This window comes from Mesorhizobium sp. M1027, from assembly GCF_040318745.1.
Taxonomy (GTDB): Bacteria; Pseudomonadota; Alphaproteobacteria; order Rhizobiales; family Rhizobiaceae; genus Mesorhizobium.
On sequence record NZ_JAMYMW010000018.1, the window covers coordinates 1 to 83,793 of the forward strand.

72 protein-coding genes and 2 pseudogenes are annotated in these 83,793 nt (G+C 63.0%); 32 read left to right on the forward strand and 42 right to left on the reverse strand.

Annotated features, from left to right (window positions below; genetic code table 11):
- Positions 1–145 precede the first annotated feature (145 nt).
- From NKH50_RS27200 to NKH50_RS27220, 5 genes are all read right to left on the reverse strand, one after another.
- Entirely contained in the window at positions 146–1,258 is a 1,113-nt protein-coding gene (locus tag NKH50_RS27200) for an ABC transporter ATP-binding protein (RefSeq protein ID WP_352882194.1), read from the reverse strand.
- 25 nt (positions 1,259–1,283) lie between these two features.
- Positions 1,284–2,948, reverse strand: coding sequence for a beta-galactosidase BglA (gene bglA, locus NKH50_RS27205; RefSeq protein ID WP_352882196.1), 1,665 nt, complete (start codon positions 2,946–2,948; stop codon positions 1,284–1,286).
- A gap of 4 nt (positions 2,949–2,952) precedes the next feature.
- Positions 2,953–4,107: a carbohydrate ABC transporter permease gene (locus NKH50_RS27210; protein WP_352882198.1), complete on the reverse strand. Its 1,155-nt coding sequence runs from the start codon at positions 4,105–4,107 to the stop codon at positions 2,953–2,955.
- A 1-nt stretch (position 4,108) separates the two neighbouring features.
- The gene (locus NKH50_RS27215) at positions 4,109–5,122 is read right to left on the reverse strand and encodes a carbohydrate ABC transporter permease (RefSeq protein ID WP_352480046.1); all 1,014 of its coding nucleotides are present in this window, start codon (positions 5,120–5,122) and stop codon (positions 4,109–4,111) included.
- Positions 5,123–5,347: 225 nt separating this feature from the next.
- Positions 5,348–6,703: an ABC transporter substrate-binding protein gene (locus NKH50_RS27220; RefSeq protein WP_352882200.1), complete on the reverse strand. Its 1,356-nt coding sequence runs from the start codon at positions 6,701–6,703 to the stop codon at positions 5,348–5,350.
- A 359-nt stretch (positions 6,704–7,062) separates the two neighbouring features.
- Between NKH50_RS27220 and NKH50_RS27225 the strand changes: the two genes are divergently transcribed.
- The gene (locus NKH50_RS27225; protein WP_352480048.1) at positions 7,063–8,085 is read left to right on the forward strand and encodes a substrate-binding domain-containing protein; all 1,023 of its coding nucleotides are present in this window, start codon (positions 7,063–7,065) and stop codon (positions 8,083–8,085) included.
- Between the two features lie 72 nt (positions 8,086–8,157).
- Here the strand turns inward: NKH50_RS27225 and NKH50_RS27230 are convergent, their stop codons facing one another.
- The gene (locus tag NKH50_RS27230; RefSeq protein ID WP_352882204.1) at positions 8,158–9,066 is read right to left on the reverse strand and encodes a LysR family transcriptional regulator; all 909 of its coding nucleotides are present in this window, start codon (positions 9,064–9,066) and stop codon (positions 8,158–8,160) included.
- 81 nt (positions 9,067–9,147) lie between these two features.
- Between NKH50_RS27230 and NKH50_RS27235 the strand changes: the two genes are divergently transcribed.
- Positions 9,148–9,642, forward strand: coding sequence for a DUF8737 domain-containing protein (locus tag NKH50_RS27235; RefSeq protein ID WP_352882206.1), 495 nt, complete (start codon positions 9,148–9,150; stop codon positions 9,640–9,642).
- Between the two features lie 5 nt (positions 9,643–9,647).
- On the opposite strand, the pseudogene NKH50_RS27240 reads toward NKH50_RS27235, so the two are convergent.
- The 14 genes and pseudogenes from NKH50_RS27240 to puuE form a co-directional block, all read right to left on the reverse strand.
- A pseudogene (locus NKH50_RS27240) lies at positions 9,648–10,765 on the reverse strand (S8 family serine peptidase).
- The gene (locus tag NKH50_RS27245) at positions 10,755–11,423 is read right to left on the reverse strand and encodes an anti-sigma factor (RefSeq protein WP_352882208.1); all 669 of its coding nucleotides are present in this window, start codon (positions 11,421–11,423) and stop codon (positions 10,755–10,757) included. The pseudogene NKH50_RS27240 and the gene NKH50_RS27245 overlap by 11 nt, the downstream one beginning before the upstream one ends.
- Positions 11,420–11,982: pseudogene (locus NKH50_RS27250) on the reverse strand (sigma-70 family RNA polymerase sigma factor). The gene NKH50_RS27245 and the pseudogene NKH50_RS27250 overlap by 4 nt, the downstream one beginning before the upstream one ends.
- A 133-nt stretch (positions 11,983–12,115) precedes the next feature.
- Positions 12,116–12,955: an alkaline phosphatase family protein gene (locus tag NKH50_RS27255; protein ID WP_254816004.1), complete on the reverse strand. Its 840-nt coding sequence runs from the start codon at positions 12,953–12,955 to the stop codon at positions 12,116–12,118.
- Between the two features lie 92 nt (positions 12,956–13,047).
- Positions 13,048–14,748, reverse strand: coding sequence for an ABC transporter ATP-binding protein (locus NKH50_RS27260; protein WP_352882211.1), 1,701 nt, complete (start codon positions 14,746–14,748; stop codon positions 13,048–13,050).
- Positions 14,748–15,575, reverse strand: a complete 828-nt coding sequence (locus NKH50_RS27265) for an ABC transporter permease (protein ID WP_254816006.1) — start codon at positions 15,573–15,575, stop codon at positions 14,748–14,750. The genes NKH50_RS27260 and NKH50_RS27265 overlap by 1 nt, the downstream gene beginning before the upstream one ends.
- Positions 15,576–15,586: 11 nt before the next feature.
- Positions 15,587–16,546 (reverse strand): ABC transporter permease, encoded by a 960-nt coding sequence (locus tag NKH50_RS27270; RefSeq protein WP_352505913.1) that lies wholly within the window; start codon positions 16,544–16,546, stop codon positions 15,587–15,589.
- 16 nt (positions 16,547–16,562) lie between these two features.
- Positions 16,563–18,149, reverse strand: a complete 1,587-nt coding sequence (locus tag NKH50_RS27275; protein WP_352882213.1) for an ABC transporter substrate-binding protein — start codon at positions 18,147–18,149, stop codon at positions 16,563–16,565.
- A 155-nt stretch (positions 18,150–18,304) separates the two neighbouring features.
- Positions 18,305–20,287 (reverse strand): CocE/NonD family hydrolase, encoded by a 1,983-nt coding sequence (locus tag NKH50_RS27280; RefSeq protein WP_352882215.1) that lies wholly within the window; start codon positions 20,285–20,287, stop codon positions 18,305–18,307.
- Positions 20,288–20,377: 90 nt separating this feature from the next.
- Positions 20,378–21,100: a type II toxin-antitoxin system MqsR family toxin gene (locus NKH50_RS27285; protein WP_352882217.1), complete on the reverse strand. Its 723-nt coding sequence runs from the start codon at positions 21,098–21,100 to the stop codon at positions 20,378–20,380.
- A gap of 54 nt (positions 21,101–21,154) precedes the next feature.
- The gene (locus NKH50_RS27290; protein ID WP_254816009.1) at positions 21,155–21,748 is read right to left on the reverse strand and encodes a nucleoside deaminase; all 594 of its coding nucleotides are present in this window, start codon (positions 21,746–21,748) and stop codon (positions 21,155–21,157) included.
- Positions 21,748–22,251, reverse strand: coding sequence for an ureidoglycolate lyase (locus tag NKH50_RS27295; protein ID WP_352882219.1), 504 nt, complete (start codon positions 22,249–22,251; stop codon positions 21,748–21,750). The genes NKH50_RS27290 and NKH50_RS27295 overlap by 1 nt, the downstream gene beginning before the upstream one ends.
- Entirely contained in the window at positions 22,248–23,111 is an 864-nt protein-coding gene (locus tag NKH50_RS27300) for a bifunctional allantoicase/(S)-ureidoglycine aminohydrolase (RefSeq protein WP_352882222.1), read from the reverse strand. The genes NKH50_RS27295 and NKH50_RS27300 overlap by 4 nt, the downstream gene beginning before the upstream one ends.
- Positions 23,112–23,160: 49 nt before the next feature.
- Complete coding sequence (puuE, locus tag NKH50_RS27305) at positions 23,161–24,594, reverse strand: allantoinase PuuE (RefSeq protein ID WP_352882226.1); 1,434 nt, start codon at positions 24,592–24,594, stop codon at positions 23,161–23,163.
- Between the two features lie 173 nt (positions 24,595–24,767).
- Between puuE and uraH the strand changes: the two genes are divergently transcribed.
- The 4 genes from uraH (at position 24,768) to xdhC (ending at position 30,020) form a co-directional block, all read left to right on the forward strand.
- Positions 24,768–25,142, forward strand: coding sequence for a hydroxyisourate hydrolase (gene uraH, locus NKH50_RS27310; RefSeq protein ID WP_352505907.1), 375 nt, complete (start codon positions 24,768–24,770; stop codon positions 25,140–25,142).
- Position 25,143: 1 nt separating this feature from the next.
- Positions 25,144–26,625, forward strand: a complete 1,482-nt coding sequence (gene xdhA / locus NKH50_RS27315; protein WP_352700910.1) for a xanthine dehydrogenase small subunit — start codon at positions 25,144–25,146, stop codon at positions 26,623–26,625.
- On the forward strand, positions 26,625–28,976 hold the full coding sequence (gene xdhB, locus NKH50_RS27320) for a xanthine dehydrogenase molybdopterin binding subunit (RefSeq protein WP_352882231.1): 2,352 nt from the start codon (positions 26,625–26,627) through the stop codon (positions 28,974–28,976). Before xdhA ends, xdhB begins: the two co-directional genes overlap by 1 nt.
- A gap of 63 nt (positions 28,977–29,039) precedes the next feature.
- A complete protein-coding gene (gene xdhC / locus NKH50_RS27325; RefSeq protein ID WP_352882292.1) occupies positions 29,040–30,020 on the forward strand; it encodes a xanthine dehydrogenase accessory protein XdhC in 981 nt (326 codons plus the stop codon).
- 8 nt (positions 30,021–30,028) lie between these two features.
- Here the strand turns inward: xdhC and dps are convergent, their stop codons facing one another.
- From dps to NKH50_RS27345, 4 genes are all read right to left on the reverse strand, one after another.
- Entirely contained in the window at positions 30,029–30,517 is a 489-nt protein-coding gene (dps, locus tag NKH50_RS27330; protein WP_023676226.1) for a DNA starvation/stationary phase protection protein Dps, read from the reverse strand.
- 145 nt (positions 30,518–30,662) lie between these two features.
- The gene (locus NKH50_RS27335) at positions 30,663–31,916 is read right to left on the reverse strand and encodes an LLM class flavin-dependent oxidoreductase (protein ID WP_352882233.1); all 1,254 of its coding nucleotides are present in this window, start codon (positions 31,914–31,916) and stop codon (positions 30,663–30,665) included.
- Positions 31,913–32,926, reverse strand: a complete 1,014-nt coding sequence (locus NKH50_RS27340; protein WP_352882236.1) for an LLM class flavin-dependent oxidoreductase — start codon at positions 32,924–32,926, stop codon at positions 31,913–31,915. The genes NKH50_RS27335 and NKH50_RS27340 overlap by 4 nt, the downstream gene beginning before the upstream one ends.
- Positions 32,927–33,001: 75 nt before the next feature.
- Positions 33,002–33,922: a LysR family transcriptional regulator gene (locus NKH50_RS27345; RefSeq protein WP_352882238.1), complete on the reverse strand. Its 921-nt coding sequence runs from the start codon at positions 33,920–33,922 to the stop codon at positions 33,002–33,004.
- Positions 33,923–34,061: 139 nt separating this feature from the next.
- Between NKH50_RS27345 and NKH50_RS27350 the strand changes: the two genes are divergently transcribed.
- The 4 genes from NKH50_RS27350 (at position 34,062) to NKH50_RS27365 (ending at position 38,434) form a co-directional block, all read left to right on the forward strand.
- Positions 34,062–35,279 (forward strand): urate hydroxylase PuuD, encoded by a 1,218-nt coding sequence (locus NKH50_RS27350; RefSeq protein WP_352882241.1) that lies wholly within the window; start codon positions 34,062–34,064, stop codon positions 35,277–35,279.
- A gap of 1 nt (position 35,280) precedes the next feature.
- The gene (guaD, locus tag NKH50_RS27355) at positions 35,281–36,594 is read left to right on the forward strand and encodes a guanine deaminase (protein WP_352882243.1); all 1,314 of its coding nucleotides are present in this window, start codon (positions 35,281–35,283) and stop codon (positions 36,592–36,594) included.
- Positions 36,595–36,668: 74 nt separating this feature from the next.
- A complete protein-coding gene (locus tag NKH50_RS27360; RefSeq protein WP_352800659.1) occupies positions 36,669–37,172 on the forward strand; it encodes a heme-degrading domain-containing protein in 504 nt (167 codons plus the stop codon).
- On the forward strand, positions 37,169–38,434 hold the full coding sequence (locus NKH50_RS27365) for a glycerate kinase type-2 family protein (protein WP_352882246.1): 1,266 nt from the start codon (positions 37,169–37,171) through the stop codon (positions 38,432–38,434). Before NKH50_RS27360 ends, NKH50_RS27365 begins: the two co-directional genes overlap by 4 nt.
- 1 nt (position 38,435) lies before the next feature.
- Here NKH50_RS27365 and NKH50_RS27370 read toward each other — a convergent pair whose 3' ends face one another.
- The 3 genes from NKH50_RS27370 to NKH50_RS27380 all read right to left on the reverse strand — a co-directional run bounded on the left by NKH50_RS27370 (position 38,436) and on the right by NKH50_RS27380 (position 42,063).
- Positions 38,436–39,158: a UdgX family uracil-DNA binding protein gene (locus NKH50_RS27370; RefSeq protein ID WP_352736933.1), complete on the reverse strand. Its 723-nt coding sequence runs from the start codon at positions 39,156–39,158 to the stop codon at positions 38,436–38,438.
- A gap of 86 nt (positions 39,159–39,244) precedes the next feature.
- Positions 39,245–40,666 carry a glutamine synthetase family protein gene (locus NKH50_RS27375; protein ID WP_352882248.1) on the reverse strand — a complete coding sequence of 474 codons (1,422 nt, stop codon included), beginning with the start codon at positions 40,664–40,666 and terminating at the stop codon, positions 39,245–39,247.
- A 14-nt stretch (positions 40,667–40,680) separates the two neighbouring features.
- Positions 40,681–42,063, reverse strand: coding sequence for an aspartate aminotransferase family protein (locus NKH50_RS27380; RefSeq protein WP_352882250.1), 1,383 nt, complete (start codon positions 42,061–42,063; stop codon positions 40,681–40,683).
- A gap of 158 nt (positions 42,064–42,221) precedes the next feature.
- Here NKH50_RS27380 and NKH50_RS27385 point away from each other — a divergent pair, with 158 nt between their 5' ends.
- Positions 42,222–42,677, forward strand: coding sequence for a hypothetical protein (locus NKH50_RS27385; RefSeq protein WP_352505894.1), 456 nt, complete (start codon positions 42,222–42,224; stop codon positions 42,675–42,677).
- An 8-nt stretch (positions 42,678–42,685) separates the two neighbouring features.
- On the opposite strand, the gene NKH50_RS27390 is transcribed toward NKH50_RS27385, so the two are convergent.
- Together NKH50_RS27390 and NKH50_RS27395 are read right to left on the reverse strand one after the other, a co-directional pair.
- On the reverse strand, positions 42,686–43,660 hold the full coding sequence (locus NKH50_RS27390; RefSeq protein WP_352882252.1) for a WD40 repeat domain-containing protein: 975 nt from the start codon (positions 43,658–43,660) through the stop codon (positions 42,686–42,688).
- A gap of 152 nt (positions 43,661–43,812) precedes the next feature.
- A complete protein-coding gene (locus tag NKH50_RS27395; RefSeq protein WP_352882255.1) occupies positions 43,813–44,877 on the reverse strand; it encodes a CobW family GTP-binding protein in 1,065 nt (354 codons plus the stop codon).
- A gap of 198 nt (positions 44,878–45,075) precedes the next feature.
- Here NKH50_RS27395 and NKH50_RS27400 point away from each other — a divergent pair, with 198 nt between their 5' ends.
- A complete protein-coding gene (locus NKH50_RS27400) occupies positions 45,076–45,798 on the forward strand; it encodes an intradiol ring-cleavage dioxygenase (RefSeq protein ID WP_352882257.1) in 723 nt (240 codons plus the stop codon).
- Between the two features lie 202 nt (positions 45,799–46,000).
- The gene (locus NKH50_RS27405; RefSeq protein WP_254816029.1) at positions 46,001–46,483 is read left to right on the forward strand and encodes a MarR family winged helix-turn-helix transcriptional regulator; all 483 of its coding nucleotides are present in this window, start codon (positions 46,001–46,003) and stop codon (positions 46,481–46,483) included.
- Position 46,484: 1 nt separating this feature from the next.
- Here the strand turns inward: NKH50_RS27405 and NKH50_RS27410 are convergent, their stop codons facing one another.
- Positions 46,485–47,357: an AraC family transcriptional regulator gene (locus NKH50_RS27410; protein ID WP_352686621.1), complete on the reverse strand. Its 873-nt coding sequence runs from the start codon at positions 47,355–47,357 to the stop codon at positions 46,485–46,487.
- 50 nt (positions 47,358–47,407) lie between these two features.
- Between NKH50_RS27410 and NKH50_RS27415 the strand changes: the two genes are divergently transcribed.
- The 5 genes from NKH50_RS27415 to NKH50_RS27435 all read left to right on the forward strand — a co-directional run bounded on the left by NKH50_RS27415 (position 47,408) and on the right by NKH50_RS27435 (position 51,492).
- Positions 47,408–47,815 (forward strand): DUF2000 family protein, encoded by a 408-nt coding sequence (locus tag NKH50_RS27415; protein WP_352505890.1) that lies wholly within the window; start codon positions 47,408–47,410, stop codon positions 47,813–47,815.
- 176 nt (positions 47,816–47,991) lie between these two features.
- A complete protein-coding gene (locus NKH50_RS27420) occupies positions 47,992–48,876 on the forward strand; it encodes a DMT family transporter (RefSeq protein WP_352505889.1) in 885 nt (294 codons plus the stop codon).
- Positions 48,877–48,944: 68 nt separating this feature from the next.
- The gene (locus NKH50_RS27425; protein WP_023676245.1) at positions 48,945–49,967 is read left to right on the forward strand and encodes a LacI family DNA-binding transcriptional regulator; all 1,023 of its coding nucleotides are present in this window, start codon (positions 48,945–48,947) and stop codon (positions 49,965–49,967) included.
- On the forward strand, positions 49,964–50,944 hold the full coding sequence (locus tag NKH50_RS27430) for a 2-hydroxyacid dehydrogenase (protein ID WP_352882260.1): 981 nt from the start codon (positions 49,964–49,966) through the stop codon (positions 50,942–50,944). The genes NKH50_RS27425 and NKH50_RS27430 overlap by 4 nt, the downstream gene beginning before the upstream one ends.
- Before the next feature lie 152 nt (positions 50,945–51,096).
- Positions 51,097–51,492 carry a hypothetical protein gene (locus tag NKH50_RS27435; RefSeq protein ID WP_352480082.1) on the forward strand — a complete coding sequence of 132 codons (396 nt, stop codon included), beginning with the start codon at positions 51,097–51,099 and terminating at the stop codon, positions 51,490–51,492.
- Positions 51,493–51,498: 6 nt separating this feature from the next.
- Here NKH50_RS27435 and NKH50_RS27440 read toward each other — a convergent pair whose 3' ends face one another.
- Positions 51,499–52,272, reverse strand: coding sequence for a gamma-glutamyl-gamma-aminobutyrate hydrolase family protein (locus NKH50_RS27440; protein ID WP_352480083.1), 774 nt, complete (start codon positions 52,270–52,272; stop codon positions 51,499–51,501).
- Between the two features lie 284 nt (positions 52,273–52,556).
- Between NKH50_RS27440 and NKH50_RS27445 the strand changes: the two genes are divergently transcribed.
- Complete coding sequence (locus NKH50_RS27445) at positions 52,557–53,660, forward strand: TRAP transporter substrate-binding protein (protein ID WP_352882262.1); 1,104 nt, start codon at positions 52,557–52,559, stop codon at positions 53,658–53,660.
- 66 nt (positions 53,661–53,726) lie between these two features.
- Here the strand turns inward: NKH50_RS27445 and NKH50_RS27450 are convergent, their stop codons facing one another.
- From NKH50_RS27450 to NKH50_RS27465, 4 genes are all read right to left on the reverse strand, one after another.
- Complete coding sequence (locus tag NKH50_RS27450; protein ID WP_352740496.1) at positions 53,727–54,749, reverse strand: zinc-dependent alcohol dehydrogenase family protein; 1,023 nt, start codon at positions 54,747–54,749, stop codon at positions 53,727–53,729.
- A gap of 32 nt (positions 54,750–54,781) precedes the next feature.
- Positions 54,782–56,560 carry a TRAP transporter large permease gene (locus NKH50_RS27455; RefSeq protein WP_352506052.1) on the reverse strand — a complete coding sequence of 593 codons (1,779 nt, stop codon included), beginning with the start codon at positions 56,558–56,560 and terminating at the stop codon, positions 54,782–54,784.
- A complete protein-coding gene (locus NKH50_RS27460; RefSeq protein ID WP_352700890.1) occupies positions 56,560–57,144 on the reverse strand; it encodes a TRAP transporter small permease subunit in 585 nt (194 codons plus the stop codon). Before NKH50_RS27460 ends, NKH50_RS27455 begins: the two co-directional genes overlap by 1 nt.
- 206 nt (positions 57,145–57,350) lie before the next feature.
- Positions 57,351–58,256: a branched-chain amino acid ABC transporter permease gene (locus NKH50_RS27465; RefSeq protein WP_352480085.1), complete on the reverse strand. Its 906-nt coding sequence runs from the start codon at positions 58,254–58,256 to the stop codon at positions 57,351–57,353.
- Between the two features lie 138 nt (positions 58,257–58,394).
- On the opposite strand from NKH50_RS27465, the gene NKH50_RS27470 reads away from it, so the two are divergent.
- The 11 genes from NKH50_RS27470 to NKH50_RS27520 all read left to right on the forward strand — a co-directional run bounded on the left by NKH50_RS27470 (position 58,395) and on the right by NKH50_RS27520 (position 72,098).
- A complete protein-coding gene (locus NKH50_RS27470) occupies positions 58,395–59,003 on the forward strand; it encodes a CGNR zinc finger domain-containing protein (protein WP_254816039.1) in 609 nt (202 codons plus the stop codon).
- Positions 58,996–59,526 carry a hypothetical protein gene (locus tag NKH50_RS27475; protein WP_352700888.1) on the forward strand — a complete coding sequence of 177 codons (531 nt, stop codon included), beginning with the start codon at positions 58,996–58,998 and terminating at the stop codon, positions 59,524–59,526. Before NKH50_RS27470 ends, NKH50_RS27475 begins: the two co-directional genes overlap by 8 nt.
- A gap of 224 nt (positions 59,527–59,750) precedes the next feature.
- Positions 59,751–63,230, forward strand: a complete 3,480-nt coding sequence (locus NKH50_RS27480; protein ID WP_352700887.1) for an indolepyruvate ferredoxin oxidoreductase family protein — start codon at positions 59,751–59,753, stop codon at positions 63,228–63,230.
- 152 nt (positions 63,231–63,382) lie between these two features.
- Positions 63,383–65,704, forward strand: a complete 2,322-nt coding sequence (locus tag NKH50_RS27485; protein ID WP_352480089.1) for a putative bifunctional diguanylate cyclase/phosphodiesterase — start codon at positions 63,383–63,385, stop codon at positions 65,702–65,704.
- A 149-nt stretch (positions 65,705–65,853) separates the two neighbouring features.
- Complete coding sequence (locus NKH50_RS27490; RefSeq protein WP_352480090.1) at positions 65,854–66,636, forward strand: N-acyl amino acid synthase FeeM domain-containing protein; 783 nt, start codon at positions 65,854–65,856, stop codon at positions 66,634–66,636.
- A gap of 119 nt (positions 66,637–66,755) precedes the next feature.
- The gene (locus tag NKH50_RS27495) at positions 66,756–66,905 is read left to right on the forward strand and encodes a DUF3096 domain-containing protein (RefSeq protein WP_013528205.1); all 150 of its coding nucleotides are present in this window, start codon (positions 66,756–66,758) and stop codon (positions 66,903–66,905) included.
- Positions 66,906–67,078: 173 nt separating this feature from the next.
- Positions 67,079–67,303: an aa3-type cytochrome c oxidase subunit IV gene (locus tag NKH50_RS27500; protein ID WP_254816044.1), complete on the forward strand. Its 225-nt coding sequence runs from the start codon at positions 67,079–67,081 to the stop codon at positions 67,301–67,303.
- A gap of 81 nt (positions 67,304–67,384) precedes the next feature.
- Positions 67,385–68,659, forward strand: coding sequence for a Re/Si-specific NAD(P)(+) transhydrogenase subunit alpha (locus NKH50_RS27505; protein WP_352882269.1), 1,275 nt, complete (start codon positions 67,385–67,387; stop codon positions 68,657–68,659).
- Positions 68,659–69,081 (forward strand): NAD(P) transhydrogenase subunit alpha part 2, encoded by a 423-nt coding sequence (locus NKH50_RS27510; RefSeq protein ID WP_302893582.1) that lies wholly within the window; start codon positions 68,659–68,661, stop codon positions 69,079–69,081. Before NKH50_RS27505 ends, NKH50_RS27510 begins: the two co-directional genes overlap by 1 nt.
- A gap of 6 nt (positions 69,082–69,087) precedes the next feature.
- Complete coding sequence (locus NKH50_RS27515; protein ID WP_352700885.1) at positions 69,088–70,485, forward strand: NAD(P)(+) transhydrogenase (Re/Si-specific) subunit beta; 1,398 nt, start codon at positions 69,088–69,090, stop codon at positions 70,483–70,485.
- A 92-nt stretch (positions 70,486–70,577) separates the two neighbouring features.
- On the forward strand, positions 70,578–72,098 hold the full coding sequence (locus NKH50_RS27520) for a hypothetical protein (RefSeq protein ID WP_352882272.1): 1,521 nt from the start codon (positions 70,578–70,580) through the stop codon (positions 72,096–72,098).
- A gap of 94 nt (positions 72,099–72,192) precedes the next feature.
- Here the strand turns inward: NKH50_RS27520 and NKH50_RS27525 are convergent, their stop codons facing one another.
- The 4 genes from NKH50_RS27525 to NKH50_RS27540 all read right to left on the reverse strand — a co-directional run bounded on the left by NKH50_RS27525 (position 72,193) and on the right by NKH50_RS27540 (position 79,268).
- Entirely contained in the window at positions 72,193–73,110 is a 918-nt protein-coding gene (locus NKH50_RS27525) for a hypothetical protein (protein ID WP_352882275.1), read from the reverse strand.
- Between the two features lie 245 nt (positions 73,111–73,355).
- A complete protein-coding gene (gene gyrB / locus NKH50_RS27530) occupies positions 73,356–75,827 on the reverse strand; it encodes a DNA topoisomerase (ATP-hydrolyzing) subunit B (protein WP_352882278.1) in 2,472 nt (823 codons plus the stop codon).
- A gap of 146 nt (positions 75,828–75,973) precedes the next feature.
- Complete coding sequence (locus NKH50_RS27535; RefSeq protein ID WP_352882281.1) at positions 75,974–78,640, reverse strand: caspase family protein; 2,667 nt, start codon at positions 78,638–78,640, stop codon at positions 75,974–75,976.
- A 58-nt stretch (positions 78,641–78,698) separates the two neighbouring features.
- On the reverse strand, positions 78,699–79,268 hold the full coding sequence (locus NKH50_RS27540) for an NADPH-dependent FMN reductase (protein WP_352882283.1): 570 nt from the start codon (positions 79,266–79,268) through the stop codon (positions 78,699–78,701).
- 183 nt (positions 79,269–79,451) lie between these two features.
- Here NKH50_RS27540 and NKH50_RS27545 point away from each other — a divergent pair, with 183 nt between their 5' ends.
- On the forward strand, positions 79,452–80,825 hold the full coding sequence (locus NKH50_RS27545; protein ID WP_352882286.1) for a cytochrome P450: 1,374 nt from the start codon (positions 79,452–79,454) through the stop codon (positions 80,823–80,825).
- 21 nt (positions 80,826–80,846) lie between these two features.
- On the opposite strand, the gene NKH50_RS27550 is transcribed toward NKH50_RS27545, so the two are convergent.
- Positions 80,847–81,821: a complex I NDUFA9 subunit family protein gene (locus NKH50_RS27550; protein ID WP_352505874.1), complete on the reverse strand. Its 975-nt coding sequence runs from the start codon at positions 81,819–81,821 to the stop codon at positions 80,847–80,849.
- A gap of 243 nt (positions 81,822–82,064) precedes the next feature.
- Here NKH50_RS27550 and NKH50_RS27555 point away from each other — a divergent pair, with 243 nt between their 5' ends.
- Positions 82,065–82,334 carry a hypothetical protein gene (locus tag NKH50_RS27555; protein ID WP_352882288.1) on the forward strand — a complete coding sequence of 90 codons (270 nt, stop codon included), beginning with the start codon at positions 82,065–82,067 and terminating at the stop codon, positions 82,332–82,334.
- Positions 82,335–82,388: 54 nt separating this feature from the next.
- On the opposite strand, the gene NKH50_RS27560 is transcribed toward NKH50_RS27555, so the two are convergent.
- Positions 82,389–83,390: an Ldh family oxidoreductase gene (locus NKH50_RS27560; protein WP_352686637.1), complete on the reverse strand. Its 1,002-nt coding sequence runs from the start codon at positions 83,388–83,390 to the stop codon at positions 82,389–82,391.
- Between the two features lie 33 nt (positions 83,391–83,423).
- A partial coding sequence (locus NKH50_RS27565) for an ABC transporter permease subunit (protein ID WP_352480102.1) occupies positions 83,424–83,793 on the reverse strand: 370 nt, incomplete at its 5' end.

The following is an 83,793-nucleotide window of genomic DNA, read 5'->3' on the forward strand; positions in this document are numbered from 1 at the left end:
CATGTGTATAATCAAAATAGATATCGCGGTGCGGGTTTTTCCTTTAAAACTATTAACCGCTCTAACAGCCCAACCGCAATCCCACAAACCCGCGGCGGGCCGGCCCCGCCGCTCTTGTCTTTTGCGTGGCGGAAAAACGCCTGCCTCAAGCCGCCTTTGCTTCTGCTTCATGGAGCGCGAAGGAGTGTCCGTCCGCGTCGAAAATATGCAGGTCGCCGGCATCCGCCGTCAGCCGCATCGACGCCCCGCGCTTGACCTCGACATTGCCCGGCAGCTTGGTCACCAGCGGCAGGTCGGCGCGGCCGATGTCGACATATACGAGTTGGACCTCGCCGAGCTGCTCGACATAATCGACGGTCCCTTCGAACAAATAGTCGGCGCCGGTGGCAATCATCAGATCCTCCGGCCGCACCCCGAAGCTCACCGTAGCGCCTTTCGCCGAGGCAGGCGTTGCGATCGGCACCGTTGCCTTGCGGCCGCCGACATGGCTGACGACCGTCGGGTTGCCGGTCCTGTCGATCGTCGCCGGCAGGATGTTCATCGCCGGCGAGCCGATGAACTGGGCGACGAACAGATTGCCGGGCCGCTTGTAGAGCTCCATCGGCGTGCCGACCTGTTCGATATGGCCTTCCTTCAGCACCACGATGCGGTCGGCCAGCGTCATGGCCTCGACCTGGTCGTGGGTGACATAGATCATCGTTGTGGCCGGCATCGATTCCTTGAGCTTGGCGATCTCGATGCGAGTGGCGACGCGCAGCGCCGCATCGAGGTTGGATAGCGGCTCGTCGAACAAGAAGACCTTGGGATTGCGCACGATGGCGCGGCCGATGGCGACGCGCTGGCGCTGGCCGCCCGACATCGCCTTGGGCAGGCGGTCGAGATATTTGGTCAGCTGCAGGATCTCGGCCGCCTGGCGCACCCGCTTGTCGATCTCGGCCTTGCTTTCCTTGCCGATCTTCATCGAGAACGCCATGTTGTCGTAGACGGTCATGTGCGGATAGAGCGCATAGGACTGGAACACCATCGCGATGCCGCGCTTTGACGGCGGCACGTCGTTGACAATCTCGCCGTCGATCTTGAGCTCGCCTGAGGTGATCTCCTCCAGCCCGGCGATGCAGCGCAGCAAGGTCGACTTGCCGCAACCAGACGGACCGACGAAGACGATGAATTCGCCCGACTTTATGTCGAGGTCGACGCCGTGCAGAATGTTGAGATTGCCATATGATTTCCTCACTTGCCTTAGCGTGACATCGGCCATGGTACTCTCCAGTTCTTCCTTGAATTCAGTCGATACGCCCGAACCAGGCGCCGTAGCCGCCGAGGCGGATAGTGCCGGCGCCAGTCTGTCCCGAAAACCCGTGTCCCGGCAAGGGCTGCAGTGAGCGGCCGTCAAGATCGACCTCGGCCGGCTTTGCGCCGAGATTGAAGGCGCAGACGATCTGCTCGTTGCCTTCGCGGCGCGTGAAGGCGACGGTGTCGCCGTCGCTTTCGATGAACTCGATATCGCCCTTGGCCAGCGCCGGATGGGCGCGGCGGAAAGCCAGGAAGCGCCGGTAGTGCTCGAGCAGCGAGCCGTCGTTGCCTTGCTGCACATTGACCGCTTGCGCAAGGTGCTTGGCCGGCACCGGCAGCCAGGGCTTTGCCGTCGAGAAGCCGCCATTGCGGGCAGCGCCGTCCCAAACCATTGGCGTGCGGCAGCCGTCGCGGCCCTTGAATTCCGGCCAGAAGCGGATGCCGTACGGGTCCTGCAGATCCTCGAAGCTGAGTTCGGCCTCGCTGAGCCCGAGCTCCTCGCCCTGATAGATGCAGACCGAGCCGCGCAACGACATCAGAAGCGCCGAGATGACCTTGAGGTACGCGGTCGGGTCCGGCTCGCCGGCTGCCCAGCGCGAGGCAGGGCGCATCACGTCATGGTTGGAGAAGGCCCAGCACGACCAGCCGTCGCTGGCCACCTTGCCGAACGTTTCCAGCACCGAGCGCACCTTTGCCGCGCTGATCTTCTCCGGCGCCAGGAAGTCGAAGGAGTAACACATATGGACGCGCTTGCCGCCGGCCGTATAGGCCGCCACGACTTCCAGCCCACGCTGCGAATCGCCGACTTCGCCAACCGCGGCCGTCGCCGGATATTCGTCGAGCAAGGCGCGGAAGCGTTCGAGGAAGCCGAGGTTTTCAGGCCGGCTCTTGTCGTAGAGATGGTCCTGGTAGTTGTAGGGGTTGACGGCCGGCGCCGTCTGGTCGTTGCGCTGCTCGGGCGGCAGCGGCGGATTGTCTTCCAGGCCTTGGCTGTGGACGTAGAAATTGATGGTATCGAGGCGGAAACCATCGACGCCGCGCTCCAGCCAGAAGCGGGTGACATCGAGCAGCGCGTCCTGGACGGCGCGGCTGTGGAAATTGAGGTCGGGCTGCTCGGCCAGGAAATTATGCAGGTAATATTGCTGGCGGCTGGTGTCCCACTGCCAGGCCGAGCCGCCGAAGATCGAGAGCCAGTTGTTGGGCGGCGTGCCGTCCGGCTTGGCGTCCGCCCAGACATACCAGTCGGCTTTTGGATTGCTGCGGCTCGAGCGGCTCTGCTTGAACCAGGGATGGACGTCAGCAGTATGCGAGAGCACCTCGTCGATCATCACCTTGAGGCCAAGCCGGTGCGCCTCGGCGGTCAGCGCGTCGAAGTCCGCCAGCGTGCCGAACATCGGATCGACATCGCAATAATCCGACACGTCGTAGCCAAAGTCCTTCATCGGCGATTTGAAGAACGGCGAGATCCAGATGGCGTCGACGCCGAGCGAGGCGATATAGGGCAGCCGGCCGATAATGCCCCTGAGGTCGCCGATGCCGTCGCCGTTCGAATCCTGGTAGCTGCGCGGGTAAATCTGGTAGATCACGGCACCTCGCCACCAGTCGCGATCGATAGCAAGATCGGGCTTCGGAGTGGCCTTCAAAGCGGATTGCATGATCTCAACCTCCTTTCACCGAGCCGGCAAGCAGCCCGCGGACGAAATAGCGCTGCAGCGAGAAGAACACGATCAGCGGCACGATGATGGTAACGAAGGCCGATGTCGTCAGGATCTCCCAGTCGCCGCCGCGCGAGCCGAGCAACGCATTGAGCTTGGCGGTCAGCACGATCTGGTCGCCCTCGGTACCAAGGAAAACCATCGCCACCAGCAGATCGTTCCACACCCAGAGAAACTGGAAGATGGCGAACGAGGCCAGCACCGGGAACGACAAGGGCAGCACGATCTTGACGAAGATCTCGAAATCGCTGGCCCCGTCGATGCGCGCCGACTCCATGATCTCGCGTGGCAGGCCGGCGATATAGCTCCTCAACAGATAGATGGCGAAAGGCAGGCCGAAGCCGGTATGCGCCAGCCAGATGCCGAGATAGGTCTTCGACGGCACTCCGAAGAAGCTGCCGACGCCGTTGTAGAGCTTCAGCAGCGGGATCAGCGACATCTGCAGCGGCACGACCAGGAGGCCGATGATGACGGCGATGAGCAGAGCCCGGCCAGGAAAGCGCATCCAGGCCAGCGCGTAGGCTGCGAACGCGGCGATCAGGATCGGGATGACGGTGGCCGGAATGGTGACGGTCAGCGAGTTCATGAAGGAGCGGCCGATGCCTTCCGAAAACAGCACCGTGTCGTAATTATCGGTGGTGAATTTCGGCGGCGCCGAGGAGGCGTAATAGACGCGCTGGCCGCGTTCGCCTTCGAAAGCCTTCGGCGAGGTCATGACGAAACTGCCGTCGGCATTGAGCTGCAGGGTCACGCCGTCGCCGAGATCGGCTGTCGTGCCGGCGGGATATTGCGTCGGCGCTGCCGACTTGACGCCGAAGGCGCTGATGTTGCGGGCAGGGCCGTCGCCGAAGATATTGCCTTGCAGAACGAACTTGCCGTCCTTCTCGACCTGCGCCGAGGCGGGCGGCAGCCGTCCGGCTTCCGTCTGGCTGGAACTGGTGAACGAGTTCCACCAGCTAGAAGCGATGATCTGGTCCTTGTCGCGCAGCGACGAGACCAGAATGCCGAGCGTCGGGATCGTCCAGATCGCAACGAAGATGAAGACGGCGATGTGGACGCCGAAACGGCTGACAAAGGACTTTCCGGTCGAGACAGTCATCTCAATGCCCTTCCGTCTCTTTGTTCGCCTGGCGGATGTTCCAGACCATGATCGGAATGACCGCTATCATGATGATGATGGCGATGGTGGCGCCGCGGCCGAAATCGCCGCCGCCGCGGAACATCCAGTCGAACATCAGATTGGCCAGCACCTGGCTGTTCCACTGGCCGTTGGTCATGGTCAGCACGATGTCGAAAACCTTCAGCACCAGGATGGTGATGGTGGTCCAGACGACGGCGATGGTGCCCCAGATCTGCGGCACCATGATCTTCCAGAAGATCTGGAAGGGGTTGGCGCCGTCGATCACGGCGGCTTCCAGCGTCTCTTCCGGAATGCCGCGCAAGGCCGACGACAGGATGACCATGGCAAAGCCGGTCTGGATCCAGATCAGGATGACCATCAGGAAGAAGTTGTTCCAGAACGGCAGCGATATCCAGACCTGCGGCTGGCCGCCGAAATACTGGATGATGGCGTTGAGCAGGCCGATCTGTGTCTGGCCCTCGCCGCGATACTCGTAGATGAATTTCCAGATGACGCTGGCGCCGACGAAGGAGATGGCGAGCGGCAGGAAGATCAGGCTCTTGGCGATGGTGCCCCACCAAATCTTGTCGGTGAGCACGGCGATGATCAGGCCGAGGAAGGTGCAGGCGGCTGGCACCACCGCCAGCCACATGATGTTGTTGAGGATCGAATTGCGGAACTCACGGTCGCCGAACGCCCATTGATAGTTGGCCAAGCCGACGAAATGGGCGCCGCCGCGATCGAGGAACGACAGCCTCAGCGTCTCCACCACCGGGTAGATCAGGTAGATAGTGAGGATGATCATCGCCGGGCCGACGAACAGCCAGGGCCGGATCACCCCCTGCCGGCGCAGATTGTTGATCGCCGCCTTGCCGGAAACGCCGCGTGCCGGAAAGATCGTGTCGAGTGCCTTGTTAGCACCCCAGAAATAGGCGACGCAGCCGCCCACGCCGATGATGATGACGAATATCGCCGAAAAAATCTGAGCCGCCATGGGTCCCTCCCCCTGCGCACGGATCCGCCAGTCGAGAATGGCTTTGGCGACGGGATCATGCGCCGATTCAGTTGTCTGGAGCGCGACCAGCCGAAAAGCAGGTCACTGGGCGCGCGTCATGCCGGAATGCGTCGTGCTCACGACAATCGACGCGACGCCAGGCACCGAAGAAGGTCCGGGCCGTTTGAGGCCCGGACCGCATCACATGGGACTCGAGCCGGCCGCTTACTTGATCGCGTCCCAGCTTTTCTGGATGTCGGTGGCGACGTCCTGGGCGGACTTGCCACCGACCAGGTCGATCATGCCGGTCCAGAACGCGCCGGCGCCGATCTTGCCCGGCATCAGGTCGGACCCATCGAAGCGGAAGGTCGAGGCGTTGGCCAGGATCTCGCCCTGCTTCTTCAGCGCGTCGCTGGCATAGGCGTCCTTGTTGACCGACTTGAACGGCGTCACGAAGCCGCCCTGTGCCATCCAGATCTCATGAGCGAGCGGCAGCTTCAGGAATTCGATGAAGGCGCGGGCACTCTTGCTATCTTTGGTGATCATGGCCAGCGTGCCGGCGCCGAGCACCGGAGTGCCGAGCTCGGGCTTGGAGGCGTAGGGCGGGTAATAGAAGAAGTCGGCATCCTCGCCGATCTTGGTGCCTTGCGGGAAGAAGGTCGGGATGAACGATGCCTGGTGGTGCAGATAGCATTTCGGCGGCACCGAGAAGAGGCCCTTCGGGCTGTCGCGGAAATCGGTCGCCGCAACCGCCTTGGCGCCACCCTCGACCATCTTGTCGTCGGTCGCGATCTTGCCGAAAATGTCGATGGCGTTGACCACGGCCGGATCGTTGAACGGAATTTCGTTCTTCACCCATTTGTCGTAGGTCTCGGGCGTCTGGGTGCGCAGCATGATGTCTTCGACCCAGTCGGTCGCCGGCCAGCCAGTGGCGCCGCCCGAACCAAGCCCGATGCACCATGGCGTGCCGCCGTCGGCGATGATCTTCTTTTCGAGCTCGGCAAGCTCTTCCTGCGTCTTCGGCACCTTGTAGCCGGCTTCCTCGAAATTGTCCGGCGAGTACCAGACCAGCGATTTCACGTCGGCCTTATAAGGAAAGGCGAAGAAGCCGGGCCTGCCGTCCTTGTCCTTGAAGGTGCCGAGGTCGACCCAGGATTGGCCCGCGCCGTAATTGTCCTTGACCCAGTTGGCCGTGTCGTCGCCGAGTGGCGTCAGTAAGCCCTTCGATGCCAGGTCCTGGATCAGGCCCGGCTGCGGCAGCACGGCGATGTTGGGCGGGCTGCCAGCCTGCGTGTCGATGACGATCTGCTGCTCGTAATTCTCCGACGAGGAATACTTGATCTCGGCGCCGGTGGCTTCGGAGAAATAATCGAGAACGGTGCGGATCAGCCCTTCGTCCTCGCCGCGCCACGGCCCGAAGATTGTCAGTGTCTCGCCCTTGAGGTCGACCTTCTTGAGCTCTTCGTAGTTGGCCCAGTTGAAACGGGGATCTTCGCCCGGCTTGAACTTCAGTTCGGCTTGCGCGGGCATGGCCAAGGCGAGCGTGGCAAACGCAGCGCCCAGCAGAAGCATTTTTTTCATCGGTATTCCCTCCCAGTGGTGACAAACACCGAACGAAACCTCCATTCCGTCCGCCGGCGCCGCAGGACTGTGACTCAGTCGGAAAGGAACTGCAACCTTTCGGGGAGTCTTCCAAAGCGCTTTGGTCATTTTGATCTCGCCACTGAATTGACCGCGAGTCAATAGCAAGCCAGGCTAATCGATTTAATTTTTGCGACCGGGTGCCGAGAAGTGCGCTGCAGCACAGTTTTCTGGCGATGCAGCAGCAGATTCGGCTTCAAACTGGTCCCAACCGTGCGTATGGTCATTGCGCTCGGCAACGCGGTTCGTAGGGCCAGATCGATTCAAATTAAAAGCGCTTTGAGGTTTGGAGGCCTCCGGTGAACCTCAAGCAGCTCTCCCACATGCTAGCGCTTTCGCAGACCACGGTGAGCCGCGCATTGAACGGCTACCCGGAAGTCAACGAGGAAACGCGCCGGCGGGTGGTCGATGCCGCCAAGCGTCATGGTTATCGCCCCAATCCGAGCGCCCGCCGGCTGGCGACCGGCAAGACCGGCATGATCGGCTATGTGCTGCCGACGGGAGCGACCGTTGATATCGACCCGCATTTCGTCGAGTTCCTGTCCGGCCTCGGCGACTATGCCCGTTCGCACGAGCTCGACCTGGTGCTGTCACCGGCCGATGCCGACGACCAGGAGACGACCTACCGCCGCATTGTCGCCAACCGGCAGGTCGACGCGGTCTATATCTCCTCGCCGAGGCCGGCCGACCGGCGGGTGGCGCTCGTCAACACGCTCGGCATTCCCTTCATCGTCCATGGCCGCAGCGAAGGCTTCGATTTCGACTATCCCTTCACCGACATCGACAATGAGGGCGCCTTCCACGAGGCGGCGCGGCTTCTCGTCCAGCTCGGTCACAGGCGTCTGGCGCTTATCAATGGCGACGATCGCGAGACCTTCGCCATACATCGCGAGCGCGGCGTGCGGCGCGCGCTTGCGGCAAGCGGCCTGGTGCTTCGTGATCAGCATGTCTGTTCCCTGACAATGACCGAGGAGAACGGCTATCGCGCCGCCAGGCGTCTGCTGGAACAAAGCGACGCGCCGACGGCGATCGCCTGCTCCAGCCTGATCATGGCGCTCGGCGTGGTGCGCGCGGTGCGCGATCTCGGCCTGACCATTCCGGGCGACCTGTCGCTGATCGCCCATGACGACGTCTTTCCCTGGCTGAAGCCGGAAAACTTTTCGGTGCCGCTGTCGACGACACGTTCGTCGATCCGCCTGGCGGGCGCACGCATCGCCGAACGGCTGGCGGCGCGGATTTCCGGCCTGGAGGAGGGCGCTCGCGGCGAGGTCTGGCCGGTCGACCTGGTGGTCAGGGGATCGGTAGCCGGCGCCCCGGCCTAGAGGCATAGCTCAATACGGGCGAGGTCGTTGGCGGCTGTTAGCCAGCGCGAGCATTTGGCGTGCGTCCTGGTTTCAGGCCGCGGATTTGAGGTGATCGATGAAGGCGCGCAGCTTCGGCAGGACTTGGCGCTTGCCAGGATGGTAGAGGAAGACACCCGGCGTCGTCGTGGCGATGCTGTCCAGCACCGACTTGAGCTTTCCTTCGGCGATCGGACCTTCGGCGAGTGGTCGCGGCGTTTGCGCCAGCCCAACGCCCCGCATCGCAGCCCCGACCAACGTCGAATAGTCGTGCGCGATCAGCGGGCCTGAGACGATCGCTTCGATGGCGCCGTTGCCGTCGATGAACAACCAGGGCGCGATGGCGCCATTCGAGCGGCGCAAGCGTAAGCAGGAGTGGTGGCGCAAGTCGTCGACACGCTCGGGACGACCGTGGTGCTCAAGATAGTCAGGGCTGCCGACGACTACGAACGAGAACGGCGGGGTCAGCCGCACCGCGACCATGTCGGCGGCGATGAGTTGCCCGAGGCGGATGCCGGCGTCGAACCCACCGGTCGCGAGATCGACCATTTGGTCGCTCACGGCGATCTCAAGTTCGATCTCAGGATAGGCTTGGCAGAACGACGCGAGCACCGGCTCCAGCATCAGCGGCACGATGGCGCGGGGTACAGACAGGCGCAGTAGACCGGTCGGCCGTTGGCCGATATCGCGAGCCGCCGCGCCGGCCGCAACGAGCTCCTCGAATGCAGGGCCGGCACGGTCGAGGAACCGCTGGCCAGGTTCGGTTAAACCAACGCTCCGCGTCGTGCGGACGAACAGCGCCGTGCCCAGACGAGCTTCCAGCGCGCGCACCGCTTGGCTCACGGCGGACGGCGTCACGCCGAGATCGGCGGCGGCACGGCGGAAATTGCGGTGCCTGGCGACAGCCAGGAACACCTCGACGCCCTCCAGCGCACCATGTCGGACTGTGTAGTTCTGCTTCATAGGTTGTTGTGATTACACCGGATAGTCGAATTTCGGTAGCGGGCTTAAAGCCGCGTGAACCAACTGTTGAGAGAAGGCCAAATGTCCACGGAAATGGTGTTCCAAACCCATCTTGTTCTCGGCTACGTCGCGTGGCTACTTTGCTTCGGCGCGTACGGTCTGCCTTGGCTCAGGTCGATGGACCGGGTCGCGGCGCAACGCGCTATCGCTACGCTGCACAGCTTCCGATTCTTCGGGCTCGTCTTCCTCGTTCCGGGCGTCGTATGCCCCAATCTGCCCGCCAATTTCGCTGTGTTCGCCGCCTACGGCGATTTCGCGACTGGCGTGCTGGCCATGCTGGCGCTGCTCACGCTGAGGATATCCCCGCTCTTCTGGCCGTTGGTCGTCGCCTTCAACGTCGTAGGGACGGTCGACCTCGTCGTCGACTATTATCACGCCATTCAGATCGGCCTTCCTGCACGCGCGGGGGAACTGGGCGCCGCCTACGCGATCCCGATCATCTACGTACCGCTGCTGATGATCACACACATCGCCGCGTTCTATTTTCTGGCACGTCCTCGGCAAAATGCGACTTGAGCGGGCTATTCCTTGACCGCCTCGGCCGCTTTGGTGTCCAGCAGGCCAAAACCGAAATCATTGTCGCGGCCCTTGGGGCCAAGATCCCTTGCCGTGCCGGCGAGCGCTTTCTCGACCCAGTCGGCGGAGCGATCGGGCGCCGCATGCAACAGATTGGCGACCGCGCCGGTCACAGGATGTCCCGGTCACGACATCCGACCCGGCGCCGCTTGGCGCCACCATCTCGACGCCAGGGGCGGAGATGAAGACGTAGGCGCCGCGATTGGCCTGCGCTATCAGCCCGTCCCTGGGCATCGGTGGCCGTCACCGCGATCACGCCGTCGAAGGCGGCCGGATAACCATAGGCGCCTTCGGCCCGTTATTGCCGGCGGCCGCGACCAGCACGATGCCAAGCGCACGCGCATTGCGGCAGGCGATGCCGAGCAGGTCGTTCTTCGGACCGACGAAGCTCATATTGATGATGCGGACATCCTGCTCCGCTGCCCAGTCGAGCGCCGAAAGGATGACGTCCATGGTTGACTTGCCGCCCTCGAAGGCGCGGGCGTGATAGATCCTGGCGCCAGGCGCCATGCCCTTGAACGCGCCGGCCGGCGATCAGTCCGTCGACCGAAGTGCCGTGGTCGCGCGCCTTGATCGGCACCTCGGGCATGGCATTGAACTGCCTGATACCGGAGAGCGCCGGATTCTTATCGTCGATGCCGGTGTCGATGACGCCAACGCGCACATTCTCGCCGCTGGCTTCGTTGGCGTCGAGCGCGATGCGTTCGAACGCATAATTGACGGTGCTGGCCGCCTGCTGCAGCGAGTAGACATGGTTGGCCTCACGCCGCAAAATGCGGCCGTCGGCGGCAAGCTGTGCCTCCATGACGCCGACCGGGCAGCCATCCGGAATGCCCAAGCGTCAAGTCCGGAAGAACACCGCGCCCGTCGTTCCATGAGCCTGCGCTTTTCCGCCATCCTTCACGCCGCCGCCATCCTTGGCGCAGTCGGCGTTGGCGGCACTTCCCCGGTTCAGGCAGTCGATCTCCGCCTGGGTGAGGTTAGGATCGTTGGTTTGTGCAACGGCAGACGTGGCGAAGATTGTCATCGCCGCCGTCAATCGAATGACCGCCTTAGCCGCCATCAGCCGGTTTCCTTCCCTCCAGGGCAGCTTCGGTGAAAGGCTGGGCGGCAATAAGGCCAAGCAGTTTCTGATAGTCGGCGGCGGTCTTGGCCGGAACGCCGAGCCGGAAAACGCCGTCGGCGGTAGGCCCGCCGGCGATCGTCAACTGGTTCTGGTCGAGAAAAGCGGTGATGTCGGACAGCTTCGCATCCGGTTTGAACTTCACAAGGGCAAACGGCATTTTGGCCAGATCGTCATCCGATCCGGCAATCTCGAAATCGCCATCTCTGTTGCCGGTCTGCACAAAGGATTGCGTGACGACCAGGGCCAGCAGCACCGCGGCCGCGGCCCAGGCAATGCCGGCGGGCAACGCCATGAGGCGGCTCCAGGCCTGCGCCAGCCAGGACGATGCCGCCGGCCCGCGGGCGGGGCCGGCCTCGGCATCGAGCGCCTTGGCAAAGCGGCTGAGCGCATCGGCAGGCGGGCGGATTGCCTCGTTTGCGGCAGCGGTGCCGGAGAATTCGGCCTCGGCCTCGCCTAGTGCGGCCATCGCCGCCGGATCGCTTGCCAGCCATTCCTCGATGGCTTCGAGCTCGGTGCCCTCCAGCGAGCCGTTCAGATAAAACGGCAGCAGCATTTCCATTTCGTCGCGGCGCGACATCTTTTCAGCGGCGCTCATGGCCACCCCCTGTCGTAACCGGCGGCCTTGAGGGCTTCGCCGAGTTCCTTGCGGGCGAAGAACATCCTGGTCTTGACCTGGCGACCGGGATGCCGAGTACCTCGCCGATCTCGCTCACCGATTGCCCGTGATAGTAGGCAAGGTCGATCACCGTACGGTGCTCTTCCGGCATGGCATCGATGAAGCGTCGCAAGGCAGCGGCCTTGTCTTCTTTCATCGTCACGACTTCCGGCGTGTCGGCACCGTCGGCGACCTGGGCCGCGTCATCGTCGTCGATCCAGTCTTCCTTCTTCTTGCGCAACAGGGACAGCGCCTTGAAGCGGGCAATGCCGAGCAGCCATGTCGAGACCTCCGAGCGGCCCTCGAAGGCCGGCGCCTGCCGCCAGAGTTCAAGGAATACCTCGTTCGCAATATCGTCGGCCATCAGTTCCGATCCCGTCTGGCGTGCCGCGAAGCGGTAGACCCGCGCGTGGTAGCGCATGAACAGGAGCCGCACGGCGGCACGGTCCCCCTTCGCGACGCGCTCGACGAGCGCGCGATCGGTCTCCGCGGCAGTCATCGCCGGTCGAGCCGCCTGGCTCCTGCCTGCTCTGTCGCTGATCGGCCCAAAAAGGTTCACCGCATCCGCCGGTATATTTGCGGAGGCTAACTGAAGAGCGGGAGCGTTGCCAGAGGGAGAAGAGGGCGCGCGCTCAACTCAGGAACGGCTTTGCCTTCATGGTGACCGGCACCGGCACGCCGAGGCGCGCAAGCACTGTCGGCGCGAGCTGCAGCTGATCGAGCAGCGTATTGGCCTCCGGGCCCTCGCCCGATCCGAAGTAATAAAGTGCGAAATCCTGCATCTCTTCGTCGTGGCCGCCATGATGGCCGCGATCGGTCTGGCCATGATCGGCGGTAACGATCACCTCGTAGCCGGCCTCCCGCCAGCGCGGCAGGAAGCCGGCGAGCATGGCGTCTATTGCATAGACGGCATGATCCATCTCGCGGCAGTCATGGCCGAACCGGTGGCCCATCGAGTCCAGCGTGCAGCTGTGCAGGATGCCGTAGTCAATGCCGTAGCGCCTGGTCAGCATGGTCAACGTCGCGAACAGGTCGACGTCGCTCGGCGTCATCTGGTTCCTAGCGTTGTAGCCGGTCATGGTGTGGAACCGGCCATGGCTGATCGGCCTGCCCGGCTGGTCGAACTCTATGTCCTCGACCAGGTCGAACGGATAGGCCCGGAAGAATTCGGACCAGTAGGAATGGGTGACCGCACCCGTCTTGCCGCCGGCCCTGCTGACTTCGGAAAAGATGTCCGGCTGTTCGACGCGAAACCGGTTCTCGTTGGACAGGATGCCGTGCACTTGAGGCGGCACGCCGGTGTGGATCGAGGCATAGCAGGATGCCGAGGTCGACGGCAGCACGGAGCGCATCTTCCACACGCGCGCGTCGCCGGATTGCACCCACCCTTCGAGATTGCCCATCAGCCGTCGCCAGTTCCGGTAAGGCACGCCGTCTAGGATGATGAGCAGAAGTTTTGTGTTGAGCGCCAAGGGCGCCTCCATGCGGCTTGATCGGAAAGTCAGGGCGGGCCTGCCGTTCAATCCACGCCCGGACAGGATCGTCGGGCGCAAGGGGCAGCCCGCTAGTTCCCCGCGCTGGCCATGCGCCGTCCCTTGATCGCTTTCTCTAACCAGCCGATCTCCATTTCGGGCACCGACGACAGCAAAAGGTCTGTGTAGGCGTCGAACGGCGGCGTCAGAACCTTGCTCTTGGGGCCGTAGCGCACCACCTCGCCGCGATACATCACCGCGATCGAATCGGCGATCGACTTCACTGTTGCGAGATCATGAGTGATGAACAGATAAGCGACGTTTTCCTCTTTCTGCAGCTCGAGCAGCAGCTCCAGTATGCCGTGGGCCACCAGCGGGTCGAGCGCCGATGTCACCTCGTCGCAGATGATGAGCTTCGGCTTGGCGGCGAGCGAACGAGCGATGCAGACGCGCTGCTTCTGGCCGCCCGAAAGCTCGGCCGGATAGCGGTCGACATAGCCTTTACCCATCTCGATCTTGTCGAGCAGTTCGGCGACACGTTTGTCGCGCTCGCGCCCGCGCATCCCAAAATAGAATTCCAGCGGCCGGCCGATGATGGTGCCGACCGTCTGGCGCGGATTCATCGCGACATCGGCCATCTGATAGATCATCTGCAACTGGCGCAGATCCTCCTTCGGCCGGTCGGCAAGCCGGTTGGCGAGCGGCCGTCCGTCGAAGGTGACGGTGCCTTGTTCGGGCGGCAGGAGGCCGGTGATGGCGCGCGCCAGCGTCGATTTGCCGGAGCCGGACTCGCCGACCACCGCCAGCGTCTGGCCCGGGAAAATGTCGACCGAGACGTTCTTCAGCACTTTGATGTGGCTGCGGCCATAGGCGGCGGTGATGTTCTTGACCGACAGGAACGGGCTCGTGCCGGGCTTCTGCTCCTGATGTTCGATCTCATGCACCGAAACCAGCGCGTTGGTGTATTCCTGGCGCGGCTCCTTGATGATCTGGCGCGTGCCGCCCCATTCGACCAGCCGGCCGTGGCGCAGCACCATGATCTCGTCCGAGACCTGGGCGACGACGGCAAGGTCATGGGTGATGTAGAGTGCCGCCACATGCGTGTCGCGGATGGCATCCTTGATCGCCGCCAAGACGTCGATCTGCGTCGTCACGTCGAGCGCCGTGGTCGGCTCGTCGAAGACGATCAGGTCGGGTTCCGAGCACAGCGCCATTGCCGTCATCACGCGCTGCAGCTGACCGCCCGACACCTGGTGGGGGAAGCGCTCGCCGATGCTTTCGGGGTTCGGCAGGCTGAGCTTCTTGAACAGCGCCACGGCGCGCTTTTCGGCTTCGGCCCGCGTCGCAGTACCGTGCAGGAGTGCTGCCTCGACCACCTGGTCCATCAGCCTGTGCGCCGGATTGAACGCCGCTGCCGCCGATTGCGCGACATAGCAGACCTCGCGGCCGCGCAATTTGCGGAACCCTTCGTTGCCGCCCTTCAGGATGTCGCGGCCATTGAGGATGACCTCGCCGCCAGTGATGCGCACGCCGCCGCGGCCGTAACCCATCGACGACAGGCCGATGGTCGATTTGCCGGCGCCGGACTCGCCGATCAATCCGAGCACCTTGCCCTTTTCGAGCGTCAGCGAGACATCGTGCACCAGCACGATGGTCTTCGGCGCCTCGCCCGGCGGATATACCGTGGCCTCGATGCGCAGATTGCGGATGTCGAGCAGCACGCCGGACTTCGGTTGCCCGGACTTCGGTTGCCCGGGCTTCGGTTGCCCGGGCTTCGGTTGCTTGTCGGCCATTACCCGCGTCCTCCCTTCAGGCTTGTCGTGCGGTTGAGCACCCAGTCAGCGACGAGATTGACGGAAATTGCCAGCGCTGCGATCGCCGCCGCCGGAATGAGGGCGGCGCCTATGCCGAAGACGATGCCATCCTTGTTTTCCTTGACCATGCCGCCCCAATCGGCGTCCGGCGGCTGCACGCCAAGACCGAGGAAGGACAGCGTCGACAGGAACAGCACGGCATAGATGAAGCGCAGGCCGAGTTCCGAAACCAGCGGCGACAGCGCATTGGGCAGGATTTCGCGGAAGATGATCCAGCCGCTGCCTTCGCCGCGCAATTTGGCCGCCTCGACGTAATCCATGACGTTGATGTCAACGGCGACCGCCCTCGACAGGCGGTAGACGCGGGTCGAGTCGAGAACGCCCATGACCAGGATCAGCGTCACCAGATTGGATGGCAGCACCGACAGCACCACAAGCGCCATGATCAGTGTCGGGATCGACATCAGGAGATCGACGAGACGCGACAGAAGCGTGTCGAACCAGCCGCCGAAAACCGCCGCCGAGAAGCCGAGGATGGCACCGAGCGAGAACGACAGCGCGGTCGCCAGCACCGCGATGAAAAGGGTGATGCGGGCGCCATAGATCATGCGCGACAACAGATCGCGACCGAGATTGTCGGTGCCCAGCCAATGCGCAGCCGACATTGGCTCCCAAGGGACGTCGCTGACGATCTCGGCATTGCCGTGCGGCGCGATCCACGGCGCAAAGATCGCCGCCAGCACGAACAGCGCCGTCAACACCAGTCCGACCAGCGCCGGGATGGGGATGCGTTTGATGACGAGCATACCCGACCCCCTCATTTCGGATGTCTGAGGCGCGGATTGGCGACGATTGCCGCAATGTCCGCGATGATGTTCAGGCTGATATAAACGGCGGCGAAGATCAGCCCGACCGCCTGCACCACCGGCACGTCACGCTTGGTGACGTGGTCGACCAAGTATTGCCCCATACCCGGATAGACGAAGATCACTTCGACGACGACGACGCCGACGATCAGATAGGCAAGGTTGAGCATGACGACGTTGATGATCGGCGCAATCGCATTGGGGAAGGCATGCCTGCGGATAACCGCGAAGGCCGAAAGCCCCTTGAGCTCCGCGGTCTCGACATAGGCCGACTGCATGACGTTGAGGATCGCGGCGCGCGTCATGCGCATCATATGGGCGAGCACCACCAGGGTCAGCGCCGCCGCCGGCAGTGCTATAGCCTGGATGCGTTCGCCGAACGGCATCCCCTCATAGACGGTGGAAATGGCGGGAAACCATTGATGTTGCACCGCGAAGAAAAAGACGAGCACATAGCCGACGAAGAATTCCGGGAAGGATGTCGAGGCCAGCGCCAGTCCCGAGATCAGCTTGTCGACCCAGCCATTGCGGTAGCGCACCGCGATCAGCCCGAGGATGATCGCCAGCGGCACCGCGACGATCGCCGCCCAGAAGGCGAGGAACAGCGTGTTCCACAGCCTTCCCTTGATCGAGGTTGCGATATCCTGACCGCTCGACATAGCCGTGCCGAGATCACCGGTCAGGATGCCGCCGAGCCAGCGAAAATAACGGATGTAGGCGGGATCATTGAGGCCGAGCTGCTCGCGCAGATTAGCGAGCGACTCCGGTGTCGCCGACTGCCCGAGAATGGCTTGCGCGACGTCGCCGGGCAGGATCTGGGTGCCGGCGAAGATCAGGACCGAAACGGCCAATAGAAGGATGATGCCCAGCGCAATGCGCTGGGCCACCAGTTTCACGATGGGTGAGGACATATCCGCAAGGCCGGGCTCAGGCTTCGAGCCAGCACTTCGCCAGAGCATATCCGTTCATCAACTCCTGATGCGGATCATCCACCCACCCGGCAACCTTGGCGCCCGTCGCGTCGATGAACTGATTGAACATCGGCAGGATCAGGCCGCCCTCGTCGCGCACCATCACAGCCATGTCGTGGTACATTGCCTTGCGCTTGGCCTCGTCGAGCTCGGCGCGGGCCGCCAGCACCATCTTGTCGAAATCCGGACGCTTGAAACGTGTGTCGTTCCAGTCGGCCGTCGACAGATAGGCGGTAGAGTACATCTGGTCCTGCGTCGACCGGCCGCCCCAGTAGGAGGCGCAGAAGGGCTGTTTGTTCCAGACTTCCGACCAGTAGCCGTCGCCCGGTTCGCGCTTGATCTCCAGCTTGATGCCGGCCTTGGCCGCGCTTTGCTGGAACAGCTGTGCGGCATCGACGGCACCGGGGAAGGCGACATCCGACGTCCGGAGCAGGACGGCACCGTCATGGCCCGACTTCTTGTAGTGAAATTTGGCCTTGTCGGGATCGTATTTGCGCTGCTCGATCTCGGTGAATAGCGGGTACGATGCATTGATCGGGAAGTCATTGCCGAGCGAGCCATAGCCACGCAGCACCTTGTTCAGCATTTCCTCGCGGTCGATCGCCAGCTTCAACGCCATGCGCAAATCGTTGTTGTCGAACGGCGCGGTGTCGCAGTGCATGATGAAAACGTAGTGGCCGGGTCCAGAATGGTTGCGGATGGTGACGCCGGGCACGCGCTTGATCAGGTCGACGATCTTCGGCTCGACGCGGTTGATCATGTGGACCTGGCCGCCCTGCAGCGCCGCCGTACGCGCCGTGGCGTCGTTGATGACGATGATCTCTATCTGGTCGGCATGGCCCATCTTGTCGCCCTGCCAGTAATTGGCGAAGCGCTCGCCGCCATGGCGCACGCCGGGCTCGTTGGTGGTGACCTTGTAAGGACCCGCCGAGATGCCGGCATCAGCCTTGTCCTTGCCGCCGTTCGGCTGGATGATCAGGTGATAGTCGCTAAGCAGATAGGGAAGATCGGCATTCGGCTCCTTCAGCGTCAGCACCACTTCTTTGCCGCTGGCCTTTATGCTCTCGATGCCTTTCATATAACCGAGCGCGCCGGACTTCGACTTCTCGTCCGAATGGCGTTCGAGGGTGGCGGCCACGTCCTCTGCGGTCACCTTCTTGCCGTTGTGGAACTCGACGCCATCGCGGATCTTCAGCGTCCAGGTCTTGGCGTCGTCCGACGACCCGATCTCCTCGGCAATGCGGTTCTCGAGCTTGCCTTCAGGAGACAGTTCGACGATCAGTTCGCCCCACATCTTGCCGAAGGCGAACGGCACCTGCGTCATGAACAGCGCCGGATCGAGACTGTTGGTGGACTCGCCACCGACCAGGCCGGCCTTGAGCGTGCCGCCCTTGACCGGACCCGCCGCGCGGGAGGCGCTGGATAGCAGCGAATTGGCGAAGGTTGCGGTGACGCCGAGCGCTGCTGCCCGGCCGAGAAAATCGCGACGGCTCAGCTTGCCGGACACAACGCGCCGGCTCAGATATTCCAGTTCGTTCGACATGTTAAGTTCCTCACTCTGTTGGTCCGACCTTATGGTCGTTTTTTCTCATTTCGATCGGGAGAATAATGACCGTAAGGGAAAGCGGTAAGCAAGACCGAATGCGACATGCCGTGGCGTAAATCGTGCGTCGCAATTGGACCAATCGCTATAAGCGCTCAAAGCAGTACGCGCGGGATTTTCTCCTTGAAGTTGCGCTCGAAGACCAGTTTCTCGCCTTCATAAGCTTCAATTCTGGCGCTAACCATGAAGCTTTGCGCGTCGGAGCGCATTTCGGCGAACGTTTCGGTGCGCACCGACCATTCATTTCGCGACAGCGTCTGGGTCCAATGCGTCTTGCCCGACGCTGATACCGGATCGTCAGGATGGATCGCCCATGTCTCTCTGGCGATGCTCCCGTGGGCGAGGCCATGCTCCAGGTCGCGCACTTCGCCGAAATCGTCGACGATGAAAAGCGTGATCAGTCCGGTCTTTTCGTCGCGATCGACATGACGTTCGGAATTGGCGGGCCGAAGTGTCTCCGTTGCCCAGGGCGTCGCGCCTTCGGAGGCGGGGAAGGTGACCTCATCGCCTGTCGCCGGCGGGCGCAGCGGCAGCATCAATGTCGCGGCCGACAGGTCGAGCCGGACCGGTTCCGGCGACGGCCAGATCATGGGCCAGTAGGCGTTCGAAACGGCAACGCGCAAGCGGTGGCCGGCCGGCACGCGGTAGGCGCATTGGTCGAGCACCACCCGGACGCTGACGGTTTCGCCGGGCACCAGCGCTTCGGGAAATTCGTGCGAGTTGCGATGCGTCAGGTTGAGCACGCCGTAGGAAATCAGCTCCGACGCTCCGTCCGGGTGGACGTCGCACAGCCGAACCGCGATGTTCGCCTGGCGCCGGTCCGCCGAGACTCTGACCAAAACTTCGGGAGCACCGACGATGTCGATCGCTTCGGTCAGCACCGGCTGGTCGAAACACACCGACAGCGCGTCGTCGGGACGCTGGTCACCCGGCAGTTCCGGTCCAAAGGTGAAGGGGAAATATTCGCCACCGGCGAGGCCGCAGTTTTGCGGCGAAGCGACGATAGCGTGCTTGCCTTCAGCGATAAGCTCAACCTCTTGCGTCTTGATGTTGGGTGACGGCCATTCCGATTCAGCGATCCAGCGGCCGGGTCGCTCCGGATGCCAACGCGCCGGGCGCACGCTGTCCATGACATAGGCGCGGTAGGCGGGGTCGGCCTCAATGCCGGTGTCGATGTCCTTCAGCCAGCGGTCCCACCAGCGCAAGGCCTCCTGCAGGAAACCGATGCGCGGTTCGGGCGCGGCGTAATGCGGGTATTTGTGGATCCACGGGCCGACGATGCCCTTGACCGGCGCCTCGATATTGGCGGCGAGATGGGAGATCGTATTGCGATAGCCGTCATGCCAGCCGCCGATCGACAGCACCGCGGCATGGATGGCGGAATAGTCCTCGCAGATCGAGCCGCGCTTCCAATAGGCATCGCGATGCTGGTGCTTCAGCCACAGCGGTGCCAGAAAGGGCTGGTTCTCCAGCCTGGTCAGCCACAGGTCGCGCCATCTGTTGTCGCCGGCCAGCAACGGATCCGGCGGCCTTGACGAATAGGACAGCATGGTCGAGGCCCAGCCGAAATTCTCGATCAGCAGGCAGCCGCCCTTGTAGTGGATGTCGTCGGCATAGCGGTCGACCGTCGAACAGAGACTGATGACCGCCTTCAGCGCCGGCGGCTGCTTAGACGCTACCTGCAGGCAGTTGAAGCCGCCCCACGAAATGCCCATCATGCCGACATTGCCGTTGCACCAGGGCTGGTCCGCCGCCCAGGCGATGACGTCGCAAGCGTCCTGCAATTCCTGCTCGGAATATTCGTCGTCCATCAGCCCTTCGGAATCGCCATTGCCGCGCATGTCGACGCGGATCGAGGCGTAGCCGTGGCCGGCAAAATAGGGATGCGTCAGCTGATCACGATAGATCGTGCCGTCGCGCTTGCGATAGGGCAGGTGTTCGAGGATTGCTGGCACCGGATCGTCGGCAGCATCGGCCGGCATCCACACCCGCGCCGCCAGCCGGCAGCCGTCCGGCATGATGATCCCCATATCCGGAAATTCGACGATCTTTCGTGGGAATTCAGTGACGATCTTCATGCGGGGCATAACGCCCCGCAGCGAGACGACTTTCAATCGCTATTCGCGACTGGAGCAGCAAATTATGCGACCTGTCCCGGTGCCACGCAGTTACCGCAACTCGTGCACCAACTCCGGGTGTCTTTCCAACAGCGTCATCAGCTGAATGGTTGGGCCACTCGGCTCGATCAGACCCCGTTCGTATTTGTCGAAAGCGTTCTCGCCGACCTTGAATAAGGATCCTGCCTCGCGCTGCGACAGTTTGAGCTTTGTGCGCACGCGACGGATGGTGGCCGGTGCCGGAACGCCGTCGATCTTTTCTTTGAGGATGCGGAGTGCTGCATCGACGACGGTCATGTCGTCTCCGACATGCACGCCCTCACTTCCCGAAGAGGGATAATAACCCGGAAGGTCGACGATCATGCTCTCGCCCTTGTAAGTCACAGTGAACGGACGCACCCCACGCGTCAGCGTTTCTCCTGTTTCGGGGGAGGTCATGCTGTTCGTTTCATGATTTTCTTTCATCGCCATAGTCACTTTGAACGACATGACTGTGAATTCGGTCACGACGTCCGCCTGAAATTTCACGTAGAGAACCAGGTCGCGTGCTGGCACGTAATAGACATCTTGCCAGACACGATGGTCGGCGAACGTCGTCATCGACTTTGCAAACATCTTCCGCGTGATGCCGCCGATCACCTCGACAATACCGGCGCGATCAAAGCCCAGCCCAATGGCATCCCGCAGGGCGGACGTCGTGATTGCCAGCGTGTCGACAGAACCCATCTCGGCCTTGATTGCATCAAGATCGTAAGTGGGTCTGCGTTTCTCCATAACGCAATATGCCACCATAAAGGTGGCAATTCAAGCCATTGAACTTTGCGGCATTCAATTCAGCGGAATGTCGTTTTCGTCTTTGCCGGCCTGATAGGCGGCGGACAACTCGTCATAGCGCGCTGATATTGTGCCGATCCGCGCCTCCAGCCGCTTGCGTTCGGTCTCAGGCAGCGATCGCACCAATTTGCGGATCGAAAAGCTCCTCCAGTAGGCATTCTCGGCATTGTAGCCGCCGGGATCGAGGGTGAAGACCTCCTTCAGGATTTTCAGATCGTGCGGGATGTCGAAGCTGTCGCGCGAATCCTCATGGCTGAAAAGATAGTAGAAATTGTCGAAGCCGGTCCAGGTGATCGCCGACAGGCAGAGCGAGCAGGGTTCGTGCGTGGCAAGAAAGATCGCGTCCTTGGTATCGACGCGTTCGGCCTTAGGCATTTCGTAGAAGCGCTTCAGGCAATGCATCTCGCCGTGCCAGAGCGGATTTTCGATCTCGTTGTTGGTTTCGGCGAGCACCAGCGAACGGTCGTCCTTGCGCAGGATCGCCGCGCCGAACAGTTTGTTGCCGTGCGCGACGCCTTCGACGGTCTTCGGCACGATGTCGTGCTCGATGACATCGAGCAGGCGATCGATCAGCGAAATGTCGGTCATCACCGGCTCCCGTCGGGAAGATGGATTTCGTAAGGGTGGGAGAAATGGCACTCTTCGAGATTGGAGCCGTCGCCGCCGCGGTCGACGACCACAAAATCCTGGACATCGCCGATCGGCGTCAGCACGCCGTGCCACAGATTGCGCGGGTAGTTGACGCCTTGCCCGGGCGCGGTGATGAAGGCGTGCGGCTCGCCAGGTCCTTCCTCGCCATCATGGCAGACGACGACCAGGAACGGCCGTGGTGACAGCGGGATGAAGGCCTGGCTACCGAACGGATGTCGCTCCACCATGGTCAGCTTCAACGGCAGCTCATAGGGCGTGCCACGCACCATCGAGATCAGCACGCGCGCATTCGGCCCTCGTGCTTCCGCGGTGGCGAGGTCGTGGTAGCGCTCGGCCTTGCCGCCATTGATCGGATAATGGTTGTCGCCGCCCATATCGATGACGTCGCCGAATTCGGCGAAATTCTTGCGGGTCAGCGGCCGCGCGACGATGCGGGTCATGGTGTAGGTCTCGCGACGCCGGCGCTGCCAAGCTTGGCGTGGCGGTTGACGTCCTTATAGAGGAGGTAGCGGAATTTGCCTGGCCCGCCGGCATAACAAGCCTGCGGGCAGAAGGCGCGCAGCCACATATAGTCGCCGGCTTCGACTTCGACCCAGTCCTGGTTGAGACGGTAGACCGCCTTGCCCTCCAGCACATAGAGCCCGTGCTCCATGACATGCGTCTCGGCGAAGGGAATGACCGCACCAGGCTCGAGCGTGACGATGGTGACATGCATGTCGTGGCGCATGTCGGCCGGATCGACGAAGCGCGTCGTCGCCCATCGGCCTTCGGTACCCGGCATCGGCGTCGGCGCGATGTCCTGTTCGTTGGCGAAGAACGCTTGCGGCGTATCGATGCCGTCGACTGCGTCATAAGCCTTGCGGATCCAGTGGAAGCGGACGGCGCCGCCGCTTTCATTGCGCACCGTCCACCCGCTCGCCGGCGGCAGGAAGGCAAAGCCGCCCGGCCTTAAGCTATGTTTCTTGCCGGCAAGCGAAACGCACAGCTCGCCTTCGACCACGAACAGCGCACCTTCGGCGGCGGCGTCAAGCTCAGGGCGGTCGCTGCCGCCGCCGGGCGCGAGCTCGACGATGTATTGCGAAAACGTCTCGGCAAAGCCCGACAGCGGCCGCGACAGCACCCAGGCGCGTGTCCCATCCCAGAACGGCAAAGCGCTGGTGACGATGTCCTGCATCACGCCTTTGGGGATCACGGCATAGGCCTGTGTGAACACAGCGCGGCCGGTCAGCAATTCACTCTGGCCGGGATGTCCGCCTTGCGGCGCATAATAGGTTCGCTCGGCCATTTTCATCATATCCATAAATTCAAGCCTGTTGCGGAAGCCAAGGCCTATCGCGGCAGCCAAAGCCCTATTGCGGAAGCATGTCCTTGAGACGAAGCAGCGCGATGCGCTCGACCTGTCTGCAGGCGGTTTCGAATTCGACGTCGTGGCTGTTGCCGATACGCGCTTCGAACTCGGCCAGGATCTCCGCCTTGGTCCTGCCTTTCACCGCGATGATGAAGGGGAAACCGAAGCTGGTGACGTAGGCGGCATTGAGTTTTGCGAACAGCTCGCGCTCCTTCTCGGTCAGCGCGTCGAGCCCTGCCGAAGCTTGCTCCTTGGCCGATTCGTCCGTCAACCTTCTAGCCTGCGCCAGTTTTCCGGCAAGATCGGGGTGGGCATTGAGCACGGAAAGCCGCTCGGCCTCGCTTGCTGCGCGAAACACGCGGCAGAGCGCATTGTGCAGGCCGCCGGCACTGTCATGGGCCGGGCCGAGCTCCAGCCCATAAGCGCGCTCGGCAACCCACGGCGAATGCTCGAACACGCCGCCGAATGTGTGGACGAAGGCCTCGAACTCCATTTTCGACGGGCGCAGCGCCGGCAACCGGAACGGATGCGTCTCCTGCCAATGTTTTGCAATGTCGATGCGCCGTGCCAGCCAGACCTTGTCGTGTGATTTGACGTAGTCGATGAAGCGCTTCAGTGCCGCGACCCGGCCCGGCCGCCCAACCAGACGGCAGTGCAGGCCGATATTCATCATGCGCGGCCGCCCTGCCTTGCCCTCGGCATAGAGCGTATCGAAACTATCCCTGAGATAGGCAAAGAACTGGTCGCCCGAATTGAAGCCCTGCGGCGTGGCAAAGCGCATGTCGTTGGCGTCGAGCGTGTAGGGGATGACCAACTGCGGCTTCGCCGACCCGTCCGGTGTCACATGCTCGAACCAGTAGGGCAGTTCGTCGTCATATGTGTCCGACACATAGTCGAAGCCGCCCTCTTCCGCCGCCAGCCGCACCGTGTTGATCGAGGTGCGGCCGGTGTACCAGCCGGTCGGCCGCGCCCCTGTGACCTCATAGTGCAGCCGGATCGCCGCCTCCATGTCGCGGCGCTCGTCTTCCGCGGTATGGTCGCGGTAGTCGACCCATTTCAGCCCGTGCGAAGCGATCTCCCAGCCGGCCTCCTGCATCGCCGCAACCTGGTCGGGCGAACGCGCCAGGGCCGTGGCAACACCATAGCAGGTGATCGGCACCTGTGCCTCGCTGAACAGGCGCAGCAATCGCCAGAAGCCGGCTCGGGCGCCGTATTCGTAGATCGATTCCATATTCCAGTGGCGCTGGCCGGGCCAGGGCGCGGCGCCGACGATCTCCGACAGGAAAGCCTCCGAAGCCTTGTCGCCGTGCAGGACGCAATTCTCGCCGCCCTCTTCGTAATTGACGACGAACTGCACCGCGACATGCGCCCCGCCGGGCCATTTCGGATCCGGCGGATTGGCTCCGTAGCCGCGCATGTCTCGTTCGTAACGCATTCTCGCTCCTGCCGGAAATTGTGATCAGGATAGTCGAAAGGAGTGCCTGCGCATTCCCCCGAAATTTTTGAAAGTGTTTTTGTCGCGCTCCGCTCGACCGGGACTTATGCATCGCCTTTAATTGGCGCACAATTCATGAATAGTGTTCGACCGTTCAGGGAATGGAGCAGCCAGTGGCGGAAACGTCGAAAGCCGAAGGCGGGCGCCTGACGACCCATGTCCTCGATACAGCGGCCGGCAAACCGGCGGCCGGTCTGTCGATCGAGCTCTATCATCTTGACGGGCAGGCCCGGACGCATCTGAAAACGGTTGTCACCAATGATGACGGCCGCTGCGATGCTCCACTGCTTGCCGGCGCGGAATTCCGCACCGGCCAATACGAGCTGGTCTTTGCGGCCGGCGATTATCTGCGCGGGCAAGGGACAAAACTGGCGGAACCGGCCTTCCTCGACCATGTGCCGATCCGCTTCGGTATGGCCGAGCCGATGCACTATCATGTGCCGCTGCTTCTGTCGCCGTACGGCTATTCGACCTACCGGGGAAGCTGAGATGGCCGGGATCAAGACACGCAACGAAATCCGCTTCATCCTCAATGGCGAGGACGTCGCGCTCGGCACGGTTGCACCCGACCAGACCCTGCTCGACTGGCTGCGGCTCGACCGCTCGCTGCGCGGCACCAAGGAAGGCTGCGCCGAGGGCGACTGCGGCGCCTGCACGGTGCTGGTCGGCAGGCTCTCGGCCGGCAGACTGGTCTATGAAAGCGTCAATGCCTGCATCCGCTTCCTTGGCTCGCTGGACGGCACGCATGTCGTGACCGTCGAGCATCTGCGCGGCGGCGCAGGAAAGCTGCACCCCGTGCAGCAGGCGATGGTCGATTTTCACGGCTCGCAATGCGGCTTCTGCACGCCGGGTTTCATCATGTCGCTTTATGCGCTGTGGATGCGGTCGCCGGAGCCGTCGGACGCGGCAATAGAAAAGGCGCTGCAAGGCAATCTCTGCCGCTGCACCGGCTACGAGGCGATCATGCGCGCCGCACGTGCCATCTCCAGCTACGGCACGGCGGCAAAGGATCCGTTGGCGGTGGAGCGCAAGGCAGTCACGGCCAAGCTCGAAGCGATGAAGGACGGTTCGCGCATCGAGATCGGCTCCGGCAACAAGCGGCTGATCGTGCCGGCCAATGCCGACGATCTGGCCAGCGTGCTGATCAAGGAGCCGGGCGCCACCATCGTCGCGGGTTCGACCGATGTCGGCCTTTGGGTGACCAAGCACATGCGCGATATTGCGCCGGCGATTTTCATCGGCAATCTCGATGGTCTGTGCGGGATTTCCGAGGACAAGGGCGTCATCTCGATCGGCGCCGGTGTCACCTATAGCGAGGCCTTCTCGACGCTGGCGAAACGCATCCCGGCGCTGGGCCCGCTGTTCGATCGCATCGGCGGCGATCAGGTGCGCAACATGGGCACCATCGGCGGCAATATCGCCAACGGTTCGCCGATCGGCGACACGCCGCCGCCGCTGATCGCACTCGGTGCCCGCCTGACGCTGCGCCGCGGCGACAAGCGGCGGACGATCCCGCTGGAGGATTTCTTCATCGCTTATGGCCGACAGGACCGGCAGCCCGGCGAATTCGTCGAGGCCGTGCATGTCCCGGTGCCGGCCGGCGAGACGAAATTTGCAGTCTACAAGATCACCAAGCGCCGCGACGAAGACATCACAGCAGCGCTGGGCGCGTTTTTCCTGAAGCTCGCCGAGGATGGCACGGTGGCGGATGTGCGCATCGCCTATGGCGGCATGGCGGCAACGCCGAAGCGCGCCTTTGGCGTCGAAAAGGCATTGCTGGGCAGGCCCTGGACGGAAGCGACGGTCGAGGCGGCGATGGCCGCGTACGCCGGCGATTTCACCCCGCTGACCGACATGCGGGCAAGCGCCGAATACCGGGCGCTGGCGGCACGCAACCTGCTGCTGCGCTTCTTTGCCGAAACCACCGGCACCCGGGCGCCGATCCAGGTATCACGGCACGAGGCGGCATGATGAACAAGCACGCCACGCCAAACCTGAAGGCGCAAAAAATCGCCGGCGGCGTCGCCACTGACCAGCGCCATGATTCCGCGCACAAGCATGTCAGTGGCACGGCCGTTTACATCGACGACATGCCGGAACCGGCCGGCACGCTGCACGGCTGCCTTGGGCTTTCGACGGCGACGCATGCCACCATCACCAGCATGGATCTTTCGGCGGTACGCGCCGCACCCGGCGTCGTCGATGTGCTGACCGCGAGCGACGTGCCAGGCGAGAACGACATTTCGCCGACCGGCCGTCACGATGAGCCGGTGCTGGCCGACGGCAAGGTGCAATTTTTCGGTCAGCCGATCTTCTGTGTCATCGCTGAAACCCGCGAGCAGGCGCGCCGCGCGACAAGGCTGGCCAAGGTCGAATACGAGGAATTGCCGTTCGTCGCCGATATCGGCGAGCTCAATCCCGGGAAAGACAAGCTGGTCACGCCGCCGCTGACGCTGAAGCGCGGTGACGCAGCGGCTGCGATCAATGCGGCGCCGCGCCGGCTGAAGGGAAAAATGCGCATTGGCGGCCAGGAGCATTTCTATCTCGAAGGCCATATCGCCTTGGCCATCCCTGGCGAGGACCACGACGTCACCATCTATTCCTCGACCCAGCACCCGAGTGAAATCCAGCACATGGTCAGCCATGCGCTCGGTGTTCCGAGCCACGCGGTGACGGTGGAAATCCGCCGGATGGGCGGCGCTTTCGGCGGTAAGGAAACGCAAGGCAATCAGTTTGCGGCATTGGCCGCTATCGCCGCGAAGAAACATCATCGGGCCGTGAAAATCCGGCCCGACCGCGACGACGACATGATCGCCACCGGCAAACGCCACGATTTCCTCGTCGACTACGAGATCGGCTTCGACGACGAGGGCAATATTCTGGGCGTAGATTTCATGTTCGCGGCGCGCTGCGGCTTCTCGGCCGACCTCTCCGGCCCGGTCACCGACCGCGCGCTGTTCCATTGCGACAACACCTATTTCTGGCCGGCGGTGCACGCGCAATCGGCGCCGCTTTACACCAATACGGTATCCAACACCGCCTTTCGCGGCTTCGGCGGCCCGCAAGGTATGGTCGGCGCCGAGCGCGTCATCGACGAAGTCGCGTTTGCCGTCGGCAAGGACCCGCTCGAAATCCGCAAGAAGAACTTCTACGGCACCTCAGACCGCAACATCACGCCCTACCACCAGACGGTCGAGGACAACATCATCCACCGCATAGTCGCCCAGCTGGAGGCGAGTTCCAACTATGCGAGGCGCCGCCGCACCATCGATGCTTTCAATGCCAATAGCCGCTTCATCAAGCGCGGACTGGCGCTGACGCCGGTCAAGTTCGGCATCTCGTTCACCGCCACCCATTACAACCAGGCCGGCGCGCTGGTGCATGTCTATACCGACGGTTCGGTGCATCTGAACCACGGCGGCACCGAGATGGGGCAGGGCCTCTATGTCAAGGTGGCGCAGGTTGTGGCGGAAGAGTTCCAGATCGACCTCGATCAGGTCAAGATCACCGCGACGACGACCGGCAAGGTGCCGAATACCTCGGCCACCGCCGCGTCTTCCGGCTCCGATCTCAACGGCATGGCGGCGCAGAATGCCGCCCGCCAGATCAAGGACCGGTTGACCAATTTTGCCGTCGAGAGATATCAGGTGCCGCGCGACCAGGTACTGTTCCTGCCCAACCGCGTGCGCATCGGCAACCAGGAGATCGCCTTCGCCGATCTCGTCAGGCAGGCCTATATGGCGCGCATCCAGCTTTCGGCGGCGGGTTTCTACAAGACGCCGAAAATCCATTGGGACCGCGACAAGGGCGAGGGCCGGCCCTTCTACTATTTCGCCTATGGCGCCGCGTGCTCGGAAGTCTCTGTCGACACGCTGACCGGCGAATATATCGTCGAGCGCACCGACATCCTGCACGAAACCGGCCGCTCGCTGAACCGCGCCATCGACCTCGGCCAGATCGAGGGCGGCTTCATCCAGGGCATGGGCTGGCTGACAACGGAGGAACTGTGGTGGGACGACAAGGGGCGGCTGCGCACCCATGCGCCATCGACCTACAAGATCCCGCTCGCGTCGGACCGGCCGAAGATTTTTAATGTGACTTTGGCCGACTGGGCGCAAGCAGGCGAGCCGACGGTGTACCGCTCCAAGGCGGTCGGCGAGCCGCCCTTTCCGCTCGCAATGTCGGTGCTGCATGCGCTGTCGGACGCAGTGGCGAGCGTTGCCGGCCACAAGATCTGCCCACGCCTCGACCCGCCGGCCACGCCGGAGCGTGTGCTGATGGCGATCGAACGGCTGAAGCGGGAAGCCAAGACCGGCGCTTGAATCCCGGAAAACGTGCAATTCAGGCCGAAAAACTCTATATTTCCCGATAGGGAACACGAAATGATGAACGCGAAAGTGCAGAGCCTGAAAGCCTTTCTTGCCGGCGCCGGCCGGGTCGCCTTAGTTGAGGTGGCCGGGACAAAAGGTTCGACGCCGCGCGAGACAGGTGCCTTCATGCTCGTCTCAGGATCGGCCACTTTCGGCACGATCGGCGGCGGCCAGCTCGAATACATGGCGATCGACAAAGCGCGGCAGATGCTTTTCTCCCCCCTTGAGGGGGAGATGGCCGCGGAGCGGCCAGAGGGGGTCGTCTCAGAAGGCACCGCCGGTGCGTCGAGCACTGCCGCGGCGACCCCATCCGGCGGCTTCGCCGCCACCCTCCCCTCAAGGGGGAGGGATACCCTCGACATCGCGCTCGGCCCGGAGATCGGGCAGTGCTGCGGCGGCAGGGTCGAGCTGCTGATCCAGCTGGTCGACCCCGCGCTTGAAGCCAAGCTGGTTGCGGCGGCGGAAGCCGAGGAAGCGCAGCTACCGCATGTCTACATCCTCGGCGGCGGCCATGTCGGCCAAGCGCTGGCCTCGGCGATGGCCTTGCTGCCGGTGCATATCGTCGTTGTCGAGACGCGAGCCGAGGCGCTCAAAGGCATGCCGGAAGCAGTCGAAACCAAGCTGACGCCGATGCCTGAGGCGATGGTGCGCGAAGCCCCGGCTGGATCGGCCTTCGTCGTCCTCACCCATGACCATGCGCTGGACTTCCTGATCGTTGCCGAGGCTCTGAAACGCCGGGATGCCGCCTATGTCGGCATGATCGGCTCCAGAACCAAGAAGGCGACGTTCCGGAACTGGTTCCTGAAATCGGCGGACGGAAGCGAGGCGGAATTTGCCCGCCTCGTCTCGCCGATCGGCGGCGATGCCGTTAAGGACAAGCGCCCGCAGGTGATCGCCGCACTCGCCGTAGCCGAGATTATGACGGCGTTGGCCGGCCATGCGGCGGCACCGTCCGCTCAGTCCAAAGCCCCTCGCCGCAAGGCGATGGCCGGCTGACGTTTTGGCTATTCCTTCTCCTGCGTGTGCGCCTCAAGGAACCACAGCAATTTGTCGAGCGAGCGTGAATAGGCGGTGAAGATGTCGGCGGTGTCGGCATCGCCCGCGCCAGCCGCCTCGTCGATCGCCGCGCGTGCCCGCTTGGCGGTTGCGGCATAGCGGTCGATCAGCGCCGCCAGATGATCCCGGGTCTTGTGGATGTCGGTCGGATAGGCCTCGAGCATAGTCGCCTTCGACACCTCTTGCGATGTGCCGAGCGCCGTCCCGCCGAGTTGTACGGCGCGCTCGGCGATGGTGTCGACATGGCCGTCGATCTCCTCGCGGAACGTGTCGAGCATCTCGTGGATGGCGATGAATTGCGGTCCCTTGACGTTCCAGTGCGCCTGCTTGGTGATCAAGGCCAGATCGATGGCGTCGGCGAGGCGGGCATTGAGAAGATCGATACACTCTTTCTTGGCATTGGATTGCAGGTCGTTGCGGGTGGCGATGGCATCCATGATCGGCTCCTGTGGCGGTTGCGTCCGCTTGGTTTTAAAAGGGCGAAGTTTGTGGAAGGTCAATCGAACATGCGCGCAGACGCCCTCATCGCCGCGCGGCACAGCATGCCAAACGGCGATCTCCGACTTTCGTTCCGCTCGTCGTTTACGCCGGCCTTTTCAAGCCCAGATGGTCGCGCAGCGTGCTGCCTTCATAATCCGTACGGAACAGCCCGCGCCGCTGCAGCTCCGGCACGACTAGTGTGGCGAAGGCATCGAGTTGGCCGGGAAAATAGGATGGCATGACGTTGAAACCGTCTGCCGCGCCGCCCTCGAAGCGTGCCTCGAGCTCGTCGGCGATCTGGGCGGGCGCTCCGACGACGCGCCAATGGCCGCGCGCGCCGGCGAAATGACGGGCAAGCTGGCGAATGGACAGCTTGTCGCGGCGTGATTGCTCGATGACGAGCGCCTGCCGGCTCTGCATGCCTTCGCTGGCCGGCAGCTCGGGCAGCGGTCCGTCGATGGGATAGCGCGCGAGATCGGATATGCTGAGATAGCTGGAAAGCAGCGCGACACCGACATCGTCCGGTATCAGCTCCTGCAGTTCATCATGTTTCGCCCGGGCTTCCGCTTCGCTTGCCGCGACGACCGGCGCGATGCCGGGCATGATCTTGACGTCCTCCGGCTCGCGCCCATGAGCCGCCAGCCGTCCCTTGAGGTCGTCGTAGAAGGCCTTTGCCTCCTCGAATGTTTGCGCCGCAGTGAACACCACATCGGCGGTCCGGGCGGCGAGATCGCGGCCCTCATCCGACGCTCCCGCCTGGACCATAACCGGTGCACCTTGTGGCGAGCGCGGCAGATCGAGCGGGTCACGCGCCGAAAAACTTCTGCCTTCGTGTCCACCCTGGCCTTGCCAAAGGCCAGCAACCACGGCAGCGAATTCGCGCGCGCGTTCGTAGCGGTCCGCATGTGGGCGCAGTCCGGTCGAGCCGAAATTGGCGGCCTCGATCTGGCTGGCCGAAGTGACAAGGTTCCAGCCGGCTCGGCCGCCGCTCAGATGGTCGAGCGACAGGAAGGTTCGCGCCAGCCCGTAAGGCTCGTTATAGCTCGTCGACGCCGTTGAGACGAGGCCGATGCGCTCCGTCTGCACCGCGAGCGCCGCAAGCAGGCTGATCGGCTCGAAGCCGATCGAGCGCGACGTTTGGCTGGCGATGTTGACATTGGCCTCGCGCACGCCGGCGGCGTCCTCGCAGAAGATCATGTCGAACTTTGCTGCTTCCGCCGTCCGCGCCAGCTGGATGTAATGATCGATGTCGATGCCGGCCGTGACATGCGCCTGCGGATGGCGCCAGGCGGCGATGTGGTGGCCTGTCGCCCACAGGAAGGCGCCGAGCTTCATCTGGCCCCGACCGGCGCTCATTGCCGATTCTCCCCTGCAAGCCCGAGATGGGCGCGCAAAGTCGCCGCGCTGTAGCCGGACCGGACAAGGCCCCGGCGGCGAAGCTCCGGCAGCACGAGACCGACGAAATCGTCGAGCGCCGATGTGAACGGCATGGCGATGTTGAAACCGTCGCAGGCTTTCGAGCGAAAGCGCTCTTCGAGCCTGTCCGCAAACAGGTCCGGCGCGGCGGTTGTTTCGGCGCTGCCGGTAACGTTCATCAGCACTTTCAGCGCCTCCGGCCTGCGCCCGAAAGTAAGCGCACGGCGCTTCAGATCGCCCGACTTGGCCGGCTCGATCGATGGCTCATCCAGCAGGACGACATCGGCGGTGCGGGCGGCAATATCCATGGCGGGCTCGGACAGGCCGGACATGACCAGCACCGGCGTGTCCTGCGGCGACCGCGCTACGTTGAGCGGCCCGCGCACGGAAAAATATTCCCCCTTGTGGTCGAGAAGGTGCATCTTCTCGGGATCGAAGAAGCGGCCGCCAACTTTGTCGAACAGCAGCGCGTCTGCGTCCCAGCCTTTCCATAAGCCTCGCACGATGCCGATGAATTCCTCTGCGCGCAGGCGGAAATCGTCGCCGGAAAACCCTTCCGGCCGGCTGAAATTGGCCGCCTCGCGCGGTTCGGACGTCATGCTCGCGTTCCAGCCGGCGCGACCATGGCTGATAATATCGAGCGAGGCGAAACGACGCGCGAGATTGTAGGGCTGGTGGGCGACCGTCGACGCTGCCGCGACGAGGCCGATCCTGCTTGTCACCGTAGCCAGCGCTGCCAGCAAGGTCGTCGCTTCGAAGCGCATTTGCCGGTTCGGCCCACTTGCAACCGGCGCGGAATCGCTGAGCAACACCATGTCCAGGCCGGCCGCTTCGGCTTGTTGCACGAACCGCGCCAGCAGACTGAAGTCCGGGCCGGCGCCGGGCGGATGGGAAGGGGCGGCTTCCGGAGACAGTGAAACGGCGAGACACATTGTGGCGCCGTCGGCCATCGCTTTTCCCTGTTGAGCGAGATTCCTTGGGAATTATCTCGTCGGCCGGACGGAAAGCAACCGGCCAGCCGGCGATCATTTGCCGGCCAGAATATCCCGGATCAGCCGCTGGCAGCGCTCGGCCATGAAATCGAGCAGCAGCCGCACCTTCGGATCCTGCAGCTTTTTGTGTGGATAGACGGCGGCAAACTGCACCGGCGTCGGCGGCGTGTTGCTCAGGATCACCTTCAGCCGCTGGTCGCGGATAAACGGCTCGACCTCGAAGCGCGGTTTGTTGATGATGCCGCGGCCGGACAGCGCCCAGCCGGTCAGCACGTCGCCATCATCAGTATCGTAAGGGCCGTGCACCTCGAACTTTTGCGGGCCGTTCGGCGTCTGCAGCGTCCAGACATATTCACGCGCGCCGGAATAGCGCAGCATCAGGCAATCGTGCTTCTTGCCGATCAGTTCCTGCGGCTCTCTCGGTTCGCCGCGCGCCTCCAGATATTGTGGGGCCGCCACCAGCACGCGCTCGCATTCCATGATGCCGCGCATCCTCAGGCTGGAATCCTCGATGATGCCCAGCCGGAACGCAACGTCGATGCCTTCTTTCATGATGTCGACATTGTGGTCGGAAAGCCGGAGCCGCACCTCGATATCGGGGTACCTGTCGTGGAAATCCGGAATGCCCGATGCCACCAGCCGCCGCCCGAGGCCGAGCGGCGCTGTCACCTTTATGGTGCCGCGCGGCTGGCCGGATAACGCGCTGACTGCCGCTTCCGCCTCGGTGACCGCATCCAGTACCTGCTTGGCGCCGGAGTAGAACACCGCGCCGTGCTCGGTCGGCATCAATTGCCGCGTTGTGCGGTTGAACAGCCTGACGCCAAGATGCTTCTCGAGCTCCTTGATCCGGTTGGAAGCGACCGCCGGCGAAATGCGCATGTCGCGCCCAGCCGCCGACAAATTGCCGAGCTCGACGACACGGACGAAAACGGCGATGTTATCGAGATAGGCCATGCGGCTTTCGTGGCTCTCATGTGGCTGCGTATGATCAGCCTAGTATTTTCCAATTTTTTTTGAAAGTCATCGTGCGTCTCGGGCCTTTCCGTTTGCGCTCCAACCCGTAAAGTCAGCCGATCGGCAGGGACGATTTTTCATGATGGATTTCGCGATATTCTGGGATTGGCTGAGTTTCGCCGTGCGCTGGCTGCACGTCGTCACCGGCATCGCCTGGATTGGATCGTCCTTTTATTTCGTCGCGCTCGACCTCGGGCTGCGCCAGCGTCCGGGCATGCCTGCCGGAGCCTTCGGCGAGGAATGGCAGGTGCATGGCGGCGGCTTCTACCACGTGCAGAAATATCTGGTGGCGCCGGCCGAAATGCCCGAGCACCTGACCTGGTTCAAATGGGAATCCTACGCCACCTGGCTGTCGGGCTTCGCCATGCTGTGCGTCGTCTACTATGCCGGGGCGGACCTGTTCCTGATCGATCCGAATGTGCTCGCCATGTCGGTGCCTGCAGGCATCTTGCTGTCGCTGGCGACGATCGGCGTCGGCTGGGTGGTCTACGATCTCTTATGCCGTTCGCCGCTCGGCAACAGCGACACCGGACTGATGGTGGTGCTGTATGGGGTGCTGGTGTTCATCGCCTGGGGGCTGACCCACCTGTTCACCGGCCGCGCCGCTTTCCTGCATCTCGGCGCAATCACCGCGACGATCATGTCGGCCAACGTTTTCATGGTCATCATCCCCAACCAGAAGATCGTCGTCGCCGACCTGATCGCCGGCCGTAAGCCCGATCCGAAATACGGCAAGATCGCCAAACAGCGCTCGCTGCACAACAACTACCTGACGCTGCCGGTTTTGTTCCTGATGCTGTCGAACCATTATCCGCTGGCGTTCGGCACAGAGTTCAACTGGGTCATTGCCTCGCTGGTGTTCATCATAGGCGTGCTGATCCGGCACTATTTCAACACCAGGCATGCGCGCAAAGGCAATCCGACCTGGACCTGGCTGGCCGCCGCCGTCCTGTTCGTCGTCATCATCTGGCTGTCGACGGCGCCGAAGCTGCTGACCGGCGAGGTCAAAACGTCCTCGGCGGCACAGGTCTACGTCGCCTCGGCGCATTTTCCCGCCGTGCGTGATACGGTGCTTGGCCGCTGTTCGATGTGCCATGCGGCGGAGCCGTCCTACGAGGGCATTTACCACGCGCCCAAGGGCGTGATGCTCGATACCGATGCCGGTATCGCCGAGCACGCCGGCGAGATCTACCTGCAGGCCGGACGCAGCCACGCCATGCCGCCCGCCAACGTCACCCAGATCACCGACAAGGAACGGGCACTGCTGGTAGCCTGGTTCGAAGGCGCGGGGAAATAGCATGACCAGCACGCTCCTGCGCGGCCGCACGCTGTCGTTTTTGCGCTGGCCAGAAACTATCGACGACCATTCCGCCTGGCGCTACGAGCAAGATGGCGGCCTACTGATGCGCGACGGAAGGATCGTTGCCGCTGGCGCCTATACCGAGGTCGAGAGAAAGGCGGGCGAGGGAACAAAAAGGATCGACCATAGGCCACATCTGCTGCTGCCCGGGTTCATCGATGCGCACGCGCATTTTCCGCAGATGCAGGTCATCGCTTCCTTCGGCGCCGAGCTGCTCGACTGGCTGAACACCTACACCTTTCCGGAAGAGACCAAATTCCAGAACGCCCAGCATGGCCGCCGTATCGCCAGGCTGTTCCTGGATGAAGTGTTGCGCCACGGCACGACGACTGTCGCAGCCTATTGCTCGGTGCACAAGGAATCTGCCGAAGCGTTCTTTGCCGAGTCGCATGACCGCAACATGCTCAACATCGCCGGCAAGGTGATGATGGACCGCAACGCGCCGGAAGGCGTGCTCGACACACCGCAATCGGGTTATGACGACAGCAAGGCGCTGATCGAGGAGTGGCACGGCAAGGGGCGCCAGCACTATGCCATCACCCCGCGCTTCGCCATCACCTCGTCGCCTGAGCAATTGGAGATGGCGGGCGCGCTCTGCCGCGAATATCCTGATCTGCACATGCAGACGCATTTGTCGGAAAACCATGCCGAGATCGCCTTCACGCAGCAGCTTCATCCGCAGGCGCGCGACTATACCGATGTCTATGAGCATTACGGGCTGCTCCGCCGCAGAAGCCTGTTCGGCCATTGCATCCATCTCTCGGAACGCGAGGCGGACGCACTTTCCGATAGCGGCTCGGTGGCGGTGTTCTGCCCGACCTCCAACCTGTTTCTCGGCTCGGGCCTTTTCGATTATCAGCGCTATCGCCGCCGCGAGAAGCCGCTTCGCATCGCCGCCGCCACCGATGTCGGCGGTGGCACCAACTATTCGATGCTGCGCACCATGGACGAGGGCTACAAGGTGATCGCGCTGAACGGCGAGAAGCTCAATCCGTTCCAGTCGTTCTGGCAATTGACCCGCGGCAATGCCGAGGCGCTGTCGCTTGCGGAAAAGATCGGCACCCTCGAGGAAGGCAGCGACGCAGATATCGTCGTGCTCGACGCCCGCGCCACGCCGGCGATGCGGCTGCGGGTGGAGACGGCGGACACGCTCGCCGAGGAATTGTTTCTGCTGCAGACGCTCGGCGACGACCGCGCCGTGCGCGAGGTCTATGTCGCCGGCCGCGCGGCCAAGACGGACATGGCGGTTTAGCTGTCGCATGCGACCGGCTTGACCGTGCGGCAGCCATCCGGCAAAGCGTGCGGCGAAGTTGACAGGGGAACGACATGGCCGTTGCGGACGACATCGCTCTGATCAAGAAACAGGAAGCCACGCTTGTCTTTTCGGGCTTCGATGAAGCCGTCGCTTTCGAGATCGGCTCGGCGATCCGCGACCGGGCTCTCAAGGAAAACCTGCCGATCATCGTCGATATCAGAACCTTCGACCGGCCGCTGTTCTATGCGGCGATGCCCGGCTCGAACGCTTCCAATCCGGATTGGGCGCGGCGCAAGATCAACGTGGTGCGGCGGTTCCTGAAAAGCACCTACCGCATGGTGCTGGAGCAGCAGCGCCCCGACCGCAGCTTCAAGCCAGGCGAGGGACTGGATATTGCCGACTACGTGCTGGCCGGCGGCGGCTTTCCCATCTCTGTCAAGGGCGCCGGCGTCATCGGCGTGATCGCCGTCTCCGGCCTGCCGGAGCGTGAGGACCATGGCGTGGTCGTCGATGCGCTGTGTGAGCATCTCCGCATCGACGCGCGCGAGCTGGCATTGCCGGCGGAAGCAAAATGACAGAGGTAGACCCCAAGTCCTTTCTCATTTCGATCTTCAACGCCGCCGTTGCCGCCGCCGATCCCCAGAGGACGATCAAGGATCATCTGCCGGCAAGGCCGAAGGGCCGCACGGTCGTCATCGGTGCAGGAAAAGGCTCGGCGCAGATGGCGGCGGCTTTCGAGAAAGTGTGGGACGGGCCGATCGAAGGGCTGGTCGTCACCCGCTACGGCTATGGCGCGACCTGCCGGCGCATCGAGATCATCGAGGCGGCGCATCCGGTGCCGGATGCCGCAGGGCTCGAAGCTTCCCGGCGGCTGCTCGAAAAAGTCCAGGGACTGACTGCGGACGACCTCGTCGTGGCGCTCATTTCGGGCGGCGGCTCGGCGCTGCTGCCGTCACCTGCCGAAGGCTTGACGCTGGCCGACGAGATCGCCGTCAGCGAGGCGCTGCTCGCCTCCGGCGCGCCGATCGCCGCGATGAACACCATCCGCAAACATCTTTCCACGATCAAGGGCGGCAGGCTGGCGGCCGCCGCATATCCAGCCAAGGTGGTCTCGCTGGTTGTTTCTGACATTCCGGGCGACGATCCGGCTCTGGTCGCTTCTGGTCCGACCGTACCGGACATAGGCAGTCGTAAGGACGCATTGGCGTCGATCGCTGCCTATGGCATGAACCTGCCGGCTTCGGTCATGGCGCATATCAATTCGCCGGCGGCCGATGCGCCACGACCGGACGACCCGCGTTTTATCCGCAACGAGGTGCATCTGATCGCTTCCGCCGGCGTCTCGCTGGAAGCCGCAGCGGCCGAAGCGAAGCGCCAAGGCATTCAGGCGGTCATTCTCTCCGATTCCATCGAGGGCGAGGCGCGTGAGGTCGGCGGCGTCCACGCCGCGATCGCGCGCGAAGTGGCGACGCGCAACCGGCCGTTTGCAAAACCGGTTCTGATCCTCTCCGGCGGCGAGACGACAGTGACCTTGCGCGCAAAAGGCAAAGGCGGCCGCAACTCAGAATTCCTGCTCACCTTCGCCATTGGCATCAGCGGCATGGTCAGCGTGCACGCACTGGCCGCCGACACTGACGGCATAGACGGTTCGGAAGACAATGCCGGCGCCTTCGCCGACGGCTCGACCGTGTCGCGGATGCGTAAGGCGGGCGTCGATGCCAAGGCCATGCTTGCCGGCAACAACGCCTGGACGGCATTCAATGCCGTAGACGACCTTTTCGTATCCGGTCCGACCGGCACAAACGTCAACGATTTCCGGGCGATATTGATCAAATAGCTCAGGCGGCCATCAGCTTTTTCACCGCTCTCATATCCTGCAGGAACCGGTCGCGTTCTGCCTGCTTATCCGCCGGCTCGCGAATGCGCAGGATGAAGGACGGGTGGATGGTGACGAAGACACGCAAGCCATCGTCGCGCTCCACCACCGCCCCGCGCATCTTCATGATCGGCACCACCTTGCCGAGCAGCGCCTGCGCCGCCGTTGCGCCGAGCGCAACCGCCAGATTGGGCTTGATCAGATCGATCTCCTTGTCGAGCCACCAGCGGCAAGCCTGCACCTCGCCGGCGTTGGGCTTCGAGTGGATGCGCCGCTTGCCGCGCGGCTCGAACTTGAAATGCTTGACCGCGTTGGTGACGTAGACTTTCAGCCGATCGACGCCCGCATCGTCCAGGATCGCGTCGAACACCTTGCCGGCCGGACCGACGAAAGGCTTGCCCGCCAGATCCTCCTGGTCGCCCGGCTGTTCGCCGACGAAGATCACCTTGGCTTTATCAGGGCCTTCACCGAACACGGTCTGCGTGGCGTCGTGCCATAGGGGACAGCGGCGGCAGATTTTGGCCGTTTCGCGCAGTTCAGGAATCGTTCTGGCGTCGATTTCTGTCGTTTCCGGAGACTTGCTTGCAGGCAAGCTTCTTGCCTGCACCTTGGCATGGTGCGGCGTCGGGGTTGTCTGCATCCTGGCGATCATGACTAAGGCGGCCTTGTTCGCTCCTGCAATCAGATACGCAATGAGAAAAGCCCGCCGAAGGTTCCGCTGAAATTATTCAGCATGCGCCTTCGACGGCGGATGGCCGACGATGTGATGCCCTACACCTCGTGCAGATAGAGGTGATAATCCAGTTCGCTGACCGTGCGCGCCACGCGCAGATATTCCGATTGCTTGATCGCCACGAACGTCCGGTGCAGGTCTTCGCCCAATGCGCCCTTGAGGAAGCTCGACGCCCTTGCGGCCTCGATCGCGGCACGCCAGTCGACCGGCATCGTCGTGCGCGTGACGGCCGATTCGTAGCCATTGCCCGTGGTTTCGGGACCGGGGTCGAGGCCTTCGTCAAGGCCTTTGACGATGCCTGCCAGCACCGTTGCTGCCACCAGATAAGGATTCGCGTCGACGCCCGACGGCCGGTGCTCGATGCGCCGATTTTTTGCGTCGCCGGCCGGCACACGCAGTGCCACCGAACGGTTGTTGACGCCCCAGGTCGGCGCCACCGGCGCATAGGATTGCGAGACGAAGCGCCGCCACGAGTTGGCATGCGGCGCGAAGACCAGCATCGATTCCGCCATCGTCTGGATCAGTCCGCCGAGGCCGCGCAGCAGCGGCAGCGACCAGCTTTCACCGCCGGTTTCGGCAAAGACATTCTTGCCGGCATCGTCCAGCAGCGAGACATGAAAATGCATGCCCGAGCCGGCATATTTCTCGATCGGCTTGGCCATGAAGCAAGCGGTGACACCATGACGGCGCGCCTGCGCCCGCACCAGACGCTTGAGCATGACGAGATCGTCAGCCGCCCGCATCACATCCTTGCGGTAGTTGAGCGTCAATTCGTACTGGCCCGGCGCATATTCGGAAATGACCGTCTCGGCCGGGATGCCTTGCACCTTGGCTGCAGCATAGATGTCGGAAAACAGCGGCTCCATGCCGTGCAGATGATCGACGGAATAGACCTCCGTCTTGGCCGAGCGGCGTCCGTCGAGCACCGCGTGCGCCGGCTGCACCTTGCCTTCGGCATCGCGCTCGTTGGCGAGCAGGAAGAATTCGAGTTCGAAGGCGCCGGCCGGATGCAGGCCCTTGGCCGCGAGGATCTCCACCTGGCGGGCGAGCGCCAGCCGCGGGTCGGACGACATCGGCTGACCGTCGAGATGGTACATCGCCATCAGCACCTGGCCGCGCGGCGGCTGGGTGCCGAACAGCGGCACCAGCGTGCCAGGGATCGGCCATGCCCGGAGATCGCCGTCGCCAGTCGTCCAGATCAGCCCGGTCTCGTGCACGTCCTCGCCGGTGATATCGAGGCCGAGGATCGAGATCGGCATGTGCCGGCCGTTCTCGAAGATGCTCATCAGTTCGTGCCGGCGCACGATCTTGCCGCGCCCGACACCGTTGGCGTCGGTCAGCACGATATCGAAGGCTTCGATCTCGGGATGGGCCTCGAGAAAGGCTCGCGCCTCTGCCGGCGTGGAACCCGAAGGTGACGTCACTATGGAACTCAAATCTGGCTTGCGTGCTTCTCTCATGTCGCAAGCTTGTCTCACGCCGTGAGCCTGGCCGCAACCGCCGCGAAGGCAGTGATCAGCCGGTTCACCTGGGCGGCGCTGGTCGCAGGAGAGATCAGCATCATGTTGTGGAAGGGTGCGATCAGCACGCCGCGATTGACCAGCGCGACATGGATTGCCGCTTCGAGTTCGGGCGCATGGGCTGCTTCCGCTTGGCCGCCATTCATCAGCGGGCCGGGCGCGCAGATGAACTCGACGCGGGCGCCGGCACGTGAGACATGCCAGGGCAGCCGGTAGCGGTCGATGACGGCGGTCAGTCCGGCGTCGAGCCGCCGCGCCAGACGATCCATATGGCCGTAGGCCTCGTCGGTCATCACCTCTTCCAATGTGGCGCGCATCGCCGCGAATTGCAGCGGATTGCCCGACAGTGTCGTCCCCATGCCTGAATAGCCCGGCTCCTTCACCCTGTTATAGGCGGCATAGCGGGTCGCGACGTCCTCGCTCATCCCCCACACACTGGCCGGCACACCGCCGGCGATCGGCTTGCCGAGCACGAACAGATCAGGCTCCAGCCCGAATTTCCTCGTATAGCCGCCGGGTCCGGTCGAGATGGTATGCGTCTCGTCGATTAGCAGCAGCGTGCCGGTCGCACGAGTAAGACGCCGCAACCCATCATGAAAGCCGGCTTCGGGCAGCACCATGCAGGAGTTGGTCAGCACCGGCTCGGTGATGACGCAGGCGACATCGTTGCCCCGGAGAGCCGCGTCGAGCGCCGGCAGATCGTTGAACTCGACGACATCAGTTGCCCGCGTCAGGTCGCGGAACTCGCCGGCCAATCCCGGCCGGTTGACCGGTCTGCCGTCGATCAGCCGCACCATCGTCTCGTCGACCGAGCCGTGATAGCAGCCGTTGAAGACCAGGATCTTCTCGCGGCCGGTGACGGCGCGGGCAATCCGCAGCGCAAAGCGGTTGGCGTCGGTCGCCGTCGTTGCGATCTGCCAGAAAGGCAGGCCGAAGCGCTGTTGCAGCAGCGGTCCGATGGCCAGTGCGTCTTCGCTGGGCAGCATATAGGTCAGGCCGCGTCCGGCCTGCCGGCGGATGGCGCGGGCGACCGGCGGCGGCGAATGGCCGAACATCGAGCCGGTGTCGCCAAGACAGAAATCGTCCAGTCGGTTGCCGTCGATGTCGGTGATCGTGGCGCCCCTGGCGCTGTCGACCAGAATCGGGAAAGGCGTCGGCCAGTCGTTCATCCAGTGCATCGGCACGCCGCCGAAGAAGCCGGGCAAGCCATTGCCGATTATGGCCATCGATTTCGGCCGCGCCTGGCGGAAGACTTCTGCCTCGGTCTCGTACAACTCGGCGATCCGGGCCGGGCCGATGCCGCCGATGGAAGTCTTTGCATGGTCGATGACGTTCATGGCGGCCCCTCTCAGTCGCAGTTTAGACAATCGGCATCCGCCACCGCAATTGGCCGGGCGGCTGCCCTGTATTGGGTCAGCGGTCATTTAAATGGAAACAGGCGCTTGACCGCGAGCCGCCTTCGGGCGCCAATGGTACTTCGGCCGGAGGGGACAAGATGGTGCGGGCGATCGTCTGCGCAGCAACGCTGCTGTCGTCGGTTGGTGCGGCTCTGGGGTCGGGCGGCATCTGGTGTTCCGCCGAGGATGCAGCCGTCAAATTTCAGGTCGGTGCCGGGGTCACCAGAGGCATGGGCGGGCCGACCTTCAATTTTAGCGGCGAGCTCGAAATTCTGGGCAGGCCGGCTGCCGACAGTCTGCGCAAGACGGTGTTCGGGGATCAGAACCTCACGCAATATTGGCTCGACAACAAGGAACTGCGGCTGCTCGTCTACCACGAACGGCAGGTCGAGAACGCCTACGGCTATGTCGAACTGGCGATCCTGACCAAGGCCAGCGACGAAGGCGTCTATGACGGCCGCTATTTGCTCTCAATCTATGATGTTACGGCTGATGCCGAAAAGGACGGCAAACCGGATGAATTGACCGGCAAAGTATCTTGCGGAGCCGAGTAAGTAACAGGCTACGCCGAAATATCGATGACGCCGCAGTCACCCGCGGCGCTGCCAAAGGCGACGCGGCGCTCTTGCCTGTCCCACATCATCGAGGTGACGGCGCCCTTGCCCGGCCGGCGCAACAGCACTTCCCTGGCGTCGGCGAAACGCACCGCCATCACCATGCCGTCATCATAACCGATAGCAACGACGTCCTGGCTCGGGTGACAGGCGACGGAGGTGACCATCGCATTGCCGCGCGTGCCGAGTTCCAGCGGCGCCTTGCCCATTGGCCCGTCCTTGCCCGAAAACGGCCAGACGATCGCCGCCGGCGCGCCGGAACTCGCCAGCCATTTGCCCTTGGCGCTCCACGACAGGCTTTTGACCTTGCCGGGGTAGCCGGACATCCGCATGTGCTTGCCGTCGGCGAGCTTCCAGCCATGCAGCGCGTTTTCCTGCATGGTGGTGACGACGAAGCCGCCGTCCGGAGAGAAGGTGATGCCGGTGTGGGCGCCGGCCCATTCAAGTTCGACCGGCTTGCCGTCGGCGGCCGGGAAATGCAGCGTCGCGCCATTGTAGCGGGCAACGCCGAAGCGCATGCCCTTGGGCGAGAAGGCCAGCCCCTCGACCGAGCGCGGATGCGAGAATTCCCTGGTTTTGCCGTCGGCAAAGCGCACAAAGGCAATCTTGCCCGAAGCATAGGCAACAGCGCCTTGCGGCCCGGCGGCGACGCTGGTGATCCATTTTTTGCCTGCGGTCGCCAATTCCGCGGTATTGCCGCCAGCGGTCACGCCAAAGATCCTGCCGTCCTCACCACCGGTGATCAGCCGGTCGTTCGCCGCATCATGGAAGGCGGCGAGCATTCCGTCATTGGCCTGCGCTGTCTTGTGGCCGTGGTCGAGCCGATGGATTGTGCCGTCAGCCAGCGCAAAGTGTGGCACGTCGCCGAGGAACACGGCGGCGAGGCAGTGGCCTTCGAGATCGAGCGGGGCGACTGTGGGCATGAGAGACAATTCCGTTCGAGATTTTTGCTGCCTCACCCTTAAGGGGTTGAGCTGCGCGTCTCAACCCGTGCTTCGGATCGTCGTGAGTAGAGAGCGCCAGCGTTGCGGCTGCCCCTCCTCCCACAAGGGGGAAAAGGAAGAAGGTAGCTAAATCAAGCGGCCTGGCAGGCCTCGAAGCTTGTCTTCAGCCGCTCGGCATCGAGTTCGCGTCCGATGAACACCAGCCGGCTCTCGTGTTTCTCGCCGTCCTTCCAGGCGCGCTGGTGGTCGCCCTCGATGATCATGTGCACGCCCTGGATGACATAGCGCTCGTCATCGCCTTTCAGCGCGATGATCCCTTTCAGCCGCAGGATGTTCGGGCCTTCCATCTGGGTGACCTTCTCGATCCACGGGAAGAACTTTTTCGGGTCCATCTCGCCACCGCGCAGCGACACCGACTGCACGGTCACGTCATGGATGTCGGAAGGGTGCGCATGATGATGGCCGTCATGATCGTGGTGATCATGGCCGTCGTGATCATGGGGGTGGTCATGATCATGATCATGATGGTCGTGATCGTCATGCGCCTCGAGGAAGTGCGGATCGTTCTCCAGCGCCCGGGACAGGTCGAAGGCACCGCGATCCAGCACCTCGGACAGCGCCACGCTGGCGCGCGTGGTGCGATGGATGCGTGCCGCCGGGTTGATGGCGCGGATCGTTGCCTCCACCTTGCTCAGCTCTTCGGGGGTGACGAGATCGGTCTTGTTGAGCACGACGACATCGGCAAAGGCGATCTGGTCCTCGGCCTCGCGGGAATCCTTGAGGCGCAGCGGCAAGTGCTTGGCGTCGACCAGCGCCACCACCGCATCGAGCCTGGTCTTGGAACGCACGTCGTCGTCCATGAAGAAGGTTTGCGCTACCGGCACGGGATCGGCGAGGCCGGTCGTCTCGACGACGATAGCGTCGAAGCGGCCGGGCCGGCGCATCAGGCCTTCGACGACGCGGATCAGGTCGCCGCGCACGGTGCAGCAGACGCAGCCATTGTTCATCTCGTAGATTTCCTCGTCGGATTCCACGATCAGCTCGTTGTCGATGCCGATCTCGCCGAATTCATTGACGATGACCGCGTAGCGCTTGCCATGGTTTTCCGAAAGGATGCGGTTCAGCAGTGTCGTCTTGCCGGCGCCAAGATAGCCGGTGAGGACGGTTACGGGGATCTGCGTCTGTGCGTCGCTCATATTGTGCCTCGAATAGGGATTGTCGGCTCCATATAGGATGTGTGCTCGGCTTTTGCACGAGCCAAACCGGTGGACCAAAGAGAGGCTGGTATTGCCGAACTTTCCTCACATTGCCGAACTTTCATTGGCGCGGGTTGGCGGTGGGCTTAGACAGGCAAAGGTCATTCACGAGGGCTGTTCGCATTGAAGAGACGCCAGATGTCCGACAAGTCCTTGCCACTAAGCCGCCGGCAGGCGCTCCGTCTCGTTGCGGTTACCGCTGGCGGCATATTCCTGCCCGCCGGTGCAAGGGCCGGGAAGGTCTCGCCCTATACCGGGCTTGCCTTGTTCGAAGCCGGTGCCGGCGTCTGCGCCATCACGCCCGAGGTCACCGAAGGGCCGTTCTATTTCGACCCGAAGCTCGAACGCGCCGATATCACCGAGGGCAAGAAGGGCATCGCCCTCAATGTGCGGCTGCAAATCGTCGACGCCGCCTGCCGGCCGCTTCCCGGCGCACGCGTCGACATCTGGCATTGCGACGCCCAGGGCGCCTATTCCGGCTATCCCGGACAGGGCGACGGGCAGGATATCGACACGTCCGGCCAGAGTTTTCTGCGGGGCTGGCAGAGAACCGATGAAAGCGGCATCGCTTCTTTCGCCACCATCTATCCCGGCTGGTATCGCGGCCGCACCACCCACATCCATTTCAAGATTTTCCCTGACGACCGCTCCGTAATGACCGGCCAGATGTTCTTCCCCGACAGCCTCAGCGAGCAGATATTCGCCACCGTCGCGCCCTATAAAGATCGCCCGGGCAAACGCGATACATCGAACGCGCGGGACGGCATTGCGCGGCAGGCCGGGCTGCTGTCGCAGGCAGCGCTGCGGGAAATGGCGGACGCCTTTCAGGCCTTGATGGCGGTCGCGGAGAAGGCCGGTTGAGAACGCCTCGTCATGTCCCATCCAGCCCTTCCAGAAAGTCGTTTGTCATCTAACTGAAATAAACATCTGGCATTAGCCACGGCGAACACCGCGATGCTTGCCGGCAAAGCTATTTTCCGAGCCGGAATGTTTTCGATGGTCATTGCCAACCGGCGGCCTGCTTCTATGCTGTCCGCTCCGGTTCGGCCGAGGAGGGATGAGCATGGCCAAGGCGGACAAGACTGCAACAATGAGCCGGCTGCATTCGGCGGCGCGGCTGGCGCGCACGGCGCTCGCCGCCCGGCTTCTGGCGCATGGTTTCTATGCCGGCCAGGACCAGATCATGCTGGCGCTCGACCGCGAGGATGGGCAGACGCCCGGCAACCTTGCCGGCCGCCTCGGCGTGCGTCCGCCGACCATCACCAAGACCATCAACCGGCTGCAGGCGCAGGGTTTTCTGGAGAAGCGCGCCTCCTCCGCCGATGCCCGCCAGGCGCATATTTTCCTCACCGACACCGGCCGCGAAATCATCCACGCCATCGAGAAGTCGGTGAAGAAGACCGAAAAGCAGGCATTGAAGGGTCTCGACAAGAAGGATCAGAAAGCGCTGTTCAAGCTGCTTGCCCGCGTCGAGGCGAACCTGTCGAACGGCGAAATGGTGCTCCCGGACGACGAACTGGATATCGAAGACAAGATGCTTGAATAGCTCACGCGTTCGCCGCTGACGGCCGCCGCGTCAGTGCCGACCAACGTCCCGGTGTGACGCCGAACGCCTTCTTGAAATGGCGATTGAAATGGCTTTGATCACTGAAGCCGGCTGCGATGGCGATTTGCGCCAGCGGCTCGTCGGCTTCGATCATCCGACGGGCTCGCTGAAGCCGGCGCATCAACAGGAACCGGTGCGGGCTGGTCGAGAAGGTCGCGCGAAAATGCCGCGACAGGGCATAACGATCCAATCCGGTTATCGCCTCCAATTCGTCTGAACGTACAATCCGCGCGAGATTTTCCTCCAGATAGTCGCGCGCCAGGCTGGCGGCGCGCCACGCCGTTTTCGCTACCGGTTTCGCCGGCTGACCGGCGTGCCGGGCCAGGCTTTGCATAAGCTGCGTCATGAAATCGACGACAAACAGCTCGTCCAGTTGCTGATCCAGCGGCCCGAGCGCCGAAAGCAGCGTCGCGCGGAGATCGCGGTCTGTCACAACGGCATTCCTGACGAACGGCAGTGATCCGCCGCCGAGACAATCGAGCATCAGAGACGGCTCCAAATAGAGCATTCTGTATCGCAAGCCGTCTTCGGTACCGGCACCGCCATCGTGCAGTTCGTCGGGATGAAGGATAATGATCTGGCCAGGCAAGCTCTGATGCATTTGGCCGCGATAGCGGAAGCGCTGCACGCCATAAAGCGTCACCCCGATCGCATAGGTGTCGTGGCGATGGAGATCGAAGGCGTTGCCGTGGAACCGGGCCTCGATGCGTTCCATGCCGGCAGCACGGGGTGCCGGTACGATGCAGTTTTCGGCTGCATCCACGCACAAACGTCCAAGACCCTGAAAGGCTTCCCCGTCTAGACCGTGCGGCATCGCTTTTCTCGCAGCCTCGGATTGGCCCCTTTCGGATTGGAAACTGTCGCATGTTCGATACGAAATTTGCAATCGTGCTCAAGGATGATCTTCCCGTCTGGCAAAAGCTCAATGTCACCGCCTTTCTGACCAGCGGCATCGTCGCGCAATTTCCCGACATTATCGGCGACCCCTACCGTGATCGCGCCGGCAACATCTACAACCCGCTGTCGATCCAGCCGGTCATCGTGCTTTCGGCGGACGGCCAGACGCTCGGCGCGATCCAGCGGCGGGCGCTGGAGCGTGGTGTGACGGTATCGCTCTATGTCGAGGAAATGTTTTCGACTGGTTATGATCTGGCCAACCGTGCCGTCTTTGCCGAGTTTGCGCCGGAGGACGCCAAGGTGGTCGGCATCGCGCTTCGCGCCGAAAAGAAACTCGTCGACAGGATCACCAAGGGTGCCCGCATGCACGCTTGACTCGTCGGCCACCAGCAACAAAACCTTAGCCTGTCGTTGTGCCAGCCTCTTTTGGCTTGCCCGCAGGCGACAATTCCCGCATGGGTGAAGGACTGCCTTGCTTCCCGTCCGGCCTGAAATTGAATGCTTCCCCAAGACATGACGAAAGCGCGACATCGCCGGCGGCGATCCTGTGCATGCTTTCCGTCTATGTGTTTTTCACCTTCCTCGACACCAGCAGCAAGTACCTTGTCCTGGCCGGCGTCTCGGCGCTGATCGTCGCGTGGACCCGCTTCGCGGTCCATGTGCTGATCGTCGGCGTTTTTCTGCGCGGATGGCGTGAGCCGCTGCGCTTTCGTCCCGCCAACCTGCCGGCGCACATCACGCGCGGTCTGCTCCTGTTCGGATCGACGATGTTCAACATTCTGGCGCTGCGGACGCTGCAACTGGCGGAAACCACCTCGATCTACTTCTTCGGCCCGATGGTGATCACCGCGCTTGCCGGTCCGTTGCTCGGCGAATGGGCCGGCTGGCGGCGCTGGCTGGCGATCATGAGCGGCTTTATCGGCGTCCTCGTCATCACCCGGCCGGGCGTCGGCCTTTTTGGCGTCGGCCATCTCTTTGCGCTCGGCTCGATGCTGTCGAACAGTTTCTACGTCATCATGACGCGCCGCATGTCGGCTACGGAAACCTCCGAAAGCCTCATCCTGTTTTCGGCGCTGGCGCCGGCCGTGCTGCTTTTGCCGACACTGCCGTTTTCGCCTTCGCTGCCGCAGGATGGCTGGCACTGGTTCATATTGCTGATGCTTGGCGTCTTCGGCGCCATCGGTCATTGGCTTCTTGTGCAGGCCTATCGCCTTGCCACCACCACGGCCCTGGCTCCCTATCCCTATTCGCAGATGATCTGGATGATCATCTCCGGCCTGATCGTCTTCAACCAGTTTCCCGATGGCTGGACGCTGGTCGGTGCCACAGTCATCGTCGCCAGCGGCCTCTACATCGTTCACCGTGAGCACCGGCTTCGTTTGCGTAACCGCGCGACGCTGGACGCGGAGGCGGAAGCGCTGGCAAAAAAACTTTGATTTGCTCGGAATCGATGGCATAAGAGCCGGCCTTTAAACAGTTTAAATTGCTTCGGGAGCGCAGGGCGCTGGCACAGAAGATCAAGCTTTCGACCATCGCGGATGCGCTCGGCGTGTCCACGGCCACGGTCTCGCTGGCCTTGCGCGACAGCCCGCTGGTCGCCGGCGGCACCCGCGACCGCATCAAGGAACATGCCCGCGCCATCGGCTATATCTACAACCGCCGCGCCGCCAGCCTGCGCACCTCGCGCTCGGGCATAGTCGGCGTTGTCGTCCACGACATCATGAACCCGTTCTTTGCCGAGATATTGCGTTCGATAGAGAGCGAGCTCGACCGCAGCCGGCAAACCTTCATCCTGTCGAACCACTACGACCAGCTCGAGAAACAACGCACTTTCATCGACACGCTTCTGCAGCTCGGCGCTGACGGGGTCATCATGTCGCCGGCCATCGGCACGCCGCCCGAAGACATAATCATGGCCGAGGAGAACGGTCTCCCGGCAGTGCTGATTGCACGCACCGTCGAAGGTGCCGACGTGCCGGTGTTTCGCGGCGACGATGCCTATGGCACCGGGCTTGCCACCAACCATCTGATCTCGCTTGGCCACAAGCGCATCGCAATGATCGGCGGTACCGATCAGACGTCGACCGGCCGCGACCGCTATCAGGGATATGTCAACGCCATGGAGGCGGCGGGGCTTGAGGTCAGGCCGTCCTGGCGCATCGCCGGCCCGCGCACCAAGCAGGCCGGCTTCGAGGCTGCCGGGCAGTTCCTGGCGCTAAAGGACAGGCCGACCGCGGCCTGCTGCTGGAATGACCTCGTCGCCATCGGCCTGATGAACGGCATTGCCCGCGCTGGTCTGGTGCCGGGCATCGACATTTCGGTCACGGGCTATGACGACCTCGAGGAGGCGGCGATCGCGACGCCGGCGCTAACCACGGTCTGGAACGGCCAGCGTGAGGTTGGCCGCCGCGCTGCCAGCGCGCTGCTCGACAAACTCAACGGACAGACGGTGCGGCCGTCGCAGGAACTGATCAAGCCGGAACTGCATGTGCGCCAGTCGACCGGCAAACCGGTGGAACGTGCATGACAAAAACCGACCAGCAAGCTGTTACCATTCTGGTGCCGGGCCAGTTCAACGACCATGCGGTCGGCCGCATCGACGGGGCGTTCAGCCGCGTCCGGATCGAACGCGCCGATCCGTCGCTGGTCACCGACGAGATGCGCCTTACCGTGCGCGGCATAGCCGCCTTTGGCGGCATAGGCGCCGCGTTGATGGACGCGCTGCCAAAGCTCGAGATTATCGCCAATTTCGGCGTCGGCTATGATTCGGTCGATGTCCACCACGCCGCACGGCGCGGCATCATGGTCACCAACACACCGGATGTGCTGACCGAAGAGGTCGCCGACACGGCGCTCGGCCTGTTGATCAATACCATCCGCGAACTGCCGCGCGCCGAAGCCTGGCTGCGCGACGGAAGTTGGCTGCGCAACGGCAACTATCCGCTGAGCCGGCTGACTTTGCGCGGTCGCCAGGTCGGCATCTTCGGCATGGGCCGCATCGGCCTCGCCATTGCCCGCCGGCTCGATGCTTTCGGACTGCCCATCGCCTATCACAACCGGCGCCGCGTCGAAGGCCTGTCCTATGACTATCACCCGACGCTGAAAGGTCTCGCCGAGGCGGTCGACACGCTGATCTCGGTCGCACCCGGCGGGGCCTCGACGGACAAGGCCGTCAATGCCGAAATCCTCTCGGCTCTGGGGCCGAACGGCGTCTTCGTCAATATCGGCCGGGGCAGCACGGTCGACGAACCAGCTCTTGCCGCCGCACTTGCCGGCGGCAGCATCGCCGCTGCCGGGCTAGACGTTTTTGCCGACGAGCCGAACGTGCCTGCGGCGTTGCTTGCCGCGCCCAATACCTCGCTTTTGCCGCATGTCGGCTCGGCCTCGCAGCACACCCGCCGCGCCATGGCGGACCTGTGCGTCGACAATCTGGTCTCGTGGTTTTCGCAGCGCAAGGCGCTGACGCCGGTGCCGGAGACGGCAAACGTCAAGGCGAGGCCGTGACCGCCCTATTGTTAACTTCAGCTTAACCCTTCGGAATCATTCTGCCTCCTTGGCTAGTGTATGTCCCCTTGACAGCACATGGCAGCAAGATGAAGCGCGCCTCCTCCTGATGACATCGAACACGGCGCGCTTGAAATGCGCGGAGAAACAGGATGAAAACGCTTCCCGCATTGATGGCGATTGCTGCGCTGTTAGGCAGCGTCCAGCTGTTTTACGCCGGTAGCGGTCAAAGCCGCGCAGCCAGTGAGCCAGCACCTTCGTCCAGCACCTACAGGCTGGTAGCCCATGGTGACGAGGCGTCTTGTGCGGTCACCCGTGGCGCCGAGATTTCGCAAGGCCTGTCGCTGTTGACGGTCGCCGCGAATTGCCGCCGGGTGTTGCCCGGTGTCGAGCAGGCGAAGTTCTGGCGAGAGCAGGATGACGGCACGGTCACATTCAGCGCCAACGGCAACGATCCGATCGTCATGTTCTCGGTCGCCGATGGCGACGGTTACGAATCCTACGCGCCGGTGCTGCCGCTGCTGACCCTGGCGTCGGCCGGCAACTGACGAGCCCTATTCCGCCGCAGCGCGCGCACCCGATTTCGCCGCCTGATGCAGCCGCACGGCGTCACCGAAAGCGCGAAATATCTTTACCGAGATGCTGTCCGATTTGACCCAGTATTCGGGATGCCACTGGACGCCGACGGCGAAAGCGCGTGCATCGCGCACCGAGACCGCCTCGACAGTGCCGTCGGCGGCGACCGCTTCGACCTGCAGCTTTGGGCCAAGCCGGTCGACAGCCTGGCGATGCACCGAATTGACCATGATGTCGCCGGCGCCGAAGACCCCGGCCAGGCAGCTGCCGGGTTTTATCGACACGCTCTGGCGGATGGCGAAGCGTTCGTCCTGATTGTCGCTTGCAGGCGCACGATGATCGAGCGAACCGGCGCGTTCCTGGATTTCAGTGGCCAGCGTGCCACCCAGCGCCACATTCATCTCCTGGATGCCGCGGCAGATCGCGAGCAGCGGTACTCCGCGCTCCACCGCCCTGCGGATCAGCGGCAGCGTGGTGGCGTCGCGGGCGGGGTCGTAGGGACCATTGGCTTCACTGGCGTCACCGCCGTAGAGCGAGGGATGAACGTTGGACTTCGAACCGGTGACCATGACGCCGTCGACGGCGGAAAGCAGTTCATCGAAGTCGAGCCGGTCGCCGAAGGACGGTACCAGCAGCGGGAACACGCCTGCCCCTGAAAGCGCCGCTTCAAGATATTGCTGCGGCGCGGCATGCCAGGTGTAATTGTCGAACTGGCGGACGTCGGTCGATATGGCGACGAGCGGCTGGTGCATTTGGTCCGGATCCCATCGGGTGCAACGAATTATCTGCCTGCAAAATAGGCGATCCGAAGGCGCATTTCCATGGCAAGTTTCGGCGTGTCGCGTAGGCCAGTTGATCGACGTTAGACTATAGTTGCAAGATCTGGCCCAACGCCGTGAATTTCTCCGAAATGCGCCACTCAAACCGGGCTGCCGCGCTGGACTCGACTCCTTGCCTGTGTATTGTCGGCTCGAAGCCGATGCGGGCGCCGAAGCGTCCCGAACGTCGGTCAGTTGATCCAAACGGGAGGAACTTCATGGATCGTCGTTCGTTCATCCGCAAGGCCGGCACCACCGGTTTCGCGGCCGCTGCCGCGACACTTGCTGCGCCGGCCATCGCCCAGTCCAATCCGAAAGTAACCTGGCGGCTGGCGTCGTCCTTCCCGAAGTCGCTCGATACGATCTACGGCGGTGCCGAAGTGTTTTCCAAGATGCTTTCGGAGGCGACCGACGGCAACTTCCAGGTCCAGGTCTTCGCCTCCGGCGAACTCGTTCCCGGCCTGCAGGCCGCCGATGCCACCACAGCCGGCACGGTCGAGGCCTGCCATACTGTGGCATACTATTACTGGGGCAAGGACCCGACCTGGGCGCTGGGAGCGGCGGTTCCGTTTTCGCTCAACGCGCGCGGCATCAACGCCTGGCACTATCATGGCGGGGGCATCGATCTGTTCAACGAGTTCCTGGCGACGCAGGGTCTGTTCGGGCTGCCGGGCGGCAATACCGGCGTGCAGATGGGCGGCTGGTTTCGCAAGGAGATCAAAACGGTTGCCGACCTTTCCGGCCTCAAGATGCGCATCGGCGGTTTTGCCGGCAAAGTGGTGCAAAGGCTCGGCGTGGTTCCGCAGCAGATCGCCGGTGGCGACATTTATCCGGCGCTGGAAAAGGGCACGATCGATGCCGCCGAATGGGTTGGCCCTTATGATGACGAGAAGCTCGGCTTCTACAAGGTTGCGCCCTATTACTACTATCCCGGCTGGTGGGAAGGTGGACCGACCGTCCATCTGATGTTCAACAAGGCGAAATACGACGAACTTTCGCCGGCTTACAAGTCGCTGGTGCACACTGCCGCCCAAGCGGCCGATGCCAACATGCTGCAGAAATACGACTACCTCAACCCGGCGGCGGTGAAGCGGCTGGTTGCCGGCGGCGCCAAGTTGAGTCCGTTCAGCCAGGAGATCATGGCCGCCTGCTTCGAAAAGGCCAACGAGGTCTATGCCGAGATGGAAGCCTCGAACGCGCCGTTCAAGAAGATCTGGGACTCGATCAAGGCGTTCCGCAAGGAGCATTATCTCTGGGCGCAGGTGGCCGAGTACAACTACGACACCTTCATGATGGTCCAGCAGCGCAACAGCAAGCTCTGAACCTTGCTGCTCTGCGGCGCCGGCGTTCCTTCGGGACGCTGGCGCCGCAGCGCATTCCGTTTGCGATCAGCCGGGCACCACCAGAACCTTGACTTCGCCTGGCGCAGGCGGATTGGCGATCACTGCAGCTGACTCTTCAAGCGTGACCTGCCGCGATATCAGCCGGTCTACCTCGATAGCCCCCGAAGCGATAAGATCGGCGGCCCGGCGATGGGTAAAGGGATTGAGGAAGGAGCCCAGGACCTTCAACTCGCGGAACAGCAGGTCGAACGGTTCGAACGCCGCTTTCATGCCTTGCGGCATAACGCCGACGACGACAATTGTGCCGCCCGCTTTGGCCAGCCGCATCGCCTGCTCAACAGTGTCTTTCACGCCTGCGCATTCGAACACCACGTCGACGCCGCCCGGCATCAAACCCGACCGGCCGACGATCGCATCGGTGACATCGAAGGCGCTGGGATCGACCGTCGCCGTTGCGCCAAGTCGCTCGGCAAGAGCCCGCCGCGAGGCCTGACGCGTCGACAGGATGATGGTCGTCGCACCGGCGAGCTTTGCCAGCTGAACGGTGAGCAGGCCGATCACGCCGCCGCCGAGCACCGCGACCGACGAGCCTGGTTTGATCGCGGCAAGGTCCACGCCATGCAGGCAGCAGCCGAGCGGCTCGCAGAAAGCACCATGCGTAGGCTTCAGATCGGCTGGCAAGGCGAAGGCCTGTTTCTGCGGCAAGGCAAGATATTCGGCAAAGCCGCCGTCGCGATGGATGCCGATGGCACGCAGATTGCTGCAGAGATTGACTCGGCCCGCTTGACAATGCGCGCAGCGCCCGCAGGCAATATTGGGATCTCCGGTGACGCGGTCGCCGACCGAAAAGCCGGATACCGCAGGTCCGATCGCCTCGACGATGCCGGAGAATTCATGCCCGAGCGTCACCGGCGGCGTGCACGGGAATTCACCATGGAAAAGATGTCTGTCGGTGCCGCAGACGCCGCACGCCTCGATCCGTACCAGCAGATCGCTCGGCCCGGCGGTCGGTTTCTCGACCTCGCACACGGCGAGGCCGCCCACCCGCTCCAACCGAACCGCCTTCATGGCTGCAGGGCCTTCCTCAGTTGAAACTCGCCTCAGTTGAAACTCGGGGGTTGCGACAGATCGATTGCCGGTGCCGCCGGCTTCGCGGGCGGCTTTTCGTCGAAGCTCGGCGGCTGCGACAAATCCGGTGTGGAAGGTGAGGCCGGGGCAGTGCCGCCGTTGGCCGGCGGCGTGCCAAGCGGCGACAAGCCGATGCCAGGCGTTTCCGGCACCTGGTAGTTGATGGTGCCCGGATCGACGACGGTACCTTTGTAGTGCATCACCATCTGCGGGAAGGCGATGGTCAGGCCGATCATGATTACCTGGATACAGACGAAGGGCACTGCGCCCCAATAGATCTGCCCTGTGGTGACCGGCGCGATCTGCTTGCCGGTGAGCCGGTCGAGATAGGGCACGCGCGCGGCGACCGAGCGCAGATAAAACAGCGCGAAGCCGAAGGGCGGATGCATGAAGGAGGTCTGCATGTTGACGCCTAAAAGCACGCCGAACCAGATCAGGTCGATGCCGAGCTTGTCGGCCGCCGGCGCCAAAAGCGGCACGATGATGAAGGCAAGCTCGAAAAAGTCGAGGAAGAAGGCGAGCACGAAGACGAGGATGTTGACGCCAATCAGGAAACCGACTTCACCGCCCGGCAGCGAGGTCAACAGGTGCTCGACCCAGATGTGGCCATTGACCCCGTAAAAGGTCAGCGAGAACACCCGCGCGCCGATCAGGATGAACAGAACGAAGGACGACAGCCTGGTCGTCGAGGCCAGCGCCTGCTTGACCACGTCGAGCGACAGCCGCCCCTTCATCGCGGCCATTGCCAGCGCGCCGACGGCGCCCATGGCGCCGCCTTCCGTCGGCGTGGCGATGCCGAGGAAGATGGTGCCCAGCACCAGGAAGATCAGCGCCAGCGGCGGGATCAGGACGATGATCACCTGCTGCGCCAGCCTCGACATCAGGTTGATCTTCAGGCGCTGGTCGACGATCGCCACGACATAGATGAAGATGACGCCAATAGTGGCGCCGAGGATATCGGCGTCGCCGCCATGGTTCGGCGCAAGGTAGCGATACGCCGCATAGGAAACCACCACCGCCGCCAGCACCGCCGCCAGCAGCGACAGCACGCCGTGGCCGAGCGTGCGGGCCTCCAGCGGCAGGGCCGGCATCGACTTCGGCCGGAAGATCGACATGAGCAGGATGTAGAGCATGTAGATGCCGGTCAAAATGAGCCCGGGGATCAGCGCTCCCTTGTACATATCGCCGACCGAGCGGCCGAGCTGGTCGGCCAGGACGATCAGCACCAGCGACGGCGGGATGATCTGGGCGAGGGTCCCGGACGCGGCAATGACGCCGGATGCCAGCCGCCGGTCGTAGCCGTAGCGCAGCATGATCGGCAGCGAAATCAGACCCATGGCAATGACGGAGGCCGCCACCACGCCGGTCGTCGCGGCAAGCAGCGCGCCGACGAAAATCACGGCATAGGCAAGGCCACCACGGACCGGTCCGAACAGCTGGCCGATGGTGTCGAGCAGGTCTTCGGCCATGCCGGATCGTTCGAGCACGATGCCCATGAAGGTGAAGAACGGGATCGCCAGCAGCGTATCGTTCGACATCACCCGGCTGCCATAGAAATTATCCGGCAACGCGTGCAGCAACGGCCAGGCGAGATTGATGGAGCCGCCCGAATAGGGCGACAGCAGCACGCCGATGAAGAAGAACATCAGGCCGTTGGCGGCGAGCGAGAAGGCGACGGGGTAGCCGATCAGCAGGAAGACGACCAGCGAGGCAAACATGATCGGCGCCATGTTCTGGGCGATGAACTCGATCACGAGCGCACCTCTTCCACGAGCGCCTTGGCTTCTAGCTCGGCCTGCTCATGCACCGATATGAACGGAGTGGGATCGTCCATCTGACCGCGCATGATGGCGATCTTTTTGATGATCTCGGAAATGCCCTGCAGCGCGAGTAGAAAAAAGCCGGCCAGCAGAATCGCCTTCGCCGGCCAGATGATCAGCCCGCCGGAATTGTTCGACATCTCGCCGCTGCGATACGACAGCGACACATAGGGAACGAAATAGACGACCATCAACGTCACGAACGGCATCAGGAAGAAGACGTGACCGAAAAGGTCTATCCAGTGCTGCACACGGCGCGAGAACATGCCGTAGACGATATCGATGCGGATATGGTCGTTCTGTTTCAGAGTGTAGGCGGCGGCCAGCATGAAGGCGGCGCCGAACAGATACCATTGCAATTCCAGCCAGGCGTTCGAGGACATGTCGAACACCTTGCGGATCACGGCGTTGGCGGCGCTTACCAGGATCGCCAGCAGGATCAGCCACGAAACCCATTTGCCGATGAATTCGTTCAAACGGTCAATGGCTCTGGAAAGAGCGAGAAGCCCTGCCATGCATTCCTCCCTTGTGTCGGAGCGCGCCGGTTCCCTGTCCGTCGCGTCGCTGTGGACCAACGGTATGCAGTGCGTGGTTCGGCGGGTCAACATCGGACAGCCCGCATAAACACAGTTGTGAGGTGGCCGCCGGCAAAATGCTGCCGCGTCCTTTGCATGTCCAAGGGGACATGTGGTTCATTCATCCAACCAAAGTCGGATGCGGCTCAGGCGATCTTCTGTTGGTCGCGGCCGGAGCCGATCAGCACAAGCATAGCGACGAGGAACAGGTACATCCAGCCGTCCCGCCATTCGAGCGGGAAATAGCCGGACCATAGCGATTCGGCCATGCCGAAAGCGGCGGCGCCTAGTGCCGCCCGCAAAGGCGAGAGATAGCCGCCCACTGCGGTCACGAACAGGATTTTCAACCCGTAGACCAACCCTGTGCCGAAGCTGATGTTGCCGTAGTAGAAGGCGGCGAGCACGCCAGCCATTGCCGCGCAAAGGCCGCCGAAAAGCACCGCACGCCGAAACACCGCGCGGACATCGACGCCGCACATCGCAGCGGCGTTTGGATCGTCGGATACGGCACGCCAGCTTCGGCCGAAGCTGGAATGTGTGAACCCCCACGCAGCCAGCGAAATAGCCGCCAGGACGGCGGCGCAATCGAGCAACTGAATCAGTGTCAACGTCGCCTTGAAGCTGGCATTCTGCGCGAAGACGATGGTCTGGGCCAGCATTGGCGGCAACCATAGGTCATGGGTATCGGCGGCGATGCGGCTGGCTTCCGACAAGACCAGCAATATGCCGAGCGTGGTCACCACGATGGCGTTGGGCGAGCGGGCGGCCAGCGGTTCGAAGATGCTTCGCGACAGGACATGGCTGAGCAGCGCCGCATAAAGGAATGCCGCCACTACGCCGAGCGCGACCGATGCAAACAGCGTCAACCACAGCGCCTGATAGCCGAACGCCGCGGTGAGGATCATCGTATGCCCGCAAAAGGCGAACAGCGCGCCATAGGCAAGATTGGTGCGGTGCAGGATGCCGTTGGTCAGCACGTAGCCGAAGGCAAGCAATGCGTAGAGCGCGCCCGAATGCAGCCCGTTCAGAACCTGCTGGAAGAAATAGAGCATGCAAGACCCTCGATGCATGCCCCACAATCGGGGCGGGGCTTGAGACGACGACATTCTCGATACGGCGATCGCCTCACTGACGAGCGTTGCACCCGGAATCTAACTTGTCAAACGCGATTTATCGGTTAGATTCGCGATATGACAGTATCCTGGACTCCGCACCGCTTCACCGGTGGTATGCTGGCGCTCGACACGGCGAACACCGTCGTTTTGCGGAACGATCCGGAGGAAACTTTCGACCGTTTCGACGATCCGGCCGAGATCGCCCGCTTTGCCGAAGCCGCGAGTGGCTTTCGCGCCGCCGAGCTCGGCGGCAGGCGGCTCGTAGCGCCGGCGCCTGAAAAGATCGCACCGGTGGTGCTGTCGATTCGCGAGACGACCGATCGGCTGTTTCGCGGCGCGGTATCGAAAGGTGCGATCGACACCGCCGACATGCCTGAATTCCTGGAAGCCTGCGCCGATGGCCTCGCCCATGGCCACACCGAAATCGGCATGCCCGGAAAACCGTTCGGCGATCCGGCAACGCCGATCGCCTTCGAGGCGGCGCTTGCGGTCTCGGCGCTGTCGCTGCTGCGCAGCGACACCATCGCCAGGCTGAGGATATGTCCGAACTGCAGCTGGCTGTTTGTCGACAAAAGCCGCAATTCCAGCCGCCTCTGGTGCGATATGGCGGTGTGCGGCAACCGCCAGAAGGCAAACCGATACTATCGCCGCCGGACCGCGGCCAGGGAGGTCACCAATGCCTAAGAAATATTCGCGCGCGATGATCGTCGTCGCGGCGTTGTTCGCGGCGACCGCGCTCGGCGCCTGCCGTGATTCCGGCAAGGACCAGCTGTTCGCCATTTCCGGGAAGCTGTTCGAGTTCAACTACCGGCTGGGTATCGCCACCTACGTCATCACCCTCAATCCGCTGCGGCCGGTGGGTGAGGGGCAGGTCGCCGTGGTCTCCTTCCAGAACCCGGCCGGTGGTGATCCGATCATCGTCACCCAGAAAATATGGCCGAAGCTGCCGCATGTGACGCTCACCAGCCCGCCGCTCACCTGCGTTGTCAAGGACAAGCCCTATGCGGTGTCGATCCGCATCGAGGATTCCAGCGGCCAGTTGCTGCAGAGTTTCGAGACCACTCTGACGTCCTCGCTCGACCAGTCGGTCCTGCCCGACCGGCCCCTGGTGGTCGGGCCAGTCTACGAGCTCAACAAGGACTTGGCCGGCCATGTCGACGGCAAGCTGCCCGGTGAACCGAAGCCCAGTTGCCCAAAGGCTGCATGATGCGTCACCAGCGGCACCGACCGCCGCCGGAGTTTTCGTGCTCGGCCATCCTCCCCGACAGGCGTTTCGTGGCGCCACACGGCCGCGCACCGATCGTTTGTTGCGGACCGCCTGGCACCTTCGATTTCGTTTGACCTCCCCGGCAAGGGAAGAAAGACTGTAGGCACTCGACTCCGACGTTGGCCGTGCACCTCCTGGCACGGTCTCCGCACAGGAAACGCCTGATGACGCTGCACAACGTCGCGCTCGACGACAAGTTCGACCTGGCAAAGGAGCGCATCTTCCTGTCGGGCGCCCAGGCAGTCATCCGCATGCTTCTGATGCAGCGCGAGCGCGACCGCCGGGCTGGCCTGAACACCGCCGGTTTCGTCTCCGGCTATCGTGGCTCGCCGCTCGGCGGCCTCGACATGCAGCTGTGGAAGGCCAGAAACCAGCTCGCGCAGTCGGACATCGTCTTCCAGCCCGGTCTCAACGAGGAGCTCGCCGCCACCGCGTGCTGGGGCTCGCAGCAGGCGGAATTGCTGGGCGAGGGTACCCATGACGGCGTTTTTTCGGTCTGGTACGGCAAGGGTCCGGGCGTCGACCGCTCCGGCGACGTGTTCCGCCACGCCAATCTCGCCGGGTCGTCGAAACATGGCGGCGTGTTAGCCCTGATGGGTGACGACCACATGGCCGAATCCTCGACCAACGCGCATGCCACCGAGTTCCTGTTCGTCGACACCATGGTGCCGATCCTCAATCCGGCCGGCGTCCAGGAGATCATCGACTACGGCCTCTACGGCTTTGCCATGTCGCGTTTTGCCGGCACCTGGGCGGCGATCAAATGCGTCAAGGACAACATCGAATCGACGGCCTCGGTCGATGCCGCGCTCGACCGGCTAGATATCGTCGTCCCGGACTTCGACATGCCGCCCGGCGGCCTCAACATCCGTAACGAGATCGACATGCTCGGCCAGGAGGAGCGGTTGCATGAATACAAGCGCGCCGCAGCTTCCGCCTTCATCCACGCCAATGGGCTGAACCGGATCGTCTATTCGGGCGGCAGCAGCGCCAGGCTTGGCATCGTCACCATCGGCAAGAGTTATCTCGACGTTCGCCAGGCGCTGGAGGATATCGGCATCGACGAAGCGGCCGCCAATCGTATCGGCATCAGGCTGTTCAAGGTCGGCTGCCCGTGGCCGCTCGACCTGCAGCACGTCGCCGACTTTGCTCGCGGCCTCGATACCATCGTCGTCGTCGAGGAGAAACGCTCGCTGATCGAGGTGCAACTGCGCGAGAACCTTTACGGCACCGCGACGCAGCCGGTCATCGTCGGCAAGAAGGACGAGCGCGGCGACTGGCTGTTCCCGGCCAAGGGCGCGCTCGACCCCAACGACATTGCCATCGCGCTCGGCGAGAGGATTTTGCGAACGATCGGCCCGTCAGAGGAAATCGCCGCGCGGGTGGCGAAATTGCGCCAGTTCCAGGCGATGCTGGCCGACACGTCAGACATCGCCTCGCGCACGCCGTTCTTCTGCTCCGGCTGCCCACACAATTCCTCGACCAAGGTGCCGGACGGCTCGCTCGCCGCCGCCGGAATCGGCTGTCATTTCATGGCGTTATGGATGGACCGCAATACCGTAGGCTTCACCGCCATGGGCGGCGAGGGCGCGCAGTGGGTCGGCCAGGCGCCGTTCTCGAAGCGCGAGCACATCTTCCAGAACCTGGGCGATGGCACCTACAACCATTCGGGCGTGCTGGCGATCCGCTTCGCGCTGTCGACCGACGCCAACATCACCTATAAGATCCTCTACAATGACGCCGTCGCGATGACCGGCGGGCAGCCGCACGAGGGCGGCCTGACGGTGGACATGATCGCCAGGCAGGTGCGCGCCGAGGGCGTCCAGCGCATCGCCATCGTCACCGACGAGCCGGACAAATATACCGGCAAGGTGGAATTTCCCGCCGGCGCCACTATCCATCACCGCGACGACCTCGATCTCATCCAGCGCGAGTTGCGTTCGGTCAAAGGCGTCTCGGTGCTGCTCTACGACCAGACTTGCGCTGCCGAGAAGCGCCGTCGGCGCAAGCGCGGCACCTTCCCCGATCCCGACAAGCGTATCTTCATCAACGAGCTGGTCTGCGAAGGCTGCGGCGATTGCGGCGTGCAGTCGAATTGCGTCTCGATCCAGCCGGTCGAGACCGAATTCGGCCGCAAGCGCAAGATCGACCAGTCGAGCTGCAACAAGGACTTCTCTTGCGTCAACGGTTTCTGCCCCTCCTTCGTTACCGTTCACGGCGCCAAAATCAGGAAAGCCGAAGGCATAGCCGGCGCGGCCGACCCGCTCGCGGGGGTGCCGGCGCCGGCGCAATTTACGCTCGGTGAACAAGGCTGGGCGGCGATCATCGACGGTGTCGGCGGCACCGGCGTCGTCACCATAGGCGCGGTGCTAGGCATGGCCGCGCACCTGGAAGGCAAGGGCTGCGGCATGATCGACATGGCCGGCCTCGCCCAGAAGGGCGGCTCCGTGTTCACCCATGTCCGCATCGCCCGCACGCCGGACGACATCCACGCCATTCGGGTATCGGCCGGCAAAGCCGACCTCGTGCTTGGCTGCGATCTCGTCGTTTCGGGTGCCAAGAAGGTGCTGGCCGCGGTGCGCGAAGGCCATACCATCTTCCTCGCCAACACCGCCGAGATCATGCCGGGCGAGTTCGCCCGTTCGGCCGATTTCTCGCTGCCCGTCGAGCGGCTGAAGAAAGCGATAAGAACGGCCGCAGGCGACGACAAGACGCATTTCTTCGACGCCACCCGCACCGCCACCGCGCTGTTCGGCAGCTCGCTTGGCGCGAACATGTTCATGCTCGGCTTCGCCTTCCAGCATGGCGGCCTGCCGCTGTCGGCGGAGGCGGTCGAGAAGGCGATCGAACTCAACGGCGAGGCGGTGGCGATGAATGTCGCGGCATTTCGCTGGGGCCGCCGCGCTGCCCACCAGCCGGATTTCGTGCGCGGCCCTCTCGCCCAGCCGGGCAAGGCCACGCAGCCTGCCGCCATTGCCGAGACGCTGGACGACATCATTGCCCGCCGCGTCGCCTTCCTGACCGCCTATCAGAACGCCGCCTATGGCAGGCGCTATGCCGACAGACTGGCGGCGCTGCGCAAGGCCGAAACCGATGCTGTGCCCGGCTCGACCGTGGTGACCGAAGCTGCCGCGAAGAACCTGTTCAAGCTGATGGCGATCAAGGACGAATACGAGGTGGCGCGGCTTTATACGGACGGCTCCTTTGCCGCAGAGCTCGCAAAGCAGTTCCAGAGCTATGGCAAGCTTGAATTCCATCTCGCACCGCCGATCATGGGCAGGCGCGGCAGTGACGGGAAGCCGAAGAAATCGAGCTTTGGCCCGTGGATGATGAACGGGTTCCGCCTGCTGGCGGCGATGAGGGGGCTGCGCGGCACCGCTTTCGACCTGTTCGGCTACAGCGCCGAGAGGCGTATGGAGCGGCAGCTTCTTGCCCTCTATGAAGCCGACCTGGAGCTTGTCGCCGGCGCGCTGGCGCCGGGCAAGATCGAGGCCGCTGCCGCGCTTGTTTCGGTACCGGCGCTCATCCGCGGCTTTGGCCACGTCAAGCAGGCCAGTGCCGAAAAAGCCGCCGGCGAACGCCAGCGCCTGCTCGACCGCCTCTCGAGGGCGCCGCTGCGGCCGCAACTTCAAGCCGCCGAATGATTCCGCGCTCTGACACCCCTTGTTTACCTGAACTGTAGTTTCCCTGCTTCCGCGGCGTCACCAATGGATGCCGGCAGGGCTCGAAACGCCGCTCTAAACCTTTCTTAAGGCCAATGTGACACTGCTGGGTTCCCCAGGGTTGGGATCCAGGCGTGAATCTGAGACGAAAAAACGAGATTCCGGTCGACGTTTACATTCCGTTCGTGGAAACGCTGTTTCGCGACGGGTTCACGCTGTCGATCGGCCTTGTTGCGCAGACCCTCCTCGTCATTCTGGTCTATTGGAAGACCATGGACTTGGCGTATCTTCTAGTTGCTGCTGGGCTCATCATTGTCGGTACTCTGCGCCTTCGCAACATCCGGAAATACGGGCGACTTCCTTCCCCGACGACGTGGGAAGAAGCCCATGATCGCGAAAATGATTACATAATTTTCGGTTCGATGCATGGTTTCATGCTTGGCGCGTTCTGTTTCGTTAGCATTTATCTGGCAAATGACAGCCACGACAACTATGCCGAAATAGCCTCTGTCTGCGTCACTCTTGCATCGGTTACGTCGATTGCCGGCCGCAATTATGGGTCGCCGCGCATGGTCATGATTTTTATCATTACCACCACATGGCCCATATCGCTTGGCTTTATCCTGCGCGGCGATATCTACCACATTATCCTCGGTCTGATGTCGGCCCCTTTTCTGTTTGCGATCAAGCGGTTCGCCGACATCGTCCGCGAAGTCCTGTTTACCGCCCTGTCGGAGGAAAAGAAGGCGAACCGCATCGCGCAGCGTTTCAACCGCGCGCTCAACACCATGTCGCATGGCCTTGTCATGCTTGGTCCCGACGGCCGGGTGGCGGTGGCCAATGCCGAAGCCGCGCACCTGATGTCGCTCAAATCGGCCGATGCGCTGCTAGGCCGCTCGATCCACGGTCTGCTGATGCGCGGCGCTGCAGGCGGCATGTTGGCGCCGAAAGATTGCCGTTACATCGAAGCCCAGTTGACGCGTGCGTTGCGCGAGGGCCGCGACCGTAAGGTCCTGGTCTCGCTCACCAACGGCCAGCACTATGAATTTTCGGCGCGCGAAGGCAGCCAGGAACTGGGCGTCGTCACTTTCGAGGATGTGACCGCCCGGGTCGAGGCGGAAGACAAGATCCGCTTCATGGCGCGCTACGACAGTCTCACCGGCCTGCCCAACCGCGCCTACTTCCACGAGTTGGTGGTGGAAGCCATGGCCTCAGGGGATCCCGCGCGTCTCTGCGGGCTGGTGGTGCTCGACCTCGACGATTTTAAGAGCGTCAATGACACGCTCGGCCATCCGGTCGGCGACGGATTGATCTACGCCGTTGCTGAGCGGCTGGCCGCGGTCGCCGGGCCAGGCATCACCGTCAGCCGCTTCGGCGGCGACGAGTTTATGATCTTCTTCGAGCGCATCGAGGATGAAAGCCATCTGATCGGCCAGGTTGATGAGATCTTTGTCAATCTACAGGGCGAGGTCGATGTCGCCGGTCACGGATTACGCATCCAGGCCAGCGGCGGCGCGGTGCTGTCGCGGGTCAAGGATACCGACGTCGACGCCATGATCGTCAAAGCCGACCTTGCACTCTACAAGGCCAAGGAGCTTGGCAAGAACGGTTGGCGGCTGTTCGAGGCCTCCATGGATGCTGCCTTCCGCAGCCGTCAGCTGATGAAGGCGGACCTGCGCAGCGCCGTGGAAAACAACGAATTGCGGGTGGTCTATCAGCCGATCGTGGCGATGAGCACGATGCGTATCGCCAGTTGCGAAGCGCTGTGCCGCTGGGATCATCCCGATCTCGGGCCGATTTCCCCCGGTATCTTTATTCCGCTGGCGGAGGAAATGGGGATTATTTCCGACATCAGCACCTTCGTCCTGCATGCGGCCTGCACGGAATGCGCGAAATGGCCGGCCCAGACCAGCGTGTCGGTCAATCTCTCGGCCAAGGATTTCCGCAACCGTGATGTCATCCAGAAGGTTCGCGACGCGCTAGCTGAATCCGGTCTTTCCGCCGGACGTCTGGAGATCGAGGTCACCGAGACGGCGCTGCTCGACGACAAGTCGCTGACACGCCAATATATCGAGGAGTTGAAGCGGCTCGGCGTTCGCATTGCGCTCGACGATTTCGGTACCGGCTATTCGAGCCTGAGCTATCTCCACAAGCTGCCGCTCGACAAGATCAAGATCGATCGCTCGTTCCTGATCGACGTCACCCAGAACAGCCGGTCGCTCGAATTGCTGAAGGGCATCGTCAACCTGTCGCGACCGCTGGGACTTTCAGTCACTGTCGAAGGTGTCGAGACCTTCGAACAGCTCAAGATCCTGGCATTGCAGGTCAAGCCGGACCTGGTCCAGGGCTTTCTGTTCGGATCTGCGCTCAGCGCGTCCGGCATCGAGACCATGTCGAGCACCGTCTGGCCTTTCGCCAAGGACATCCAGACGGCAAGGAAGGCGCCGCGGCGCTGACTTCGCGCTGAAAACCGCGTATTTTAGTATAATTTTATTAATTATTAACCTTAACGGGCGGTAAACGACCTCCTACTTATTTTCATCTTTACATCTCATGACCCGTCCGTAGTGTCGGCTGGTGGCGGCAATCGCGGGGAATAGAGTTCATGTGTGCCCAGTTGAGTTCGCTCGGCCATGCGGCGGGCGCTGGTGGGAAAGATGCGTCCGAGACCATGTCCAGCTTCGCGCAACATGTCTATGCGCTGCTTGACCGGACGGAGTACCGACGCTGTGAAAGCGGCGAGGACTTCGAAAGCATTTACAGGCTGCGCTACAATTCCTATCGGATGAACGATCTGGTGCCCGAGAATGCGTCCCGTCAGGTCCATGACGAGTTTGACGAACTGCCCAATTGCCATACGTTTGGAATCTACATCGAGGGGCGGCTGGTCAGCACGATGCGCCTGCATGACGTGTCTGCTGATAACGCCACATCACCAGCGCTCAGCGTATACAAGGACTTGTTGATGCCGCGTCTGGCGGCCGGCGAAGTCTTTATCGACCCGAGCCGTTTTGCCGTGGACGCCGAATGGTCACGGCTTTACCCTCAGATCCCGTATGTGACGCTGCGCCTTGCCGGCATGGCGTGCTTCCATTTCGGCGCGCCTTATTGCATATCCATGATCCGTGAGGACCATGCGGCTTTCTACAAGCGCATCTATCGGGCGCGACCGATCGGTGATGCGCGGCCCTATGCCGGCGTGATCAACTGTTTTGCGCTGCTTTATCAGGCCGATGTCCTGGCGATCAAGAATGAAACCTACGCTCGCTTTCCGTTCTTCCGTTCGACGCCGATGGAGCAGCGCATGTTGTTCGATAAGCCCGGCGCCGGCGAACTCGCGCCGCTGACCATCCTGCCGACCGCCAAGTATTTTCGCGAAGCCGCCTGAACGAGCCCATGGAGCCTTCCGATCGCTTCGGCGTTCTGGGCAAGGGTGCTGGTGGTAGGTCGGCATGGCCGACATCCATCACGCACCGCTTCGATTGCGATCCGATCAAAGGAACCGATATGACCATTTCCACGCTCGCCCTTACCCCGCTTATCTCGCTGATTGCAGGCGTGCTGATCCTGGTGATGCCGCGGCTGCTCAATTATATCGTCGCCCTTTATCTGATCGTTGTCGGCCTGCTCGGGCTGTTCCCCCATCTCGCCGGCTGACGACACCGGCAATAGCGGACCTGCCATCCATTGTGATTGGTATCGCCGCGCTCCGCGCCGCGATTTCAAGTTTTGCTTGAGATTGTTGGCTGCGGCGATGCGGCAATAGCGCCATTGCCCTTAACGCGGCTTTTCGCTATGTGCCTGAAAGATGTCTTCGAAGGGGTATTCCAATGGCTGAACACACGCCGACCGGTCCTGTCGAACTGGGCGCGAAGATGGACTATGCCGAGCACGACCGCACCTATGCCGGCTTTGTGATGCTGGCCAAATATGGGTCGCTATTTTGCGCCGCCGTGCTTCTTGCCATGGCGTTCGGCTTCTTTGTGGGCGGCTTCTTCTCGGCGACTATCCTGTTCGTGCTGATCCTGGCCATCGGCGCTTTTATTCTCCGATAACTCCTCCAACCTTTGTCGAAGGCGCCGCCGCGGACGGTCGGTGTCTTGCGGTAACAGGGTTCCGGCCGAAAGGATCGTGCGGTGGGACAGACGGTTTTCATCCCTCGCGAGCTCGACGCAAACGAGCCTCGCGTCGCGGCCTCGCCCGATACGGTGAAGCGGCTGGCAGCGCTGGGTTTCGACGTAATCGTGGAAACCGGCGCCGGCACGGCGTCGCGCATTCCCGACGAGGAGTTTGCCAAAGCGGGCGCCGCGATCGGCAAAGCCGGCGATGCTGCCAAGGCCGACGTGGTGCTAAAGGTGCGCCGCCCCATGGACGCCGAGCTGAAGGGCTACAAGTCCGGCGCCGCTGTCATCGCGATCATGGATCCCTACGGCAACGATGCTGCCGTCGCAGCCCTTGGCAGGGCCGGTGTTACTGCCTTCTCCATGGAGTTCATGCCGCGCATCACCCGGGCGCAATCGATGGACGTTCTATCCAGCCAGGCCAACCTCGCCGGCTACCAGGCGGTGATCGATGCGGCTGCCGAATATGACCGGGCGCTGCCGATGATGATGACGGCGGCTGGCACGGTGCCGGCTGCGAAGGCGTTCGTCATGGGCGTCGGCGTCGCCGGTCTGCAGGCCATCGCCACCGCGCGCCGCCTCGGCGCCGTGGTCACCGCCACCGACGTGCGCCCGGCCGCCAAGGAGCAGGTCGCCTCGCTCGGCGCAAAATTCCTGGCCGTCGAGGACGAGGAGTTCAAGGCGGCTGAGACGGCTGGCGGCTACGCCAAGGAAATGTCGAAGGAGTACCAGGCCAAGCAGGCGGCGCTGACCGCCGAGCACATCGCCAAGCAGGACATCGTCATCACCACGGCGCTCATCCCCGGCCGGCCAGCGCCGAAGCTGGTTTCGGCGGCGATGGTCGCCTCGATGAAACCCGGCTCCGTGATCGTCGACCTCGCGGTCGAGCGCGGTGGCAATGTCGAGGGCGCCGTGCCCGGGAAGGTGGTGACCGCCGCCAACGGGGTAAAGATCGTCGGCCATCTCAACGTTCCCGGTCGCGTCGCCGCCTCGGCCTCGCTTCTCTATGCCAGGAACCTCTATGCCTTCCTCGAGACGCTGGTCGACAAGGCGACGAAGACGCTTGCCATCAACCGCGACGACGAGCTGGTCAAGGCAACCATGCTGACCGATGCCGGCAAGGTCGTGCATCCCGCGTTCGTCAGGGCTGAACAGGAGCCACCAAAGGGCCAACATGTCGAACCACCGGCCATTCCGGCGAGGACGATGGATGCCGAGGCTTCGGCGAAGCCGGCTGCGAAGAGACCAGCCGCTTCGAGGAAGCCCAAGACCACCGGAGGGATCGCGTGATGGATCAGACTCTGCAGAAAGCCCTCGACCAGCTCGACCAGGCGACAGCTGCCGTGCGGCTCGCGGTTCAGAACCTGGCCGCCGCGCCCGGCACCGAAGCGGCGGGTGACGCCGCTCACGCGCTGTCCGGCGGTGCCATCGATCCCTTCGTCTTCCGCTTCGCCATCTTCGTGCTGGCGATCTTCGTCGGCTACTACGTCGTCTGGTCGGTGACGCCGGCGCTGCACACGCCATTGATGGCCGTCACCAACGCCATTTCCTCCGTCATCGTAGTCGGCGCGTTGCTGGCCGTCGGCATCTCGGCCTCGGGCATCGCCACCGGCTTCGGCTTCGTTGCGCTGATGCTGGTATCGGTCAACATCTTCGGCGGCTTCCTCGTCACCCAGCGCATGCTGGCTATGTACAAGAAGAAGGAAAAGTAGGCCGCTATGAACGCCAACTTCGCTTCCTTCCTCTATCTGGTCTCCGGCATCCTGTTCATCCTGGCATTGCGCGGCCTGTCGCATCCGACCACCAGCCGCCAAGGCAACATGTACGGCATGATCGGCATGGGCATTGCCATCGCCACGACGCTGGCTCTGGCCACCCCTTCCGCCGGCCGCTTCGCGCTGATCGTGCTCGGGCTGGCCATCGGCGGCTCGGTCGGTGCGGTCACGGCACGGCGCATCGCCATGACCTCGATGCCGCAGCTGGTCGCCGCCTTTCACTCGCTGGTCGGTCTTGCTGCGGTCATGGTGGCGGCCGCCGCCATCTATGCACCGGAAAGCTTCGGCATCGGCACCGTCGCCGACATTCATGCCCAGGCGCTGATCGAGATGAGCCTCGGCGTTGCCATTGGCGCCATCACTTTCACCGGCTCGGTCATCGCTTTCTTGAAGCTCGACGGCCGCATGTCGGGCAAGCCGATCATGATCGGTGGCCGCCACTTCATCAACGCGGCGCTGGGCATTGCGCTGATCGTGCTGATCGTGCTGCTCGTCACCACCGAATCCAAGCTGGTGTTCTGGCTGATCGTTGCCGGCTCGCTGGTGCTGGGCGTCCTTCTCATCATCCCGATCGGCGGCGCCGATATGCCGGTGGTGGTGTCGATGCTGAATTCCTATTCCGGCTGGGCCGCCGCCGCACTCGGTTTCACGCTCGGCAATCTGGCGTTGATCATCACCGGCGCTCTGGTCGGTTCATCGGGCGCCATCCTGTCCTATATCATGTGCAAAGGCATGAACCGGAGCTTCATCTCGGTCATCCTCGGCGGCTTCGGCGGCGAGACATCAGCCATTGCCAACGACGGCATCGAGCGCACGGTCAAGCAAGGCTCGGCCGAGGATGCCGCCTATCTGATGATGAATGCGCAAAAGGTCATCATCGTGCCGGGCTACGGCATGGCCGTCGCCCAGGCGCAGCATGCGCTGCGCGAGATGGCCGATAAGCTCAAGGCCAACGGCGTCGACGTCAAATACGCCATCCACCCGGTTGCCGGCCGCATGCCCGGCCACATGAACGTGCTCTTGGCTGAAGCCAACGTGCCTTATGACGAAGTGTTCGAGCTGGAGGACATCAACTCTGAGTTCGCGCAGGCCGACGTTGCCTATGTCATCGGCGCCAACGACGTCACCAATCCCTCGGCTCGTGACGACAAGTCCTCACCGATCTACGGCATGCCAATCCTCGACGTCGACAAGGCGCGCACTTGCCTGTTCGTCAAGCGCTCGCTTGGGTCCGGCTATGCCGGCATCGACAACACGCTGTTCTACAAGGACGGCACCATGATGCTGCTCGGCGACGCCAAGAAGATGACCGAGGAGATCGTCAAGGCCATGGATCACTGAAAAGGCCTCGTTGCCAACTCACCGCCGATCGTCGAATACAGCCCGGCTCCGCGCCGGGCTTTTTCTTGGCTGTTACCGGTTCTGAAGCTACGATGCCGACCCGTCGTCTTGCAAACGACGTCATCGTGGAGGTGCTGGTGCCCGACCCTGGTTCTGCTGCATCGCCGGCCGCCGATCTGACCGCAGCAGAGAAGGCGCCACGCAAGCGCAGCCAGGCGGTAGTGGTCGTGCACGGCATGGGCGAGCAGCGGCCCATGGACACGTTGAGGGAGTTCGTCCAGGCCGTATGGAGCCACGATCCGGCCCGTGCACCGTTCTATGCCCATGTCGCCGATCCGGCCGACCCGATGGGTGCGAAGATCAACCAGAGTTGGATCACGCCCGACAGCCGGACCAATTCGCACGAACTCCGCCGGATCACCACGCCCTATGATGTCGATGGCCGCCGCACCGATTTCTACGAGCTTTACTGGGCCGACATCACCCAGGGCACGACCCGAAGCCGCCTTGCTGCCTGGGTGACGACCCTGCTCTGGCGCAAGCCCGCCGATATTCCGCGCGATGTGCGCAAACTCTACGTCGTCACGCTTTTGGCCACCATCGTCGTCCTCGGCGCGGCGCTGGCGCTCGCAACGTCGACCTGGCAAGGCTACATCTCCTGGACGACCGGTGTGCTTGTCACGGTTCTGGCGTCGTTCGTCATCTGGTCGGTGGACCAGTTTGGCTTGCCTTATTTCGGCGACGTCGCCGCCTATGTACGGGCCGAAGCGGCAACGGTCGAGAAACGGGCGCTTGTCCGCGAGCGTGGCCTCAAGCTGCTGAAGCGTCTCATGATGGACGATGCCTATGACCGCATCGTGCTGGTCTCGCACAGCCTCGGGTCGATCATCGCCTATGATCTGTTGCAGATCTTGTGGGCCGATTTCAGGCCTAGAAAGCTGGAAGCCATTCGCGACAAAGCGCGGCTGAAGGCGATCCACGCCGTCGACAAGGCGACGCTGGCCGCCGATGCCTCCGCCTGGCTCGACAGCCTCGATGACCTCCCCGCATTCCGGCGCAGCCAATGGGAGCTCTACCGGCAGCTTCGCGTCGGCGACGCCGATCATCCGCTGCCGTGGAAGATCAGCGATTTCGTCACGCTCGGCAGTCCGCTGACCCACAGCGAGTTCCTGGTGACCTACGACCTCGCCGAATTCAGGCGCGGCATCGCCGAGCGCCTGTTTTCGGCATGCCCGCCGATCGCCGACAGGGCGGCGGGCGGAACCATGCTCTACCAGGAAGGGCGCAGCCATTCCGGCAAGCCGCTGCGGGCGGTGCATCATGGCGCGGTGTTTGCCGCGACGCGCTGGACCAATATCTTCGACAGGGGCAATGGCTGGCTGACCGGCGACCCGATTTCAGGGCAGATGACGGAAAACTTCGGTCCTGGCGTGGAAAACATCCAGGTGGAGCTGCGCGGCTCGTTTGGCCGCGTCTTCACGCACAGGCTCTATTGGTCGCTGGCGGCGAGCGGCGTCGAAGTCAACGCGCCGGTCGGCGCACGGCCGCGCTCGCACCTTGCCGTGCTGCGCGATGCGGTCGATCTCGGCCGCAAGCTGGAAGCTGAGCTGTAGGCGGTGATCACGACAATGCCGCGGCGGCACTTCAAAGCAAGGTCCCCTTCGGGCGCAATCTTCCCGAAGCGGACCGAGTTCGCCTAGTCACCGATCAACGATTGGTCAGGAAAATTGCTTCCTCGTCGTCGCGCTGCCTGCCGCCAAGTGCTGCAGCCGCGCTGGCAATGAAGGCCCCGATGACCAGCGACAGCGCGCCAATCAGCGAGAAGGTGGCGCCTGCCTTTCTGGCGGTGTCGGCCGCCTGCTGGGCCTTGACCTTGGCGTCCTGCGCTCTGGCGATTACTGCATCGACGCGAGCGGTGGCATCCGCTTCGGACAGGCCTGTACGGGCGGCCACCAGCCGCGACAGATAGGTCTTGTCGTCGGCCGATATTTCGCCTGCTGCGGCACTCGCGATCAGAATGCGCGATGCCTGCGCCGTTGCCGCGGCGTCGCTCTCCGGATTGGCGGCAGCGAGCCTTGCCGGATCGGCCGGGCGGAACAGCGTATCGACGAAATACGATGTGGCGTCGTTAGTCGAGGCGCCACCAGCGTTTGCAGCAGCACCTGCCGAAGCGCCCATTGCAGCGCCCGATGCCACAGTCGAAGCAGCCTGGACACCGCTACCTATCGCGGCCGAAAGCGCCGTGCCGAGCACGCCGGCGACGAGCAGCGTCGCCAGCGCCCAGGCCAGGAAACCGTGAGCGGTATCGCGGAAGAAGACCTCATCGGTGTGGATGCCGACCCATTTGGTGCGCAGGCGTCCGGCGAGGTAGCCGCCCAGGGCCGACGACAGCCACTGCACGACGATCAGCCAGACGGCGGTGGAAACGGCGAAAGTGGTGACTGACGCACCCGAGCCAGACCATGGCGAAACCATGCTCAGCCCAAGCCCGGAGCCGAGCAGCATCAAGATGAAGGTAAGCGTCGACGCAGCAAAGGCGCCGGCGACGATTGGCCCCCAGCTGACAGCGGGGGAAGCGGATTCCGTCGGTGCGGAAACGTCGGCAGTCGTTAGGGTGGACGGCATCGAAGCCCCCTACCTTGCAAACAGCATGATCAGAATAATGATCGGAATCGGGACTCCGAGAAGCCAGAGCAAAATGCCACGTCCCATGGATGCCTCCTGCGGCGATTGTGATCAACTACAATGCCTTGAAGGCCTTTCCGTTCCGGCGGTCCTGCTGATCTCTGTTGCTTGCAACAGTCGGCATCGGTGCGCCAAGGCGCACCAATGCACTTCATGCCTGCTGGCTGGGTATCTGAGATCGTGGCTCAGATGTCCAGATTGGCGACCGACAGCGCATTTTCCTGGATGAATTCGCGCCTGGGCTCGACCTCGTCGCCCATCAGCCGCGAAAACAAGCTGTCCGCATCCGTTGCGTCATTGACCTTGACCTGCAAGAGCGAGCGCACATTCGGGTCAAGCGTCGTTTCCCAGAGCTGCTCGGCGTTCATTTCGCCAAGGCCCTTGTAGCGCTGCATGGTCAGGCCCTTGCGGCCGGTGGCAAACACGGCATTGAGCAGTGCCAGCGGCCCCGAAATGGTTTCCGAGACATCCTTGCGGCGCAGCACCGGCGGCTCGCCATAGATCTCCGCCAGACGCGGCGCATAGCGGTCGAGCTGGCGTGCGTCGGCGGAATTGATCAGCGCCAGGTCGAGATGTGCGAACTCCTTGACGCTGCGCACCGTTCGCTCGAAGACATAGCCGCCGATGCCCTCGTTCGAGGTCGACATGCGGCCGATCCAGCCGCGCTCGGTATCCTCGGCGATAATGTCGAGACGGCGGGCAACACGCTCGGCCGTCTCATTGGCGCGGCGGAGGTCGGTGAAGATCTCCGGGTTGAGCGCGCCGGCAATCGCTGCCTGCTCGACCACGCCTCTGTTATAGCGCGTGTGCAATCCGTTGATGAGCTGGCGGACAGCCAAGGCGTCGTCGATGGCACTGCGCAGGTCCTGCCCGGCCCGCACCTCGCCCGTGCTGAGCGCAAGCGACGCTTCTTCCAGCCCGGAGCCGATCAGGAATTCCTCGAAGGCGGCTTCGTCCTTGATGTATTGCGAGCTCTTCCCGCGCGTCACCTTGTAGAGCGGCGGTTGCGCGATGTAGAGATGACCGCGTTCGATCAGTTCGGGCATCTGGCGGAAGAAGAAGGTCAACAGCAAGGTGCGGATGTGGGCGCCGTCGACATCGGCGTCGGTCATCAGGATGATCTTGTGGTAGCGCAGCTTGTCGGCATTGAACTCGTCCTTGCCGATCGAGGTGCCGAGCGCAGTGATCAGCGTGCCGATCATGTCGGAGCCGAGCATACGGTCGAAGCGGGCGCGCTCGACGTTGAGGATCTTGCCGCGCAGCGGAAGAATGGCCTGGTTCTGGCGCGAACGGCCGCCCTTGGCCGAGCCGCCGGCGCTGTCGCCCTCGACGATGAAGATCTCGGATTTTGCCGGGTCGCGCTCCTGGCAATCGGCCAGCTTGCCGGGCAACGAGGTGACGCCGAGTGAGCTCTTGCGGGTGATGTCGCGTGCCTTGCGCGCGGCTTCACGCGCGGCAGCGGCCTGGATGACCTTCTCGATGACCGCCTTGCCCTCGGTCGGGTGCTCCTCCAGCCAGGTGCCGAGCGCTTCGTTGACCAGCCCTTCGACCACCGGACGGACCTCGGACGACACCAGCTTGTCCTTGGTCTGCGAGGAGAATTTCGGGTCGGGAACCTTGACTGACAGCACCGCCGTCAGCCCTTCACGGCAATCGTCGCCGATCAGCGCCACCTTTTCCTTCTTGGTCAGGCCCGAAGAGTCGCCATAGCCGGTTATCTGGCGTGTCAGCGCACCGCGAAAGCCTGCCAGATGCGTGCCGCCGTCGCGTTGCGGGATGTTATTGGTGAAGGCCAGCACGTTCTCGTGGTAGCTGTCGTTCCACCACATGGCGACTTCGACCGTGATGCCGTCGCGCTCGGCGCGGATCGATATCGGCTTGTCGAGCAACGGCTTTTTCGTCCGGTCGAGATATCGGACGAACTCTTCGAGGCCGCCATCGTAGTGCAGTTCATGGCGCACGATGTCGGCATGGCGGGCATCGGTCAAAACGATGCGCACGCCGGAGTTCAGGAAGGCGAGTTCGCGCAGCCGATGCTCCAGCGTACCGTAGTCGAATTCGACCATGGTGAAGGTTTCGGACGACGGCAAAAACGTGATTTCGCTACCGCTGCGGCCTTCATAGGTGCCGGGGACCTTGTCTTGTTCATAACTGCCGGTGACGCGCAGCGGCGCGTCAGCATTGCCATGCGTGAAGCTCATCTCGTAGATCTGGCCGTTGCGGCGGATCTTCAGTTTCAGCCAGGCCGACAGCGCGTTGACGACCGACACGCCGACGCCGTGCAGGCCGCCCGACACCTTGTAGGAGTTCTGGTCGAACTTGCCGCCGGCATGCAGCTGCGTCATGATCACTTCGGCCGCCGAAATGCCTTCGCCGGTGTGGATATCGGTCGGAATGCCGCGGCCATTGTCGATGACCGTCACCGATCCGTCCGGATTGAGCGTCACCGTCACCAGGTCGGCATGGCCGGCCAGGGCTTCGTCGATGGCGTTGTCGACGACTTCATAGACCATGTGGTGCAGGCCCGAGCCGTCGTCGGTATCGCCGATATACATGCCCGGCCGCTTGCGAACGGCATCCAAGCCCTTCAAAACCTTGATGGAATCGGCGCCGTATTCGGCTTCAACGCCGTTGGCGATGTCGGTCTGTTCGCTCATGAAAACCTGTCTGATTGATGCCGTGTGCAGAGCGCGAAAAATCGGCTTCGAATCGCGCATTTCTAATGTCGTAGATATAGGCGCAAAAGGCGGTTTTTCCAAGGTTTGCAGGCATTTCCGGACGGAATGACGGTCGCGTCGGCCGGCTACTGGCGCTTGGCTTCGATCCTGGCCAGCCGCTCACGCAGGAACTTGATCATGAATTTGTATCGCGGCGCCAACCGTCCGCTTCGGTCGAGCTCGAGCGTCATGTCGAGCGCCTTGGAAAGCACGGCTTTCGGATCCTTAGCGACTTGCGCGTAGTCGATATAGGCGACCACCAGGTCGCGCTGCCAGGTGGCGTTGTCCGGATCGGACCGGGCAAGTTTCTCGCGAATGGCCAGGCTGTCCTGAAAGGCTTGCCGGGCTCCGCTGACGTCGCGCTGCTTTAGGCACAGGGTGGCGACTTCGGACAGCGTTATCGACAAGTCACGCTGCCAGTCGGAATTGGCCGGATCGAGCTTGGCCAGCCGCTGCGCAATCGCGTAACTGTCCAGATAGGCTTTCAGCGCGCCTTTGTGGTCGCCCTGTATCGCCAGGACGCCGGCGACCTTCTCGAGGCAGACGGACAGGTCGCGCTGCCATTCGGTGTTGTTCGGGTCGCCAGCGGCGAGCGCGCTGGCCTGCGAAAGTGCCTCACGATAAGCCGAAAGTGCCGCCGGCCAATTCTGCTGGTCGCTCAGCGCATTGCCGATCTTGGCGTTGCCGACCGACAGGTCGCGTTTCAGCTCGGTGTCGTCAGGATCGCGTTTCGCCAGGTGCTTGACGATCGCGAGGCCTTCCCTGTAAGCCGCCAGCGCCCCGGCGGCGTCGCCGCGTTCGCGCAGCAGGTCGCCTATCGTATCGTGGCTGACCGAGACGTCACGCTGCCGGTCGGCGTCTCCCGGTTTGTCCGCCGCCAGCGCCAGCCGCACCTTCAGGCTCTCTTCATAGGCCGCCTGTGCGTTATCCAGTTGGCCTGCGACATGGGCAAGGTGACCGATCTCATCGTAGGTGATGGTCAGGTCGCGCTGCAGTTCGGCACGGTCGGGCTTTCCGGCGGCGAGCTGTTTCTTGATCGACAGACTTTCCTGGTAGACCTCTGCGGCGCCGGCCAGATCGCCTTGCGTCGCCAGTACGTTACCGATCTTGTCGTCGGCCATGGCGAGGTCGCCGAACCACTCCAGATTGTCCGGTTCTGCCTCGGTCAGGCCCTGCAGAATGGTCTTGGCGGTCTCATAATTCTGCAGCGCTGTCGGCAGATTGCCCTGTGCCATCCGCACATTGCCGAGCTTGACGTGGCTGACGGCGAAGTCGCGCTTCACGTTGGGATCGGTTTCATGATGCAACCGCCGTTCGAGATCGGCTTGCAGCGCTTCGAAGGCGCGGCCGGCCGCATCGATATTGCCGACCGTGGTATAGAGTTTGCCCAGCTCGTCCAGCGTGCGGATCAAGCGGTCGGCATCGTCGAGCGACAGCACCACCCGTCCAGCTTCGCCATAAAGCGCGAGCACGGATTCATAGTCCCTGATGGCTGTGGCGTAGTCGAGGTCGGCGCGCGCCGCCCCGCCGGACAGATAGCGCGTTGCGGCCTCGGAGAGCGTGCGGCTGACGAAATTGGCCTTCAGAGCGTTGCGCGAGACATTATCGATCTCGGCTGCCTCGGCGAGCTTTTTGCGCGCCGCATCGAACGCTCCCAGCGAAAGCTGCTCTTCGGCCTGCCGGCGCAACGCTGCCACCCGCAGATCGTCTGATCCAAGCGTCTGCATTTCGCTCCGCACCTTCACGAAGGCGTCGGCTGCCTCACGCAGCCTGGCGTTCAGACTGTCAGCGGAGAGGTGGCCGGTATCGGAACTGATCAACGCGCCATAGAGCGGTGCCAGCGGCATGTCGGCGTCGCTGGCGATCTTCTCCACCTCGCCGCGCATCTGAGGCGTCACCTCGGCCATGGCGAGCAACAAGCGTTCGCGCTCGGGCAGTTTCTCCTTGGCTGTCGTAGCAAAGAACAGCTGCGGCAGGCCGCTCTCGACATAGGGCAATTGCTTGCCGCGCGAGAGGTCGTAGACCTCCTGCTGCACAAGCGTCAGCACGGAGCGGATCTCGAGTCCATCGGTGCCGAGATATTTCGTCAACGCCGCAGTGAACGGCGAATTCTGGCCGGTCCCATCCGCGGCCGTCTCGCCGGGCGCCGCCGAGAAGGCAAACAGAATGTTTTCAGCCCGCCCGACGCGGCCAAGACCCGGCCGGACCTTGACGCCGACCTCTTTTGCCAGCGCCGTTGCGCCGCGGCCTTCGCCGCCCGCAGCCGCAAACGGATCGCTGCGGCAGGCATCGAGCACGATCAGCCCGACCTTGCTGGTGGCGGCGACGGTCGTGCGGATCTCCTCCAGCGGCAGGCTGGTCCTTTCCAGCGCATCGAGCGACGACGCGTCTGCATCGACCGGCAGGAGCCGATTCTCGCCGGCGATCTCGACGCCATGGCCGGAAAAGAACACCAGTACCACGTCGGCGCCTTTGGCATCCTCGCGGAAATCGTCGAGCGCCCGGCGCATGCGCCGCAGGTCGCGGTTGGTTTCGAGGAAGACCTCGAAGCCGAGCTTGCTCAGCACCGTTTCCATCACCTCGCCGTCGTTGACGGGATTGGCGAGCGGCCGGATCAGCCGGTAGTCGTTCTCGGCGATGACCAGCGCAACGCGCCGCTCCGCCACGGCAGCGGAGGCCGTCGAGAGGATCAGCAGCAAGGCAAACAGAAGACGCAAATCGAACCGCCCCGGCCCGGTCGTTTGCCGGAGCATTCCATCTCTTTATGGCATGAGCAAGTTATGGCATCGGCAAGCTCGGCCGTTCGCGTTGTCAGCCGACCCGCATCGGCTTCAGCGCTTCGCTCCAGCGGAACAACTCGTCCAGCATGGTCCTGGCCCCGCCGAGCACCTGCTCGCTGGGCAGGAAGGCGCCGGTCTCGTCGAGCAGCTTCTGGTACATTGGCAGCGCCACGCCTTCCGGAATCGGCATGACGCCGACCGCGGTCAGCAACGGTTTGACTGCCTGCGCCGCTCGCAAGCCGCCGGAGACACCGCCGTAGCTGAGGATGGCGGCCGGCTTGTATCGCCATTCCCTGAGCAGGTAGTCGACCGCGTTGACGATCGCGGGAGCGGTGAAATAATTGTACTCCGGCGCCACGAAGACGAATGCGTCGGCGGCGTCGATTGCTTTCGACCAGGCTTTCGTGTGGCTGTTTTCGTATTTGCCGAGTCTCGGATGATGCGGCTCGTCCAGCACCGGCAGGTTGAAGGCGGCGATATCGGTGAGCACCGGCTCGAATTTGCCGTGTTCGCGCGCAAAGCTCTCCAGCCACTTTGCGAAAACCGGTCCGGCGCGGCCCGGCCGCGTGCTGCCGATGATGACGTTCAACTGGTGCTTCAAGGCAGGCTCCCGCCGTTTCTGACATCTGTGGTGCTGCCACCTAAGACACGCAGCCGGACACAGCAAGCAGGCACTTTCCGGTGCCCGGGTCACATTCCAGAGAGCGGATGCATCGCCTTGTCGTCCGCTCACATGGACGCCTGCCTTGCCCGCCACTACATTGAGGTGTCAGCGGAGCAAGTCATGGACAGTCAGCCCGTCCCCTTCGTCCCGCCGGCGCCGAAGCCGCGCACCGCGCCGCCCTCGACGCTGGAGATGATCCGCATCGTCTACCGCAATCCGCTCGAACTGTGGGGCGAGCCGACCTACAACGAGCCCTGGATTTCGGTGACCGGCATCGGCGGGCCGCTGGTCATCGCCAACGACCCCGGTCTCATTCGCCACGTGCTGGTCGATAACGCCAAGAACTACAAGATGGCGACGGTTCGCCAGCTGATCCTGCGGCCGATCCTGCGCGACGGCTTGCTGACCGCCGAGGGCGAGGTGTGGAGGCGTTCACGCAAGGCGATGGCGCCGGTGTTCACGCCGCGCCATATCTTCGGTTTTGCGGAGCCGATGCTGAAACGCACGCGGGAGTTCGTCACGCGCTACGAGGGCGGCGGCACGTTCGACATCGCGCACAACATGACGCTGCTCACCTTCGACATCCTGGCCGAGACACTGTTTTCGGGCGAGATATCGGGCGAGCCCGGCAGCTTCGCCAAGGAGATCGATCGCCTGTTCGAGACGATGGGCCGGGTCGATCCGCTCGACCTTTTGCGTGCGCCCGACTGGCTGCCGCGCCTGACCCGCATCCGCGGCCGCAAGACCATGGCCTACTTCCGCAAGATCGTCACCGACACGGTGCAGATGCGCGAGGCGCGGTTGAGGCGTGCTCCGGACACGGTGCCGCAGGATTTTCTCACGCTGCTGTTGCGGGCGGAGGGACCGGGCGGGCTAACCCGGTCCGAGGTCGAGGACAACATCATCACCTTCATCGGCGCTGGCCACGAGACTACGGCCAGGGCGCTCGGCTGGACGCTCTACTGCCTTGCCGAAGCGCCGTGGGAGCGCGAAAAGATCGAGCACGAGATCGATGCGGTGCTGGCGCGTGAGCCCGACCCGACGAAATGGCTCGACGCCATGCCGCTGACCCGCGCCGCCTTCGACGAGGCGCTCAGGCTCTATCCGCCGGCGCCGTCGATCAACCGCGAACCGATCGAGCCCGAAACCTGGAACGGCCTCTACATACCGCGGCGTGCCGCGGTGCTGGTGATGCCGTGGGTCGTCCACCGCCATCGGAAATTGTGGGACCGGCCGGACGCTTTCATGCCGGAACGCTTCCATCCGGGGAATCGCGAAAAGATCGACCGTTTCCAGTATTTGCCGTTCGGCGCCGGGCCTCGCGTCTGCATCGGCGCCAGCTTCGCCATGCAGGAAGCAATCATCGCGTTGGCGATCATGCTTTCGCGCTATCGTTTCGATACCACCGCGCAAACCCGACCCTGGCCGGTGCAGAAGCTGACGACGCAGCCGCAAGGCGGGCTGCCGATGCAGGTTACCAGGCGCGCGCCTTAGGCAACCGGACGTCCGTTCGTGTTATGCGGCGGACTTGCGCTGGAACTGGCCGGCGGCGCGGTAGCGCCAGAGATAGCTTGGCAGGATGGTTCCGATCGAACGCGGCTGGATACCGAGGCCGGCAAGCGTCCTGTTGTCCTTGACGGCGTCATCCGACACGACATTGTGCTGGCGCAACAGCAGGACCTGGTCCTTGGTCAACAATGGATTGGGCAGCAGCCCGAGAATTGATGCCTGGAGGTTCGCCAGCCACCATGGCACGGGCAGCAAAAACCGCCTGCGTTCGATGATGACGAGCAGCTCTTGCATGCATTCCTTGAAGGTAAGCACCTGCGGCCCGCCGAGTTCATAGATCCGGCCGCCCTGGACCTTGCCGTCGACCGAGTGCGCCACCGCCTCGGCGACGTCGCCGACATAGACCGGCTGGAATTTCGTCTGCCCGCCGCCGATCAGCGGCAGCACTGGGGAAAAGCGGGCCATGTTGGCAAAGCGGTTGAAGAAACCGTCCTCCGGCCCGAAATTGATCGATGGCCGCAAGATCACGGCGTCTTGGACCGTCTCAAGAACGGCCTTTTCGCCGAGCGCCTTGGTCCGCGCGTAGTCCGATTGCGCGTGGAGCTCCGCTCCCAGAGCCGAGATGTGGGTGAGGCCGGCGCCGACGGCGCGCGCCGCTTCGGCAATAGCGCGCGCGCCGAACTCGTGGACGGCAGTAAATTTCTGCCGGCCGGCCTCATGCGCGATCGCCACCAGATTGACGACATGGTCGGCGCCTTGCACGGCGCGGTCGACCGACCAGCGCACCCGGACATTGGCCTGCACCGGCTGGATCTGCCCGACATTGCCAAGCGGTTGCAAATGACCGGCGAGATCGGGCCGGCGGCAGGCGACCCGGATGCGGTAGCCGCGCTTGGCCAGCGCCCGCACGACATGACGACCGACAAAGCCGGAGCCGCCGAAAACGACGACGAGCTTTGGGGTCTGAAGGATTTCGGTCATGGCTGGCTCCGGCGGGCTATCCAGATGGCTTGATTGAAGCCGTTTCATAGTCGGTTTCGCGCCAAAGGCAAAGGGCGACCATAGGTCGCCCGGCACTGTTGAAGCATGATTTTCCGGATCCGTTCGAAATGGCAGAAAACGCCGTCGAGGCCCGGCTTTACGGCAACTCCATTAGGAACAGGAACCTTTGTTCGCTAGGCGATTTTAGATGTATGGTTTGATTCCGAATGGAGGATATTGCCGATGACGACAAAACGCGTTGCGATCTTCGCTCTGGCTTTCGTACCAGGCTGCAGCATTGGTGCCCCGGCATTCGCGGCAAACCGGCATCACCAAGCGCAACCCGAACGCTACGTTCCCGCCAACGGCGACATCATCGACATTCTGTTCGGTGGCCCGCGCTACTATGACAACCCCCTGTTCACGACGGCCGCCGAACCCTGCTCCTACAACAGGGTAGAACCGGACGCGAATGCGGTGAACGTCATCAACGATCATCATTGCGGGAAGTAGGCTCGCGCTCCCGGATCGGCCGGCCTCTGCCGCTCATCGTACAAACGAATTTCTTTAGGACGAATAGCGCGCGGCGAATTCGGAAATGCGTTGCACCACGGCTTTCGGCGCGCTTATGCCGCGCGCCGCCGCCTTCTCTGCCGCTTCTGCCCGGGCACGCCCCGGCACATGCACGCCATAGCGCCGCCGCAACCTGTCGAGTTGGTCCTTCATCCGTTTCTCGAAGTTCGGATCGAGCAGCTTGGGCTCGACGGCGAGCACGAACAGGCCGGTCCCCGGACTGTCCGGCCCGCCGCTGAACCATGGCGCATCGAGCGACCAGTTGGCGCCCGACAGGCCCGCAGCCAGCACCTCGACCATCAGCGCGATGTTGGCGCCGCGCTGGCCGCCGAAGGCAAGCATGGCGCCTTTCATGGCGGCTGCCGGGTCCGTGGTTGGATTGCCGCTGGCGTCCAGTGCCCAGCCTTCGGGGATCTTCTTGCCGTCCTCGGCCGCCTTGCGGATGTTGACGAAGGCAGTGGCGCTCGACGACTGGTCGATGACCAGCGGCGCCCCGTCCGTGGTGGGTGCGGCAAAGGACATCGGGTTGGTGCAGTAGACCGGCTTGACCGAGCCCGAGCCGGCAAGCACGGCCGGGCCGTTGGTGGCGGCGAACGACACCAATCCCTGCGCGGCCAGCCGTCCGGTGAAATAGCCGAGCGCGCCGCAGGTATAAGCATTCTTCTGCGAAAAGATGGCGACGCCGAACAGCCGCGCCGCCTTGGCGAGGTCATCGATCGTGCGGTCGAAACCGGTATGCGCTAAGCCGCCGCGCGCATCGGAAAGATAGACCGCGAGCGCCGGCCTGGTGATCACCGGATCGGCGTTGCCGTCAATACGGCCGGCTTCCAGTGCTTCGAGATAATCGATGAAGTGCGACAGTCCGACTGTCGACAGTCCTTCAGCCTCGGCCGCGACGATCGAGGCAGCCAGCGACTGCGCCGCCTCTTCGTTGGCGCCGGCGCCAAGTGCGGCCATCCGGCACAGCCCTGTCGCCTGGTCGAGACTGAGTTGCATGGCAGCTGCCCTGAATTCGCGACTTTAACAGCTTTAGCCTAGCTTGCTCGGGATCCGCGCCTCGAGCCTGCGGAAACCGAACACCAGGATACCGGTGATGGACATATAGACCAACGCCAGAAGCAGCAAGGGTTCGTAGGTGATGAATAGATCCTGGCGCACCCGCGAAGCTACGGCATAGATGTCGACCATAGTTATCGTTGCCACCAGCGGTGTCGCTTTCAGCTGGAGAACAGTTTCACCCGCCAGCGTCGGCAGTGCCCGGCTGATCGCCTGCGGGAGCCATATGCGCCTGAAGATTTTCCAACGGCTCATGCCGAAAGCGCGGGCCGCTTCGAGTTGGCCAAGCGGTACCCCGGCGAAGGCGCCACGCATTACTTCGCCTTCATAGCCGGCATACGAG

What these genes read in the sequence shown, in the direction of transcription:
- NKH50_RS27550 (WP_352505874.1), bottom strand. Translation starts at nt 81,821, where the DNA reads ATGACCGAAATCCTTCAGACCCCAAAGCTCGTCGTCGTTTTCGGCGGC.
- NKH50_RS27500 (WP_254816044.1), top strand. Translation starts at nt 67,079, where the DNA reads ATGGCTGAACACACGCCGACCGGTCCTGTCGAACTGGGCGCGAAGATG.
- NKH50_RS27280 (WP_352882215.1), bottom strand. Translation starts at nt 20,287, where the DNA reads ATGAAGATCGTCACTGAATTCCCACGAAAGATCGTCGAATTTCCGGAT.
- NKH50_RS27545 (WP_352882286.1), top strand. Translation starts at nt 79,452, where the DNA reads ATGGACAGTCAGCCCGTCCCCTTCGTCCCGCCGGCGCCGAAGCCGCGC.
- NKH50_RS27340 (WP_352882236.1), bottom strand. Translation starts at nt 32,926, where the DNA reads ATGGCCGACGGCGCCACAATGTGTCTCGCCGTTTCACTGTCTCCGGAA.
- xdhC (WP_352882292.1), top strand. Translation starts at nt 29,040, where the DNA reads ATGAACGCGAAAGTGCAGAGCCTGAAAGCCTTTCTTGCCGGCGCCGGC.
- NKH50_RS27200 (WP_352882194.1), bottom strand. Translation starts at nt 1,258, where the DNA reads ATGGCCGATGTCACGCTAAGGCAAGTGAGGAAATCATATGGCAATCTC.
- NKH50_RS27365 (WP_352882246.1), top strand. Translation starts at nt 37,169, where the DNA reads ATGACAGAGGTAGACCCCAAGTCCTTTCTCATTTCGATCTTCAACGCC.
- NKH50_RS27235 (WP_352882206.1), top strand. Translation starts at nt 9,148, where the DNA reads ATGTCCACGGAAATGGTGTTCCAAACCCATCTTGTTCTCGGCTACGTC.
- NKH50_RS27510 (WP_302893582.1), top strand. Translation starts at nt 68,659, where the DNA reads ATGGATCAGACTCTGCAGAAAGCCCTCGACCAGCTCGACCAGGCGACA.
- NKH50_RS27400 (WP_352882257.1), top strand. Translation starts at nt 45,076, where the DNA reads ATGTCCGACAAGTCCTTGCCACTAAGCCGCCGGCAGGCGCTCCGTCTC.
- NKH50_RS27265 (WP_254816006.1), bottom strand. Translation starts at nt 15,575, where the DNA reads ATGCTCGTCATCAAACGCATCCCCATCCCGGCGCTGGTCGGACTGGTG.
- NKH50_RS27560 (WP_352686637.1), bottom strand. Translation starts at nt 83,390, where the DNA reads ATGCAACTCAGTCTCGACCAGGCGACAGGGCTGTGCCGGATGGCCGCA.
- NKH50_RS27380 (WP_352882250.1), bottom strand. Translation starts at nt 42,063, where the DNA reads ATGAACGTCATCGACCATGCAAAGACTTCCATCGGCGGCATCGGCCCG.
- puuE (WP_352882226.1), bottom strand. Translation starts at nt 24,594, where the DNA reads ATGCGTTACGAACGAGACATGCGCGGCTACGGAGCCAATCCGCCGGAT.
- NKH50_RS27450 (WP_352740496.1), bottom strand. Translation starts at nt 54,749, where the DNA reads ATGAAGGCGGTTCGGTTGGAGCGGGTGGGCGGCCTCGCCGTGTGCGAG.
- NKH50_RS27470 (WP_254816039.1), top strand. Translation starts at nt 58,395, where the DNA reads ATGACAGTATCCTGGACTCCGCACCGCTTCACCGGTGGTATGCTGGCG.
- NKH50_RS27300 (WP_352882222.1), bottom strand. Translation starts at nt 23,111, where the DNA reads ATGGATATGATGAAAATGGCCGAGCGAACCTATTATGCGCCGCAAGGC.
- dps (WP_023676226.1), bottom strand. Translation starts at nt 30,517, where the DNA reads ATGGATGCCATCGCCACCCGCAACGACCTGCAATCCAATGCCAAGAAA.
- NKH50_RS27490 (WP_352480090.1), top strand. Translation starts at nt 65,854, where the DNA reads ATGTGTGCCCAGTTGAGTTCGCTCGGCCATGCGGCGGGCGCTGGTGGG.
- NKH50_RS27525 (WP_352882275.1), bottom strand. Translation starts at nt 73,110, where the DNA reads ATGCCGTCCACCCTAACGACTGCCGACGTTTCCGCACCGACGGAATCC.
- NKH50_RS27260 (WP_352882211.1), bottom strand. Translation starts at nt 14,748, where the DNA reads ATGGCCGACAAGCAACCGAAGCCCGGGCAACCGAAGCCCGGGCAACCG.
- NKH50_RS27435 (WP_352480082.1), top strand. Translation starts at nt 51,097, where the DNA reads ATGAAAACGCTTCCCGCATTGATGGCGATTGCTGCGCTGTTAGGCAGC.
- NKH50_RS27275 (WP_352882213.1), bottom strand. Translation starts at nt 18,149, where the DNA reads ATGTCGAACGAACTGGAATATCTGAGCCGGCGCGTTGTGTCCGGCAAG.
- NKH50_RS27495 (WP_013528205.1), top strand. Translation starts at nt 66,756, where the DNA reads ATGACCATTTCCACGCTCGCCCTTACCCCGCTTATCTCGCTGATTGCA.
- guaD (WP_352882243.1), top strand. Translation starts at nt 35,281, where the DNA reads ATGACCAGCACGCTCCTGCGCGGCCGCACGCTGTCGTTTTTGCGCTGG.
- NKH50_RS27215 (WP_352480046.1), bottom strand. Translation starts at nt 5,122, where the DNA reads ATGGCGGCTCAGATTTTTTCGGCGATATTCGTCATCATCATCGGCGTG.
- NKH50_RS27295 (WP_352882219.1), bottom strand. Translation starts at nt 22,251, where the DNA reads ATGACCCGCATCGTCGCGCGGCCGCTGACCCGCAAGAATTTCGCCGAA.
- xdhA (WP_352700910.1), top strand. Translation starts at nt 25,144, where the DNA reads ATGGCCGGGATCAAGACACGCAACGAAATCCGCTTCATCCTCAATGGC.
- NKH50_RS27460 (WP_352700890.1), bottom strand. Translation starts at nt 57,144, where the DNA reads ATGGCAGGGCTTCTCGCTCTTTCCAGAGCCATTGACCGTTTGAACGAA.
- NKH50_RS27445 (WP_352882262.1), top strand. Translation starts at nt 52,557, where the DNA reads ATGGATCGTCGTTCGTTCATCCGCAAGGCCGGCACCACCGGTTTCGCG.
- NKH50_RS27230 (WP_352882204.1), bottom strand. Translation starts at nt 9,066, where the DNA reads ATGAAGCAGAACTACACAGTCCGACATGGTGCGCTGGAGGGCGTCGAG.
- gyrB (WP_352882278.1), bottom strand. Translation starts at nt 75,827, where the DNA reads ATGAGCGAACAGACCGACATCGCCAACGGCGTTGAAGCCGAATACGGC.
- NKH50_RS27555 (WP_352882288.1), top strand. Translation starts at nt 82,065, where the DNA reads ATGACGACAAAACGCGTTGCGATCTTCGCTCTGGCTTTCGTACCAGGC.
- NKH50_RS27430 (WP_352882260.1), top strand. Translation starts at nt 49,964, where the DNA reads ATGACAAAAACCGACCAGCAAGCTGTTACCATTCTGGTGCCGGGCCAG.
- NKH50_RS27515 (WP_352700885.1), top strand. Translation starts at nt 69,088, where the DNA reads ATGAACGCCAACTTCGCTTCCTTCCTCTATCTGGTCTCCGGCATCCTG.
- NKH50_RS27410 (WP_352686621.1), bottom strand. Translation starts at nt 47,357, where the DNA reads ATGCCGCACGGTCTAGACGGGGAAGCCTTTCAGGGTCTTGGACGTTTG.
- NKH50_RS27535 (WP_352882281.1), bottom strand. Translation starts at nt 78,640, where the DNA reads ATGCTCCGGCAAACGACCGGGCCGGGGCGGTTCGATTTGCGTCTTCTG.
- NKH50_RS27420 (WP_352505889.1), top strand. Translation starts at nt 47,992, where the DNA reads ATGCTTTCCGTCTATGTGTTTTTCACCTTCCTCGACACCAGCAGCAAG.
- NKH50_RS27440 (WP_352480083.1), bottom strand. Translation starts at nt 52,272, where the DNA reads ATGCACCAGCCGCTCGTCGCCATATCGACCGACGTCCGCCAGTTCGAC.
- bglA (WP_352882196.1), bottom strand. Translation starts at nt 2,948, where the DNA reads ATGCAATCCGCTTTGAAGGCCACTCCGAAGCCCGATCTTGCTATCGAT.
- NKH50_RS27290 (WP_254816009.1), bottom strand. Translation starts at nt 21,748, where the DNA reads ATGACCGACATTTCGCTGATCGATCGCCTGCTCGATGTCATCGAGCAC.
- NKH50_RS27270 (WP_352505913.1), bottom strand. Translation starts at nt 16,546, where the DNA reads ATGTCCTCACCCATCGTGAAACTGGTGGCCCAGCGCATTGCGCTGGGC.
- NKH50_RS27395 (WP_352882255.1), bottom strand. Translation starts at nt 44,877, where the DNA reads ATGAGCGACGCACAGACGCAGATCCCCGTAACCGTCCTCACCGGCTAT.
- NKH50_RS27345 (WP_352882238.1), bottom strand. Translation starts at nt 33,922, where the DNA reads ATGGCCTATCTCGATAACATCGCCGTTTTCGTCCGTGTCGTCGAGCTC.
- NKH50_RS27385 (WP_352505894.1), top strand. Translation starts at nt 42,222, where the DNA reads ATGGTGCGGGCGATCGTCTGCGCAGCAACGCTGCTGTCGTCGGTTGGT.
- NKH50_RS27335 (WP_352882233.1), bottom strand. Translation starts at nt 31,916, where the DNA reads ATGAGCGCCGGTCGGGGCCAGATGAAGCTCGGCGCCTTCCTGTGGGCG.
- NKH50_RS27465 (WP_352480085.1), bottom strand. Translation starts at nt 58,256, where the DNA reads ATGCTCTATTTCTTCCAGCAGGTTCTGAACGGGCTGCATTCGGGCGCG.
- NKH50_RS27360 (WP_352800659.1), top strand. Translation starts at nt 36,669, where the DNA reads ATGGCCGTTGCGGACGACATCGCTCTGATCAAGAAACAGGAAGCCACG.
- NKH50_RS27350 (WP_352882241.1), top strand. Translation starts at nt 34,062, where the DNA reads ATGATGGATTTCGCGATATTCTGGGATTGGCTGAGTTTCGCCGTGCGC.
- NKH50_RS27415 (WP_352505890.1), top strand. Translation starts at nt 47,408, where the DNA reads ATGTTCGATACGAAATTTGCAATCGTGCTCAAGGATGATCTTCCCGTC.
- NKH50_RS27390 (WP_352882252.1), bottom strand. Translation starts at nt 43,660, where the DNA reads ATGCCCACAGTCGCCCCGCTCGATCTCGAAGGCCACTGCCTCGCCGCC.
- NKH50_RS27220 (WP_352882200.1), bottom strand. Translation starts at nt 6,703, where the DNA reads ATGAAAAAAATGCTTCTGCTGGGCGCTGCGTTTGCCACGCTCGCCTTG.
- NKH50_RS27210 (WP_352882198.1), bottom strand. Translation starts at nt 4,107, where the DNA reads ATGACTGTCTCGACCGGAAAGTCCTTTGTCAGCCGTTTCGGCGTCCAC.
- NKH50_RS27480 (WP_352700887.1), top strand. Translation starts at nt 59,751, where the DNA reads ATGACGCTGCACAACGTCGCGCTCGACGACAAGTTCGACCTGGCAAAG.
- NKH50_RS27285 (WP_352882217.1), bottom strand. Translation starts at nt 21,100, where the DNA reads ATGGAGAAACGCAGACCCACTTACGATCTTGATGCAATCAAGGCCGAG.
- NKH50_RS27475 (WP_352700888.1), top strand. Translation starts at nt 58,996, where the DNA reads ATGCCTAAGAAATATTCGCGCGCGATGATCGTCGTCGCGGCGTTGTTC.
- NKH50_RS27405 (WP_254816029.1), top strand. Translation starts at nt 46,001, where the DNA reads ATGGCCAAGGCGGACAAGACTGCAACAATGAGCCGGCTGCATTCGGCG.
- NKH50_RS27520 (WP_352882272.1), top strand. Translation starts at nt 70,578, where the DNA reads ATGCCGACCCGTCGTCTTGCAAACGACGTCATCGTGGAGGTGCTGGTG.
- xdhB (WP_352882231.1), top strand. Translation starts at nt 26,625, where the DNA reads ATGAACAAGCACGCCACGCCAAACCTGAAGGCGCAAAAAATCGCCGGC.
- NKH50_RS27245 (WP_352882208.1), bottom strand. Translation starts at nt 11,423, where the DNA reads ATGAGCGCCGCTGAAAAGATGTCGCGCCGCGACGAAATGGAAATGCTG.
- NKH50_RS27375 (WP_352882248.1), bottom strand. Translation starts at nt 40,666, where the DNA reads ATGAGAGAAGCACGCAAGCCAGATTTGAGTTCCATAGTGACGTCACCT.